This window comes from Sporolactobacillus shoreae (genome assembly GCF_004684935.1).
GTDB lineage: Bacteria > Bacillota > Bacilli > Bacillales > Sporolactobacillaceae > Sporolactobacillus > Sporolactobacillus shoreae.
Genome location: NZ_SRJD01000013.1, coordinates 1 through 115,343, shown reverse-complemented (window position 1 = coordinate 115,343; position 115,343 = coordinate 1). Strand labels below are relative to the sequence as shown.

Here is a 115,343-nt window from a genome sequence, read left to right as displayed (position 1 = left end):
CCGACGCACACCCGGGATTATGGCGTCACAAAAATTACCCACGCGCATGCCTATGGCGACGCGAACGATGGCCACGGCGCGGATTACACAATCGCCACCGTTGAAAATCTGTTCCAGGTCCCGGTTGATTATTATGTCCAAGTCGACTTCGCAGCATTCGTAAAAATAATAAACGCCCTGGGCGGTGTTGATGTGAACGTTCCGGTCAAACTTGTGACCTCTAACAGCAAGGACAAGAAGGGCAAAGACGCCATCGTGCTTGAACCGGGAAGGCAGACGCTGGACGGCGAACAGGCGCTCGCGCTTGTCCGGAATCGCAAATCACCTGGATCCGGCGGCGACTTCGGACGCGGGCTCCGGCAGATGGACGTTATTAAAGCGCTTGTCCACAAAAGCGCGCAGCTGTCCTCTATTACGAAATACAGCAATGTCATTGATTCGTTGGATGGCAATTTTGAGACCAACCTGACATTCGGTCAACTGCTCAGCCTTCGCCAGTTTGCCTCTTCCCTGTCCGGAATCAACACCATGCAGCTCAAAGGCACGGATGATATGAGTACGGGTGTTTATTATTTTGATCTGGATCAGAGCTATCTGCAGCAGGTAAAAACCGATTTGAAGAGCCAGCTCGGCATTACAGCGCCTTCCGCGGAGGGCAGTTCAACAGGCACTTCGGAGGTCACCGGGGCATCTGTCCCCGCAGGAAATCAGTGATTCGCATTAAAAATTATAAGAGCGTACTGAGGCATCTTTCCAGATTCACTGGAAGAGCGCCTCATTTTTTTAACCAACGGCTATGCTTAAATTCAATGTTGATTTTGCCCCTCCGCTGATTGAAGCGGAATGCTCAAGACTTCTGCGGGATCAGCGAATTAAGTGAAACCCCTCAGTGAGGAGGCTCACGGATCACCCTCGGAAAGCGAGCGCGTGGAGCGAAAAACAACAGACACGTTTAACAAGAACCTAATCAATAAGAAAGTCGCTCAGTTACGGAACCGCCGGCAATTCAAACATGCGCAATACCTGCTGATCAAACATTGCCGTCGGATCATGGGTTTCGCTGACGAACCCATCCATTTTGTTGATACGCCCTTTTTTCTTACGATTGAACAGGTCCCATTTTCACTGACCGGACGCCCCTCCTCACAACAACCAAAACTTAAAAACCCGTGATCTGAATTCAGATCACGGATCTATCATTTCATATTCTACTGTTCTACTCGTTTACTTCACTTTGCCGCCGAGACTGACAATACGCTTGTACGCATTCAGGAGCGGTCTGTAATTGGCGCTCACGAGCCCGACGCCCTCCACAACAAGTTCAATGATCAGCATGACACCGACAATAATCAGCAGCGAACCGAGCAATGTCGAAGTTGAAAGCAGGATCGCCGCCAGAGCGAACAGGGCGCTCATGCCATAGATCAGAACCACTGTCTGCCCCTGCGTGAAACCGAATCGGAGCAGGCAGTGATGGAGGTGCGATTTGTCTGGAGCGGTCAGCGGTTTCCTGTTGACCAGTCTCCGGATGATCGCGAACAGTGTGTCCGAAATTGGCACGGCCAGAATGATGATCGGGACAACAAGTGAAAACAGAGTCACATTTTTGAAACCCAATAGAGCGAGCACCGCAATGACATAACCGAGCAGATTGCTTCCGGTATCACCCATGAAAATTTTAGCGGGGTGGAAGTTATACGGCAGGAATCCGAGTGTGCTGCCGAGCATCAGTGTGCTGACAATAAATACAAAAGAATTGCCTTCCGTCAGCGCCAGTCCGGCAATGGTCAGGAGAACAATACTGGAAACACCGGCGGCAAGGCCGTCCAACCCGTCAATCAGGTTAATCGCATTCGTGATGCCGATAATCCAGAGCACTGTCAGTGGTATGCTCAGCCAGTGCAGATAGAGAACACCATTAAACGGCAGATTGATGAAGGCGACGCTGATGCCTCCCTGCACAATCACGAGCGCAGCCAGCAAGTGGCCGGTAATTTTTATTTTCGGTGAAAGCGTAAAAATATCGTCAAGTATTCCTGTAATCACAATGATGACACTGCCGATAAGCAAAGGCATCGTATAGCTACTATCCGGACGAAGGATCAGCATGCCGATCACGAACGCCAGATAAAAAGCCAAACCGCCTAACCGCGGCATAATGTGCGTGTGAACTTTGCGGGCATTCGGAACATCTGTCGCACCAACATAGATGGCTATTTTTTTAACCAGAGGCGTCAGTCCCGCCGCGGCAAGAAAACAAATGAAAAACGTCAGATAGACCATTCAGTCAGCCCGCCCTTTCTTAATGATAGCCGTCCGTTACTACGGAACCAGACCTTTGAAAACAATGACTCTCGTTTTCTATAAAACTTCCCTATACTCAAGGGAGATTATAACACATTGTAAATTTGATGCCACTGTTTTCTTAACAATTTCTCAATCTTTTTCATCTTACATTAATACGAGTCTACAACACTTTTATTCTCATCTTTGAATCATGGCAAATTTTTGACTTTCCGGATGGTTTTTTATGAAAGAGAACTTGAGATCGGGACATGTTATAATGATGGGACTAGCTCTGAAAGAAGTGATTTTGTTGTCTGGTGAAGACGTTAAAAAATTGATTGGCAACATATATATGAACGTTTTTCATTCGCAGAAAGAGGTGATCGAAACCTGTGCGAAGAGACTAAAAAATGGCGAAAAAGTCAACCTATATTTTCTCAACGACCATGGGTTTAACATCGCTCAGAAAGATCCGGACTATCTGGATGCTCTAAACCGCGCGGATTATCTGCTAAATGATGGAATTGGCGTTAAACTGGGTGCAAAAATATGGGGTATTGACATCCGGCAAAATCTGAACGGCACTGATCTGATCCCCCAAATTTTAAAAAAATGCGAAAAGACGGGCTGGCCCGTTTTTCTGCTTGGTGCCTCGAAACAGGCCGTAAGTGCTGCGGCGGAGCACATCAGAAAGGATTTCGTCGGTCTCACTGTCGCCGGTTACCATCATGGCTATTTCAGATCGGGGGCGGACATGGTGGAGGCGATCAATCGCTCAGGCGCTAAAGTGCTGCTTGTCGGGATGGGTATGCCGCTGCAGGAAAAATTCATTGACAGCCATAGCCGGGAACTGACCCCGTTGCTCCGAATTGCCGGAGGAGGCTATATCGACTTCGCGTCGGGTCTGAAACCGAGGGCACCACGTGTGATGCGGAAGATGAACCTTGAGTGGCTGTTCCGGATGATTCTTGAGCCGAGACGGATGTGGAAACGCAATGTCGTCGGCCATCTGCAATTTTTCATTACCGTTATCCGCCTGAAAATCAGCGTGAGAAAATGAATTGGCGGGCGGGTGCGACCGTTGAAGTTCTCTGTGTCGGAAAATCTATCATTCTATGTGACAATCGGCGACTTCCTGTTCGTATCATGTTAGAATAAAAGAGGAACGACACCATCACGAAAGAAGGACCTTTATGGATAAAAGTTTTTTTATTCGCAATCGTAATAAGCTCTATGAAACGCTTGAAGATCAGTCGCTGACGATTCTGTTCGCCGGCGAGGCGGCGCACCAGTCGGCTGACGAGAGCTATCCATTTTATCCAAACCGCAATTTTTATTATCTGACGGGCATCACGGAACCAAAGGTTGTCTTTGTCGCTACGAAATTCGGCGGCGAAGTGAACGAAACACTCTTCATTCAGCGCGCTGATCCGTGGATGGCCAGGTGGTACGGCGAAACGATCACGCCAAACGAAGCGCAGGATGCCTCCGGAGTTGAAAATATTGAACTTCTGGACAAACTGGACAATTTCATCCGCGGTCAGTTCGACGGTCGCGTTTATAAACATCTATACACCGATTTGGAGGCCAAATCATGGGAATTCCCGGCAAAACCGGCCAACAAGTTCGCAGCTGAGGCGGCTGTCACTTATCCCTATCTCGCCATCCACAACCTCTATCCCCTGCTCAGCAATTTCCGCGTGATCAAGTCGTCTGAAGAAATCGAGCTGATCCGTGAAGCGGGAAAGATTACCGCGGACGGTATCAAAAACGTCCTGGCCAATGCGAAACCCGGCATGAAAGAATATGAGCTTGAAGCTTACTTCAATTTTATTCTGAAAAGCCGCGGCGTTACGGAGTTCGCTTTCCCGACGATTCTCGCAAGCGGCTACAACGGCACAGTACTCCACTATTCGGCGAATACCGGTACCGCTTCGGACGGCAGCCTGGTTCTGCTTGATCTCGGCGCGCAGTACAAGTACTATAACGGCGATATCAGCTACACCTTCCCTGTCAACGGAAAATTTACGCCGCGGCAGAAAGTGATCTATGATATTGTTCTGCGTTGCAACCAGGCCGTCACCAAGATGGTTAAGCCGGGTGTTGCATTTGAAGATCTGAATGATTTTACAATCAAGTTCTTCACTGAGGAGCTGCTGAAAATTGGTCTGATCCAGACACCTGAAGAGCTGAGCAAGTATTATTTTCACCATGTCAGCCACTCGCTTGGGCTTGACACCCATGATGTCGGCAACTACCGGGATATCGATCTGGTTCCCGGTGAAGTTATTACAAATGAACCCGGACTCTACATCCCTGAAGAGAGTATTGGCATCCGCATCGAGGACGATGTCCTTGTCACAGAAAACGGCTATGAAGTGCTGACGACCGGGCTTCCTCGAACGACTGATGAAATTGAAAGCTATATGGCTGAAAATAACAAGAATCTTAAATGATGAAGAAAGGCGGAGTCGATCTCCGCTTTTTATATAGTTAATTGAGTAAGCGTTGTCAGAAAATAAGGAGGTTTTGTTTCATGAAGTATCGTCATCTTGGAGACACCGGTGTGAAAGTCAGTACGGTCAGCCTTGGAAGCTGGCTGACGTACGGAGGTTATGTTGCGAACGAAAACGCGGTGAACACCATCCTCAAAGCCTATGATCTCGGCATCAATTTCTTTGATACCGCGAATGTATATATGCGCGGAGAAGCAGAAAAAGTCGTCGGAAAAGCAATCAAGGCATTTCCGCGTGAATCCATCGTTCTGTCGACTAAAGTCTTCTTCCCAATGGGCGAGGGCCCGAATGATCGCGGCCTCTCCAGAAAGCATATCATGGAGCAGGCTGAAGCAAGCCTGAAACGGCTGGATGTCGACTATATCGATCTGTACTACTGCCACCGCTTCGACCCCGAAACGCCGATTGAAGAAACGCTGCGTGCCTTTGACGATCTGATCCACCAGGGCAAAGTCAACTATATCGGAGTCAGTGAATGGACAGCGGCTCAGATTACGGAAGCAGCGCACATTGCTGATGAAAAACTGCTCCATCATTTTGTCGCTAATCAATCCCAGTACAGTATGCTTTATCGCAGGATCGAGGACGAAGTGATCCCGGCCAGCGCCACCCATGGTGTGAGCCAGGTGTGCTGGTCCCCTCTTGCCCAGGGTGTTCTGACCGGAAAATATACCTCCGTCGACCACGTTCCTGCCGGAAGCCGCGCCGCGGAACAAAAAGGCGGCGTTCAACGGTTCCTGACCGAAACCAATCTGAAAAAGGTCGCCAGGCTGAAGAGCATCGCTGATGATCTGGGCATTACTATGGCGCAGCTCGCCCTCGCCTGGATCCTTCGCCAGGATAACGTCGCCAGCACTGTCGTCGGTGCCAGCAAACCGGAACAGATTGTTGACAACGCCAAGGCCGCCGACCTTGAACTCGATCCGGAGACGCTTGGCCGTATTGAGGGCATTTTGGCATAATCAGTGTTAGATGAACCAAGCTGCGATCCGATTTTCCGGGTCGCAGCTTTTTTGTGATCATTTTTATCCGGCCACTTTGCTTCGCTTACCGGCCACTTTGGTGCTCCTTCCAGCCACTTTTCCCTGCTTACCGGCCACTTTGGCACTCTTTCCAGCCACTTTACCTGTTTGAATTCAGTTTAGTTTATTTTTGAGCTGCTCCAGTATCTGATTGGTAATAAAATAGGATCTGTGCTTTATTTTTCCATTATGAGGAAGGTGATTGGCGGTTAAAATTTTTCTGACCACTGATTCCGATTCGAGGTTGAGAAATTCTCGGAACTGATGATTGGTTATTGAAGGACCATAAAGGTGCCGATACTCAATCAAGGCGTGAATCGCTGCATTCTTTGACCTGCAGCCGCAACGTAGGCAAACCCACACTGCAAAATGTCTGATCATGCCTAGTGCCTTGCACTGGGGACAGCGCGCACCTTTCATAATCTCGGCAGGTTGCACCCCTGCATAGTTAAGCAGATTAAATTCAAGAGATTCGTGTTCACTTAAGAGCTTGTCGGAAATAGTTCTGCATTCTTCTCCAGAAATGATTTTGCTGGAAAATTGTTGTTGAAGCGATGAAATATGAGAGGGCAAAAAGTCAGGGGTGACGCATTGATCGATGCGGCTTTTATCTTCAAAGTTTAAAATCGATTTTGCTCCAAATACAATGAGAGATCGAACGGGGATGCCGTCAAAACCCTTTGATGCGAGCCAGGACGCCAATTGTTCCTCATGTCGTTCCGCCTGGATGACTGGATCTGGAAACGCCTCCTCTTTATCTTCAAAAGTTCGAATCATCTGATGACCGGTCAAATTAATTTTGCCCATAAGATTTTTGACTTCAAGTATGAGAACAAAGGAGTGCGAAAGAGTAAGAAAGTCGATCTGGAATTAATGCTGACGATCCGGAAGCCGCAGATTATGAAAGATCAGAAAATCATTGGATGGTAAAAAGTTCAAAGGATAACTGAGCATTTTTTCGCCCTTATAACCTGCTAGGTATCTTGCCAATTGGGATTCCATTCTCTGCTTGTTCGGGCTGGAAGGCACCAATCTGTTAAAAAGAAATTCGAACTGTTTGACATGAAATGAAACTTCTATGGTTTAATAAACACGCGTTCACCTCTTTGTTGATTGGAATAAGTGTTCATTTATTTATTATTCTACAAAAAAGGTCATAGTCCTGCATCACTCGACAATAATTCCCCGGGAAATTTATTTAGGTCACCCCATGGAACATGGAAAATGCGCTAAAATGGAAAGAGAATCACTACTGAGGATGGATGAACATGGGTACTGAAATAATGAAAATCGTGATTGCGCCGGATTCTTTTAAAGAATCTCTGAGCGCGCTTGAAGCTGCAAAAGCGATCAAAGAAGGTCTGAAACGAGTCTGGCCGCATGCGAAATATGAACTGGTTCCCATGGCAGACGGCGGTGAAGGAACCGTCCAATCACTGATTGATGCGACTGGCGGAATACGTGTGAATCAAGAAGTTTGCGGTCCATTGGGGAAACCGGTTCCGGGCTTTTTCGGTCTCTTAGGAGATGGAAAAACAGCCGTGATTGAGATGGCCGCAGCCGCTGGACTTGAATATCTGAAGCCGGCGGAACGCGATCCGTTGAAAGCGACGACCTATGGCGTCGGCGAACTGATCCGGGCGGCACTAGATCAGGGGGCTCGCCACATTCTGCTGGGTCTCGGCGGAAGCGCGACCAATGATGGCGGTTGCGGCATGGCGCAGGCACTTGGCGCCCGGCTGTTTGACAAAAAGGGACACTCAATCGTCCGCGGCGGTGCGGCTCTGGCCCAACTAGCAACCATTGATGTCTCAGAACTGGATCCAAGGGTTGCGGAAACAACTTTTGACATCGCGACGGATGTCACCAATCCTCTGACCGGCAATCTTGGAGCCTCAGCTGTCTTTGGTCCCCAAAAGGGGGCTTCCCCCGAAGATGTCCAGCTTCTTGATCTTGCAATGAAACATTATGCCGAGATCGCAGCGCGCGATCTGAAGACATCCATCGACGGCGTTCCGGGCGGTGGGGCCGCGGGCGGTCTCGGCGCCGGAGCACTTTGTTTTCTCGGAGGATCCATTCTTCCAGGAATTGATCTTGTGATCAAGGAAGCAAAGCTTGAGGATAAAATGCAGGACGCGTCACTGGTGATCACTGGGGAGGGAAAAATAGACGGCCAAACGATTTATGGCAAAACACCCATTGGCGTCGCAAAGGCGGCCAAAAAACAAGGGATTCCGGTCATCGCACTGGCCGGCTCACTGGCCGAGGGCTGCGGTGCTGTTTATGATCACGGCATTGACGCGTTTTTTTCAATCGTTCCGGGCGCCGTAACCCTTGATGTGGCGCTTCGGACAGCCCGCGAAAATCTAACCAGGACCAGTGAAAATGTAGCGCGCGTCTGGTCCATCGCCCAAAAATAAGGATAAAAAAACAGGCAGTTCGGATATCCCACTGATCTCCGAAACTGCCTGCTTCTTTTATTCTATTATTTTTTAAGACCCCATTGGCTGATCACATAATTGATCCAGACCGTCTGCCCCGCTTTATTCATCGTGTGTCCGTCGGAACTAACCAGATTTGCACGAGTGTTCCCCTTAGGCCACTTGGAAAGATAATTCAGATTCTGAAACTTTTGATCCGTGACATAGGCTTCCAGGCTGTCAATGCGGCTATTGATATAAGGCGCATCGGACGAATAATTAGGCAAAGAAATGAAGAAAGCCGCTTTCGGGTACTGAAGCCGGATTTTCTCTTCAAAAAGACCCGTGACCGTTTCCGTATCTCCGCTTCCCACTTTTCCATTATCATTGTAAAGCAAAGGCGTAAAAATAACAGCGTCGGGCCTCGCGCTCATGTTTTTAAATAGATCTGTGGTTTTAGCCTGATTGAGATTCAGAGAATTGATCTGCCCCAGATCAATCGCGGTGACCTTGAAAAAGAGATCGCCAAATGTCAGATCAAGCTGATGCTGCAGAAGTAGTGAAAGTGCCTGGACATTCTCACTGCCGACCATGGCGATTTGAACCTGTCCGTTATTTTTACGCGCCGAAGAAGCCGCTTTTTGCAGTGACTTAGGGAGCGCACTGATTTGCTTATTGATCGTCGCACTTGATCCATCCAAGGAAAAGTCGGACGCGACGCCGGAACTGGTGTTAATGCCGCTCTGAAGGTTTGAGGATGAAATCCGTCCTATTTTGTGATTCCAATAGATTTTTCCGCCTAGCACTGTTGCAATGCACAAAATAATTACAGCAATTAACCAAAACTTCTTCACAGACGTCACCCTTCAGGATAATCTTGATTATTATGATTTTAACATAGTATTCTGTAAATAGGTGCTGCTCAGAAATAAATTTTCTTCAAAGAAACGTGCGCAAATAAATTGATCTTACTCGTTCAGGACTTTACTGTCTTCCCTGAGAATAATAATATTGACGCGGCGATTCATCGCCTTATGGGCCGGGGTATCATTTTTGACAATCGGATGATATTCGCCATACCCGACAAAGTGAAACCTTTGGGGAGCAAGATGATCGTTTTTAATTAGAAAATTCATCACGTTCTGAGCGCGCATGCCTGAGAGTTCCCAGTTTGAGCGGATTGTTCCATTCCCATTGCGGTAAGGCGTGTTGTCCGTATGTCCTTCGACACTGACATCATTCGGCACCTCATTCAGCATGCCTCCAATTTTCTTCAGTATCGGATCGGCGTTGGGTTTCAGGTCCGCCTTCCCCAAATCAAACAGGATTTTCTCGCGAAAAGTCAGTTGAACCCCTCTTGGCGTCTCGACCAAAGAAACTTCCGGACTGAGATGATTCGCTTTTATGTATTTGTCAAGCCGGACATACAGTGTATCAAGATTTTTCGCGTCATTTTTTTTCTGCTTGTTTGTCAGATTGCTTTGTTTCACCAACGGGACATCGGGCACTGCCTGTCCTTTGTCTACAGTCGGGTAACCTAGTCCCTGTAGGATCGAGTTTCCCTGAAAAGAAGACTTGAGTGAAGAAACCAGCGCATTGAAGCGCTGATTTTCTATGGAGCTCATGGAAAACATGACAATAAAAAAAACAAGGAGCAGAGTAATCAGGTCAGAATAGGTGATCAACCATCTGCCCGAGTCGTCATGATCCTCAACCTTTTTCAGATGGCGCTTCTTTCGAAGATTATTCATGACTGCCAACCTCTTGATAGTCCCCTGCGAATTCAGAGCCATTCTGGTTTTCCGATCCGTTCAGAGTGTTCTCGGCTTGTACGCGCTCTTCCGGGCTTAAAAAAGCAAAAAGCTTCTGGCGCAGAATCATCGTGTTCTCACCGTATTGAACAGAAAGAATACCTTCTGCCTTAATCTGCCTGATCAGCACATCCTGCTGCAGATTGGCTTTGATTTTGTTAAAGATCGGCAGGTAGACAACGTTTGCTCCGGCCACACCATAGAGAGTGGCAATGAAAGCGACGGCAATTGACGGCCCCAAAGAATTCGGGCTGCTCAGGTTGCCCAATACATGAACAAGTCCCATGACTGTGCCGATAATGCCCATGGTTGGTGAAAAACCTCCGGCCGCCTCAAACATCTTGCCAATCGAAAGGATTTTCTGTTCATAAAGCTCAATATCCCGGTTCAGTATATCATCGATCACATCGGAGTCTACACCATCGACAACCATCTGAATTCCGGTAGACATAAATTTGTCCTGACTGAAATCATTCTGCCGGCCTTCCAGCGCGAGCAAGCCTTCACGTCTTGAAACATTGGCCAGATCAACAAGTTGCCGGATCGTTTCTGCGGGATTCTCTTTCGGCTTTACAAACGCATATCTTAAAATAAAAGGCAATTTTTTCAATGTGTGTCCCGGAAAGCTGACGACCACGGCTCCCGCTGTACCACCCAGCACAATTAACAGTGCGGTGACCTGAAATAACGCGCCGAGTGTCCCGCCCTCCAGCGTAAAACCGATCACCAGTGATAAAACACCGAGAAGCAAGCCGATAACTGTTGCAACGTCCATGTAAGTCAACCCTTTCAGCTCTAGTACTCTACTTTAATATTATCGGCTCTCTGAAAAAGATGTTGAATAAAGCCAATAGAATAGAGCCGGTAGGCCCACTGCCGATCATAGTGAAAATAGTTCCTTATACCTATATACTATCATTTTTCGTGCCGCTCCCTCTTGATTTATCCGTTACTAAACGACTTTCAACAAAATTGCCATAAAATCGACAGCGACGACAAAATTTTTTACTTCCGTTTTCTTACCGTAGTTGGTAAAATGAGGATTGTGATCTTTGTCGATTTTTGACGCAGCACCCCGTTTTCCAAGGTCCGGTTATCCATTCGCTGGATTCATTTCACGGCAGATTGGTTAGCAGGTCTTGCCCTTTTCTATTTTCAGCCGAAAATATCGTATCCGGCGCTATGCCGGATCCAACAAGCTGGGAGTGAGCGACACTTATGGCGAAAGTCGTGAATACAGACAAACTGGCAGACGGAAACATTCTCGCGAGAGATGTATATATCAATTCAAGCGTGCTTTACCAGTCCGGAACATACATCACTCCTGCGCTCATCGCCGATCTCCTGGACAGGGGTGTCAGTGAAGTCACAGTAAAAAACGATTCCGCCGCCTCCTACCGGGACTCACATAATCGGCAGATTACCCCGCACCAGCTGAGAGCTCTGACCGAACGATTTCAGAACGATATGAAATCCATTGCCAATGAGCTGCGCTGCGGCCGTATTCTTCATTCCGAGACATCCTATCAGTGGCTTCGTTCCGTGTACATACAATTATTTGCTAATCCCTCTGTTCTCCTTCTTATGGACAGCCTGAAACAGTGGGATCCCGTCTGCTATACTCATTCCATTGACGTCTTTGTATTCTGCAGTCTGTATAGCAGAAAATACGGCCAGACTTTCCCGGACGGATTCATACTCGGATCCCTTCTCCACGATATTGGAAAATTATATACACCAAGATCCATTCTTTTAAAAAGCGGGAAGCTGACCGAACGGGAATATGTCCGAATCACAAAACATACCACCGACGGTTTTGCTCTTCTGAAAAAACTTGATTTTCCCGAAGAAGCCTGCAAAATTGTCCGCTCGCACCACGAACGGATGGACGGATCGGGATATCCGGATAAACGCGTTCTTAAAAGGGGCGAAACGGAACTCAAATTTATGATGATCGCTGATGTATACTCGGCACTGACTCTGAAAAGATCCTATAGGGAACCGATGCTTGCGATCAAAGCCCTTCAGATTATCCTTGCCTCGTGTGTCCGTCCCCAGCAGTTTGATCTTCAGACCTGCTTCGGGTTTATTAACTTTGTACATATTTTTCCGCCGGCGACTCATGTTCTGCTGACAAACGGAGAACAGGGGATCATCGTTCCCAACCCCAAGGGGTCGGATATTCTTCCAAAAGTCCGACTTCAGAATTCGGGCTCCGTCATCCAGATGCCCAGTGACTTATCGGTCACAGTCAAAAAAGTGACCGGATGGGATAACAGCCAGATTGAGATACAGAAGAAGCAGATATGGAGCGATTTTATCAGCTACCTAGTTGACGGAAATCCCATCAAATCCATGGAATGCTTAGATACTCTCTCGGACAGCAAAAGAGTCGAAGATATTTTTACGGATCTTTTTGAAAAGGCGCTTGTGGAAATTGAGACCGGTCTCTCAGCCGGGTGCTATCTGAAATCTGATTTTCTGATTGCCGTACAGTCTCTGATGAGACTGCTCAGTTGGAAAGTACTTAAGATTGCCCGGGATCTTCAGACAGTGATGGGTAAAGTGATCGTGGTAAATCTGGATCCCGCTCATGATCCAATCAGGCTGCGGATGGTCAACGACCTCTTTAAAATCAACGGATGGAAAACATATTACCTCGGTGAACCGACATCCTATGAAATCATCTCTGAACTGATCAGCAGAAAAAAAGCGCAGTACCTGGCTCTTCCAATGATGAACGATAGCCAGAGTTTCCAGCTCCGTAAGCTGATACAGCATGTCCGATCCGACTTCCCCGAAATGATTGTTTTTGTCCACGGAAAGGAAGCGGGGCTCGTCTCTGACTGTTCATCACACTCTGTTCTTACAAGCGCGAACCTTACCGAGTTTATCGGCAATCTGCGCTATTGCTTTCCGATCGACTCGACGGCTGATACAGGGGTTTGACGATTGCTGCAATAGCAAAAAGCGGAAATTTCCCGACTACTGGGAGATTTCCGCTTTTATTATCCAATGATCTAAGTTATTCACTCACCGAATTCCTGTCAATTGCCAAGCTGCTGCTCCATCATATCGTGAACCCGCTGTTTTTCAGCATTGCCGACAACAAGATAGTAAATCTTGTTGATCATGGTTCCCTGCCCTTTAACTTCATAATTAATCGTGTTTTTCTTAGCATTTCGATAGTTCAGAGCAATATTTTTCATGTCATCGTAGGTCAGGTTCGTTTTTACATTGCTGCCGAGCGCCGCGAGAATCTGAGAGAAATGGGAGATCGATGACACATTGGACATTTTGTTCACGATGGCCGCAATGACATCACGCTGCCTCTGGTTTCGTCCGAAGTCCCCCTGTGGATCGAGGTGGCGCATCCGGACATATCCCATGGCTTTGGCACCGGTGTCCAAGGTTATCGTCCCGCGCGCATAATGATAGCCCTTCTTATAATAACCCTCATCGTACCAGTCCAGCTTGTTATTGACGGTCACGCCTCCGACCGCGTCGACCAACGCACTCATGCCCTGCATATTAATTTTGATATAAAAATCAAACGGGACGCCGCCGAGAAAATTTTTCACGGTATCCTCAGCCATTTTCACTCCGCCGTATGCGTAAGCCGCATTAATCTTGTCCACGGTCCCTCTTCCGACGATCTCTGTCCGCGTGTCACGCGGTATGGAGATCATTTGCATGGTGTTGGTCTTCGGATTGAGTGTGGCAGCAATAATGGTATCCGAACGCCCCCGGTCGTTTTGACGCTCGTCGACGCCAAGGAGCAGCAGGCTGATTGGCTTCTTCTGCGCAAGAGCCTGAGTATTCCCCTTCCCGCCGGTGGTTTCATACATCTGTCCGGCGGCAGACTGAACCGAGTGCAGCAGATACCACGCATAGCCTGCTCCTGCGGCGAACAGAACCACGATGATACTGCCTATAGTCAGCAAAATTTTCTTTTTCATCGTCTCTTCCCTTTCTCCATAAAAATGGGTGTTCAGGCAAGCTTTATGTATACAAAAACAGGTTCGGCAGACACTGTCCGTCGAACCTGTTCTTCTTGTTTATTAATCAGCCGACAACTTCAATGTTATCTTTGCCGCCGAATTTTTCATACCAAGGTGTTGCATTTTCAGCAAGGATGGCATTCAGTTCGTCAACGTTCTTCTTGCCCTGAGTCTGAAGCCATTCAATAGCGCCCTTTTCTCCGCCCTTGCCATAAGCTTCAACGCCGTCGCGCCATGTCGCACGGCCACAAAGAACGCCGTTGTACTTGGAGCCAGCGTCGTGAGCAAATACTAGAGTCTTCTGGAAGAGTTCGGTTGAAACGCCGGCGCTCAGCCAGATGTAAGGAACAGTCGTAGCTTCGTCAACTTCCTTGAAGTACTTCTTCGCTTCTTCAGCTGTGTAAACAGGTTCGTTGTCGCCAACGCCTTCAACACGGCTCATGTCAACAGGAACTTCCAGCTTCAGCACGTCGATGCCGTAGCGAGGCTGTGTGAAGATCTTGACCGAATCAAGAACCTTCTGAGGTTTAACTTTTGCATAATCAGCCTTATCAGTGATCTTTTCATCGTAAGTAACGATTTCAAAGAACAGCGGAATATCTTCAGCTTTACATTCGGATCCGATACGTTCAACAAATGCTTTTTTAACATCGTTGATTTCATCTGGTTCATCCGGGTCGAAGTAAACGAGCAATTTAACGGCGGTTCCGCCATTTTCCTTAATCCGTTTAACGGACCAGTTAGGAAGAAGGTCAGGGATACGGCCAGGTTCCGTAGCGTCATAACCGGTCTTTTCATAAGAAGTCAGCAGGCCGCAAGTTGCAGCGCGTTTCTTGCCGGCAGGAATGCCATATTCAGGATCAAGTAGAATCGCGCTTGCATATTTTGTAAGTTCTTCAGATACCAGAGATTTAAAATCGATCAGTTCCTGATCCGTTGCGTCCTTGCCCTGTGCAGCGCCGATCATTCTCTTCAAAGAACCACGCTGGTCAATGGCGAGCGCAGCGATGATACCTTCGCTGTTGGAAAGCTTTTCGAGATACTCAAACTTGCCTTTTTGCAGTTTAACCATTATTTATTCCTCCACAGCTAAAATTTTGGGTGCGGCAACGCACCGCGTATACAACCGGCAAACATCCGGCAAAAATAGAAGCAATCATTTCCGTTCGGGATGCCTGCCGCTTTTCTCTCACAAACTCCATTTTACGTCATTTTCCGTCGCAAAGTCAATTTGCCAATTCCAATAAATGTGTGAACAAAATTATTGATTGGGATTAAGCTGACCGATCCCCCTTTGATGAGTGGTCGACCGGCGGCATGATTCTGCTGATGGTTACAAAATTTGTCCTACGGTTCACATTTCATTCATACGGTTTAATTTTCACACGGATCCGTGCATATGGAGGTTCTATTGTTGATCCTTTTATTATATTCTTCTGGTAACATGATTTCTTCAAATTTATGGCGGTATCGAGCGCGAACAACAAGCCTCCAGGCACAGTGTGGACCCTAGTTCAACTTGAAATAAAAAAAAGATCCCTTTTCAGGATCGCAGTTTTTATTAATCTTATATTTTTTATTGAAATCAAAAGTCCCAAAGAGGATCAACCGGCAAATGTCTGATACAGAAGGAAGACATTCAAGCAGATCACGACTGCGGCGACACCCCAGGCAGTGGCTGTCGTCAGCCGATGATTGACGAGCGCCCCCATGATTCTCTTCTTGCTTGTAAAAATAACCAGTGGGATGATGGCCAGGGCGATCCCAAATGAGAGAATAACCTGGCTCATCACCAGCGCTTTCGTGGCGTTGATCCCGGAAATGATGATGATCAGCGGTGGCAGCATCGTACAGATCCGTCTCAGAAAGACCGGAATACTTCTGTGGATGAAACCCTGCATCATGATATCTCCGGCCAGCGTGCCGACTGATGAACTCGACAGTCCCGCTGAAAGAAGGCCGATTCCGAACAGAAGCGCGGCGCCGGGCATGATATAAGTTCCAAAGCCGTGAAAAGCGACTGTCAGATCAGAAATCACTTCTTTCCCGAAAAAAGTGGAACCTGCGACCGCCAGCATGATCATGTTAATGATACCGGCAATGATCATAGCGATCAGGATATCAACTTGCTCAAAACGGAAAATCTTTTTCCTTTCTTCCGGCGTCTGGCCAATGACTCTTCTGCACGTCAGTCCTGAGTGCATGTAAATGGCGTGGGGCATTACTGTCGCCCCCAAAATGCCGGCAGCAAGCAAAATACTGTCCGTTCCCTGAAACTTGGGCACAAAGCCGTTCATGAGCGGCTTAAAAGCGGGCATGGCGAATAAAATTTCAGTACTGAACGCAATGACAACGATGAAAACCATCGACGCGATGACCATTTCAAGCGGCCGGAATCCCCGGACCTGGAAGGCAAGGATCACCATCGCGCAGATGGCGGTCAGTATCGCCGCCGGAATCATCGGCAGTCCGAAAACGAGATGAAAACCGAGCGCGGCGCCGATAAATTCAGCAAGATCAGTCGCCATGACCATGACCTCACCCTGCAGCCAGTAAAAAATTGTCACGCTTTTCGGCCATTCCTGACGCACAATTTCCGGTAAATTGTGCGATGTGGCAATTCCTATTTTTGCGGAAAGCATTTGGATCAATATAGCCATTAAGTTCGAAATAACAACCACCCAGAGCAACATATAGCCGAACTGTGATCCGGCCTGTATATTTGTCGCATAGTTGCCCGGGTCGATATACGCGACAGCGGCGATAAAAGCAGGTCCGATGAACGGTACAAGCTGCCGCCATCCCTTGGCCTTCCCGATCGCGCTTTTAAAAGACTGGGAATGCACGCTCTCTACTTCATTTAACTGCGTCACACTCCCGGCAAGAGCGTCTCCCTCAACCAGCTGCATCTGCATTCGATCCTCCTGCCGACCAGGCATCCAACCATCCCCTATTCGCTTTATGAATATTTGTTTCCTGTGCGCAACTTCTTCACTACAATTAAGATACGACATTTACCCATAAAATGCAACCGGAAGAAAACAATTTTCATATGAATTTTACAATAAATCGTTTTCACAAAAACCCTAATCATTTGTCTTGAAAAAGCTGTTTATTTTTTCGGCATTCTGACAAAAAAAAGATAGATGAAAAGAAAGGTGCATAAGAGACCAAACAGAGGATAAAGAATACGGATCAGCGAGCCATAGCTTGCCTGAGCGATGGCGAAGGAACCGAAGATCAACAGAAGGATGGACTTACCAGAGGTTAGAAATTCCGGAAAAGCACTGTGCATCTGACGCGCGGTGCCGAAGATGTTTCCCACGAAGGTCGTCAGAATCTCACCAAAAATAATAGCGATGAACACAAGGTGCATCACTGGCCCAAGCGGCCGGACCAGTTCAGCCATCGGCATCTCGAAAAGCATCACCGAAGGATGGCCCAAAATCATCAGATGGGCGAGCAGGAGCAGGATGGCGAGCCCCGCCCCGCCAACCAGGCCGCCGACTTTCAGGGCGCCCTCGTCCGGAGTATCCCGCGCGAGCGGAACGAGGACAACAAGGGCTGTCGTCATATTGAATGCGGCATAACCTATAGCCGAAGGAATCCAACTGAAGGACCAGGGAACAAGCGTGGAAACAGGTACGGATTTATGGGCCCAAAAAAGGATCAGTGTGAATGCGATCAAAAAGGGTACAACCAAAGCGTTGACCCAGAGCAGGCCGCGGGTGCCTCTGACCAGGAAGAAAAAACCGATCAGACCTGAGAGGAGCATTCCGGTCAACCTGTGCCACCCCAGCTGCTCTTGAAAAACAGCTCCGGCTCCGGCAAGCATGACCCCGGTGGTGCCGAACATCATAAAAAAAATCAGCGCCTGAATCATGGCGGCAAAGCGCTGGCCAAAAAGCGCGGAGATCAGTTCATTAAAAGAGTATGCATCAATCCGCCGGGCAAAAACCATCATTTTCGTCCCGATCCAGGCCATCAGAAAACCGCTAAGCACTGCGCCAGCCGTGCCCCAAGCCTGGTATTGCGTAAAAAACTGGATGATCTCGCGTCCGGAAGCGAATCCGGCGCCAACGACTGTGCCGATGAAAGCCGCCGCAATCTGCAGACTGTCCATCATTTTTTTCATTATTCACCGTCCCTCCGCTCCCGTTTCTCCTGTGCCGCTTGTTCCATCTTATGCCGTGCCTGTCCCTCCCATGCCGGGCTGTGCCAGCCTTTACAAGAACGCGATTTTCGTTTAAACTGTTTTTATCGAAAAAAGGAGAGGGGACATGTTTTATGGCCATCATCAATCGGAAGACCTCAGACAATCTCATTGACGGCAGCCATCTGTCCCCTTCTATTAGATCGTTCTTCAACTGATTTGAATTGTTTGGGACAGATGGCCATTCACAGGGCTTATTTCTCAACAACGACAGAAAACAGGACCGTGTGAGACGGTCTTTTTTTATTGCCGAAAATCAAATCAACTGGAGGAAGACCATTGAATTTAACCGATTATGGATGGAATCAGACATTAGCCAAACAGGCAGAAAATGCATTTGAGGGCGACAAGGCTGTCGGCCGCGTCGTTTCTGAATATAAGGGGCAATACAAGATTGTCACGGAGCACGGTTTTTTTCTTGCGGAAGTCTCCGGTAAAATGCGCCACTTGGCCCTCGGACGTGAGGATTATCCCGCGGTTGGCGACTGGGTTTCAGTAGATGAACGGCCGGCAGACGGGAAAGCAACCATCCACAAAATACTACCACGCTTCAGTAAATTTTCCAGGAACATGGCTGGGCTGACAACGGAAGAGCAAATTGTCGCGACCGATATCAACACCGTATTTCTGGTCATGGCGATGAACCACGATTTCAACGTGCGCCGGCTGGAACGCTACCTGACCATGGCGTGGGACAGCGGCGCGAATCCGGTCATTGTCCTGAGCAAGTCCGACCTTTGCGACCATGTAGATGAAAAAGTAGCGGAGGTCGAGGAAGTCGCGTTCGGTGTTCCGATCCACGTAGTCAGCGCCGTTCATGACACCGGCAGAGAGCAGCTCGAAGCTTATCTCGGCAAAGGAAAAACCGCCGTGTTTCTCGGATCTTCCGGTGCCGGCAAATCGACGCTCACCAACTGGCTCTACGGCCGGGAACTGCAGACGGTCAACAACGTCCGCGAAGATGATGACCGCGGCCGCCACACAACGACTAACCGTGAACTGATCGTCCTGCCGACGGGCGGCGTAGTGATCGACACCCCGGGGATGCGCGAACTGCAGCTATGGACCGCTTCGGACCAGTCTGTCGGCCAGAGCTTCGCAGATATCGAAACCCTTGCCGCGGACTGCCGCTTCCGCGACTGCACGCACAGCGGCGAACCCGGATGCGCTGTTCAGGCAGCGCTTGCAGACGGGCGGCTCGAACAGGCGCGCTTTGACAGCTACGTCAAGCTGCAGCGTGAGCTGGCTTTCCTGAAACGCAAAACCGACAAACTGGCCATGCTGAAGGAAAAAGAGCGCTGGAAGAAGATTCACATGAGCATGTGGAAGAAACATTGACGTGTATGGAAGACATTTTAGAATCAAGATCGAGCTGAAACTTGCGAATCATCAATCACATTGGTTTCCGGCCGGTAAATTGACAATTGCGGCTGGTAAAGTCATCAATCTGGCTGGTAAAATCCCGGAACTGGCTGGTAAATCCTGAAATTCGGCTGGTAAACTTTTAAATCAGGAGAATTCTGTGCGAAATTCACCGCACCCACTCTGACTTCTCCATGATTTTTTTACACTGAAATGCCATGTCGTTAATTGATTTTTTATCAAAAGGCTAATTGTTGTTTTTGCCCCTCCGCTGTTTGGAGCGGAAGGTGCAAGACTCCTTCGGGATCAGTGAGCCAAGTGGGACCCCGCAGGAGGATCACGGATCGCCCGTGGAAAGCGAGCGCATGGAACGAAAAACAACAGCAAGTTTGGCAAAGCCTATCAAAAAGAGGGACTTTTCACCGAAAAGTGAAAAGTCCCTTTTACATTAATAAACCCAGCTTGCGCCAATGATAATCAGAAGGATGAAGAGAACAACCACCAATGCGAATCCCGAGGTATTTCCATATCCTGCCGGAGCACCCATGACCGCAATCACCTCCACATAGTTTTCTTTATCATCCTATGCGGCCGCCCGGATACTGTCCGCCCGGATTTTCCGGGCATTACTCCAGGACAGGTGTGTTAAAATAAATGCTGGATTCAAAAATTTGTGGAACATCCAGACAGGGGGATTCTTGTATGCAGAATTTTGAACAATTGCTTGAAAATTATGCCGATATTACGGTGAAAGTGGGCTTGAATGTGCAGAAGGGGCAGGACGTCCTGATCTTCGCGCCTGTCGAGTCACCCACATTCGTTCGTAAAACGGTTAAAAAAGCCTATGAAGCCGGCGCCAAAAACGTGTACGTCGAATGGTCAGATGAAGATGTGACACGCATCCGCTTCGATCTGGCACCTGATGAAGCATTTCAGAGCTATCCGGCGTGGAAAACCCGGGGTTATGAGGACCTGACCAACGAAAATGCCGCCTTCCTATACATCTATTCACCGAATCCGGATTTGCTGAAAGGCATCGATCCCGAACGGATCGCGGCTTCTCAGAAAAACACGGCGAAGGCCAACAAAAAATTCTCTGATGCCAAGATCGGAGCCAAAGTAAGCTGGACGATCGTTTCCGTCCCCACCGCAGCTTGGTCGGCAAAGATTTTCCCGGATCTTGGTGAGGAGGAACGGATTGACGCCCTTTGGAAACAAATTTTCACCATAACCCGTACAGACAGGGACAATCCTGAACTTGCCTGGAAAGAACATCTTCAGACGCTGACGGACAAGGTCACGTATTTTAATGAAAAACGTTTTAAAAAGCTGCATTACCGGGCACCCGGAACAGATCTGACCATCGAGCTTCCTGCTGAACATTTATGGATCAGCGGCGAAATGACCAATGATCAGGGTGTTCCTTTCCGTCCGAACATACCGACCGAAGAAATCTTCACCATGCCGTTGAAAACCGGTGTCAATGGCACCGTCGCCAGCACAAAGCCGCTGAATTACGGAGGCAATCTGATTGATCATTTTTCAGTGACTTTCAAAGACGGCCGAATCACAGACTTCAGCGCCGAGCAGGGCTATGAAACTTTGAAGCAGATCGTCGAAACGGATGACGGTTCTCACTATCTCGGCGAAGTTTCCCTTGTGCCGCATCACTCGCCAATTTCGGAGACCAACCTTATTTTTTACAATACATTGTTTGATGAAAACGCGTCGTGCCATCTGGCAATCGGCGCCTCGTACCCCTTCAATTATCGCGGCGGCCGTGAGATGACCGAGGACGAGCTCTCCGCCAAGGGTGCCAACACCAGTCTGACCCATGTTGATTTCATGGTCGGCTCCGGTGAACTGGACATCGATGGCGAAACTTCCGATGGCAGGCTGGAACCGATTTTCCGCAAAGGCAATTGGGTGGATTAAAAAAAATTCTAAAGAAAAAAGCCTTGGGTGATCGCCCAAGGCTTTTTTCTTCTAGGCTATGTTAAAGTTCAATGTTGCTCTTGCCCCTTTGTTGATTGAGCGAAAAACAACAGACAAAATTAGCAGAGCCCTCTTCTAAAAAGTTATTGCTTAAATTTTGTAACGTTTGATAGCGTCCCTCATCAGCTGTGCCTGCTGATCCAGATCGCCCGCAAGTTTGTTCAGCTCTTCCATGGCTGCCGTCTGCTCTTCGACGGACGCGCTCACTTCTTCCGTGCTCGCCGCCGTTTCTTCGCTGGTCGAAGCGATCATCTGGGTTCCCTGGCTGATTTGCTCGATATGTTCCTGAGTCTTGCGGATTGCATCGGCAATCACACGGATTCCGCCGACATTCGCTTCAATCGTTGTTTCGATCTGTTTGAATGCCTGACCAGTCTCCTCGACTGCCTCACCTTGCGCCTTGACTGTGCTGCTTGTCTGCTCGCAGAGTTCAACGGCATGCGCGGTTTCCCGAGTCATGGCGCTGATCGTCGATGTGACTTCCTTGAGGGAGTGGTCCGTCTGCTGGGCCAGTTTCCTGATTTCACTTGCAACGACCGCGAAACCTCTTCCCTGTTCTCCGGCATGTGCGGCTTCAATGCTGGCGTTCAGCGACAGCAGGTTGGTGCGCCGCGCGATGCTGTCCAGAACATCGATAATCTGAGTAATATTCTTCGCGTGTTTTTCAAGCGAGGTGACGGCGGAGATAATCTGCCCTGTCGTTTCGGCGGAAGCTTTGGACTGTGTGGAGAGATGACTCATCTTTTTCTCCCCGCCCCTTGACGTTTCATTCATCTGATTGGCGCCTTCCAATACTTCCTTGCTCTTGACGTCCATCTTCTTGATTTCCTCGACAAGGGACTGAAGCGACGTCTGTCCTTCATCCAGAGCAGCCGACTGGTTGGACGCGCCGGCAGCAATCTCGTTTACAGTCGCGCTGATTTCATTCGTTGACGCCACGTTCTCTTCGGCACTAGCGACCAGTGTCTGGGATGCCCCCGCAATCTGTTGCGTGACATCCGTCATTTTTCTGAACGCTTCCCGGTTCGCCCTGGCCATCTCATTGATGCTTCTTGTCAGTTCCGAAAGTTCATCATTGCCCGCGAGAGGTACCGACACCGTCAGATCGCCCTGCTCGATCTGCTTCGCTGCGTGCTGAATCGTTCTCAGACGGACAACCACTTTTTTCAGCAGATAATTTGTGACAAAAATGGCAATCAGTAGGATGAGCAGAACGGTGATGACAGAAGGCAGCGCAATTAGGTTCCCTTGGTTAGAGATTTCGCTCTTGTCAATAATACCGAGAAGAATCCAACCGGTCGTTTTATTCCGTTCAAAGCAAATTAATTTACTCTGACCGTTCATGTCGGCATAAAAGCTTCCGCTGTTCCCCATGGTCTTCAGCTTCTGGTAGAACGGCTGTTTCACAACGCTTGTACCGATCAGCTGATTTTTTGGCGCAGCGATATACGTGCCGGACGGATCCAGAACGACGCCATAGCCTGATTTGCCGAATCGCGAGCTGTTCACCTGATTGATGATGGACTGGATATAGAGATCGAGCTTCACGACGCCCTTAACCTGTCCGCCGGAAATCTCTGATTGTGCCACACTGACCACATATTCTTTCATCACGTTATCCATATAAGGGTTGGTCCACACCGGACGGCCATTGCCGCTCACACCCGTCTTGTACCACGAACTCGTCGTCGGGTCATATCCTTGCGGAAAGAAATAAAGCGGTGCGCGTACAGCTGTTTTATCCGCCGCCCCATACGTCAGTGCCAGATATTTTTTATTTGCATCAAGCACATTCTGAAAAGCCTGGTTGATCTGATCCTGATTTTTTGACGGATTGTTTAATACTTTGCTGCCCGTAAACTGGCGCACAACCGACTCAGCATCTTGAAAATAGGTTTCAAAATTCTGGTCGGTCAACTTGATCTGCGCCATTGTCGACTGCACCAGCTGATTCTGCGTCATTTTTGCGCCGTAAAAGTAGCTGAACAGCCCGCCGATGAGCCCGATAACCACAATGGATGTTATAAAAGGAATCAGCAGCTGTTTTCTGATGCTGACGTTCATCAGAAGCCGGCCCGGCAAAAATTTTCCCAAAGGAGATTTTCGCAGAGCCTCAGCGAGCCGCGTCAAAGGACGGGTGACGGATGTCCACGTTTTTCCCCATTTGAATCCCTTGCTTTTTTTTGAGACGTCCTTTACAGGCGCCTCTTCACCGGCCTGTTTGTTCTTTTGCTGCTTTTCCTGCTTCATAGACAAATACCCTCACCTTTTATAGATTATGTATTTAAGAAAAAATCTGAAGTCCGCAATCTCAGACCAGTTTATAACCCTCAAGCTGCCTTCGCAGGTCGGAAGCGTCGCCTTCAAGCTCGTTTGCAAGATGCGACAGCTGCTCCATCCCGGCAGTCTGTTCTTCAATTGAAGCCGTGACTTCTTCAGTCCCGGCCGCCGTCTGTTCACTGATTTCCATCATACCGTTCACATTCGCTTTAATCTGCCTGTTCTGATCAACCATTTCCCGGATCGATGCGGTAATGTCCTCGATCCTTCGGCCGTTTTCAGCAACCGCCTGAGCAATAAGACCAGCATTTTTTTCAAAATCAGCCACAACAATGAATTGTTCTTCCAGCACTTTACTCGTATTTCCGGCAAACGCCACCGTGCTCGCCGTATCTTTCTGAATGCCGGTGATCAGCCCGGAAACTTCGTTCAGCGCCCGGTCCGTCTGGTCAGACAACTTACGGATTTCATCAGCGACAACCGCAAAGCCCTTTCCCTGTTCACCGGCCCGCGCTGCCTCAATAGCCGCGTTCAGTGCGAGCAGATTCGTTTGACCGGCAATGTCTGAAATGGTCTCGATAATCTGCCCGATATTCTTTGACCGGCCGTCAAGCGATGAAATGGCATCAATAATATCGGCGGTCGCGCTGATCGTCCGCTCCGAGTGGTTTCGGAGCTGGACCACCGAGTGCTGATTGCCTTCCGACGCCTTCGACAGCGCTTCAGCCCCTTCTTTCATCAGATCCGTGTGTGCCGCAATATCGCTCATATGCTGATCAAAAACATCGGCCGCGTCTCTGTTTTTACCCATCAGTCCGGCCTGGTCGGAGGCGCCGGCAGCGATTTCCGACATGGTCGAACCAATCTCATTCGAGGACGCTGTATGCTCTTCCACACTGGAAACCAACGTCTGTGCGGCATCGCCGACTTTTTCCGAGACGCCTTTGATATGTTCCAGCATCTCCCGGTTCATGCGGATCATCGTATCCGTCCCCTCGGCCAGAACAGCCAACTCGTCATGGCCCCGTACCTCGCAGCGGACGCTCAGGTCACCCTTTTCCGCTTTTTCCACGGCAAGCTTGATGATGTGTATTCTTTTGTTATAGGAATTAAAAACCAGAATCAAACCAATACTCGTTCCGACCAATGTCACAAGGAGCAGGGTAACCGCCGGAAGAACCAGGCCTTTACTCCCGCACTCATAAAATAAAAAAGCCAGTGCGATAATCACAACCAGATAGGCGGCAAGAAGCACGCTCTGAAGTGAAAAAAACCGGGTCTTTTTACCGGCAGCTCCTGCCCTTTTTTCTATAGATGCCATTCTGAATCCACCCTTCAAAATCTGCTCGGAAAATCCGTCCATTCGAGTCTGCCTGCGCAGACCTGTTCATTCCTCTTTATCGGCCGGTCCGGTCTTTTTATTAATAATGAAATAACAAAATGCAGTATTCTGAAAAAGGCTGATGATCGTAAAAAAGCCGCAGACTTGCTGCGGCGCGTCACCAGGCATTCTGAGAAACCGTCATTATCTCTGTTCTCCAGCCTCGCTCATTATTCTCGCATGTCGCGGATGATCACTCCCCGTATAGAGCAAACGCACGTAGACATCCAGTAAAAACACGAGGATCATCGCGGCAATCATTCCTGAAAGGTCGAAAGTAAGGGCGTCAATCAGGTGGCCTGTTCGGCCCGGGATAAAGGTCTGATGCCATTCATCAAACATCGAGTAGCAAAGGGCGACGGCTGGTCCGCACAAATAGCAGAGAATCCGGGGAGTCACAGTCGTCATAAACAGATTAATCAGCATGAAAGTCAGCAGCGCGTATTCAAAGACATGGCTCGCTTTACGAACCACAAACTCAAAAAAGGCGTACGGATCATCCGAAGTCACAAGCTGCCCGCCGTAATCAAAATGAATATGCGGAAATGTTTCAGAGGTCCACTGGAAATGGGCTTTTAAGAACGGCTGGATGTCCTGCTGTGAATAAGGCATGGCGGAGCCCCTGTAAATCAATACGATCATCAGAACAATCAGCACCAACCAGAACCAGAATGCTTTTCGGTTTTTCAGCATCTCTGTCATCCACCCTTCTAAGCGAAATTTCTTCCAGCCAACTTTACAATCTCTTAATATTATTTTTTTATTATAGCGCATATTGGTAAGCATTTCGCAGATTTTTTACGCACGTTCTTCCTTTCAGAAAGTGCAGAGGCAGACATTTTGACATTTGCGGCACCGCTTGCTAGCTTTAAAGAAAAGGGGGAGAAAAGAATGACACTTAGAGCGGATGATCAGGGATTCACGCTGACCCATGAACATGGAACAATGAAGATAAATAAAGCCGGTGATTTCAGGCCCGGCGACCTGCTTGAAACTTCAATCGGCGCCTGCAGCGGTCTGGTTTTCAAGCGTCTGCTCGCCAACCGGAAAATAAATTACAGCGATATGATTATCGAAACGGATCAAGTGCGTGCGAAAGAAGATCCCGAACCGATCAAAAAAGTCGGCGTGCATGTCACACTGAAGGGCGCTGATCTGGATGAAAAACTGATCCGCAGATTGTTCACACACGTTTACACGAACTGTACCATAGCCCAGTCGGTCAAAGGTGCGATCGAAGTGGAGGAAACGCTGGAGATCGTTCAGATTTAAAAAAATGCGGCCCGATTCTTCTGGCCTTGAATCGGACACTTCTGGCCTTGAATCGGACACTTCTGGCCTTGAATCGGACACTTCTGGCCTTGAATCGGACACTTGAGCCCCGATTAAAAATCGGGGCTCAAGTTTTTTAATAGAATAGGCCATCCTGCACATAATAAATCCTGCACAACACTATAAGGGATGATCCAATGAACAAAGAGCAGGAATTTACCCATCAGTTCAAATCTCGAGAAAATACCGGCGAGCATCGTAACGGACGGCTGGCGCAGCAAAAGAACAACCAGTCAGGCAATCAGAATGTTCCGAATGAGTATGTTTCCAACAAAGAAGAACACTGATTCAGATCCGCGCAGCCCTTTCATAATAGGCTTCGCGGATTTTTTCCGGTACCATGCCGCCGCCCGTCGCCCAGAAAAGGTGCGTGGCGGTTGGCATTTTTTCCGTCAACCGGCAGACTTCCAAATAGCTGCGGCCTTCCGCCGTACCCAGAATCATCTGTGGCCCGATCAGTCCGGCGGCCGCTGACGGTTCGACCCACACGTTTTCCGTATCCTTAAGCCCCCTGAGAAATTGAAAGAGCCGGTCATCGTCTACTGTGATACAACCGGAAATCAGATGGCCGGCCGCTCTCCCGACAAATGCGGACGGCTTCGGAACAGCCAGCCCATCCGCTGCCGTCCGGTTGTCGAGACCAAAATCCTGCACTGAAACCTGATCATTCAGTCCTGTCAGCAATCCGAGCAAAAAACTCGGCGAGTGGGTCGGCTCCACGAAAAACGCGTGGACATTTTCACCGAACGCCAGCTTCAGCCCAAACGTAACGCCTCCTGGCCCGCCACCGACGCCGCATGGAAGATAAACAAACAGCGGATGATCAGCATCGACCTCAATACCTTGCTCCTGAAACTGTTCTTTCAGCCTGCTTCCGGCTGTTGCATAGCCCACAAACAGATCCTTCGAATTCTCGTCATCGATAAAATGGCAGCGGGGATCCTGTTCGGCCAGCTTTCTCCCTTCAGTCACCGCCACGCTGTAGTCCGCGTCATATTCGCAAACCTCCGCCCCTTTCTCACGGAGCAGATCTTTTTTCCATTGCTGCGCATCACGCGACATGTGCACCGTCGTGCGGAAGCCGAGTTTCGCTCCGACAATGCCGATGCTCAGGCCGAGATTGCCCGTCGAACCAACTGCAATGGAATAGCGCGAAAAAAACTTTTTGAACGATGCATTCGCCAACTCAGAATAATCATCGGATAGCTTCAGGAGCCCCTGACGGACAGCCAGATCTTCGGCGGTTTTCAGCACTTCATAGAGACCGCCCCGCGCTTTAATCGATCCGGAAATCGGCAATTCACTGTCCGCCTTCATCATTAAACGCCCGAAAATGTCTACCCCTGACGCCCGGTGCAGAAACTGTTTCATTGTTGATGTTTCACGCAAAGGAGATTCGATGATGCCTTCTGACGGGCGTGATTCTGGAAATGCAGCCTCAATGTACGGAGCGAAACGGTGCAGCCTTTCTTCCGCATCGGCGACGTCACTTCCGGAGACCAGATTTGGAACCGCTTGGCCGTAGCCCGGATTAAGCCACAGGACCTCCCTCATCCCCACAATCTCCTTCAGAATCGGAAACGTTGCGACCCATTCTTCAACCGTTTTCCCGCCCAAGCGTTTTTTCATCGAAATAATCTCCTCATCAAACATAGATTAAATCAGATCAGGAAGACGCCAATCAGTCCTCGCCGCCTTTCTGAATGATTTTATAATTACGGTAAGCAATTCTTAACGACTGGAGTACTGTTTCGTGTCTTCTGTTACTACGATAGATATTCAAAAAATTTCCCTTCATGTTCAGCTGATGGCCGTACTCTTTCGTCTCTTTTAAAAACATAACATAAATCCTTCCTTTTTTAATTATTGCACGTTTTTCAGGCAGAAAAAAATCATGCGGTAAACACAGCATGACCTGACACCTGCGCATCTATACAGATTCCTTGATGAAACGTTGGTCAGTCAATGACCGATTATATCAGAATCATGTGCTGGCAGCCAACGGATTGATTCAACTCCAAAATTGGGATCCGCTTAAATCCGTTCCGCTCTAAAATAAAGCTATAATAGAAACAAGCGCCTTTTACTAAACAGTAGAGGGCTCCGGATCTTCAAGTTGCTCCTAATCGTATTAAGGTCGCTCCTAATTTGTAAAAAGTTGCTCTTAATCCGGTATAAGTCGCTCCTAATCTTTCAAATTGTACTGAATCAAATCAGATGCCAATAATTGTCAGCTGAAAAACATACTGTCCATTTAGGGAGAGGTTCCTGATGAAAGTTTTCTTTCTGATTCTTTTGGTTTTGTTCCTTCTCTGGCTAATGACCCGCCGTTCAAGGAGCCACAAGGGCCATCCGATTCTTCTGTTTGCGATTTTGACTTTTCTTTTCAGCAGACGCAGGCATTAAGCAGCAGCTGATCCCTCATTTGAAGAAGTGCCCTTGATTTTTACGCCCATTGGTGTAATATATTTTTTAACTCGACTGATAAATGAAAAAGCGATGAGAAGAAGAGTAGGAAACAGCAACATTTAAAGAGAGTCGCGGCAGGTGAAAAGCGATAATGAAGCGGTATTCCGAAGATGGCCTTTAAGCAGCGTCATTGAGTCCTCAGGGATAAGATGATGATGGGTGTGCCCATTAACGCACAAAAGTATTTCCTGTTTTTCACTCGGAAAATACTTATTGAGGGGAATTCCGCGAGGGGTTCTCAAACCAAGGTGGTAACACGGATACAAGCGTTCGTCCTTTGCTTTCAGAAATGAAGGCGGGGAACGGACGCTTTTTTGTTTGATTCATTCAAAAAGTGGAGGGAAAGACATGACATTAGTTGCTGCAAAACATGCACCGTTCAGATTTGATCAGGTGGGAAGTTTGTTAAGGCCGACCGCCTTGAAGGAAGCGCGCGAAAAGTTCGCGGAAGGGGAAATTGACCGTGCCGCGCTCTCTCGGGTGGAAGACGAAGAAATCAGGAAGATTGTCGCCAAACAGGTTGAAACCGGGCTGAAAGCCGTAACGGACGGCGAATTTCGGCGCAGCTGGTGGCACCTGGATTTTCTAGCGGGATTGAATGGTGTTGAAACTTATTCACAGAACGCGAGCTATAAATTCCATGGAGCAAAAACGCGCGATACCAATGTCCGTTTTGTGGACAAGGTGTCCTATAATCCGGATCATCCTTTTTTCGCAGCCTTTAAGTTTCTGAATAGCATCGTTCCCGAAGGCGTATTAGCCAAACAGACGATTCCAAGCCCATCCCTTTATTTCCGAGACAACCGCAGCGATAATGCGCCTAAATTTTACGAGACGCGAGAAGCTTTTCTCACCGATTTGTCCAAGGCTTATCGCGAAACCATCCAACATTTCTATGACTTAGGCTGTCGCTATCTGCAGCTCGATGACACAACCTGGGCGTTCCTGATCGATCAGATCATCAACGCAAAAAACGCGGATGAAAAAGCTAAGTATGAGCAAATCGCTGCGGACAGCGTCACCGCCATTAACGGTGCTCTGGAAAATAAACCGGAGGACCTGACTGTGACGATGCACATCTGTCGCGGCAACTTCAAATCCACCTTCCTCTTTTCTGGAGGATACGGCCCTGTTGCAAGTTATCTGTCGAAGCTCAACATTGACGGCTATTTTCTGGAATACGACAATGAGCGCTCCGGTGATTTTTCACCACTCGGCGAAATCTATAAGGACGGTTCGTCAAAAAAAGTCGTGCTCGGCCTCATCACCTCAAAATTTCCGGAACTTGAAGCCGAAGATCTGCTTCAAAAGCGGATTAAAGAAGCGACAGAATACGTGCCGCTTGAAAACCTGTGCCTGTCAACCCAATGTGGCTTTGCCTCCACCGAAGAGGGCAACAAACTGACCGAGGATCAACAATGGGCGAAGCTCAAACTTGTCGTCGATACAGCAAAAAAAGTCTGGACGGATGCCGAGGACTGACCGAGAACCCAATCGCCGATTAATAAAAATTTTCTTGTAAGGCATTGTTAAAACGGTCTGCTGCTCTCTTTCGCTTCAGGCACTCGCGTTCCGCACGAATCAATAAAGTAAAAAACGGCATTCAGTAATCACATAGCCTTTCGAAAAGAAAAAACGGACCCCCGTGCCCGGAGCACAATGGGGGTCCGTTTTTTCTTTTATCATCAGCGGCCGCTGATCTGGATTAATTTTTGTTTCAGATCCTGCTCCATATTTCCTAGTTCGACCTCAGCCTGTTGGCGCTTGGCTTTGCCGTCCGCCTGGATTTTCAACGTTTCTTCCAAAGTGGAAATCAGATCGGAATTGACCTTTTTCAACGTCTCGATCTCGATAATGCCCCGCTCCGACTCGCGTGCAATGCCGGTGGTGTTTTGTTTGAGCATTTCCGAGTTCTTTTTCAGCAAGTCATTCGTCGTATCCGTAACTTCTCGCTGCATTTCCAGCGCTCTATTCTGCCGGAACAATCCGATCGCAATCACAATCTGATTTTTCCATAGCGGAATCGTATTGAGGATTGATGTCTGAATTTTGTCCACCAGAACCTGATCGCCGCTTTGGATCAGGCGGATCTGAGGACCGGTCTGGATGGCGCTCACGCGGCTAAGTTTCAGATCATAAATTTTTTTATCAAATCGATTGGCCAGTTGGGCAAGATCATTAACTTTCTGAGATTCAAGTGGGTCACCTGACGTTTCCGCAGCAGCTTTGGCCTGAGGGATCAACACGGTGTTGACTTCTTCCAGCTTTTGTTCTCCGGCAAGAATGGTAAGGTCCAGATAACGGATCGCTTCCAAATTTTTCTTATACAGTGTGTCGAACATGCCGATGTCCTTCAGCATATCCATTCGGCTTCTGTCCAGCCCGTCAACGATTTTGTCGATCTGTACATCCATTTTTTCATAGCGGGCGATAAATTTATTGACTGAGCGCTTCAGGCCGCCAAAAAGACGGCTGACGAAACCATTGTTTCCGTCGTTTAGAGAGCTGATATCCAGGTCTTTGACCTTTACCATCAGTTCGGACATCATATTTCCTACTCCCCCGGTATCTTTTGAGCGGACCGTTGAAAGAATGTTATCGGCAAAAGATGCCAACGCGCTTTGTGCACCGACACCAAATTGGGAAAGCTGCTGCGAATCAGTCAGATCAATTTCTTTAGCCATCGCCTGTACTTTTGCCTGTTCTTCAGGTGACAGTTTACTGAAGTCAGGGCCGCTTTTTGGGGCCACCGGATCGTTGCGTTTCTGAAGTTCTGAAAGTGAAGTATTCTCCAAATTTTCCATTGCCTGATCCCCCTATGGTTAGTGCGCTTTAAGCGCATTGATGATGGTATCCATGACCGACGGCTTCGGTACGCCGATCACTTGATCGATGGACGATGGAATGCCCGACACCGGCAACTTTGACGTGTCGTTGACCACGTTGGCATCGCCAGAACGGAATCCGTGCTTCGTCCATGCCAGATTCTGGATCTTTGTGCTCGCCAGCGCATTCAGCCCAACTTTTGCCTTATCGTTCAGCGCAATGAACGTATGAGAACTCCAGACCGTCGGCACCGGGTAAAGAATCCGCATTTTCGATTTCACCTGCTGCCATTTCTGCGGATTTTGCGCCGCAAACTCAATCAGCTGGTTCTCATAGCCAACAATCAGCGGATACGCCCCGACACCTGTCGTCAGATACTGTTCAAAAATGTCGCCGCTTCCCGTCTGCTGATAGCCTTGCTTCCCGAAATAGGTCTTGATCTGCGGCAGTACCTTTTGCACCGTGCTGTCATCAACCACCTGCCCATTATTTAAAATATCCGCCAGCAGTCCGGCGAACTGATTCCCTGAATTAGACTGAGTCGGGTCTGTCGACTGGATATTGACATTCCCGTAAAGCGAAGGCAATCCGATATCCGCCCACTTCTTACCTGAATTGACCATACTGATCAGCTTAGGCATATCCACGACATAATCCGTTCCATTACGTTCCTGTACAATCCCCTGCTTGATCAGCGCGTTGGTCACAGTATCCCATGAGTACAGCACGAGCGGAGAGTTAAACTCAACCCGGTTGGCCGCGATCGCGTCCGGCTGTTTTTGTTTGAATATTTCCAGTGCGGTCTGGCTGGACGGGAACAGGAAATCCTGACCCTTCGTGCTCCCTTCGACCATAGCGATCGAACCCGCTTTGGCATAGTCCAGCTGGACGCCAAAATCGTTTTTCAAAAGATTTTGAATCGCCGGATCAGACAGCAGCCCTTCTTTTTCGCTGCCGATGTACCCTTTCAGAACCGTCACCGTCTTGGATGGCGCAGGCCCTTTTGCATTATTTTTGCCGTTTAGTACCAAAAAGGCGAAAGTACCTCCGATAATCAGCAAAAGTATGGCGATGCCGATGATTTTGTTTCTCATCAGAATCCCCCCATTTTCATCGTGTTTTTCAGCAGAGATATTTCCGCATCGAGATCTATAACTTCATTTTCCATTAATGCGGACAGCTGCTTTTCAAAAGTCTCGGCGATGGAATCGAGAATCTCTTCTACTTTTCGCAACGTTCCCACAATTTCAGGCGTATCCAGATCCTGCTCGGACAGCTCAACGTATTTGCTTAGAATCGTATAGGTGGTTTCCAGATAATAAGAAAAAAAGCGTTTGGCGGAACGAATCTTATTCGGATTTTTCTCAAGATAGGCAAAGACTTTCTTCGTAATTGCCGATATACGCGTGACTTTCTCTCGCACGCTGCTATTCGAGATTTTCACCGAGAGCTTTTCGATCGCTTCCATTCGGCTGTATCCTTCGCCGATCGTCTCTTTCAGCTCCTGGAAGGTATCGGCATCATCCACCTCGATTTTACCAATTCTGAAGCGGCTGGGTCGGGCAATCAGTGACACCGCGATATAGAGCAGAACGCCGATCACCGCCGCGAATAAAAATGGCAGATGAAGCAGAAAAATCAAAATTAGGAACACCGCGCCCGCGGCTAACGCTTCCGAGACTTCAATCAGTAATGCTTTGCCCTTGCGCATGATTAGTTGTACCCCTTCGCTTTTTTAAAGGCCGCAACCAGATCAGTTCTGCCGTCAAACACAGCGGCATTGGTAAGATCAGAAATTTTATTGAGCTGTGCGTCGGATGCGTCGCCAAAGGTAATCGAAAATACAGGGATGTCCTTGCCTGCCTGCTGCCATGTTCTTTTGAGATCGTTAAACGTGCGCCCGGTGTTTGACTGGCCGTCCGTCATCAAAATGACTGCCGGTGAGTATTTCGACAAATCAACCGATGACAGCTTTTTGATCCCGTCCATCACGGGCGAATAAATGTCCGTGCCTCCGTCGGCATCAAGATTTTTGATCTGATTGTCTAAAGTCATCAATTGCTGCTCAGAATTTCCATCAACCGACCACTCCGCTTTGACATGATCACTGAAGGGAATCACCACCGTTATATCCTGAGGCGAAGCTTGGAGATAACTGCTTTTTGCTTTATTTTGATTCAGCAGCAAATCCATCGCCTTGACCACCTGATCCTGGCCACCGCCCGCCATGCTCCCTGAAAAGTCAAGGCAGTAGACGGTAAAGGACGGCTTGCGGAGCCCTGTCTGATACAGATCCAGCGCACTCCTGATGACGTCCGCTGATGGCATGTGAATCGGAGACAGAACACGCTGCGTGTCAATGCCCCAGTTCGGATTGAAAACCTTGCTGCTGGCATTCGTTACCGTGCCGCCGATCCCCGTCCGCCGACCATATTTAAGCAGCTCACGCTGGATTTTGTCGGACAGCAGATAGTTTTGCAGCTTTTTAAACTGTCCTTCTTTGGATGCGTTGCCATTGTCTACGTAACCGAGCGGTGAATCCGCAATCGACAGACCATCTTGCGGATAGACAACATAGAGCGGTTCACGTCCCTGTTTTGTGAGTTCCTGATTCGTACTAATGATGACACTCTCATAGTTGACCATCGCGTCATAATGGCCTTTTAAGTACAAATTTTTCAGCCATTCGGAACTCCCGGAGGAACGGTCGACGCCTGACAGCAGCGTCCTCATTTGATCCCGTAGTCCAGGGTTTTGCAACTGTGCCGATGTAATGGTCTGCGGATCGCCAAGCAGTGCGGAAAGAAAACCGATATAAGCGCTCGCACCGGAGTTGGATTGAGTGGCCGATGTCATGGCAAATGTCAATTTCTTCGTTTGGATCGCTTTTAAAATGTCCTTGATTGACACGTTTTTACCCACAAATCCAAGCTTCTGAGCCACACTCTTGCGAATGCCGAACACAACCGGGCTAGTCATAATGGACTTTTGCAACTTAACCACATGCTTCGTGTCGCCCATCGTGATCCACATACTGTTTGCGGGCCACACTGCATCATACCCCGAAGGTTTTTTCAGAGCCTGCATAATGTCCACGGACCCCTTGTAATCCATCTGGATGTTGATGTGATTGGCTTTAGCAAACTGCTGAATGATCGGCTCGATTTCTTTATTTTCTGAAGCAGAGAGAATGGTAAAAGTATTTGCCCGGTTATCTTTCTGACTGAGCGCCGAGCATCCAGAAAGCAAACTAATCAATAAAATAAGAGCCATCAGCAAAATGCTTATTTTCTTCATGGTTCCTGTTCTCCTTAATCCTAACTTTCAGATTTTTGCTTCTATTTACTGCACAAGTGTGGGTTGGAGTGCCACCCCATGTTCACCCTTCGTACAAATCAAAGATATGTAATTCAATAGGTTAATTTTATCATAAAGCCATAGATTTCAGTTGATTCAAATAGGGATTTAAGCTGTTTTTCGAGGGCGGTTTATTCGAGGATTCTCCGTACTTCGTTGAGGTTTAAAAGTTGGAGATGTTAAGTTTTAATGATGATTTTATTAATAAAATTTAAAGATAAACCACAGTTTTTTGTGGGTTCCCATTATTGTAAAACAAAAGCCCACTAGTTCACTAAACCCTATAATTTAATCCCATTCTTTTTGGACTGGATTAGATAGCTGTGATTTGCTCCCCATTGGAGGCGTCCTACATTAAATTCCTTTAGGTCGACTAAATCCTTCAAATATTGTGGGATAGCGCAATCCCAAATCACATTTTCTAATTTAAGCGGGAAATTATCTTCATTAGGGTTAGGCGTATGGATATATACTGCATCTAAACCAGCATCTTCATCAACCAGTTCAATCCATGATTGGTAAGGTTTTTCAAATGTCTGGAGCTTTTCTAGTAATCTCTCATATAAAGCGAGATGTGCTTTGATATTCTGATCTTCGGTCTATTATTCCCAAACCCGCAAAAATCAAGATGCGTATGCCAGAAATCAAACCATCCTTCCTTTCCAAAGTCCAGACCTTCACATACCCATTCAACATTTTCCCATAAATTTTGAAAATAACGTTTTTTCCCACGGAGTTTTTTCAAAATGACAGATCCCTTATTTATCAAGATTTTATTCAATAATGCAATGCTGCATCGCACTCAGAGTGCGACGTTCGTCTGATAAACGTGAGTTTCTCCGCATAGTATTTCAATCCACGCACTCATGAAGAGTGCGACAAAACATTATGGACGTTGTTAAAAGCGGAGATGTATTTCAATCCACGCACTCATGAAGAGTGCGACAATTCGCAGTACGAAACTACAGAGAAGGAGATAATTTCAATCCACGCACTCATGAAGAGTGCGACTGCAGATTTAAGTGAATATATCAGCCCAGCATGATTTCAATCCACGCACTCATGAAGAGTGCGACCACATAAAGCCCATTCGGGCCCGTGAGCAATTTATTTCAATCCACGCACTCATGAAGAGTGCGACTGTTCGCTGTAAAGACATTATAAATAGCTTGCGTATTTCAATCCACGCACTCATGAAGAGTGCGACTTTGATTTGATTGCTGATTTAACCTGTGGAATGGATTTCAATCCACGCACTCATGAAGAGTGCGACTGCTGCCTTTGCCACAGACAAGTGGTCGGCACGATTTCAATCCACGCACTCATGAAGAGTGCGACAGGAATTTTCCACTTCGGATAACTCCATTCCGGCTATTTCAATCCACGCACTCATGAAGAGTGCGACAATTCGGTCACATCGATCCGGACAACCTGGACTGATTTCAATCCACGCACTCATGAAGAGTGCGACACTCCGTATTCCGGATTTTGAAGACGCCGATTATATTTCAATCCACGCACTCATGAAGAGTGCGACCACTGTGCTCACCTCGTTAGAGGCTATGCAGAGGATTTCAATCCACGCACTCATGAAGAGTGCGACAAACAGTACCCTTCCTGTGACTCTATCAGGGACATTTCAATCCACGCACTCATGAAGAGTGCGACTAAACCGATATTCAGTCCGCGCCCCTGCTTTAAGAATTTCAATCCACGCACTCATGAAGAGTGCGACGATGCGCTGTACTCGATTGTCAGTATCGGGATTGAATTTCAATCCACGCACTCATGAAGAGTGCGACAACAACATCAACTTTTTGTTCCAGATCCCATTTTATTTCAATCCACGCACTCATGAAGAGTGCGACGTTATGATGGATGGTTTGTCATTAACATCTACCCAATTTCAATCCACGCACTCATGAAGAGTGCGACGGCGATTTTCGGTGAATATAAAGCAAACTAAGTTGAAAGTTCACGAAATCGCGCTAATAAATCCAGTAAATCTAAAAGAAAATGGATTATTATGTAAATATATCCATTTTTTATGAATGAAAATTGGTGCGAATGTTCCTGAAAAAAACTGTGAACTGTTCATTCGCACTAGAAAAGTAGCGGCCCTTCTAAATTAATCGAATCTTTGGCCCCAATGTGTTCGACCTTATTCTTGTAATTTTTCCCTAATTGATAAAATCTAAGGCTATCCCGAGATACATCGATAATGGCGGTTAGTTCTATTTTAAGAGTGGTAAATTGGGTAGCATCAACGATGCACTCAAAAACTGAATTTTGAACTCGTTGTCCATAATTTTGGCAAATTTTAGCCACTTTTCTCAATCTTTTTTGGCCAGCAGTCGTTACGGTGCTGACATCATAAGTAATAAGAACCAGCATTGTTCATCGCCTACTTCCATAGAAATGGTGGATACTCATCAAAATCATTTCTCAAAAATCGGGCGAGTAATGAGGCTTGAACATGTGGCACTAAACCCCATGAAATTTTTTCTCCTAAAAAAGGATGAGTAATTTTTTCCTGTTTTTTATTCTGCCACGCTTTTAAAAAATTCTTTCTAGCCTCGTCAGTCATGATGACCGCTCCGTTCTCCTTCTTCAAAAAATCATCGCCGTGTACTCCTTTTTTATTGATCAAAGAGAGAACAAATCGATCCGCATATACACCACGAAGTTCTTCCATAGCATCAAGTGCTAGTGATGCTCTACCTGGACGATCTCGATGCAAGAATCCGACATATGCGTCCAGTCCCACGCCCTCAAGCGCAGAAGTCATGTCATTAGCCAGCAGTGTATAGGCAAATGACAGCATAGCATTCACATTGTCCAACGGCGGTCTTCTCGATCGTCCCTTAAAAATAAAATCATCTTTTTGCTGCAATATCATATTATCAAATAAATTGTAATAACTAGTTGCGGCCTGTCCTTCCAGTCCTCTCAACCGTTCTAAGTCATCACATTCACGTATTTCTTTAATGAGCAGCGATAAAACTCCCGAAACTTTTTTAAAATCGGAAACATTGATTCTCAGCGGGTAGTCACGAGTCATCCGTTCCAAAATCCACTTGTGGTTATATACTTTCCCTACAATAAAATTTTTGGCAATTGCAGCCGAACCCTCTTCGTTATCTGAGACCCGATACTGTTGTTTCCTAAGGACAACATTACCTCTGCTTTTCCCAATAACACGGGCAAGAAAACGCCCATTCATGGTCAGAAAAGAAATTGAAATATTTCGTTCTGCGCAATAACCCATTAATGCCGGGCTGGCTCCAGTATAACCAAAAGCAACAATGGATTCCAAATTGTGAAGAGGTAGTCTGCCGATTCTCTCTCTTTCTCTCGATAAGACAATATTGTCACCATCTAGGGACAGATAGGTATCCGGCTGAGTAATATATAAAGTATTCAGGAGTTTTTTCATTCATAGATTTTCCCTTCAATAAAACTCTTTACAGACCGCTTCTTCATCAATCCAGGAAGACAAATATTTTGAAGTGAACAGCTTTTACAAAATGGGCCTGTTCGAACTTTAGGTGTATATTGTCTCCGGTAATAGTCCTGCATTTCAGCAACCATGGATTTTACTTTTGATTTAATAGAATCAGTTAAATCCACTTGAATTCTGTGTTTTATTTCATTGTAGAAAATATATCCCTTAGTAACTTCACAGAGCAGCATTTCTTCAAGACACAAAGCCTGTGCAGTGAGTTGCAAGACGTCCGAATCATCTACTTTTGGCTTACCATGCTTATATTCAACAGGATAAGCGGTGTACTTTCCATCCATTCCATTGATCGCAACACCCTGTTTTTCATCCCTTACAAATTCGACAACATCACAGATGCCTGTAATTTTTAATTGACGTGATTTTATGGGCATCGCACGAACAATAAGTTTATCTCCCCTCTTTTCTCTGGTAAAAGGTTCATCTGCACGACGATGGAGAAACTGGCCTTCAACCGTTTTGACGTTCTCGCTCCATTGCTGTTCAATATGAATCAATGCCCATTGCCGTCTGCAGAATTGAAAATGCTGGATACCTGACAACATTAAATAGTTATCTTCTTCATTTTCATCAGCGACCATCGAAAACCTCTACTTCCAGTTCCTCCAATTTGTCGAGAGTAATCTCGTAATCTTCTAATCTCCTTGGCGTATCATTAACAGCTTTTATTTCAAGAGAGTGATGTACTTTTGCGGATGAGTACTGACCCAGCTTGCTTCTATGGGCCCACCAGTAAACTTTATAAACTTCCATACTGCCTTCAGGACGGGCGGAGGAAGCATCATTTTCAAAAAGGGAGATCAGTGCCTGTTTTATTTTTTCGGCATCTTCAATGGTGAAACCTGTTTTTTCAGCCAATTGAGTATTAATGCTTCCATTAAAACGATAGACACCAAAATCAACACGGTGCTTCATCCCCATCGTATCTGATCCTTTTCCCTCTCCCGGCTCAGAGTTAACACTCTTCGTAATCTGCATACTGGAAATATCAATCGGTGCCACACTCACTGCTGTTTGTACAGTTACTGGTCCGCGTACCCCAACTGACACACCCTTTCCCGCTCCGCCTTTGAAAGCAAAAACCTGTCCGAAGCTTCTTACATCGATCCATTCCTTGCATGCGACCACAGCATAATCCTCGCTGGTTTTCTTTTTGTCTTTCGCTATTTCTTTTAATGCTTCATTTCCATCCGCACGTTCACGGAGACTGTTGAATTGGTCAGATTGTCTGTCATTGGACTGTACAAAAATAGATTCTTCCATGTCCTGAAGACGATTTCTTATTTTGCGTTTAATCGCCACATCGGAAATCTCTCCAAATCCTTCATAATTCTGCCTAGGTCGGTTCCCGTTTAGCGGGTCACCGTTCGGATTAGCTTTGCTGACAGTCAGTATAACTGCAAAATCAATTTTGTGATCTAGAACAGCCATGTGAATCTCTCCTAATAATTTATTTTGTTCTTCTTAAAAAATTTTGCTGTTAATTTGTTTCAGTAACTGAATCTGCATCTTTTTTCTTCTGGTAAAGCTGATGGCGCTGGCTATAAAATCCCAGCAAAAATTTCCCAGTTAATGGTTGATTGCCAAAATCCTGATAACTTATTTTAGCTGCCACGTCATCAATTAATTGTGTGAGATACCAACCGCTTCTGCCAATACGTGCCTGATATGGAACTAGGCTGGACTGAATCGTCTTCCATGTTCGTTCCGGATGCTCAGAGAATTCATTCATGTAACGTGTCGCATTACTTAATCTCCAGTCTTCCGATTTAAGAGCGCGATGTTCAAGAACATCTGCAATTGCTAAAAGCCGACCGAACAGATAGCTCCTGTCTGTAATTTGTTCATCCAATGCCACTGTAAATCCCCTCCCGTTGTCCTCATATTCTTGTCTGTTGATCAATGCACAGGTGATGCTCAACGTTTTTTCCCATTCCCATCTATCAATAGCAACCGGATTCCGTGCCCGATAGAAAGCAGAACGAACGATATCATTTGGCATTCTTTTTTCATCAACAATGCAGGGAACCAAACGCTCCATCAACCCTTTAACCACTTTATCGCTTGCTTTCGATCCGTAAGCTGCATACGCAATATCCTTGTTTGCCGGAGCTCCAAAATATGGAGGTAACTGTTTATCTTTTCCTTTTCGATAATCATGTCGCCAAACACATTGCGAATGCCAATCTATTAAATTAGTTAAATAAACCTCTTGTTGCATATTACGGTAATAAAGAATAGCTAGTCGACCAGTTGTAGCCGAATCAAGAATAAGTATATTAACTTTAGCGTCAGGATTCAGTTTATTACGATAACCGTTCATAGCTTTCTTAAACTCATTAGCAAATTCATTGTTTGTAAATGCGCTTGGATCTTCACTCTCGTCGCTAAGTTGAGAGATATCATAGATGTCATCTTCAAGATTAGGAACCTTATCATCATGATTCGACCAGACTAGAAATACTCGATTATCAACAATCCGTGCCTGACGGCGAATCAACCACTTCAGTGCATTGTGTGCTTTTTGTGATACTTCGTAACTGATGCTTGCCGCCTCATGGCTCTCATTAAAGCGTCCTCTATACGTGAACCCGCTTGTATCGTTAGCAGAAATTAATTTGGCTTTATCTCCAGCATTCCTGATTTTATTGGCATGTTTTTCAGTTGCCGGAAGCCAATGTCCTGAGACGAAGCAAAGGTCCCTTTCTTTCAGCTGATCATTATAGAAGCGAGTGAATGAATCATACATTTCTTTATTTAGCCAGACTTTAGACAGCAATTTCTCTTTGGAATAAACGGTGAAGCGAACAAATGCACTATCCTGACCGGAAGGTACTGCTAAAAAGATATCCGGCTTCTTACCTCCACACAGGAGTTTATACTTCTCATTCCACTTAGTAATTAATTGATCTTTTTCATCAAGCCAAAGAACTTTTTCGGTAACCAAATCTTTAATCAATTGCCTTTTGCTTAAATAGGCATAGATACTTTTGACTGAAGACGTGGTGTACGGAGATTCTGCCCACTTTTTCAAATTATTGATATAATTTGAAAATGGTTCATGGCCCTTATCCCTAATTTTTCCGCCATAAGCAACAAAGTCTCCGGCAACGTAGCTGAGTTTATCGTGAAGCGGATAGGGGGCAATTACTGCTCCGGCCCTACTGGCGGAGTCTTCCGTACATGGGATAATCGTGTCTCGATCATTCTTATCGATAACATGCGCCGTATAAAATGATCCATCTTCAGTAATTACAACTTCAATATGGGCTGTTTGCGTTGTATGAGAAACAGGAAGAAGTGTGAATGCCTGTCCACTACGCATGTAATCTATTTTGCCGACAAAGTCCTTGTTAGTTTCATAGGTTTCGTATAAATTCAATAGCCAGCTCACCGCATTGCCCCCCTTTCCAAAGCATTGAGCAAGGAATCAGCCGTTTCTATATCTGTAAGGTCAAATTTTTTGAAAGTCATTTCTTTAACTTTTCTAACTTCAGTACACTCTTCAGGGCGAATAAACCGGATCACACCCTTTTTCATCACCGGTTGCCAGAGCCGAACTTCCAGCTCATCTCTGCCTGTTTCGTCCGGATAGGAAATGCCATGAACCATTGTGCCAAAATAAATTTCTTCTTCCCTATCGTCATAAAAACCACTGCCTTCATCGAACGAACACGGTTCAACGTATCCCTGACATTCTCGCGTTCCCAGAAAAATGTCGCGGCGGCCGCCCGCTTTAAGTGCACGCTGGAAGATGCTGTAATGTTTGCCCTCATTACGATCAGATTCCAAGTCTGGTCGATTCATATTAAATTCAAAATGACCCTTGACTATATATTTAGGCTCTTTTAAATATGTATAATTAGCCAAGGTGTTGCCTCCGCCATACTCAATCGGACGAAGGCCTTTTGACTCCATCCGAATGACATTCATAACCCGCACCGCATCGATGTAATGAATAATCGTGGGCTTCCAATATATGGATTCAGCCATCCCTTTCAAAGCCTGGTAAGTCGGGATTTGGTACGTGCTCTTTTCTCCGCCTATCTTCGTCAGAGGATCGGTAAAAAGAGCATAGGGAGCGTATACAACAAATTCGTATGAATTCTTCACTTTCTCACCTCCATGAATAATTTAATTAACTGAAAAAAGAAAACAATCAAGGATATTTTTTGTCATCCATTCTACCACCCTCTTTAACTCAGATTAGATGACTAGTCCTGATAAATTCGTTTCTGATTAATTTTTTGCGTTATTTTGATATAAATTTTACTTTGATGGTTACTCATCATCATTTTGCTTTTACCTTGTATTGCAACTGACTTTTTAAATCTTGTTATGGAACAAAAATATTTTTGAATTAACACATTTAATCTCTCCATTCCTTTTTTCTCGTAGTTATGTAAATCACTTATTAATTATTCCGCCATCCACTATGAATAATCTGATAAAGAACAAAATATAATGAATACTAAATCGCTGATCACTCAGCGTGGATTGAAAATCATATTATGTGAATCATCATCAAAAAACCTATTGATACTTAATAGGTTTTTTAATATCCACAAAATTCAAACCCGCTTTCCCCTTCAATATCAAGTCCATATTCATCACTGTAGGCCGACTCCTTCAATGCGAGAACTTGACCATCCAGATAGTAAGCAAGCTGCCCCCCCTGTTCTAGTCGTTTCAATTCCTGATCATATACATTGATTGAAAAATGTTGCGCTTTTCTTAGAAGTTCGTTTAAATCCTCGATAGACTCAGTGCTACCCAATTGCACTATAAGGTTTTCTCCCTCTCTATAGGGCACAATCACTGATTTTGTTGTATTTTTAATGACATAAAAGTTTTCAGCGGCTGTGCGCAGGCTACTAAGTAAAATAAGCGGCAAAGTTTTACCGTTATGAGCCTCCTTATAAGCTTTCAGATAGCTGCTTTCCCGATCGGCGTACAGTAACTGAGTCATGGTTATCTTCAAATTTGAGATATTAAAATCCAATTTTGCATTCATTTCACTGAAAAAGCATTGGAAATACCAGTCCATCGCCGACTTCGATAGCACACTGCCACCATAGCTGGTAGGATCCCGATGCATGTCGGCAAGAATGTTTTTCGTTATGGATTTCCCTTTCCTAATTTCTTCTAGCGCATAAGAATCGAGTTTTTCTTCATCATGATCAATAATATAGACTTTTCGCAGCCCATCGTACTCACCGTTTCGGTTGCATCGTCCCGCCGCCTGAGCAATTGAATCAAGCCCGGCAAGCGACCGGATTGCGCATTCAAAACTAATATCGACACCTGCTTCAATTAATTGCGTGCTGATACAGATGACTTTTTGTTTTTTCTCAAGGCTGGTTTTAATGTCTTCTAATATTTTTTCTCTATGCGTAGCGCACATGGATGTGCTTAAATGAAAAACCCGCACTCCCAAATACTTGTTTTTCAATATTTGATAGAGCGACCGTACGACTGCGCGTGTATTTAAAATAATGAGGATATTGCGGACATCTCCCAATAATTCCCCGACAAAATCGATAAGCTTGTCGTTATCAAATGTTTCACGGTATGAACGGTCGACTATCTTCACCCGTTTAAAAGCGTCAGCTACTTGATTCAGTTGACTGACAATTTCTCCGTTACTGCTAATTTCCAAACGATGATGGACATAATCCAGCGCCGGTTGTGTTGCGGTACAGAGCAGGATGCTTGTTTGACCGAACTTGTTTAAGAAGTTTAACGCATGATTAAAGAGAGCGACACAATGAATCGGCACTTTTTGGACCTCATCAAAAACTACTACCGCTTGAGTCAGATGATGCAATCGGCGAATATTTCGCGAACCAAGTTTGTAAAAAGTGTCCAGAAATTGAACCATTGTTGTTAAAATGATTGGACAATCCCAATTATCTTTTGCCAATTCCAACTTTTCACGGATAGTTAAAGCTCCATCTTCCGTTTCATCGCCACTCCTATTATTGCTTTCTACCACATTCGAATGATGTTCCAGAATATGCTCATCGTCATCCAGAATTCCACGGATCACTTTCGCATTTTGTTCAATAATGGTTGTATAGGGCACAACATAAATAATTTGCTTCTTATCAAACAATTGGGCATGTTTTAGTGCATAGCGGAGGCTGGCAAGCGTTTTTCCTCCTCCGGTCGGAATAGATAGTGTATAGATACCCGAGGACTTACTTGCAAAACGTTCGCACCGCTCAGACATTTTACCCCGCAACTGATTAATTAGTGTATGTGATTCTGGCTTATCATTCAGGGAATCTAAAGAACAAATCAATTTTTTATAGTAATCGTTGAATAAATTATGGCTATTCACTGGCGTGAGCGTTCTGTTTTCTTCAAACAAACGTGTATTCGTTCGATCTGCATCAATCAGGCAACTGAATACAAAACGAGTGAACAGCGTTAATTTTTCCACTACATTGCCCTTATTTGTCTTTATGTATTGTTTGAGCTCATCCACTGCCTGATCGACATAGTCAGCTAGATCTTCCGCTGTCATAATTTCATAAAAAAAATGCTCTTTCGCTTTTGAATATTCCGGTAGTATGTCCTCATTCTTAGTGACTCTCTGGTAATATGGAGATTCAGATGACGCATTTATATAATCGTGTAAGTAGGAGTGATGAGAAATAATCGCATTACCGACAACCTCAGCCAGTATCATTTTAAATTTATCCTTTGGGGTCGCCTCATGAAAGATTTCGTAAAGAAGCTTTCCTCCGGCCGAAGCATGGTCAACCGATCCGCGCCTAAGTGCTGATTCCGGGTGAAAGACGGCCAGCTGTAAATAATTTTGAAATGCTTCCGTGTATTTTCCGAGATCGTGCAACATACCAGCCAGTCCAGTAATATGGCCTACATTTAATTCTGCTCCGTAATATTCGGAAAGCCGCTTCACTTCCAGCAGATGTTCCTTAACTGTCTGTGGTTGCTTATCACTTTCACGGTAATGCGCTACAAACTGTTTTGGCATGGCTTTCACTCTTTCTGGAATGCTTATTTGATTTTACAAGATGCATGAGCATAATAGGTAAATTCTACATATTCGTCAATAATCCTTCAAAATAGAACTAATTTCTCGAACTTTTTGTACTAAATCCTCTGGCTTTTTCAATTTTTAAAACAGACGGTCAGCGATCAGGTCACTTCAATACTTCAGGATGTATAATGTATAAGAAAACCTACTATTTCTAAATCCAAATGAGTAAGGGATGACACAATGCACCAAAACACACACGCGGCCTGTACGACAGTACTGGTCGGCAAGGACGCGACACTGGACGGCTCGACGATGATCGCGCGCAACGGGGACAGTTATGATGTGATCGTCCCGAAGCGGTTCACGGTTCATCCGCATGAAGTTCTAGATCAGGACGAGCACTACGACTCGCCATGCAATCATTTTCAGATCACACTTCCGCGGGAGCGGCTCCGGTACACAGCGGTTCCCGATCGCGAAGATCGCTATGAAACGTATCCGGATGCCGGAATCAATGAATTGAATGTCGGGATGAGCGCGACGGAAAGTGTTTATGGCAATCCACGCGTACTCGGCTACGACCCGCTCGTTGAGAACGGGATCGCCGAAGACAGCATGGTTACGGTCGTTCTTCCTTATATCACATCGGCCCGTGACGGCGTGCTGCGTCTTGGCAAAATTGTTGAGAAATATGGTTCCGCGGAATCCAACGGTATGCTTTTTTCCGATAAGGACGAGGTCTGGTATATGGAGATTGCGACCGGCCACCAGTGGGTTGCCCAGCGTATACCGGACGATTCGTACGCTGTCGTTGCGAATCAGATGGCGATTCAGGAGATTGATCCGCATGATAAGGATAACTTCCTGCTAGCTACACATCTGATCGATTTTATTGAAAAATATCATCTGAATACCGGATTTGATACGATTAATTTCAGAAATATTTTCGGTACGCAAACCGTTTTTGACCACCATTACAATACACCGCGCGTCTGGTACGGGCAGAAGTACCTGAATCCTGAAATTGAACAGGATCCGATGTCCGACGATTTGCCCTTTCTTCGGAAAGCAAACCGGAAAATCGGCGTGGAGGATATTGCCTATATTTTGAGCTCTCATTATCAGGAGACACCTTACGACCCGCTTGGCACGGGCAGTGAAAAAGAGAAAACCGCTTTCCGCGCGATTTCGCTGAACCGGACGCAGGACTCCCACATTCTGCAGATCCGTCCGAATGTTCCGGATGAAATCGCCGGTGTCCAGTGGCTGTCGCTCGCGGTCAGTGCCTTCAGCCCGTATGTGCCGTTTTATACCAATATCACGTCCGTGCCGGAAAGCTATGCGGTCGCGCCGAAAAAGCTGTCCCTCGATTCGGCTTACTGGCTCTATAAAATGATCTCGGTCGTTGTCGAACCGCACTACGAAGCATTTCTGAAAGAGGTTTTGGATTATAAGGGCGACCTGCACAGTGCGTTCCTCGGAAACTTGGCAAAGGCGGATGAAGCGGCAGAAAAAGCGGATAAGACGCAGATTCCGGAAATTCTCACTGAGGCGAGCACGGAAAACGCGGCACTTGCGATGCGCAAAACGTATGAGCTGTTCCAGAAGCTGTCGACGGATTCGATGTCACTGTCCAAGCTGACTTTTAATATGGATAAGAATCTTTAAGCTAGAGAACAAACGATTCTTAACGTGAACCACGTTTGTCCGTGATCCTGTATGGGATTACGGACTTTTTTATTTCCAATTTTTCGGACCGGGGAACATTACCCCTGACGAAAATCGATCGGCTGAAAGAAAAAGGTACCGTTCAGCGATTCAATCAGCTGAAAATTTTTGACCTTCAAAAAATGTCACCAATCGTTCATACTCTGAGGTTCTGAATCATATAGTGACGGTAAATTGGGCTGCCCAGCAGCCCAATGGTGAAAGGGGATCTCTGAATGTCACTCTTCTCAGAAGTAAAAAATCAGCGGTTGTATGAATCGATCATCTTGCAGATCAAAGCATTGATCAATGCTGAAAAAATGAAGCCCGGTGACCGTCTGCCCAGTGAACGAGCGATGGCTGAAACCCTGGGCTGCAGCAGGACATCCTTGCGTGAAGCGTTCCGCGTTCTTGAATCCGAAGGGCTGGTCCTATCCCGTCAAGGAGGCGGCCGTTTCATTGCGGAGCGCCAGCTGGTTGTGTCTTACAGGATCAAACCCGTAGATGCGATCACGAAAAACTCCCTGCTTCTGTTTCTAGAAGCCCGCGAAGCGATTGAACCGGAAATTGCCCGGCTCGCTTGCCTGCGGGCGACTGACGAAGAACTGCAGCAGATAAAGCTAAAGCTTGATCAAATGGCCGCTGATTTTGAAAATCCGAGGAAAGTGATGCGCACACCCCTCAACTTCCACCTGTCCCTTGCTGAAACATCCCGAAATTTTATTCTTCTGTCCATGATGCAGGCGAATGCTCATCTCATTCAGCAAACAAGAAAGTGGACGCTTGTCTCTCAGGAACGGCGGGGGGAAGATGCCGAGGAACATTTGGCGATTTTGGATGCCGTACGTTCCAGAGATCAAACGCTTGCATCCCAATCGACTCTGGCTCATCTTCAAGCCCTCCGCAACTTTGTCCTGGATAAAGACCCATTTAAAGAGAGGTGATGGAAATGAATCAAACAAACGGACCGCTTGACGGTGTCAGGGTACTTGATATTTCAACGATGATCGCTGCACCGTTCGGAGCCTCCCTGCTCGGCGACCTTGGCGCGGATGTGATCAAAGTCGAACTGCCGGGACGCGGCGATACGCTCCGGAACGTCGGTCCCTGGAAAGACCGTGAATCTCTGCGCTGGCCAGGGATGTCCCGAAATAAGAAATCGGTGACACTGGACATTCGTACTGAAGAAGGAAAAGAATTGTTCAGGCAACTGATTAAAAAAACAGATGTTCTGATTGAAAACTTTCGCCCTGGAACATTGGAAAAATGGTCGCTCGGCTATCAGGAATTAAAAGCAATCAACCCGCGGCTCATCATGATTCGTGTCTCCGGATACGGCCAAACAGGACCTTATCGCCATAAGGCTGGCTTCGGGACCCCCGCGACAGCGTTCAGCGGCTATACCTACCTGCAAGGATATAAGGATCGGCCCCCGGTCACCCCATCGTTCTCGTTACTGGATTATCTGGCCGGAATATTTGCCGCTCTGGCAGCCGTGTCTGCCCTTTATTATCTTGAAAAGTCTGATGACCGGGAAGGACAGATTGCGGAGTTTGGTCTTTATGAGCCGATGATCCGGATGATGGAATTCCTGATTGCCGAATATGATCAGTTAGGTTACGTACGCGGCAGAAGTCCCGGGCTTGAAGGCCATTCGAGTCCGGCCGGAACCTATGAAACGAAAGATGAAAAGTATGTCGTGCTGGTCACCAGTACCGATGCCACTTTTGAACGTCTCGCGGAGACAATGGGTAGGACGGACATGCTAAGCGATCCGAGATTCTGCACCAACTCCGCCCGGCTGGCGAATGACCAGCAGGTTCAGACGATTGTTTCTGATTGGATCCGTGGTTTCGATCAGAAGGCGCTCGTTGACCTGCTTGATCAGAACGGCGTCCCCGTCAGTCCGATTTATAGTATTGAGGATATTTTCCACGACCCGCAATATCTTGCTAGAGAAAATATTGTCGAGGTCGAGCACCCCCGCCTCGGAACCATCAAAGTGCCGGGCGTTGTACCCAGATTTTCGAGAACGCCGGGATCCATCCGTCGCCCTGCGCCTGAGCTTGGGGAACAAAATGAGGAAATTTATATCGGAGAACTCGGCCTGTCCCCTGAAAAACTGAAAGCGCTGAAGGAAAAAGGAGTGATCTGATGAACGAGTTCAAACTACCCAAACAGGTCCAACTTTGTGAGGTAGCGCCTCGTGATGGATTTCAGGCGGAAAAGAAATGGATTCCGACTGAAGAAAAAATAAACCTGATTCATCGACTGCATCAGGCCGGAGTGACATCCATGGAAGTGACTTCTTTCGTCCATCCTCTGGCTATTCCTCAGTTGAAGGATGCGGAACAAGTAGTCGCCGCTGTCCGCCATCTGCCGGGTCTCGCGCTCCGGGCGCTCATTCCTAACGCCAGGGGTGCAGAGCGAGCTTTTCAAGCAGGGATCAAAGAAGTCAAATGTATCCTGTCCGCCACTGATGCACATAGTCTGGCAAATACCAATTGTACAGTGGATCAGGCACTTGTCCGTATTCAATCGATTGCCGATTATTCTCAAAGTAAAGGGATCAAGGCTACCGGATCGATTTCTGTCGCTTTCGGCTGTCCGTATGTGGGAGAGGTTTCACCGCAGCAGGTTGAACGGCTCATCCTGAGCTACACCCGACTCGGGATTCAGGAGATTTCTCTTGCAGATACCACGGGGATGGCTAATCCCAGACGGGTTTTCGATCTGTTTGGAAAAATGCGGGACCGTTTCCCTGATGTCACGTTCTCCGCCCACTTTCATAATACCCGCGGATTAGCCCAGGCCAACGTTCTGGCCGCGCTGCAGCAGGGCATTGTCGAATTTGACAGTTCGGCCGCGGGACTGGGCGGCTGTCCCTACGCCCCCGGCGCCAGCGGTAATGTCGCGTCTGAAGATCTTGTCTTCATGTTTCAGGAAATGGGTATCGCAACAGGTACCCGGCTCAACGATCTGCTTCTGGCCGCACAGGAAATGAAAAAAGTAGTCGGCCATGACGGAGGAAGCTTCCTGCTGCAAGCCGGCGTTCCCAAAAAACATGAGCAGCCTGCCGGTCAGACCAAAGAAGAAAAAAGCTAAAGTTAAATGTAAGCACTTACAAAAAGGAGGAATGTTTTGATGATTCAGGACAATGGAAAAGCGACTGTTGCCGACCGGATGAACCGCCTCCCCTCTTCCCGCGTTTTTCGAAAAATGGTCACACGAATTGCAACGGGAGGAATCTTTGAATTTTATGAACTGTTTCTCGCCGGGGCAATTGGTGTCAAACTGATCGAAGCCGGTATCTTGACGCCAACAACACTCGCCTTCTTTATCGGTTCCGGATTTCTCGGCATGTTTTTCGGCACAACATTTTTCGGTCGACTCAGTGATAAGATCGGAAGAAGAAACGGCTATGTCTACTCCTTGCTGATCTATTCACTTTTTACCATTCTCATGGCATTCTCTCCGAACCAGGTCTGGCTTGACATTCTGAGGTTTGGTGCCGGACTTGGCGTCGGTGCCCAGCTCGTGATTATCGACACGTACATCAGTGAACTGACACCGAGCCGATACCGTGGTTTCTATGTCGCTTACGCCCATTTTATTACTTTTCTGGCCGTTCCGATCGTGACACTCCTTTCCTATCTGCTTGTTCCCGCCCATTTTCTGATTGACGGCTGGCGTTGGGTCGTCATGATCGGCGGATTCGGTTCCATTCTGATCTGGTGGATTCGCGCCGGGCTTCCTGAGTCGCCGCGATGGCTCGAGAAAATGGGCAGAACCCAAGATGCAGAACAAGCGTTAGCGCGAATTGAAAACGAGATCCTCTTAGAGAAAGGAAGCCTTCCCTCTGTTACCGTAGACCGGATTGAAGAAACAGAGAAGGGTTCATTCTCTGAAATTTTCAAGCCGCCTTACCGGTCACGTACGATCATGCTGATCGTCTTTAACATCTTCCAGACGGTCGGTTTTTATGGATTTGCGTCCTGGGTACCGACGCTTCTGGTCAGTGAAGGGGTGACCCTGGTTCATTCTCTCCTTTACACTTTTATCATCGCGCTTGCGAATCCATTCGGTCCTATTCTGGGTATGGCCACCTCCGACCGAATGGAACGAAAATGGCTGATCGTTTTCATTTCTCTGGCTATCGCCGCTTTCGGTATCATCTTCTCATTGATGAGAATCCCGGTCTGGATCATTCTCGTCGGCATTACCATTACACTTCTGAACAACTGGTTCAGCTCAATCTATCACTCTTATCAGGCGGAGCTGTTCCCGACCCGCCTAAGAGCTACGGGTGTCGGATTCAGCTACAGCTGGGGCAGACTCAGCTCCGCATTTTCCAGCATCGTGATCGCTCAACTGCTCGTTCACTTTGGTGTATTCGGAGTCTTTTCCTTCATCTCATTGTCGATGCTGATCGTAGCCTTTGTCATCGGCTGCTTCGGCCCGCAAACCAGCAAACGGGATCTTGAGGATATCTCACCGGTTCAATAATGAGCGATTCGGGTTATCTGCAAAGAGAATATGAGAATAGTATTTGGCCGGAAAATTGAACCTGTTCGTTCTCGTTTATTCTGAATGCGGGAACGATCTTTTTATATTGGAGAAAAAAAAGCGATCCGACTCCTCAATCAGCTCCGGAAATGAAACATCAGTCGGTCAGAATGGACACCCTTTGATTCACAGTTCCTGCTGCCAATTCACCGCCCATGCCACGAGCGCATAAATAAAGCCCCCCTGCCGTGCTGAAGCGACATGAGGGCTTTACTCTTCTAGTGGATTACAGTACTTCTCTCCCGCGCGATACTTCAAGAATCTTGAACCAGTCTTTGTTCGTCAGTTGAATGTTCTGGGCATCAATCGCTGACTGGAGACGTTCGAATTTGGTGGAACCGACGACCGGGCAGACAGTAGCCGGAAGTTTATTAATGAAGGCATAGGCGATTTTATCAATGGAATCCACTTCATATTTTTTCGCCATCTGTTCGAGAATTTCGCGGACGCGGAATTGCTGGCCGGTTTTCGGATGGAAAAGTGCACCGCCGGCGAGTGGAGACCAGGCCATGACAGGGATGTCATGAATCAGCACGCTGTCCATCGTCCCATCGAAAAAGGTATCGGTATAAAGCGGATTGACTTCGATTTGATTGGTGACAAGCGGCGTCTTAGCGTATTTGCTGACCATTTCAAAGTAGGTGTAGCTGGCGTTCGAAATGCCGATGTGGCGAACCTTACCCTGCCTGACCAGTTCGTCCAGTCCTTCTGCAAGCTCTTTCGGATTCAGCAGCGGATCGAGACGATGGATCAAGAGCACATCGACATAATCGGTATGGAGCACTTCAAGCGATTTGTTCAGCGACTCATTTAAGTGCTGAACCGATGAATCATAGTAGTGGGCATAGCCGTTTTCCTCACGCGGCAGGATGATATTAAACTTCGTCACGATCTGAATCTGATCACGCAGCGACGGATGATCCTTCAGCACCGCTTCGCCGAACAGTCGGCTGCTTTCAAAGTATCCATAAATATCGGCGTGATCGAAGGTTGTCACGCCGGTGTTCAGGCACTGGTCCACGAAGTCAGCCATCTTTTTGCCGCTCAAATCCTCGCGTGCGGCTCTCATGGTACCGGCAATTACCTTAGAAAACCTGAGTCCTTCTGCAACATCCACGTATTCCATTTTTTCAATCCTCCTGTTTTCCGTGATGAAATCTCTCAGTTTATATTATAGAAGATCATTTTTCAAACAGTAAGTAATACGCTTTCATTTTTTAAACATAAGTGAACGGTAGATATTCGACAAGAAAGATGAGATACTCGACAATCAAAGCGAGAAACCCACCGCAACGAAGGGCAGAAACAAGCCTCCACCATCTTCAGTGGAGGCTTTGCATTATTTTTTTCTCATTAAATAGTAGGGTTCAACCGGCTGATCGACAGTCATTGTGATGGTCATCATCGGATTCGGCGCCCGGTCGATCGGCTCGCCGTCTTCGTCCCACAGATCGCGGACCGTCTGTTTGAAGTGTACGAAGCCCGGTCCGTAAAACTCGACCTCTTCGCCAGCACCGAAATTATTGCGCTGCTGCAAGGTGGCGATTTTCGTTGCTGGATCGTAGCTCATGACTTGGGCGGCGAAAGTGTACTGCGGTATTTTTCGTGGCTGGCCGAAAAGCTGTTCTTTTTCGGTCGGCACTTGATAGTAGAATCCTGTAGAAAGATCGCGTTGGGCAACCTTCCATATTTCGTCTTCCCAAGCCGGATCGAAAGTAAAATGATCAGGATCAGCGCAGTATGTATCGACTGCTTTGCTGTAAACGTTCGACACGGTTGACACGTAATGGATCGACTTCATCCGCCCTTCAATCTTCAGGCTGTTGACACCCGCCTCAATCATATCGGGAAGATGGCGCAGCATCGACAGGTCGACCGCGCTCATCGAAAACGGTTCGGCACCTTCAGGAACCAGAGTTTTCGCTGTGGTGCCGTCCATTTCAAACAGATCATACTTCCAGCGACACGACTGCGCGCAGCCGCCGCGATTGGCGTCGCGATTCACCATGTGATTGGACAGCGTGCAGCGGCCAGAGTAGGCGATGCACATCGCGCCATGAACGAATGCTTCGATTTCAATGTCCGTGTGACGCCGCATTTCGCGGATTTCCTCGATGCCAACTTCACGGGCAAGCACGACCCTCTCCAGGCCGACACTTTTCCAGAATTCAAGGGTTTTGTAGTTGGTTGCCGATGCCTGTGTCGACAGATGGATCGGGAGCCCGGGCGCGGCGTTAAAGCAGATAGTGATCATCGCCGGATCTGAAATGATCACAGCATCGATGCCAATATCTTTCAGGGTTTTGAAAAAGTTTCCGGCACCTTCCGAGTCACCTTCGTGAGTTACCATATTCGCTGCAACATAGACTTTCGCACCGCGGCTGTGCGCAAATGCAACACCTTCGCGCATTTCATCAAATGAAAAGTTCCCTGCCCGCGACCGCAGACCGTACGCCTGTCCGCCGATATACACTGCGTCTGCGCCATAGCGGATCGCCATCTTCAACTTTTCCAGATTGCCAGCCGGAGCCAGCACTTCAGGTTTATTTAAAATTTTTCTCATCATGCGATCCTTTCATTTTGACATCAGTTTAATAATAAACTGACTATTTCACATCATCCGGTTTTTTCAGATAAAAGCCTGTGCCTAGCGGCCGCGACAGTGGCTGCAGTTCCCGTAGCCGGTTGCAGAATCCGGTCGGCTCAAATGTGCCGGACTCCAGTGCTTTTTTCGCCTCCGCGAACAGCGCGGTAATTTTAACAAAAGTTTCGCCGTGAAGCAGTACACCGTCCAGCTTCCATGTGTGAAGCCCGCAGTCATAGAGTTCCTGAAGCTCAGCCATCAGGGACAAGTCTTCTGTTGAAAAAATATGTGTGCCGTCCTCATCTTCAAAAATCGGGTACTGGCTGTCCGGATTCTTCGGATCGCGCAGATAAAGTCCCCTGTCGCTGTCCGACCGTTCATCCAGATCCGTATAATGATAATAGTTGGTCAGAAGCGGCCGTCCGGACTGGTGAATGCACGTCGGTCCGTAAGCTAGAATTTCGATCGGCTGATCCAGTTTGGCTTGTATCTCTTTCAGCTCGGTCAGGGTCAGTTCACGAGCGGCCACGGCACCTGCTGCCCCGCGCTTCATCCAGAATTCAATCTGCTCGGCGGATGTGACAAGTGTCTCCGCGTCATAAATATAAGGAAGCGGGAGGCTCAATTCCTCCAAAGTAAAAATAGCTCCAGGATCCCCCACCGTAACCGCGTCAACCCCCATCTCGGCTAGCTGCGAGAGATAGCTATCCAGTTTTTCAATCTGCTTGTTGTGCATCAGCGCATTGCAGGCAACGGTCACCTTTTTCCCCAGCGCATGGGCCATTTGCACGATCGCTTGAATCTGATCCGTGCCAAGCGCGCGCGGCATGCGGAGCCCGAACGGATGCCCGCCAACATAAAGTGTGTCGGCTCCGGCCCTCAGCAGTGCTTCCGCCTGAGCCTCTGACTCAGCGGTGGCAATGATTTTAATCACGTCTAAACCCCCGTATCACTCTTAATTCTGCATCCCTCATTATAGCATGACAGCTACGGCTTTGTATGCAAACCAAATGGCCTGGTGCAGGCAACTTTTTGTCGGTTTGACGCCGTGTTGTGCTATGCTTGCGGTGGATATCTTTTAACGAAATGAATTTGTGAAAAGAGGAGACAGCAATGATTGGATTTATCGGAATCGGAATCATGGGCAGTCGTATGGCCGGACGCCTGCAGAATGCCGGAGAATCGCTGGTCATCTACAATCGGACAAAAGCCAAAGCGAATCTACTGATTGAAAAAGGCGCCAAGTGGGCCGATTCGCCCAGGGACGTCGGGGAACAGACGGACATTGTTTTTACAATGCTCGCCAATCCCCAGGCTGTTGATGCCGTCGCATATGGTGCAGATGGCCTGCTAGACGGACTGAAACCGGGCAGCCTGTGGGTGGACAGCAGCACGATCAGTCCCGCCCAATCTAAGGCACTCGCCAAAGCGGCATCTGAAAAAGGCGTGCATTTCCTCGACGCGCCAGTCGCAGGTTCAACGGCGCCCGCTGAGAAGGGCGAACTGATTTTCTTTGTTGGCGGTGACGCCGGGGACGTCGAAACGGCACGGCCGCTGCTCAACATCATGGGCAAAGCGGTTCAGCACAAAGGGCCGAACGGCAGCGGTACTGCTATGAAACTCGTCAACAATCTAATGCTTGGTCAGGCGGTTGCCGCCTTTTCAGAGGCTGTCGCATTTGGTGAAAGCCTCGGTCTGGAGAAAGAAGGATTGATTGCCTCCCTTCTTTCAGGCCCGACAGCTGCACCTATTCTTCACTTCAAGCAGAAAAAAGTCATGGACGGCGACTTTGAAAATGCGGATTTCAAGGTCAGCAGCATCTATAAAGATATGGAACTCGCTTCCGAGGAAGCTTATGCGCACAACTTCGCTCTGCCGATCTCGAATCTGGTTAAGTCACTGTATGGACTCGTCAAGCAGCAGGGTGAAGGCGAATACGATTTCGCCGCGATTTACTCATTGCTGAAGAAATGATTCATTTTTAAAAGTGTGGATCCCCCGTACTTGCTGATAAGCGGTTCGGGGGATCTTCTTTTTTCCGATGCCAGTTTCACCTGGCAGCAGGTAATTTATCAGAACTCGTACAAATATATCGGAACTCGGTAAAACTTATCAGAACTCGGTTCGTAGAAGCATTCTCCTGTTTTAGCGTGTACCTTTCGGATCAAGAATTTAAAAAACCGGCCTCACTCGGCCGGTTTTTCACTTCCTTCTTCTCCATTTTTTCGCACGCGTCCGACCGTTCTGATAGCGGCTCGATCGGGGAGGGATCAACTCCGCGGCTCGGCGAATTTTCTCAGTTAGATCCATCATCGGCACGGGGTCAATCAGGATTCTCACATGACTTTTTTGAGCGAACGCAGTGACGGTGTCAATCACGCCGAGCGGCACATCCTGAAGAATCAGCATCATGCGGCTGCGGGTGATCATCTTTTCCCACCGGGCTGAGTCGCAAATTGCGAGACCTCCATTGCCGCCATCCATCAGCGCCACCTGATATCCATGGAGAGTGACCTGACGTTGCAGCGCTCCGGACCGATTGCCTGCCATCCCTTCAGGTGCCCGATCCCCGTACAGACTGCCAATCACAGTAATTATCGGTTTCCGCCTCATCCCCGGGTACTCATCTCAGACCGGATTCGAGACAATCAGATCCAGTTTGCCGTCCAGAGCCAATTCACTGACTGTGGAAGGCACCACCAGATGATCTCCTTTTTTCAAAGCATAAGGCTGACCGCCGATCATCAGTGAACCTTCACCATCCAGCACACTCATCAGAAGGAACGGCCAGTTTTTCTTTATTGGATCAGCATGACCGCGGATTTCCCAATGGGAAACAGTGAAGAGACTCTCCCGAAGCAGCTCGGTAAATTTTGCCTGTTCTTCCTGGCGGACACGATAGGTCAGTTCGGGATCGATATGTGGGCAGTTGGCGCATTCAATCGACTGCCTGATGTGGAGCGGGCGCGGTTTCCCATCGGTTCCCGGACGATCGTAGTCGTAGACACGGTAGGTCGTGTCGGAACTTTGCTGCGTCTCAAGGATCAGACAGCCGCCGCAGATGGCGTGGATCGTGCCGCTTGGAACATAAAAAAAGTCCCCCGATTTCACCTTGACCCGGCGCAGCAGACTGTCCCATTTTTTCTCCCCGACGGCCTGCCGGAAAGCTTCACGGGTCGGAGCGGTATGTCCGTAGACAATCTCCGCCCCCTCATCGCAGTCAATAATGTACCAGCACTCCGTTTTTCCAAAGGGTACATGCTCATTCGCCTGAGCGTAAGCGTCGTCCGGGTGCACCTGAACCGACAGATCGGTTCGCGCATCGAGGATCTTTGTCAGCAAAGGGAAATCGTCGCCTTTATAGTTATCAAATAGTTCGCGGTGCTCCGCCCATGCTTCAGCCAGTGTCCTTCCGGCGAGCGCTCCGTTTTTTATTAAAGCGGGTCCGTTCGGATGCGCTGAAATACCCCAGCATTCCCCCGTCGTCTCACTCGGAATATCATAACCGAAGTCGTCGCGCAGTTTCGCTCCGCCCCAGATTTTTTCATGCAGCTCCGGCTGCAGAAACATCGGTGTCGTATCCATCACGATCTCTTCTCCCGTTCACAATTATCTTTTTCCATTATACCATTCTTTTACATTTTGGTTTTGAGGCGGGTAACCTAGCGGCAGGAAATGACCGTTCTTCCCAAGTTCCGGGCAGACCGCATCAGGACCGGATTCAATGGCCTTCGGCGACCCGTTTGGCGAGGATCAAAGCCCCGGTGATTCCCGCGTTATCGCCGAGAAGAGGTGAGACGATATAGCCATCAATTTTTTCCTTAACCTCCGACAGATCAATGTAACCCGCGAGAAGTTCCTGAAGTCTTTTCCTGATTGGTGGAAAGAGCTGGGTCTGTTTCATTACGCCGCCACCCATAATGATTCTCTGCGGAGAAACGATCAGAACATACTGCATGAGCGCCTGGGCAAGATACTCCGCCTCGATTTTCCAGGCTTTGTGATCCTTCGGCAGATCAGCGGCTGCTCTGCCCCAGCGGGCTTCAAGCGCCGGACCGGATGCCAGCCCTTCCAGACAGTCTTGATGATAAGGACAAATGCCTTCAAAATCATCATCCGGATGGCGGCGCAGCAAAATATGCCCCATTTCCGGATGCAGCAGCCCTTGCAGCAGGCGCTTCTGTGAAACCAGTCCGGCACCGACACCTGTCCCCACTGTAATATATAGGCATCCGTCAAGCCCTTTTGCCGCCCCATTGTATAATTCGCCGAGTGCGGCCGCGTTCACATCCGTTGTCAGGCCGACCGGCACGTGCAGCTCATCCTCCATGGTTTTTACAAAGGGATAGTTCGCCCATCCTGATTTCGGCGTCGAGGTGATATATCCGTATGTCGGGCTTTCCTGATTCAGATCGACGGGCCCGAATGAGCCGATACCCAGTCCATCAATTTCAAAGTTTTTAAAAAAGCTGATCACTCCGCGCAGAGTCGTTTCCGTATCCGTGGTTGCGATTCTTTCTTTGGCCAGCACATTCCCCTGCCCATCACCCACAGCGCAGACAAATTTCGTGCCTCCCGCTTCGATTCCTCCCAGATACATCCAATCACTTCCAAATATTTAGTTTTATTTATAGATGTGTAAACGCTTTCTAGACAAATTTATTATACCAGATTCCAGTCATTTGCGAATCAAATTGTGAGACTTTTTTATGAAAATTGATGGTCAATCAGCCGCCCATTTATTTTAATTATCTGTCATTTTGACTGTAGAAAGAAGATGCACCGCGTTTTTGTCTGCGGCACATCTCCTATTGAAATAAATTAACTTTTTAGCGCGACAAAGCTCTGTCTCCGGTAAAATATTGAAAAAAGTAGACCGTAAAGGCCCATGCCCATAATAGCGACGAGACCGAGTATCGTGAATGTCCAAGAATAGCCAAGCCATACCGTCATTGGGATAGCAATCGGGGCGATCGTCCGGCCGAGTGAGAAGCGCAGTCCGGAGGCCGCGAAGTACTGCCCGCGCAGATCCTCAGGCGCCAGTTTAGCGACAAAACTGTCCTGCACCCCGACAGTCATCAGCTCCGCCCATGAGAACATCACAATACCAAAGAGCAGGAACCAGATATTGACGGTTGATCCCATCAGGATCATCGCCGCCCCGTAGCAAAGTGCCGATCCCATAAAGACGTTGCCTTCTCTGAACTTCGTCATCCACTTGGTCACGATGACGGTAAAGAGCGCGACACAGAGTCCGTTCAATGACACCATCACGCTGAACAGGTTTTTTCCGTCCAGGCTGACCGTGAAGTCCCGGAAAAATGTCAGCAGCTGATGCGGCACCTGATTCGTCGTATAAACCGCGATCAGCAGATCAAGCTGCATGAATGTCTGCGCAACCAGGACACCGGCAAGAATATACAGCAGAAAAATACGATCTCTGAAAATAACACCATAATCCCCTAGCTGCTGTTTCAGATAGGCCCTCCAGTTTCCGGCTGAATCCGGTTTCGAATTCCGGTCCGCCGAAACGGGAACTGTTTCATGGATCCACCGCTGCAGCACCCAGAGCAGAATAAAAGATGCTACCGTGCAGACTGTCAGGAAGAGAAAACGATAATTAAAGAAGAAGATCCCGCCCAGAAGCGGACCGATGACAACGGTCACGTTAATCGATGTATAAAAGATGGCGAAAACCCCGGCCCGATGTTTTTCAGGGACAACATCGGCGATCATCGCGCTGCTGGCCGGCCAGTACAGCTGGCCGAACAAACCGAGCAGTGAAAAGCTGATAAACGTCAGCCACGGGGATACAAACCAGGGTGAGTTGGCCACTGTGAAAAAGATAAAACATACGGCCTGGCCGGCACCAGAGAAGACCATCATCCGCTTACGGCCGAAATGGTCAGCGCAGTAGCCCCCGAAGAGGCCGATCACCGTGCCGAATAGTTGTGACAGAATAAGCAGCAGTCCCGCCGACTCCTGTCCGAAATGATCGGAGAAATAGATTGCCATAAACGGGAAGAACATCCAGAACAGCAGATTAAAAACGCCCTCCCCGATTAAACGGACTTTTAGATTAATGTCCCAATCACGCCATTTCATCACGAAAAACCTTCTTTCTCCCAAAAATTGGAACGCAGACGCAAAAAAGGCCTGTGCCAAGCAAACCATGCTTAGCACAGACCCTTTGAAACAGTCTATAAACCCGGCATTGTCACGCTTTGCAACGATCAGGCTGAGAAACAGCCGAAATAAAAATCGAAGAACGGTTCTTTATTCTGCTGTTTTTCTCGGATCCATAATTTGCATACGTAACCATGACGCTTATCCCTCTTTGCTTTTCTATTCCAACTTATTTCCATCTGTGATTATACCTTGTTTTCTGGGGTTTGACAAAGGTCTCATTATTCAGAAATATGCCCTTGAAACCTTGCTTTCCCAAAGGTTCTTTTTCTCTGTTGACATCGGACAAAATAAATTTATACTAGTTGATACTGTTTCCATTTTATCGCTTTAAAGCGCAATCCTAAAAATTAGAGAGAGAGGAAATGCTGATGGTTCACGTAACAGAAGAAAGAAAGAAATTACAGCGCGGGCTGCAGCCGCGACATATCATGTTGATGGCAATGGCCGGTATGATTGGCACCGGAATTTTCAAAGGAAGCGGAGATACGCTAAATATTGCCGGGCCGAGTGTGATTATCGCTTACCTGCTCTGCGGCCTGATCCTGTTCATTGTCATGGCGGCTTTGGCCGAGCTGGCCATCGCTTACCCGGGACTGAATATCCAGCATCTCATCCACAAGGCTTTCGGATTCAGGGCATCCATTATTGCCGGCTGGCTCTACTGGATCAACTGGATGATTGTCACCGTGGTCGAGATTCTCGCGGCGGGGAGTTTTCTGGAATATTGGTTTCCTCACGCTCCGCTCTGGCTCCTATCCGCACTTTGCGGTCTGTTCATTATCGGTATCAACCTTTTTCAGGTCAAATACTACGGAGAATTTGAATTCTGGTTTGCGAGTATAAAAATCACAGCAATCATCATCTTTATCATCGTCGGCCTGTTGCTTTTATTTGGAATCATTCCAAGCCATGCCCAACCTATTAAAAATCTTTTCGGGTTCGGCGGCTTTTTCCCACATGGCATCTCAGGCATTGTCCAGGCCTTTCTCGTGGTGATTTTTTCCTATGGCGGTTCTGAACTGATCGGGCTTACAGTCACCGAAACCAAGGATGTAGAAAGAACACTGCCTAAAGTCATTAAAAATGTCGTCTTCCGTGTGATCCTTTTTTACATTCTGCCGATCATCATTATCTGCGGACTGATGCCATGGAACAGCGTTTCAACCACTCAAAGCAGCCCTTTTGTCCAAGTATTTGAATCAATCGGAATGCCCGGTGCACCGCAGTTAATGAATTTTGTACTGCTCACAGCCGTCCTTTCAGCGGCGAATTCCGGAATTTATGCGACAACGCGAACACTTTACTCTATGGCCCAGCGCGGCGAAGCACCCGGATTTACACGCAGGCTCTCCCGTCATGGTGTTCCGGTCGGCGGACTAGCGCTCACTGGAAGCTTTCTTGCCATTGGGGTATTTCTGGCCTTTCTCGTCAAGGACCAGATCATTACCGAGTTAATGAGTATTCCTGGATTCACCATCTGCATTGTCTGGATTGCGATCTGTGCCGCAGAATTGAAACTCCGTCCATCCTATGGCCAGCTGCCGTTTTTCAGAGTCATCGGCTTCCCGTACATGACGACTGCCGGGATTGTAGCGCTCTCCGCTATATTTATTTCCTTTGTTCTGAACAAAGCAAACGCGGTCGGATCAATCACGTGTTTCTTCATCATGGCGGCGTTGATTACCGTTTCCTTCTTTATCAGGCGTGAACCGGTGGGTGAGAAAGAAACCGGTACAGATATTAACTGAATGAATTTCGAAAAAGGCTGCCAAAGAAGATGGCAGCCTTTTTTTGATCTTATTTCAATACATCCCGCAGAATCGGATCGTCATGAAGAATTTTGTGAGCCTGATCCCGATATTCAGGAACATGAAGGTAGGTATAGCGCATCGGTTTCATGTCCGGAGCTCTGTCAATGGCCGTATCGAAGTCATCCATTGTCATTCCGGCCTTTTTGGCGAAATCAAAGAATCCGGTGCTTTTCAGCACTTTCGTGATCCGTTCAAAGCGATGATTCTGCACTTTGCTCATCAGGTAGGAAGCGACTCCGACCTGAAGCCCGTGCAACTGCGGATGGCTGGAGTACGTGTCAAGTGCGTGCGAGATCAGATGCTCGCTGCCGCTTGTCGGTGCGCTGCTCCCGGCGATTTCCATTGATATTCCTGCCATTGTCAGTGAATCCGCCAGTTCTTTCAGGAAAAGATCATCCTTGATCGTGCCAAAATCGGTACGGACGAAGCTGTTCACCGCTTTCTTTGAAAGCATCAGCGCGCAGTCATCCACCCTCGTTTTCCCATTTTTTTCTTCAAAGATCCAGTCCTCGGCAGCGGTAATTTTGGAAACCAGGTCGCCGACTCCGGAATAAATGAAACAATCCGGGGCGCCTTTGATGACATCAATATCAATGATAATTCCATAAGGCATCTTGGCGTGAACGGAGATCCTGCGGCCATGAATGGTCAGCGAGGTATTTGAACTCGAAAAACCGTCATTTGACATCGAAGTCGGCACGCTGATGAACGGCCATTTCCGCAGTAGCGCAGTATATTTCGCCGCGTCCAGCGCCTTGCCACCGCCGATGCCGATTACTGCTTCCGTCTGAAACGGCAGTTGAAAAGCGTGATCGACGACCTCGTCAATATCAATATCACTGACTTCCCTTGTTTCCAGCACGTTAATCTCATTTTCCTTAAGCGACTGAAAAATCCTGTCTCCAAGCAATTCCGTCAGTCCCTGCCCGAAAAAGATTACTACTTTTTTGAATTCATGACGGCTGAGTAACCGGCCGATTTCCGCTAAATTTCCTTTTCTCACATCCAAGAGCGTGGGAACGACAATCTGATGATTATCGGCTGCCATTTTCCAGAACCTCCTCGTGGCTTTTTAAGTAATTCTCGACATCTGCAAAACTCCTGATGGGTACATAGTCCCTTTTTTCCTCATCAAGCAGGCCCTGAAGTTTTCCCTTCGCGAAGATCGTATCAGCGAGAAGTGCGGCTTTCAGATCCGGCAGGCTGTCGCCGGCAAAGAAGACTTTGTCATACCCTTCCATCAGATCGCGCGCGACTTTTTCCTTGTCCACTCCGTACAACTCCGAATAATAGCGGCCGGATGGATCCACATTCAGCCGGATGCCCCGGTCCTTATATTCACCCGGATTGGAAATGATCCGGACATTGCTGATGTCATACTGATCAAAGATTTTCCTGATATAGTAATCCGTACCTGCGCTGATCACGACAAAGTCACCGCCGAGCCGCCGGACATGCTCAATCACTTTTTTCGCATCCGGATCAAAAGGGATCCGGCCGACATCCTCATCAATGGCGGCCTGATTCTGCCCGATGGACGCGAACAGGCGGCTCAGATATTCCAGGTCGGTCGTGACTTTATTGTCCCAATCCGCGTAAAGCTTCTCGCTCTCTTTTTTAAAATAGCGATCAATGATGATATGAAAAAAATCTTTATCTGAAAGTGTGCCATCAAAATCCGACAGGAACAGGAAACGTTTTGTCATATAATAATTCTCCTTTTTCGAATCTGTTATATTACAGTATCAGTATAACAGAAAGAGTCGGTACAGGTTCGGCTTGAAAACGCAGCCAATATGTCAAAGTGATGAAATCCAGTGACATTACTTTACCCTGATTCGGCTCTTTCCAATTAATAAATTAATGATTAATTTGCTTCTTTATCGTTGCTGTTATTGAATAATTCACCGACTTTGTCAATCGGTATCGGTTTCCCATAGAGATAGCCCTGTATCATGTCACATTTTTTCAGCTGGAGAAACGCTTTCTGTTCCTCCGTTTCCACACCTTCGGCAAGCACCGGTATATTCATCTGATGAACCATTGATACCATCGTACTGACAAATTTGTTGCTCTGAAGATCAAAGTTGATCTTGTCTATAAATGTTTTATCAATTTTGACCAGATCGAAGGGCAGCTGCTGTAGATAACTCAGCGAGGAGTAACCCGTCCCGAAATCATCCAGTGCGACGACAATACCTAAGCTCTGGAGCTCCGCAATCATCTCGCGGACCTGATCCATGGAATTCGTATAGGCCGTTTCTGTAATCTCAATTTCCAGCCTGCCCGGATCAAATCCCGTTTCCTTCAATATCTTAGCGATGGTCCCCACGAAACCCGATTCGTTCGCCTGAACGGCCGAAACATTGACCGCAATTTTTCCTGTGAAATCATACTGATTTTGTATTTTCTTCATCGCAAGAAAGGCGTGCTTCATTACCCACTCGCCAATCTGCAGGATCATTCCGTTCTTTTCGGCCAGCGGGATGAATTTCATAGGCGATACAAAACCGAATTCAGCGGATTTCCAGCGAATTAATGTTTCAAATCCTCTCAGTTTTCCAGTTTCAACAAAATACTGCGGCTGAAAAACGAGAAACAGTTCCTCATTCTTGATCGCTGTTTTCAGGCCTTGGACGAGTTTCGTCTCGTTAATTATATCGTCAAGCATGGACTTCCTGAAGAAACGGATCCGGTTCTTACCCTCCCGTTTTGACTGGTACATCGCCGAATCGGCGAACCGCATCAATTCGGAGATATTGGATGAATCGTCTGGAAAAACGGCGATGCCGAAGCTCGCGCTGACGACGACCTCTGTGTCTCCGAGCGAAACGGGTTTTCGAAGCATCTCCGCCATCCGCCTGATATAGAACAAAATATCCTTTCTTTGAAGCTCGCGCTGAATAATCAATACAAATTCGTCACCGCCGATATGGCCGAGCATATCGGCCGGATCGGTCAGCTTGCTCAAATTGAAAGCCATATAGCGGATCAGTTCATCGCCGGCGTGATGGCCTAACGTGTCATTTACGCTTTTGAAATTATCAAAATCGATAAAAGCAAGCGCGAAAGAATGATTATCTTTCTTCGCTGCTTTTCCCACCTCGTCCAGCTTTTTCTGGAACATTCGGCGGTTCGGGAGCTGAGTCAGCGGATCCACATTGGCCAATCGGTACATTTCTTCTTTATCACGATTTATAATCCGGTTCGATGTTTCAAGTTCCCTGTTTTTCTTCCAGAGCTGCTCCTCGGAAATCGCCGCTTGGTAATACGCGGCGGAAATTTCGTCCTTCTGCATCAAAGCCTTTTGATAGTTACTCTGGCTGCGTCTCGCATAGTAGGCGATCAGAGATGCGGTCAGAATGATATCTAGATTGAAAAACAGAGTGAGGTTTGAGTCCTCAGCACCCAGAATCGTCATTCGGATCTGGTAAAGCAGGCTCACGATATTCAATCCAATCGCGGTCATGTACCCCGACCGAATGTAGCGGAGCGCCAGATAGAATGTGAGGATCATCTGAATCTGCATCAAAAGGATACGGGCCAGCCAGCCTGTCACACCAAACATAATGACAGCCTGAACTATCAGAAAAGCAATTCCGGCTAGTGATATTTTCAATGACGCTTTGACCGTGTCATCGGGCATCATCACGCTGTCCATAAATTTAATGATCAAAGATTTTTTTTCGTCCGGGTCTTTTTTTGGTGATTTTTCCATACACACAGATCCATTTCCGTAGAGGGATAGACGGTACATCATTTATTTCGGATTATTGCCTATTTTTTTTAAAACCTTTTCAAAAGATTGAACATTCAGTAAAAACATTTCACTTTATATGAGTAAAAATTTGAATCACCGAGTCTATCATACATTAAAATCACATAATTAATGTTAATTATTAGTAAAAAATACACATTATCAAATACCAGAATTTCTCTCTCTATATAAATTTTAAATGCTAATTTTTTATTTGCAAGCTAAGAAAAAACGGGTGAGCCCGATCCCTAATCATTGACCCTGTGTTATTGAGGTGTTGGACCACCGCTTCGGTTGCTCGCTTGCCGCGGGCGATCCGTGAGCCTCCTCACTCGTGACCCTCACTGCGGGGTCTCCCTTGGCTCGCTGTCCCGCAGGCGTCTCGCACCTACGCTTTGAATCTCATCCAAGGCCCTGTTTTATTGGCCCGATTTATACTTACCTTTGAAAAAAAGGCAGACAGCCTGATCGGATTTTTACATTCCTCTCAGACTGCCTGCACTTTATTTGGCATCATTTCGGGCGCAGGGCATAATGAATAACTTTATGCCCTATAACCCCAATAATCCTTAATCTATATAATAAGTGCCTCGTTCGTTCACCATTAACCGGCTGGCCGACTGCTCCTCGGAAACAGCCGAACCATAACCCGCCGACCGGAACTGTGAGACCCTTCCAAGCATCTGATAGCTGTACTGGGCTGTCCGGTGGACCTTCGCTTTGAACACGTTCAGATTAACAGGAATCCTTATCTTATACCCATGGGTTAAATGTACCAGGACACCATTATCCGTTTCTGTGTAGTTTCTGCAATGCGGGTGGGCCAGCCAAATGCAATTACGGTGTAGTTCGGACATTAGCGGGAAGAAGTAGATCCCCAGTTCGCTGCAGATGCAGATCGGCGGCATGCTTTTATAACCCATAGCGACAGCGCCCTTCTTTCGACCGCTGTAGGTCACTCCAAAATAATTGCACGAGTCCCTGATAATTTCAAAGGGTGTTTTTGCGATCAGTATCGTCTTGTTCTCCTCGACCACAAAAGTTTTCAGACTCCCGTCCTCTGCGTCACACGGTAATAGCGCCATTGTCTCCTGCCGAATAATATACTGATCCTTTTCTTCCATCTTTTTACTCCTTTTTCATGGTTTTTGATGGGTTTATTTTCAGCCGGTGCGGCACCCGATCAGAAATTCTGATCAGGAAAGAGCTGCAGCAGACCGATTGATAAGATAGTTGGGATTTTTTTCGGCCGAGAGAGGAAAAGCGTTCCGGCCATTTTCTGCGAATGAATATGAGCCTTACGTCTTGCGTTGATTGACCTTGTTTGACGAGTACACTGTCATTATACATAAAATTCTTTCCAGTACAAATATATTTTTGCTAAAAAGTCTGAATAAAGAAATATATTTCCCCATTTTGTTCAAATAATTTTCAAATTTAAGAGCCGGAGAATTTTTCCCCGACCCATTAAAATTTGACAATATATTTTTTGTGACTAAGCACTGATTATTCCTGAACCCTGTATTCCTCTGCTTTGTAGTCTTCAGCTTTGTACAAATGAAGTACTTTTCGGCAGAGCCACTCAAAGAAGAAGCCGCCGATGAAAGGAACGGCAATGAATATAATGGCGATAACCAGAAGGTTGCTTAATGTCGGACCGCCCGTCATGAAACGGATCGCGTTGATTGGTCCGACCATGCCCGAGAAACCGAATCCGGCGCTGACCGGTGTCCCCTGAATCTTAAAAAGAGCCCCCAGCGTCCCAAGAAGCGCGGCGTTAAGCAAAATCGGCACTGAGATAATTGGTTTCCGTACCAGCGTCGCGATCATAATTTTTGGCGTGCCGATTAAGGCGGAAAGGGATAGTCCGATTTTATTCACATGCAGTCCACCGACAAACATTCCGACTGCCGCGGCGACACACCCAAGATTTCCTGTACCCGATGCGATACCGCTCATGCCGATCGCCGTGGCGATTGCAACCGTCGATACCGGAGAAATAATAATGATTGAAAAACTGGCGGCAATCAGGATACCCATCGGGATCGGCTGAAGAGCGGCAAAACTGTTGACAACATGCCCGATTCCAAGCGTAAGGGCGTGAACGTATGGGAGCAGGATCACGCCCAGACCGCCACCGACAACAGCGACAATCACCGGCATAACCAGCGGTTCAAATGATCCCAGCCGGTCACCGATCAACAGAATGAACCCGCAGGCCAGGCTGACCGTGACCAGAATATTGACCAGATCGCCCATCCCGGTGACAATAACTCCCGTCGGCGTAAACTTCAGCGCCCCGGAACCAATCCACGCGACCGCGGCCACACAGACCATGGGCACAGGCTTAAACCGGAACTGATGCGCGACGGCCGCGCCGATCAGAAGTGGGACCGCCAGCATCAAAGTGGTCACAATCTGGAAAATCACCCCAAAAACGGGCAGCCTCACCATGAGTGCTTTACTGATTTCACCGAGCAGGGCTGAAGGAATCAGTCCCGCGACAATTCCGACCGCGTGACCGGTCAGAACTTTATTTACAAACAGCTTCACCGACATTGTTTCTTTTGCCAAGTTTCAACACTCTCCATCCTTCTGTTTGTATTCTCTATTTTTATGACCTGAAAAGGTCTGTGCCTGCTATTCTATCAAGAATTAATTGTTTTGTCGATAGAACGCGTCTAATCGCTAAAGTATTTTTATGCACAAAATCTGCCATTGTTCCGTATTTTTGAAAAAATGGCTTTGTTAAACGTGTCTGTTGTTTTTCGCTCCAGGCGCTCGCTCTCCCGCAGGCGTCTCGCACCTCCGCTTTGAATCTCATCCAAGGTCCTGTTTTATTGACCAGATTTATACTTACCTTTTAAAAAAACGGCATACGCCGCATAAAGCCTGATACTAATTAAAATCGTTGAGTATTGACACTCTCTTCAGGCCGCCGGAGGATCCTTCGGCTGAAAATTTTCCCTCTGAACACCCATACCAAAAAACAGAACCCTGAAAGCAGTGTCAGATACAGACCCGTCATAAGACCAGGCGTGAAGTACGTGAACCGGATCGTATTCATTCCCTTATTTACCGGAACAATCATAAATCCGTCTGAATTCATGATCGGAACATTTCTCCCGTTAACAGAGGCGCTCCATCCCTTATCATAAGGGACACTGAAAAAAGCGTATTTTGGCCGGTCCGCTCTGATTTTTGACGTAAACCCGTGCGTGTCGTGATGGAAATAGGTGGAGGATTCGGCTGTCCGATCAGTGACATCGCGGTTAATGGTCGTGCCGCTCAGCGAGTAGAGCTGCGCATCCGGTATTTTTTTCAGAGTATTTTTCGCCTGGTTCACTTCCGAATCGGACAGAACAACTGCTTTCAGTAAAGCCAGATTCCTGTTTTCCAGGGGGATCATGTTGAACTGCTCTGTCGTCATGTAATAATCATAAGTGAAACCGATCGGCGGTATCTTCTGATTTTCGTAGATATAAATGATATTTGTTCCATTATTGAATTGAGCATACAATTTCATATCCGTTCTCCGGACCGTGTCAACGTAAAAGCGTTCGGAAAGCAGCGGCTTCAGCCCGTCGGCGTCCGGGGGGATCACTGTTTTTACGTCACGCGGTGATCCGATGGACTGATAGAATTGAAAGATGGAACCGTTAACCATACTGTTAAATGAATTGACGGTCGGCGTTCCTGAAACCATCGCCAGATTCCATCCTCCGTCGCTGAGGCCGATCCTGTAGTTTTCGCTTTTCGGAAGAACTTTTTTTAGCATCTGCCCGCTCCGGACCACAGTATCATACGTTTCACGGGGTCCCTGGTAACTGTAAATGGAATGCGTGGCAGTGATATTAAACAGCCCGAGGCCCGCCGAGAAAAAGACCGCGGCGGCCATGGCGATCGTCAGCCAGTGAACTGCATTTCTGAACCGGCAGGCGATATAGTACGCAGCAACCAGCCCGGCGGCCGTTGCACTCAGATAAAACAGGAAAAGATCGTAATGGAAAATCGCGTTTTTTTCACTGACGCTCCATGGATAGAACAGGAGAAAAGCGGCCAGGAGCGCGGTTAAAATGCTGGTGATCAGGATTCCTTTGCCGATTGGCACAGTCTGGCGGTTCTCAAGGACGACCGCGGTCATCAGCGCCATGATCAGCACAGGCATGTAGAACCAGCGCGCGTAATACGAACCATTCAGGACATAAAAAAGACTGTTCAGTAGAGGGACGCACGCCATAACCGCAGAAGTCAGGACGATTCGGGTCATCCAGCTTTTCTTTTTCCAGAGCATGAAGCTGATGACGGCTGCCATCCCGAACACGGGCAGATAAGCGCCACTCGACGTAAAATCTGAAGGATAAATGGCGGACTGAAACGGCATGATATCCGCGGGCATGAGAAAAGCCTTGATGATCTCGAGATAACGGGTGCCATCAAAAACGAGAGCGCTCGGCCCGTATAAAAATGAATTAAGCCGCGGGTTTTGCAGCGTAAAAAGCACCGCTGGGAAGAAAAGAACGCACGCCATGCCGACACCAAGCGCACCCTCCCAGATCACGGCGGCTAATCTGCGAATGCCCCGTCTGAAATCTTCAGCCAGAAACCGGACACAGAAGTATAGAACCAGAAAAACGATTTCGCCCATAAAGAAGAAAAAATTCAGGAAGGCATTGATTGCTACAGCCACGGCAAACCAGCCTGATTTTTTGTCAATCACCAGCCGGTCAAGGCCAGCCAGCAGAAGCGGGAAAAAGGCGATCACATCCTGAAAGTGGTTGAACATCAGATTAACAATTGAAAATCCGGAAAAAGCGTAGAGTAGCGCGCCCAGGATGGCGTAATTCCCGTTTTTGACATAACGGCGGATATACGCGTACGCCGTCAGTCCGGCCACACAATACTTGAGCATGAACATCGGGCCGACCACGTAGGGAAAAAAGTATGGTGGAAAAATCAGGCTGAGCCAGAAAAACGGACTGCCCAGCGTGTAAAAGCTGTACGAGCCGATGAAACTGCTTCCGAGATCCGTGTACCAGTTCCAGAAAAAATCGCCGCTCTTAATCGCGCGGTTGCTCAGAATGTTAAAAGGAATCTGTTGATAATTAAAATCGCCGACAAGCGCAAACAGGCCTTTATTTGCAATGAGCGAAGGAAGAAACATCAGGCCTGAAGTCAAAAGGCAGAGCAGAAAAACTTTTATGTAATCCGAATGAAGTATCTTTTTCAGTGTTACAGGCAGCATGGGTGACAGACTCCTTGTTTGGCAGGCGATAAATCTTTCTCGTCATCTCAAAAACACGTTATACTTTAATTATGCATGAATCCGCGGTATATCGAAACCTTAGAAGTCACAAAAGTGGATGGTATTTCTTTCAACTGTTTAGACACGGCACAACAGCTTAATAGATTTATTCGTCGGGAAATGCCCAATTGGGACACTATTTAAGCGAATCCACTTTTCAGGAAAGGAAGAATAGCAATGTCGAATTACCTTGAGCCTCTGATCCGTCTGTTCGATGAAAACCAGAACCCGGACCTTGCCGGGCCAATGGAGCGCTATATGCGTGATCAGTTCGCCTTTTTAGGGATTAAATCGCCAAAGCGCCGTGCCCTTTTCAATCAATTTTTATCTGAAAACGGATTGCCGGCACCCGAACGGCTGTCAGAAGTGATGGACGCACTGTGGGATCTGCCGGAGCGTGAATATCAGTTAACCGGCCTCGATTTGCTTGAAAAATTGCGGAGAACCCTAGGCGCGGAGCATGTGCCCTTGCTGGAACGGTTGGTCCTGACCAAATCCTGGTGGGACACTGTAGATGCCATCGCATCGAACAGTGTCGGTCTGCTCTTCCGTAAATACACCGAATTGATCGATGCTTATGCCGAGAAATGGATCATTGATGAGAATATGTGGCTGAACCGGTCGGCGCTGCTCTTCCAATTGAAATACAAACAAGATACAGACGAATCAAGGCTCTTCCGGTATATTCTGCTGCACGCGGATTCCGATGAATTTTTTCTTCAGAAAGCAATTGGCTGGGTACTGCGCGAGTATTCAAAAACGGCTCCGGAAGCGGTCCATCGATTCATTTCAGAGCACGAGCTGAAGCCGCTCAGCCGCCGCGAGGGAATGAAATGGCTCCGGCGAACGAAAATTTGATTGTGGGCGCGCGCGAGTTCCGATATATGTTCCTGAGTTCTGATATCCGGCCGAGGGTGATGATTAATCTTTGAAAATTTAATCTCGACAAATAAAGAATGGAGTTGTTGGACAATGGTTCAGCTTAGCGAAGATGAAAGAGAAACGGTCAGGAGACAGGTTCGTAGCCGCAGGATCACACTGGCCGACGGGACAAAGATCCCGGCGATTGGCCAGGGAACGTGGCACATGGGCGATGATCCCTCAAAGCGCCGGGCGGAGATTGATTCGCTGAGACTTGGCATTCAGCTGGGCCTGACACTGATCGATACCGCCGAGCTGTACGGGTATGGCAAGTCCGAAAATGTTGTCGGGGAGGCGATCAAAGGCATCCGCGATCATGTTTTTCTCGTCAGCAAGGCATTGCCAAGCCACGGGAGTAGGAAAGACCTCGCACAGGCTTGCGAGAACAGCCTTCGCCGGCTGGGAACGGATCATCTCGACCTGTATTTTCTGCACTGGAAAGGCGGCGTACCGATTGAAGAAACGATTGAGGGCATGGAAGCCCTGAAAAAAAGCGGCAAAATCCTGCGCTGGGGCGTCTCAAACTTCGATACAGAAGATATGGAAGATTTGCTGGACAAGCCGAACGGCGCAAATTGCGCGGTCAATCAGGTGCTCTATCATTTGGGCTCACGCGGTATCGAAGTGGATCTTCTTCCATGGCAGAGGGCGCGGCACATGCCAATCATGGCTTACTGCCCGCTCGCCGAAGCCGGATCGCTCAAACTGCGGCTTGTTTCGGATCCCATCGTGAAACGGGTTTCCGCCGCTCACCAGATCACACCTCTTCAGCTGCTGCTTGCCTGGTGCATCCGCCGTGCGAAAACTGATGGCGTTATTGCCATCCCGAAAGCCGGACAGCCGGCCCATGTCATTGAAAATGCGAAAGCCGCTGCGGTGATCTTGTCAGAAACGGAACAAAAGGAGCTTGACCGTGTGTTTCCGCGGCCGGATCGTAAAGTGCCACTGGACATTGTATGAAAAATCTACTTCACACAATGAAACTCCTCCACCCAAGTGAAGGAGTTTCATTATTGAAAAGGATTGTAGTAGCGGCTGCCCCGGACCAGCATGATGGTCAATGAGAGTACCAGCACTGCTGCCGAAAAAGCGATGCCCAGATAATCACGTTTGGCAAACGTACGCGCGCTATACCAGGTGCGCATCTTTTTCTTGCCGAATCCGCGCAGCTCCATGCCATTGCTGATGGTCTCAATCCGGCCGAGGCTGGAAAAAATCAGTGGTAGAACAATAGCCGCCGCATTTTTGATTCGAATACCGATCCTTGCTTTCTTTGAGAGGTCGATGCCTCTCGCCTGCTGCGCTTGGGCGATCTCCTGATAGTCACGTTGAATATCCGGAATGTAGCGGAGCGTGATTGCGACAGCGTAAGAAATCCGGTAACTGACTCCGATCTTATTCAGCGATGCGGCAAATTCACTCGGCTGCGTCGTGACAATAAACAACAGCGCGAATGGAATCATCGAAAAATATTTTAAACTGATATTTAATTCATAAAAAAGCTGTTCCAGAGTCAGCGAATATGATCCGGGCAGCCGCAGAATCACATGCCGTGTTCCATAGATCTGCACTCCCTGCTCTGGAGAAAATCCGTAAATGGCCAGGTCATTAAGGAGCAAGAAAATCAGGATGAAGATCAGGACAAACGAAATCTCCTGAAATTTGATTCTGGATACGGCAAAAACCGCCAGTCCGGTTACAAGCATAAAAATCAGGACCCAGGTATCATAAGTACTCATTCCGATAATCGACCAGAGAAGGAAACAGATCAATTTCGACGCACCGGTCATTTTGTGGATCGGAGTTGGTCGGTCAATAAAGGTTAGCATCCGCATTTTCATGATGAGACCGCTCCTCCTTTTCACTGAGGATAAAGTGCTCGACAAATGCGGCTGGATCCGGAAAGCCAGCGCGCCCAGCCAGCCGGAACAGAGATGTTGTCCTGAGGCTTGCCTGAGCCGCCATTTCCTGATCGGACAGAAGCCTAGCCGGAAGTTCATCGGCAATCTTGAGCCCGTCAGCCATCACAATCGCGCGGTCTGTATATTCAAGCATCAGATGCATATCGTGCGTAATCATGATAACTGTCATGCCTCGCCCATTAAGCTGATCCAGGAAATTCATGATTTCCGTGTAATGGCGGTAATCCTGCCCCGCCGTCGGTTCATCCAGAATAATGATTTCCGGCCGCAGGACAAGTATCGATGCGATCGTGACACGCTTCTTCTGGCCGAAACTGAGTGCGGAAACAGGCCAGTTTCTGAACGGGTAAAGGCCGCATATTTTGAGGGTTTCATAAACCCTGCTTCTCATCTCATCTGGATCTGTGCCCCGGATGCGCAACCCGAGAGCCACCTCATCAAAAATCATCTGCTGGGAAATCATCTGATTCGGATCCTGCATGACCAGCCCGATATGCGCTGAACGCTCTTTGATCGTCCACTCTTCCATATTTCTTCCGTAAAAAGCGAGCGTACCGGAGCGGGGATGCTCCAGTCCGCATATAAGCTTAGTCAGCGTTGATTTTCCGGCGCCATTCTTCCCGACAATCGCAACGCGTTCTCCTCTTCTAACGGAGATTGAAACATCCCTGAGAACTTCCGTACCGGTTGTGTAGTGAAAGGACACATGGTCGAGAGCTAGAATCGTTTTTCCCTGACTAGCCTTCACCGACGGCACATTCTGATCGAACCATCGCTTCAACGGCTCACGGACTAAATCTATTTTAAGAAGGCCAAGATCAGAAGGATGAAGATCCGGAACTACATCCACACCCGCCCGCTTCAACGCGGACAGATAAAGCGGCTCGCGGATCCCATTCCGCAGCAGTACATCCGTTGACAGTAGCTCGTCCGGTTCCGCATCAGCAACAATCCGGCCATCTGCAAGCACTACAATCCGATCAGGGGACACCTCCAGCACTTCTTCCAAGCGGTGCTCAATGATCACAACCGTCAGGCCGCTCTCCCTTTGAATACGGTCGATCAGCTGCATTGTCTGTCTTCCTGCAGCCGGATCAAGATTAGCTAATGGTTCATCAAAAAGAAGGATATTTACCGGATCCACCAGCACACCGGCCATCGAAACGCGTTGTTTCTGACCACCTGACAGCTCATGGGGCGACTGATCGACAAAAGCCTCCATGCCGACACGCGCGGCCGCAAGGTGCACCCGTTTTTTCATTTCGGGCAGCGCAACACCGTCATTCTCCAGTGAAAAAGCAATATCTTCTCCGACAGTCAGGCCGATAAACTGTGCATCGGTATCCTGGAGAACCGTCCCGACAATTTTTGAAAGGTCGAAGAGGCTCATCGTACGCGTGTCGGCGCCCGCCACCCGAATGGATCCGCTGATTTCCCCCTTAAAGGCATTAGGAATCAGTCCGTTGATACAATAGCCGAGTGTACTCTTGCCAGAACCGGAAGGCCCGGCGATGAGCAGTTTCTCTCCGGCATGAATCTCCAGATTGATATCCGTCAAAGTCGGGCTTTCCTGACTGTTATATTTATAACTGAAATTGTGAAACGAAACGAGCGTCTTTTTCATGATTTTCCTTCCACCTGGATGCTTACTCTTCTTTTTTCAGGCTTCCCTTTTTTGTCTGGGTTTTCGCATAAATCCAGATCAGCAGAGTACCGAAGATACCTACAGTAACGATATCGAGAACGCCGGCGACAATGCCCTGCAGAAAAACCTTTTTCGCGGGCTCGGCATAGATGGTGATATCGCCCAGTGGCGCGACCAAAAACCAGCCGATCGCCTGCGTGATGATCTGTACCACATTAAAGAGGACAACCGACTTCCACCCGAAAATGCCTTCTGAGATTTTCAACTTTCTCCAAATCAGACCGAACCCGACGCCAACGAGCGCCGAAACGATCACCCAGCTCCACCAGACATTACCATACTGAAGTGCATCTCCGATGGAATGGCCGAGCAACCCGATCAGGCCACCGGCGATCGGTCCGTAAATCACGGCGATCAGTGCCAGAAAAATATAATTGAGCTGTACCGTGGTATTCGGAACAATGCCAACCGGAATGGTAATGTAGCGAAGAACGATAAAAATTGCGGCGCCAATGCCAATAGCGACAATCGTACGAATGTTTAAAAGATCCTTTTTCATGTCTACAGTCTCCTCCGAGTTAAAAAAATTGATAAGTTCTAAAAAAAATGAGTGAGAAGAAAATAACCATTCAAAACAATGTAAAGCTATAAAAATCTGTTCCGGTTTGCATCACCTCCCTGAAGGCATTTATTATTTACAGCTTTTTAAATGAAATATGCCAGTTGCTTCCTGTTCCAATGCTGTACGCTTTCGCAAAGGAGCCCTGATTAATCGCGACGCCGACGTTTTCCAGCGAGTTAATGTAAATGACCGGTTCGCCGATCGCAACCGACGCAAAGGAGCGGGCGAAAACCATTGTATTTTTATAAACATTGCGTGTGTCGTTCCGGATACTAACTTCCAGCCGGTCGCCGTGCCCCACGTCCAGCTGGTGAAAAAGGTTGTGGTCAATGTTCGACCAGAGATTACCAAAGCGGACATCAAGCACATCGATCATACCAACCACGCGGCTCTCTTCCTGATAGGACGGAATAATTGGCAGTTCCGTTACGGTATCCAAAGGAACTTCTTCACCAAAAGTATCAAAGTCGATCAGTCCCGCCGCCAGACGCGCTCCGGTGTAGGCGTAAATATCCCTTCCGTAAAACGTGTACGACTCCCCAGCACTGGGCAGTTTGTTGGCTTTTTCATCAAAGATGTGCACACTTGCGATTCCCGCTCCCTTTTTGATATGAGTCAGCGTTCCATTATCGGGAGTGATAATATACTGATTACGGCTTGTTTTCGCGATGACGCTGCGGCGCGCAGAACCAACACCAGGATCAACCACCGAGACAAACACCGTTCCTTCCGGCCAGTAATTAATTGTCTGACGCAGCCGGTAGGACGCCTCCCAGATGTTGTATTGCGGAATATCATGCGTCAGATCGTATATCTTCAGGTCCGGATCCACCGTGTTTGCCACACCGTACATCGCACAGACCGCGCCGTCCACCAAACCGAAATCTGTCTGAAAAACTAAATTTTTTTTCATGCCATTCACCTTTTCTTCTGTTTTTGTTCCGGCAATCGCCGTTCTCTATTTTTCATTTGGCTTTGTTACACTGTTTGTTGCTTTTCGCTCTATACGCTCGCTGTTCTCGCAGGAGTCTCGCGCCTTCCACTACAATAACGGAGCAGCAAAATCAACATTGATTTTTCCGCATAGCCTTTCTTTTAAATACCGGGACGTCAAAAAACCTCGCCCTTAAAAAATTAAGGACGAGGTTTGAATTCGTGTTACCACCTTTATTCACCGGCAACTCACATTGACGGTCTCAGTATGTACGGAACTGATGCACAGCTCTTATACTTTGGTTTTTGTAACAAGAACCTTACTTGTCACGGCTTAATTCAGTATTATCGCTGATTTTCAGCCGAGCAGCTCGGAGGCCATGTTCGAAGGCATGCTTTTACTCCTTTTCACCTGCCGGAGCTCTCTGCCAAAAAGCCGCACTTTCTACTTCTTCTCTTCATCGCTTTTGATACCGATATTCAATTAAACAAACTTATTATTGTCATTTTTCTTAAATATGTCAAGTAAAAATTGATATTTCGCTGCGTCATACCTTTGAGTGAGCATGAACATGATGTCCGTGGTGCAGTGGCAGACTGATCGTCCATTTCCTGTCAAGGTGAAGCTTAAGCACTTTATCGAACAGCAGGATGAAGTATCCCATGCATAGGAAGCTGACCGCGGTACCGATGCTGATGCCGATCAGCTGGTGGCGGACCAGTCCGATGGAGAGGCCGACGGCGAGCGGAATGCCAAGCGAAACGCGCTGAGCGAGCACTACATTCCCGTGGAAGAATTTCTCCCGGAGAATCTTCATCAGATCATCAAACGGATGCAGAACCAGATTGACGCGAAAATAGATGGACAGCGCACAGCCAATGCACATGATACCGAAAACGCACACGGCAATTCTCAGAATGAATCCATTCACCGTCATGTGCCGCATCAGCAGTAGCCAGACGTCAATCATGTAGCCAAATGACAGGACGTAGAGAAAATTAAAGGAGTCCCTCAGCAGGCTCCTGCTTCTGCGCCCACGCAGAAAATCATCTGCAATCAGCACAATAAAACCAACGATAATCAACGCCTGGCCGACAGTGATTCCGAACACTGAAGACAGATTCAGACTTGCGGCCGTCCAGGGCGCGGAGCCCAGAGCAGTCTTAACTGTCAAAGCATTTCCAAACGCGTTCAGCAGCACCGACACAAGCAGCCAGACCAACCCTTTTAACATCAGTTCTTAAGCCCCCAGAGTTTTTAATTCCTTTATCACCGACACCAGCATTGGGAAGTTTAGCGTACAGACACCGTTCTTCCCACAGCTCTGTTATACATCGTCAGGCTGAAAATGGCACCTGATGTGCTTTCCCCTGAGAGCGACCGGAACGTCTTTTTCGTAATATATGACCCTCGATAAACGATAATCACATCATATCAGCTTCTCCTGAAAAAAGTAACCTGTTTTCGACACTTTTTTTGAGACAAACTGCACTTGAAACCTTTTCTGATTCATCCTAGTTAATGACAGCCGCGGCACAATCGGAACGGCGAAAAAACCGGAGCGGATATTATTCCATCCGCTCCGGTTGATTAATCATCTTGTCTTTTCCCCGCTCAGGCTACACTGTGCCACAAAGGAACGGAACAGCCCGCGCATCAGCGAATCACCGGCCGCCGCCAGCGACTCGGGGTGCCACTGGATACCGATGATCCGGTCGTTCTGTTCATGTTCCACCGCTTCAATCACGCCGTCGGGGGCGAAAGCGACGGCCCGGAAACCGGGCGCCAGCTTTTTGATCGCCTGGTGGTGGAGGCTGTTGACGTACAGCGAATCCCGGCCGCCCAGCAATTGGGAGAACCGGCTGTCCAGAATGATCCGGACACCATGGCTCGTCTTGCCTCGGGCAATCTTCTGGTCGTGCAGGATCGGATTTTCCCATTCGGTAGCCAGATCCTGAACGAGCGTTCCACCATAAGCCACATTGAGCACCTGCAGTCCCCGACAGATGCAGAGGACTGGTTTACCAGCATCAATCGCTTTTTTCATCAACAGAATTTCAAACCGATCCCGTTCAATATCAAAAGGCTCAATATATGGAGACGGCGGTTCTCCAAAGAACCGCGGATCGACATCGCCGCCACCGCTGAAAATGATCCCGTCACACAGGTCAATGTATCGGTCCGCCAGTTCATCGGGAGCGATGGGCAGGAGCACAGGCACCGCACCCGTCAGGAACAGAGACTGTTCGTAGTCCTGATGAACATAAGGTCCCTGCGATAAATCATTTCTCTTAGCAAATCCGGTGGTTACACCAATAACCGGCGTGCGATCCATTTTCATCTCTCCCATGAGCAAAGCTTTTAAAACCAATATATTCAATTTTCAGAGCTTCGTCAAACTTTGAATCTGTTTTCCGATCTATTTAATCGGTATTATTGGCAGATCCGTCTTTTATTTTTCCAGATTACCCAGTTCGTACATCACGTCCGCGTAGATTTTCGAAGCGAGCAGCAGATCGTCCACCCGGACGTGTTCATCCACCTGATGTCCCGTATACGGATAGTCCGGCATGCAGGCACCGAATGCCACGCCGGCATCAAGGTATTGCGCGTAAGTACCGCCGCCGGAAGTCATCAATTCGACATCCTTCAGTCCCATATGTTCCTCATACACTTTTTTCAGAATCTGTACCCCCGGATGTTTCGGGTCCATATAAAGCGGCTTGCTTGTATCGCTTTCACCGATCGTAAAGCCGAGTTTTTCAATGGACGTAGTCAGCGCTTTGAAAGTCTGGCTGAGGTCTGCTTTGATCGGGCAGCGCATGTCGAGAGATACGGAGCCGCCTTTTGAGCTGTCAAAACGCGACAGACCGGCATTAACAGTCAGCTTTCCTGAAATATCATCCTGGAACGCAACGCCAAGGCGCTCGCCATCGAAATCGTTGTTCAACGTGTCGGCAAGAAGTGCGATGAATGCTTTCTCCGATGGATTAAAAGGTACCTCTTTCAGCGCAGAAGCAAGCAGGAAAGCGGCATTGATTCCTCCCGCCGGCTCGGATCCATGCGCCGACCGACCTTTGACTGTCAGTTTTACGCCTTCGCCTTCTTTTTCAGCAGAAAAAGAAATCTTATTTTCTTTTAATAATTTTTGCGTCTGATCTGCCCACTTCTCCGCTTCGGTGCCCGAGAGAACGGCATAGGCGCGGTCCGGTACCATGTTAACCCGCTCACCTGAATAGAACTCGGCCAACTGTACAGGAGCAGTTCCACCTTTTTCAGGCGTGTCGATGCGTGCGTAAATCCGGCCTTTTTCCGCGAAGATCAGCGGGAATTCGGCGTCCGGCGAGAAACCGAACAGCGACATCGGTTCGAGTTCGTTATATTTGATCAGGCATTCGCAGCCGCTCTCTTCATCCGTCCCGACAATGAGGCGGATCCGGTGTTTGATCGGCAGTCCCGACGCCTTCAGCGATTTCAGCGCATAATAGGCGGCCATCGTCGGCCCCTTGTCGTCAATTGCACCGCGTGCGTACAGCGTACCGTTTTCAACGTGCGCTTCAAAGGGATCATGTGTCCAGTTTCCAGTTGCAGGGACAACATCCACGTGACCCAGCACCGCGATGTAATCATCCGCATCTTCCGGACCATACTCGATATAACCGGCATAACCGAGCAGGTTCTTTGTCCGGAATCCGTCTTTTTTGGCAAGCGCCAGTACCTGATTCAGCGCTTCGAGCGGTCCCGGCCCGAATGGCGCTCCTTCTTTTGCCGCCGACGCGTCCTTTGTGCTTTTCACAGCGATAAGAGACGACAAATCCTTGAGGAAGCCGTCCTTGTCTGGTGTAATATTTACTTTTTGAGTCATGATCCAGTGTCCTTCTTTCCGTGATTATCGGTTCAACATGCATAGTGCCATTTTAGCATAAAAAATTGGGCGGTTAAAAAACGGTGCCGATCAAGTGCCTAAAATTCGGGGGCAACTTTTGTGCGGTTCGGGGTAACTCCCGGATTTCTGAGCAACTTTTGATTAAAAAAACCGGATGCCTGGTACGGCACCCGGATTCTCAACGCTCGCTCAGCTTCGGACGGATGAGCAGTTTTCTTCGATCTCTTTCCATTCCATATATTTGCGTTTGATGTCTTCTTCAATCAGCTGGCTGCCCATCTGAACTTCGATCAGTTCCATTGGTTCATCAGCGACGATCGCATGCAATGTTTCTGCAGGAACGACAACGACGTCTCCCGGTTTAATAGAGCGGATCACGCCGTTTTCCGCGAAACGCCCGCGGCCTTTGATAATCGTCCAGACTTCCTGGCGTATGTGGTGGCAATGATAGCTGAGATTGTGGCCGGCCTTGATTTTTATTTTCTTTGTTAGCACTTCTTCATGGTTCTTTGAGTAGCTGGTATAGTCGATGACCCGGTAAGAACCCCAGTGCCGCTCTTCGTACATCGGGCGCTGGTCAAAACCCTTCATGACTTCCTTGATTCTCGGACTTTGATCTTTATCCGAGACAAGGATCCCGTCCGGGCTAACCGCAACAATCGCGTTTGAAATGCCAAGCACGGTGACCGGGAGATCCAGCTCATTGATCAGATTCGTATTCTCCGAATCCTCACTGATGATGCCCCTGCCAATCTGTTGTGTGCTCATTTCTTCGGTCAGCGTGTTCCAAGTTCCAAGATCCTTCCAGAAGCCTTCATAAGGGAGAGCGACAATGCTCTTCGCTTTTTCAACGACCGCATAATCGAAGCTGATTTTCGGCAGTTTGGAAAACTGTTGGGACAGCTCTTCATAGTTCAGCGGAAGGTCAAGCGCTTCAAGCTTTTTAATGATATATTTGAGTCTGAACGCGAAAACGCCGCAATTCCACAGAGCTGATTTTTCAATCAGCTGTCTGGCAAGTGCCTCATTCGGCTTTTCTGTAAAATGATCTACTTTAATATAATCGTTATTTTCATTTTTATCAGGAACGATGTAGCCGTATTTTTCGGACGGATAGGTTGGCTTGACACCCATCAGCGCGAGGTCAGCGCCCGTATCGTCGAGCAGCTTCTGCAGATCAAGAATCCGCTTGAAAAAAGCTGTCTCAACGTACGGATCCACCGGCAGTACAGCCACAACCTCATCAAGATCGGCGTCCGTCATCGAATAGAGGTACGCCGCCGCAAGGGCGATCGCCGGAAACGTGTCGCGCCGCTCCGGTTCGACGATCAGCGGCACGTCCTTGCCGAGCTGATCCTCCAGCATCTCGACCTGGCCCTTGCCTGTGGCGATCACAGTAGAACCACCCAAACCGATTGTATTCAGTTGTCCGAACACACGCTGAACCATGGATGACAGATGCTGATGATGATCGTCGAGCACGCGCAGGAACTGCTTGGAACGCGCGTCATTGGACAATGGCCAGAGCCGCTTGCCGGAACCTCCGGATAATAAAACCAAATGCATGATTATCTCCCCTTGATTATGATCCGCAAAAAGAACCGATCATAGTTCGTCTCGTTCCATTAATTATGCCACTAAATCAAGATAATGTTCAATAACGGATTGCGCCTGCTCTCAGCAATGACCGGATTGCGACGGTCGTTTTTCCACCTGCCAAGTTGAATAAAAAAATTCAGAATATAGCCATTTTTTCTATTTTGTCGGATCCCCTTGCATAATGATGAATTACTGGTTATAATATTTCTTGTTCTGATTCATTACCCCATGGCCAAACGGTAAGGCAGCGGTTTCTGGGGCCGCGATGTTCTGGTTCGAATCCAGATGGGGTAATCACATAAGAGCCCGAAACCTTTGATATATCAAGGGTTTCGGGCTCTTTTACTTGCGCTTAATCACATAAAAATCACCAATTAATCACCATCCAATTTCCTCTACTGCTCAGAAGCGACATTCTGCGTTCATTTTTCAGGCTCCTCGCCTGTTCTTTGTGAATTCTTTTCGTCTGATTCTTGTGGGCTTTGCTTCGCCGCTGGCAATGTAACCAGTCCATCCAGCGATTGAGCCAATGTCTGGTCCCGATTCGGATACAGATGCCCATAGACCTGGAGTGTGATCTTCACATCTGAATGGCCCAATCGGTCTCGAAGCAGGAGCGGATTTGCTCCCTGCTCAATCAATAGGCTGGCGTGGGCATGTCTCAATGAGTGGCAATTCACTCTTGGTAAGCCACACTCATCGGCTTTGTGCCAGATCATTTTCTCAACGGCATTTCTGTTCATCGGGATCCCCGTCGTCGAAAACACATAGCGACACGTCCCAATGGAATGTTTTTGGCACTCATGCCAACGCTCGATTTGCCTGAGACAATCCGCACTTAATGCCACTTTTCTTATGGAAGCTTTTGTTTTGGGTTGATCGGTATGAAAATCGTGCGCATTGTGATAAATCATTGTTTTCGTAACATGTACCCGTTGGCTCTTAAAATCCAAATCTTCCATTCCAAAGCCTGAGCCTCTCCAATTCTTAATCCCGTTAAGAACAAAAACGACAAAATGGTGAGTCCCCACACTTCGTTCGTATCGGTTTGATTAAAAGAAGTCGCCACTTTTTGAAACTCATCCAGCGTCCAAAAATTAAGGGTTCGCTGCTCGTCCCTTAAAAATTTGGTCTTCTTCAGCACTTCAGCCGGATTAGTGGAAAGAAGCTTCATGTCCACTGCAAGTGAGAAAATTCGATGGCCTAAACCACAAATTTTCCGCACATATTCATTCGATAGCGATTGATGATGCCGCAATTGATTTTTCCATTTCATCACCATTTCTGGTGTTATCTCACTTAGTTCGAATTTCCACAGACTTTGAAAATGCTTATGAATCATTGCTGCGCGCCCGTGATACGTTTGGGGTCGTACACTATCTCGATAGGTAGGTAAAAAGTTATCCTCAACAAATTGACCGAAAGAAAAGGACGTTGTAACCATCATTTTGTTGGCTTTGGTCGCTTCCTTTTCGACCAACAATTTCTGATAGTCATCATTAGCCTCTCGTTTTGAACCAAAACCACTTCGTGTTTCTTGATGTCGACTGCCGTCGGCACGACGACCCCAATCAAATGTGTAAGCATATTTTCCATTACCGCTTGTTCTCAAATCAGGAATATTGTATTTCGGCATTTAAACTTCCTCCTTTTGATTTCTGAATAGAATTTGCTCAACTGCGGCTAGCGGCACGATCCAATGGCGGACATTCTGGTAGGCAGGACAGCCTTTTTCAACCATCGTCTGTTGTGCCTCCCGAATGATCTGTTGAGCGATTTCTCGGGAATGGAGTGCTTCCGCCAGCTCTGACAGATTGGTCAAACGCTTCCGGAATTCGGCGACCGGATCCTCAGGATCGTCGGCTACCCCAAACAGATAGCGGGCAACTTCCATCGCCGGGACGAACCTAATTTTTGGATTTGCATAGAACGGGATTCCTGCCTGATTCAACCGATACTTGATGATCCGAATAATTTGTGAGGCCTGAAAGTCCGTGAAGCCAATGGCCTTTAAATCAGCCTTCATGATGAGTTGGTGCATGTGAATGACCTTTAAGGTATGTGCATGTTAACGTGGATTTTGCTTTTCATCAAGGTATGCCTCTCATCCTCAGACAAAATGTAATCCACGGAGCAGCACAATGCCTTCCTTTCTGTGAGCTACCAAAAAAAGGAAGTCAGAGAATGCTCTGACTTGTTTCTGACGCACACACCCACAATCCGTTTATCATTTTTTTCTCGTTCTTCCTCGGACATGCTCTGTTTAATTTAATGACTTCATAGCAATGATTTACGACGCTGTTACAGCACTCAAATGCAGAAAAATTTACTCATGGTGGAGGGAAGAGGATAATTCATCATTAAGGGAGACAGTTCCTGTAATTTTTTTATTGTTTAAGGGGATCGATACTCTGTTTTCTTGTAAAAAGGCATCAGTCTATTTGTTTAACGTGCATATGCTAGCTTTTAAAAGTAGGCATCGAAACCCTATGATTTTAAATGGCTTACAGTAATTTTTATTTAAAAATGATGATCTTTAAAAAATACGAGGAATTCAAAGAAACCTTTAAAAAGAAAGAATAATGAGACTTAATTTAAAACAAAGGTACACATCGGAGTGAGTATGAAAGGGCATTCAAATGCCACGTTGAAAATCATTGTGTCACTATTGATCAACAACAAGAAAAAATTTATAAAGATCCGGTTTCCGTCTGTCCTCATGACTGACTTTCTGTCCTCCACTTTTTTTCGAGGAAAATGTTATAGACCTTCGAAACCACACTGACCATGCTAGAATTCGCGGCTGACAAATAAATACCGCTCCCTGTCCTGAGTTATATGGATGAATACTGAAGGACGAAAACGTGAAAAAACCGGACAGGCACGAAGGCAATCTGTCCGGAATCATGCATTTTTTTCTTTCACTTTTTGTGCAGCGGAGATTTCAAGAATAAGCCTTGGAAAGAAAATCGACCGCGCCGATAGCACGGTCTGAATGGGATACCCCTCAGCGAGAAACAGAGGAACCAAATGTCAGATAATCCATCCCGTCTCCACTTCATCAAATGAGGTCTTAGCGCTTTTGAGATGAATTTCTTGGGGATTTTAGGCGAGACGAATGATTCTTCAAGGGGAGGCTCTGTTCCATGAGTTTTCAACAAATACTGAGGAAATGAGCTCGGTGCCAGAAAGAGAAGCCAGAAGTAACAGGATCAGGAGGAAATGGTTGGAGATTAAGGGTGGGGGAAGTAAAGGCCAGCGTTGCCGCACATGTCGGGCCATTTTTAAAAATAAATGCAGATCGACGAAAAAACGATAAAATGTAAATGATTCTAAACTGTGATACCCGAACGGAATGGTTTATGAAAGTTCATCCAGATACCATGGAATCAGTTATAATGGGGAAAATAGTTCTGTTGCGTGGCTGACGTATATCACGTAATAAAAATAGAAAAGAGAGAAGTAAAATGATAGCGGATAAGTGTAAAAAATGTGGTGGACTAGAATTTAAAGAAGCTGTGCAGTTTGAGCAAGTCAAAGCAAATAATAAGAGTAAATTCTCATTACATGGGAGCAATATTATATTCACTTATTGTGCGAACTGTGGTGAGGTAAAAAGTATTAGACTTGAGAATCCAAACTTTACTAAATAAAACAAGTATCCGTCTACTTTTAAATAGGGAGGGATCAATCATTGATTTCTAAGATTAGGAAATACATGATATTCCATAAAAAGACTTCGTACTTTATCAATTTTGTAATTTCCGTATTATTTATTGGCATTTTCCCCGATTTTATTATGCCGGGTAGTATTTGGGGTCTTTTGATTGGCATTATTTTATGCTGCGTTGTTTGTGGAACCATTGGTGCTTATTGGGGGCCTTGGGGACCCTTATCAGGAAAAAAAAGCAAAAAATCCTGATCTTGCTTCACACTCCGTGTTTACTGCGCAGATTTATTCCTACTATCGAAAAGAAGGGAAACAAATGACAATACTATTGACTCTGCTTATTGTGATCTTAATGCTATTGAACTATCTACAGTCAAGAGAGATAAATAGGCTAAAAGCGTTAATCACGTTTGATGAAGAGGCATTAAGACAGGAAGCGAAAGCTCTATTAAAAACTAAAGATAAAGTGTTTACAATAAAAAAACTTCGTGAAAAAAACTATCCGCTTAGTCTGGTTCAAGCAAAAAAGATAGTGGATCAGGCAGAATCCGAATAAAGATCTACTTCGCAGTTCGACCTTACTGTGCAACAAAACAACTGATTACTGCATCAGAAAATGATAGATAGATCGCCTCGCATGTGGTACTGTGTGTCACTTGGAGGCGAATTCAAATGGATGATGCACTTGAAAAACTGTACCAGCAGTTTTATTCCATACCCCGTCACACTGCACGGGCCAAGCGAATCGAAGATAATTATCAGGCTTTGAAAGACCATCTCAATAAGGAAGATTTCGTTACTGTGCTCCATTTAACGGATGAGACGAATCTCCAGCTAAGGGAAGTTTCGTTTGATAGCTTCATTAGGGGCTTTCAGCTAGGATGGACGCTCTTTCATCAAATGAGCGGTTATCAGGGACTGTTTCAGGATGGAGAGGGCAGCAGAGAATCCGGGTCAGATACTTATTAGCCTCTTTTAAGATTTAAGCATTAACTCTCGAATTTGTTCTACCATTTTTGATTCATTTTTACCCTGCGGATGCCTTGCTATAAGAACTCGGCCAATGTAGCCGTCGATCAGAACACTACCCGCAGCAACTACCAAATCTTTCTGTGTCCGTCTCACATTAATTTCATTGATTCCTTCAAGAAAAGGGGCTGCCCAATCAAGACCTGTTAGAAAAAGAAGGCATTTCGGCTTATATAGATTTATCTCTTCTCTGAGAATATCTATACAGTAATCTTGTTGGAGCTTTATTAGTTTATTTGAAGGATTGCCAGACTCAGCTGGGGCGATTTTATACAAATTACTCCATATTAATTTACTTGTCCAATCCTTCTCAGAGTCAAGAATATTAAAAACCCGAGCAACTATTCTCCAAAAAGCAGATTTTTTGGTATTATACTTGTTCTCAGAATTGTTTCCCCATGCTTTTTTGACCCAATCTAACGGACAATAACCCGTTACAGGATTACTTACGACGTATAACTGCGCAATATATTTTTTAAACTTAGCCGGATCAGAAAGTTCATGTTTAGGCCAAATCCCAGGTTCCCATCCGTTAACAGCTCTTCCTATAACCATGAGATCTCCATTGTATTGTCTTCCTCGTATTGCCATGCAAGTAGTTAAGTCCGTTTGACACTGACTTTTATTAATAAATTCAATCATCTCAGAATATAATGATTCCAATCTTCTCTCCACAATATCTGCACATCCCCATGATTGCGCCTTTTATTTTTGGTCTCTATCCATGACTTTAAAGATGTATAATTCGAGTTTTATCATACCCCTTAGAGACCTAAAAAGCATTATAGAGTAACAAAACCCCAGTAAAAGTGTTACTACCACTACACCATCATTGAATTTGTTACCTGTGACTAATCAATCAAATACTATAAACATTGACTTAAATAAAGATGGTGTGCAAAAATATCCAATAAACATCATTAAACCTGCTGGCACAACGCCGTCTTTATTGAACAATTCTATAAGCCCGAATACGACATACTGGGGGAGCGGAGGATATCTAGAAATCTGGCATACGACCGGCTATGTGCACTATAAAGTCGTTCTGTATGATACAGAAGCGAACTGGTTTACGGGCTACATGAGAATAAGAAATGTAACGCATGGGTATGATGTCGCAAATAGAGTTGTCACCGGTTTTAGCGGAAGTGTTTTTTATTTCCCACCGAAGGGAAATATATTTTCCGCAAGCTTAACAGGAGAAGCTTTTTTCTGGACCGACCCAGTTGCCAACACTGCTTGGAATTATTACTTATGGAAGGATTGAAGTTATTGCACATTAATGAAAATAGTCGTGATGGGTTAGTTGATGCAATACATCAGATGGAAAAGAATGATAAAATATCACTCAAAACATTGAGCAAAATTACAAAAATTAGCCTGCCTTTGTTAGAAGGTTATGTATCGGGTAAAATCGGGTATCAAGAATTTCAACACAGTATCTCAAGAGACGATTTTGATTATTTAGGCGACATTGTCGGTATGTTTGCGTTTAAAAGCGGCATAACGGAAGATGAGAGAGTTAAAGGAATTATTGAGGCACTCACTGATTTCTTCGATTTATCGCTGGAGACAATAGCTGTTTATGCTGATTTGAAATTCGAAGAAATTCAAAGCTTCATGAATGATCAACAGTCACTATCTTTTGAAAAAAAATACAAACTGTCAACTGCTGTTATATTCTTGCACTTTATGTTTAAACGTACACAAATGGAGCCACGTTAATGGCTCTTTTTTTTTGTGCTGTTAAAATCTTTTATCTCTAACAAATCTTTGGGTCCGGACAATGCGTGCTCATGTCAAACTATCTTTCAAAATAACTCAAAAATATTTTTATGTCACCATCCAGACCCTTTTTAACCCTGTTTAAGCGTCTTTAACTCATTCAAAGTCCCGGTAACTCAGCGTTCTGACCGCTAAACCCGTTGATTAGAGAACAGATGGAAGAATAGCACATGGAAAGGATCCCTTTTGGTTTGATGGCATGAGAAACCCCCGCCAATTATGCTAAGTGAAACCGAGTAAAAAAGGTTGGAACGAAAGCTAAAATTCCAATGGCTGAACAATCATTTCGTGATATACTCCTTATAGCATGAACCCGTCTCGATAATTGTTAGTGGTATAAAAAATTATACTGAGTTGCCGGCGTTCATACTTTTGTTTGTAGTTCGTCTCTTTATCCAACAAGGTCTAGAAGTCATTTTTGATGTTTAAAGTTTTAAATACAAAGCAACACAGCTCTTAATTCACTGCTTACAACGACTGATTTCCAAACAGGCAAATCAATCACGTCTCTCTTTTATTAAAAAAGCAGAAATAAGCGCAGGTATAAATGCAAGTGCGCATATTAAAGACAAATTGGCAAATCCACTCATTATCGCTGTTTCCGTAATCTTTTTTAACATATGTCCATTCGATTTTATGAATTGACAAGCGGAAGATTCTATCTCAAATGCACGGCGTCGTGGAAGATCGTTATACAGCACAGACAGTTTTGTATAAATTTTATAGGTGTATACCTGACCTAATAATGACACACCTATGGATGTACCAATATTGCGGGACATATTATACATTCCCGCCGCAAGGCCGGCTTTTTTTTCTGGTACGGCATTCATGATTGACAAAGAGATTGACGTCATTAGTATTGGAATGCCTATACCACGTATCAACATGGAAGGTAAGAACGTGTTCAAATAGTTGCTTTGCTTACTTAGTAATACCGTGAAAAGAAAACTGATTCCAACAAGAAAAACACCAAGCATCACAATATATCGGAGATTTCTTTCGTGTTTTTGAATCATAATTCCCAAAAAAGGTGTTAATAAGGCGATTAGAACAGTCGTCGGAAGAAGAGCCACCCCCCCCTCTAAAGCTGAAAATCCCCAGAAATTCTGAAAAAATAAACTCCAATAAGGTTGCGATCCAAATAAAGCAGCCGAAAACAAGAACAAGCTAATACATGGCATAGTAAAAGCTGTATTTTTTAATAATGACAGGCTAATTAGCGGATCCTTTGTTCGTCGCTCTTCAAAAACAAACAGTCCAATGATACCTAAGCCAATCAGTACGGCGACACTTGCAACAGGGTCGAAACCATCATTTTCTGATCGTGTAAAAGCATAAAGAATCGGGAATAGGCCAATAGACAAGTACAGCATACCTAACCAATCTATCTTTCTTGTTTTTTCTAGGTGCTGATTTTCAACGACAAAGATAATTGTTAATAAAATTGCTGACAGACCTATCGGAATATTCACAAAGAAAATCCACCGCCAGCCCAGTGCCGACGTAATAATACCGCCAAGAAACGGTCCAAGCACTAATCCAAGCCCGCCAATTCCTCCATTTAAACCAATAGCTAGTCCTCTTTGTTTTTTTGGAAAAGCAGGAATCAATAGGGCAAGCGTTCCAGGAGTAATTGCCGCTGCGCCGATTCCCTGAAATGCTCGCGAGACAATAAACCAACCCATATTCGGAGCCAAACCGCAAGCAGTGGATGCAAGTGTGAATAAAAAGAGACCCCCAATATAAAATCTCTTCTGCCCCAAAATGTCGCCAATTCTTCCAAACCCTGCGGGCAAAGCCCCCAACATCAGGACATACACAGAGACGACCCACGACACAATGCTTACGGATGCATGCATGTCCTCCCCAATTGAAGGCAAGGCAACATTGACAATAAATGTATCAATATTTAAAAGCATAAGTCCAAGACAAGTCACCCCCAATGTCATCCATTTTGTGATTCTGAGATGACGTTTTGAATTTTCAAGACTATTAAAAAGCATTATAAAATTCACCTGTTTTCTGTTTTATTTTTTCTACCTGCTATTTGCATGCATATGCATGAATTAATCAAAAAAAAAAAAAAAACTTACTGCTTTTTTTGCAGACAGGACAGCGTTTGAATCAAAGTATCAAATTGTTCCTTTCCCAGTCTATTCTGAACGGCTTCCTGTGCCTGCCGCCAGTGGGGCGTTGCTTCCTTTATTTTCTGCAAACCATGAGGCGTAATTTTTACCGTTTTTTGCCTGCCATCATCTGAACGTTTTTCACTTGAAAGAAAATTTCGCTTTTCCAATACGGCCACATTTCGAGTGACTGTTGTCTGATCCATTAACAAAATCCTTCCCAACTCAGTGATTGAGCATGCTTTATATCGTACAATGCTTCTTAGCAAGGCCAATTGTGTTGTTTTTATATGAACAGGTGCGAGGTATCCATCATAGAATTTGGAAAGATAACGATCAGTTTTTCGAACGTAACTACAGACGCAAGGCCAATCTAAACCCAGTTCTTCCATCTCTGTTGAATTCATATTTTTGACGAGTCCCCTTTTACTAATTATTCGTATTTGCTGTATCTAAAACCCGTTAGAAAAATTTTGAAACGTTTATAGAACAACTCCATTACATGCATATGCATACAATAATGATTAAAATAAAATTTGTCAATAATAGATGCTTCGTAGGCGTCAAATAATTAGAACTTGTTTCACCACCCTTTGAAGCACGACATCCTTCATGCGGATGAATAACCTTGCAAGTCCTGCGTGAACCAGGGTACCGTCACTTGCCACTCCCTAGTCCTATTTAGAGCTTTATCGATAATCGTTTTCCTTTTCAAACAATCTCACCGCGTGTCACCATCCAAACCCTTTTTAACCCTGCTTGAGCGTCTTTAACTCATCCAAAGTCCCGGTAACTCAGCGTTCTGCCCGCTAAACCCGTGGATCAGAAAACAGATGGGGTAATCACATAAGGGACCGAAATCCTTGATATGTCAGGGATTTCGGGCTCTTTTTCTGCTTTTATGTCACTTGTGACTCTCATTTCCGAGACAGGTGCACATTCTATCATCTAAGAAAGCGGTTCTGTGCAAACGAAATATTCATGAAGCATACGCGTTTACATGGAATGATAGGGTAATGAACTAACAATTATTATTACCGGACTGCTCGCACCACTTGTCGGACTTTATTTGCACAGGAGGACAAACCATGCTTAATCAATGGCTCTTGATTGGTATTCTTGCCATTGCTACGTATTTATCCAGATTTTTTGGCGTTGTCTTTATGGCTCGACAAAAAATGAGCCCAGCTTTGCGTCTTTATTTCAACTATGTACCGATTGCCATCATCGCAGCCTTGCTTGTGAAGCAAATTTTCGTTCCTACTGATGGGCAATTGACAATTTCTCTACCCGTACTCATCGCTTGTATCTCAACCGTAATTGCAATTAAAGTCATACGGATGTTCCTTCCTTCTGTTGTGATCGGCATTGTGGTTGGCCTGCTTGTCCGGTATCTTTTAATCTAGAAAGCTCAATTTTCGCAGCCTAGTTCTGGCAGGTAAACCTTGATATAGTTGGGGAATCTATCAATCCATTGCTGGAGTTGACAAATTGGTTTCGGTTAAAACTTCATGAAGAAGATCGGTGAATTATCAAGCGAAATATTGCGGTTTTCTAGTCTCTGACTCCATTCCGTCCGAAACTGTCCTCTCCCGGTTAATCACAAAACATAGGAATGGTCGTCTTGAAAGAGCTGAAAGGCATCCTCGTCCTCAAAACGACTGCGAATGTTTCTTACAGACGATGCGGTGGCTATTGATCCTAATCATTTTGAAGTGCGTGATCAACCACCGTCTAAGAACCCTTAGTGGGGGATGAAAAAGAACAGCAAAGGAAAGAACACCTTTTGGTATAAATATAAGGGCATCTCGTTTTTGGAACAAGCAGCCAGTACATCTTGCAAAGTCTTTTCCAGAGTGATTTTAAACACTCGAACAATAAATTAAAAATAAATTATTAAATCTGTCTCTTTATCTGTCGGTGTCACCACCTGATTTTTCAGCCGGCTGCTGAAGTACGATCAGTTGGTGATTCTTCTCTTCTATTACCCGCTTTTTGTGCGAGTTCTTCGTCTGAATACTATCCTTGCCTCTTTTCCCTCAACCTCAGATTGGGGCAGCGTTACCAGTCCATCAAGTGACTGCCACCTCCTGATCCCCATTCGGATAAAGATGCCCGTAAATCCCTAGTGTGATCTTCACATCCGAATAACCCAAGCGGTCACGAATAAGGAGCGGACGGCTTTCTGATGGATCAGAAGACTCGCAGGCGAGTGGCACAGATGCAGGTTATGGACCCGAATTCTCGGGTACCCCCAACCTCCTCGGCCTGCTCAGCTCGCACCGATGGAATGCGCCGCATGTCCAAAACATCAGTAACTAATGCTAACTTTGTCATAGCACACAGGACAAAACTTAAACGAAACAGGGCATGTCCGGTCTGTTCTTTTTCTGGTGCCGCACAGAGTCAGGATGGCACTAATTGTAAAAAAAGGCCGCCTCATCGCCGAAAAACTGCAGATGAGGCAACCGAACTACGGAACGCATATGTTCACTTATCCTGCTGGCAAAATCAGAATCTGCCGACTTCCTGTTCACTGGTGCCATTGATGATGTATGCGCCGGGACGGAGCAGCCGCATCAGCCGCTCCATCTGATCCGTCGGAATGGAAACGCAGCCGGCTGTCGGCCCGCCGGTTGCGCAATGGAGAAAGAAACCCGATCCGGCATAAGGCATTCGCGACATATTGTACTGGATCACTACCGCATAGCGGTAAGCATCCGGATAATCTGCCAGATGCTCACTGGGCGGATTGAAATGATCCCCTTCCTGCCAGGAATTATAGTCCGGGTTCGTGCTGTCTTCCACCCACCAGGAGCGCAGAGTGATTTGCCGGAACGGAAGTTCAGTTCCGGGGTTTTCCGTACCGAATGCCGGGCCAAGCAGAAACGCGCCAACGGGTGTTGTCTTTCGGCCTTCCTTTGTCAAACCGACACCGTTCGCCCCCACATAACCGTGAGTCTCCAGCTTGTTGCGCCAGATTCCGTTTTCTTTTTGCCAGAGTGCCACCTGCGCGCTACTGCCATCGGCTATGACGGCGACAATCTGCCGGGTGCGCAACGCCGTTTTTGTACGGGCCACAACGGGTTCATGATTGTTTTTCTCTGCTTCAGCAGAGGGATCGGATGAACCCGTCGGTTTTGATTGATGCATGGCACAGTTCTCCTTTTCCCTAAACGTTTATTTCTCCGTTCCGCCATACAGGGGGACGGTATGATTCGCGCCTGCCCATGTCCGGTCCCCGTAAGAGTAATGCCACCACTCGGTTGGATTTGGAACAAATCCGGCACTTTCCATCAGGCGCCTTAATTTTCGCCGGTTGTTCCGTGCACGGAGTGCACTTCCGGATAATCCCTCTTTCCCTTCATAATAGTTCAGTCCTGCTTTGTCGGTAAAGTCATCAAAATCCGTTCCCATCTCCAGCCAGCCCTGCCCCTTCGCAAGGGTCAGGTCAATAGCCGATCCTGAATAATGCGGAGCCGGGCAAGCGGGATCCCGGGAAGGGAAAGCGACAAATCCGGGCATCTCCTCTTTGATTTGCTGCTCCGTATGTCCGAGTTTGTGGAAACAGGCAACCGCCCGGTCATAAAGATACCGCTGCGTTTCATAGGACCGCCAGCCATCAATCAGAACCAGAGACAACTGACCGGACAGACTTTCCGCCAGCCGGATGATTTTTTCAGCAACGCCCTCCCGGAGAAAAAGCTGCGGAGACGTTCCCGGGAGCTTTTGTAGATAATAAGAAGGATAAATCTTTATTTTTTCCGAGACATTTTCCATAGATACAAGGTTTTCATCCTGTTTCGTGAATAAACTGTTGACCATCAAATAAGAACACCTTGAATGTTTAGATATAGAGAAAATTGACTGGAACAACCGGTTTTCCTCATTTACTGAGAACCTGCTTCATACGCGCTGCGTCGCCTGATTTTGCACCGGGATGGAGGTGACAGGCGACATAATGACCTTCAGCAACCTCTTTCAGAGAAGGCTTCTCTGACGTGCAGATCGCCATCGCAAACGGACAGCGCGTCCGAAAAACACACCCGTCCGGCGGATTAATCGGGCTCGGCAGATCACCGGACAGAATGATCCTTTTCCTTTTCTCTTCCACATCCGGATCGGGAATCGGGATCGCCGAAAGCAGTGCCTGCGTATATGGATGAAGCGGCCGGTCATAGAGAACCCGGCTCGATGTCTGTTCGACAAGATGGCCGAGGTACATGACGGCGACATCATCACTGATGTATTTCACCATCGACAGATCATGAGCGATAAACATCATCGTGAGCCCTTTTTCCTTCTGAAGTTGTTTCAGCAACTGGACAACCTGCGCCTGAACTGATACATCAAGTGCGGAAATCGGTTCATCAGCAATGACAAATTCCGGTCTCAGTGCCAGCGCCCGCGCGATCCCGATTCGCTGCCGCTGCCCGCCGCTGAATTCGTGCGGATAACGATTGAGAAAATCCACACTCAGACCGACTTCCTGAAGCAGCTCCCCCACACGGGTACGGCGGTCCCGGCCATGTTTGAAGAGATGATGGATGTCCATCGGTTCAGCGATGAGGTCAAGAACCGTGGACCGCGGATTGAGTGACGCATAAGGATCCTGAAAAATCATCTGCATACGTTTTTTGAGTTGAAAATGTTCTTTTTCACTCATGTCATCCGTGTCTTTGCCGTCAAATACGACTTTGCCGCCGGATTTTTCATAAATACCCAGAACGGTTCGTCCGAAAGTCGTTTTTCCACATCCGGATTCGCCGACGATGCCCAGTGTTTTCCCTTTCCGGACGTTCAGGCTCACGTCATCCACAGCTTTAAGTATTCGATCATGGCCGAGATCAAAATATTTTTTTAAATGACTAACTTCCAGAAACGCGTTGTCCGTCATGCTTAACCCTCTTTCCATGTCCGGTTCACTTCAGGCAGAAGCGATGTGTGGCCGGTCGATAAAAAGCCGTTTCCTAAGCTGAGGAAAGCGGCCTTCTGTCGTTCGTCATCTATTTTCCGGTTAATTCACCTTTGTTGCCCATTTCAGTTCCATATAACCGACCGGATGATAAACAATACCGGAGACTTTCGGATTGAGCAGATACGCCTGGTTATAGAAGTAGACTGGGAACAGCGGCATCTGATTGATCAGCAGTTTCTCCGCCTGGTACATTTCGTTGTAACGCTTGGTGTTGTTCGCTTCCATCGATGCTTCTGTTGTCAGCTGGTCATACTGTTTGTTGCTCCACTGCATGCTGTTCATCTGATTTCCGGTCTGGAAGTTGAGCAGATAATCAATCGGATCGGCAAAATCAGCCAGGAACGAGCCTTTGGAAAGCTGGAACTTGCCTGCCTTCTGCTGGGACTGATAGACATTCCACTCCATATTTGCCAGACCGACGGAGACGCCGAGATTCTTCTTCAGCATTGCCTGAATGGCTTCGCAGATCGCCTGGTTCTGAGGATCCGTACTGTATGTCAGCGTGATTTTCGGCAGCGTCTTGTACCCGGCCTCCTGCATGCCCTTCTTCAACAGGCTCTTGGCCTGTGTCGGATCATACTTATATAGATCTCCGTTATGCGCACGAAAATCCTGGCTGCTCGGGTCTTTGAAGCCCGGAGAAACAAAGCCGTAGGCCGGGACATTTTTCTGCTTGAGAACATAATCCGTGATTTGCTTATTGTCTACAGCGTACGCAAACGCTTTACGAATATTAATGTTTTGGAACGGCGCCTGCTTCACGTTCATACTAATGAAAAAAGTTCCCCCCTGCGGTGCTACTTTGACCTTCCCGGACTGGAACAACTTTGTACTCAGATCGGCCGGCACGCCTGAACTGTCAAGTTGCCCGGTCTTATACATCTGATACTCCGTATCCGGATTATTCACCATTGCCCAGTCAATCTGATCCAGTTTGACCGACTTGCTGTCCCAATAAGTATTATTCTTCGTAAACACCATACTGGCATTATGTTTCCAGGAAGTCAGTTTAAAAGGCCCATTACCGACAAAGGTTTTGGCGTTTGCAAACCAGTTTGGATTCTTTTGTGCCACTTTTGCGTCAACAGGGAAGAAAGCCGGGTTCGAAATCAGGTTGGTAAAATAGGACTGTGCGGCCCTCAGTTTCACAACGAGTGTTTTCGATCCTGTGGCTGTAACCATCACGCCGCTTGCAGGACCTTTGCCGGCGTTATAAGCCTCGGCGCCCTGAACGATATAGCCGAGAAACGCGGCCGGAGATGCCGTTTTCGGATTCAGAAGCTGTCTCCAAGCATACACGAAGTCCTTGGCTGTAACCGGATCGCCATTGGTCCATTTTGCGTCCTGACGGATATGGAACGTGTACGTTTTCTGATCTTTGGACACGGTCCAGCTTTGCGCCATCGCCGGCTTTGGATTATTCGTTTTATCCAGCCGGGTCAGCCCTTCAAGCAGGTTATTCAACGGATTCAGAGAATACGAGTCAAAAGCTACAGCAGGATTGAATGTTGTCGGCTCCGACCCGTTGTTCAGTTTCAGCACGGATTTACCACTCGACGCACTCGGACGGGCAGTGCAGCCGCTGAACGCAAAAACCAGAAGTAATGAAAGGCTCACAAACAGAACTCGGCTAAACCACTTCTTCAAGGCAATTCCCCCTCATTCCTATTTTTCAACCGTTTCTCTGACAGCCTGTGCTCTTTTATCTAAAAGCCAGCAAGCCGCACGATGATGAAGATCGAGTTGGGTTGTCAGCGGTTGAACATGATCACACACTTCCATGGCGAATGGGCATCGGTCACTGAAGGCACAGCCCACCGGAGGCGAGAATAGATCAGGCGGCGCCCCTTCAATCGGATGGAGTTCATCCGAAGGAAGGTCGATCCGAACAATTGAATCAAGTAACGCTTTCGTATATGGATGACGGGGATGGTAAAAGATATCCCGCTTATTCCCTGTTTCCACAATTTCACCGGCATACATGACAGCAATTCGGTCGGCTATTTTCGCCACAATTCCAAGATCATGCGTGATCATGATCATCGCGACCCCTGTTTCCCGCTGGATCCGACTGAACAGTTCGAGAATCTGGGCCTGAATCGTCACATCGAGAGCGGTCGTCGGTTCATCGGCAATGATCAGTTTCGGCTGGCAGATCAGTGCCATGGCAATGACAATGCGCTGCCTCATCCCGCCGCTGAATTGATACGGGAATTCTTTCATTCGTTCCTCAGGATTCGGGATACCGACAAGTTTCAGCATATCCACGGCCCTTTTTCTGGCCTCGCTGCGTGGTACCTTGTTCTGATGTACCAGCCCTTCCGTCATCTGAGTACCAATGGACAGTGTCGGATTCAGCGACGTCATCGGATCCTGAAAGATCATTGAAAGATCGACACCGCGAATCCGGCGCATCTGTTTCTTCGTTAGTCGGGTCAATTCCTGATGATCAAACATAATCGATCCTTGTGTTATTTTCCCTGAAGCCGGAAGCAGACCCATCACCGACAGGGACGTCACACTTTTGCCGCAGCCGGATTCACCGACGATTGCCAGAGTTTCACCGCGGTTGACGGTGAAATCGACACCGCGCACCGCACTGACCTGGCCGCCATGCGTTTTGAAAGTCACATGCAGATGATTGACTTGAAGCAACGGTTCTTGATCACTCATCAGATCAGCTCCTCAGATTCGGATCCAGCGCGTCCTGCAGTCCGTCGCCGACGATATTGAAAGCAAACATGGTCAGTGAAATAAACAATGCTGGAAAGAACAACTGCCACCAGTAACCCGAAAGAATCGCAGACAGCGAATCATTAACCATCACGCCCCAGCTGGCAAATGGTGCCTGAACACCAAGTCCCAGAAAACTGAGAAAGGCTTCCGAGAAAATAGCAGATGGAACGGTCAGTGTCACCTGTACAATAATCGGGCCCATCGTGTTCGGCACCAGACTCTTCCGGATAATCCGGGCAGTGCCGCTGCCGAAGGATTTCGACGCAATCACAAATTCATAGTTTTTCAGTTGGAGCACCTGCCCACGGACAATCCGCGCCATATCTGTCCATCCGGTTGCCGAAAGGGCGACCACAATCGTTAGCAGGCCCGGGCCCATGACAACCATCAGCAGAATGACAACCAGTAAATAGGGAAGCCCGTATAAAATTTCAACAATCCGCATCATGACATTATCTGTCCGCCCGCCTTTGTAGCCTGAAAGACCACCGTAAGCCACGCCAATCAGTAAATCGGCCAGTGCTGCAACGATACCGATGAATAAGGAAATACGAGCGCCGTACCACGTTCGTACAAAAACATCCCGGCCCAGATTATCCGTGCCGAACCAGTGTGCCGGGGACGGTGCGAGATCCTGCATGACAAGATTCTGTGCCGTGACATTATAATGGGACAGCATCGGGCCGATCACAGCCATTATCCCAAGCATTATCAGGAAAGCAAGGCCGCCCATCGCGAGTTTATTCTTTCTGAACTGAATCCATGTATCTTTCCAGTATGATGTACTCGGCCGTACCAGCCGTTCTGCATCATGTTGTTTCCTGCTTCGCGGCCGGAACCAGTCGTCAGGAATGGGATGGACAACAGCGGATTGCTGCCGGGATTCTGAAACGTCATTTGAGCTCATTGCTTTCCCTCCCTCCTAATGAAGCTTAATCCTTGGATCCAGCCATCCGTAAATAATGTCAACAAAGAAGAGAAGGATGATCAGAACCGTACTGTAGAAAACCGTCGTTCCCATAATGACTGGATAATCCCGAGAGTTGATGCTGTCAACAAAGTACTTGCCCATTCCCGGTATGGCGAATATCTTTTCGATAACAAAAGTTCCGGTCAGAATGCCGGCCGCAAGTGTACCGACGACAGTAACTACCGGGAGCAGTGCGTTCCTGAGCGCATGTTTGAAAACAATTAATACCGGAGAAAGCCCCTTTGCCTCGGCTACCCGGATATAGTCCTGGTTGAGTACCTCCAGCATGCTCGACCGGATTAGCCGGGCAATGATCGCCATCGGACCGGTTGCCAGTGCAATCACAGGCAACACCATATAACTGACACCCTGCCATGTCCCAACCGGGAGCCATTCGAGATTTACGGCAAACTCCTGAATCAGAAGTGTCGCCAGCACGAAATTTGGAATTGAAATGCCGAGAACGGCGATCGTTATGGCCAGGTAATCAATGATTCCATTATGTTTCAGTGCAGCGATAACACCCAGGGCGATACCCGAAATAATCGCCACAATCAATGTCCACATACCCAACTCAAAAGAAACGGGGAAGCCTTGTCCGATCAGATCATTGACCGTCTGCGTCGGCTGCCTGATCGACGGGCCGTAATTAAATGTGATGATCGACTTCAGGTAAATCAGGTACTGAACAGGAAGCGGCTGATCCAGATGATAGTGAGCTTCGAGATTTTTGATCGCCACTGCATTGATGGACTTTCCGTTGCTCGTATTGAACGGTGAACCGGGGATCGCATGCATCAGTACGAATGTCAGTGTGGCGATCACCCAAATCGTCAGCAGCATCTCAAGAAACCGTTTGAGTATGTATTTTGCCATAGCCTTAACTCCTCTGATTTAGCGTACCGAGGGCATAATGGCTCACACTGCCCGAAAACAATAAAATCCAGTCCTCATCATAAGGGCTGGATTTTATCTAGGTTTGATTACTAGATAAAGCGGCGGAAATCTGATTATATTTTTTCAGGGCATCATTATAGGCGACAATCAGTGCCTTCTGTGATGAACCGAAATAACGGGTGCTGATATTTTCCAGAATCACCGGATCATCCATCAGCTGATCCACAAAAAGCGAATGGATGAACCGGTTTGTCAGCCCGATGGTTGCGGAACACTCCGCACCCACAATCCGGCCGCTGGACATATCGATCACCAGCCCGAGAAAGAACTGATTGTACCGCAGTGTAATCGGTTTATTTCTACCAGACTTCGAATCTCCGATAACAAAAATCGTATTTTTACTGTACATAATACATTTCCTTCACTATGCTTATTTCAGGTGATTCAAGGGACTGGCAATGGGAAATTGCAGATACTCGAATCATGTAAACATCTTCAAAGGAATATTATAATTATAATATTATTCAGATAAATAAAAGTCAATACTTCTAGCATCGTTTTGTAAGATTTTATTACGTAAACCAAATTCAAGTCATATCATATATCCATGATATGTTAATTTAAGGGGCTGAAAACCACATTCATCGGTAAAAACAATCAATTCCGTAAAAAATCCTGACCCTATTTTTGATTCAGAAGACATAAGAAATTTATCCTGTTTCTGATTGGTTTACCGAATTTTCAGAGACTGAGCAGATAATCGGCAATTTCCCGGCCGATTGTCTGAATTACCGCAAGTACTTTTTGCCTGTCTCCGACCCCTTCTGACAGAACGGCGATGGTCAGCCGATGTTCCCCGCAGACAAAACAGGCTGCGTCATGGTCCACTTCGCCCATTTCTCCAGTTTTGTTGTACACGTTCACGGGACAGGGCAGTTCGTCAAAAAGGGCCGGGAGTTTCCCCCGGAACTGCTGATGCAGAAACCAGCGTCGAACGTCATCTGAAAACGGACCTTCCATCGTCATCACCCGTTCTACCATGGCACAGGCATCGGCGGCGCTGATCCTGTTCCTTAGACCGGCCGATTCCGCTGCTTCATCCATTAATTTCCTGCCAAGGATGGTGCCGCTGAATTCATTTTTCCGTATCCAGTCCTGAATCACGCCTCTCCCGAGAAAGTCGATCAGTAAATTGGTGGCTGTATTATCGGAGACACTGATCATCAGTGCCAGCAAGTCGCGCACGGACCACGTCCGGCCGCTCAGAATCTGAAGAACTCCGGAACCGCCGACAATTTCCGAATCGGTTAATTGTACCGGATTTCGGAAGGATTCGGGATCGCGGGATGCCTGGTCGCAGGCACAGAGCAGAATCGGCAGTTTGATCAGACTCGCCGATAGCATCGATTGAGACGCATTCAGTGAAAAATAAAAGCCGTCAGTGCCGACGGCCTGAACAGCCATCTGTTTGCCAAACGGCGCAGACAGACCTTTCAGAGACCTTGCGAGTGCATCCTTTTTCTGTTGATACGTTTCATCCATCATCACCAGCCTTCCTTTCATTCGATCGAATCAGTTTTCTTTCCAGTAGCGCCGGACAGTACACAGTTCTTCTTCAAAGATCGTTCCAGCAAGTTCTGTCAGACTGACTTTCTTACCCGGTGTCGGTGAATGGACCATTTTTCCATCACCGGCGTAAATTCCGACATGATGGACATAGCCCTTTCCCTGTTCATACGCAAAATAGAGCAAGTCACCTGGTTTCATTTCCGCTTTTGGGATCTCCCTGCCCTTTACCGACTGGTCATCGGCGTCGCGCGGGATCAGGTAGCCGCCGGCGCGCAGCATTGAATAGCTGAACCCGGAACAGTCATAACCATAGGCGCTCATCCCCGACCACAGATAGGGAAGATCCAGAAAGCGCATCGCGTTGGCGACAATTTCTTCACCAGTGTCCTTTGGACGACGGAATGGGAATATCACGTCAGACGTGTTGACATAGCCGGTACCAGCCGGGCTGTCGACTCTTACAGCGGCGCCCTGAACATCAATCAGATCAAGAAATGTGCCGAAACTCAAGGAAAACACGGGCAGCTGATTTTCATTTTTAAAGAGCGCCTGTTTACTCTGCACCATCACCTTTTCTCTGCCCGCCCCCAGATTCGGTGAACTCAGCTGCACGGCTGGCACCCAGCCTGGATAACCGCGGGTGTCCTTAGCTGATGCCTGTGAAGGCACAACCACCTTTGCCCAGTTGCCCCTGATGTCATCAACGATCACATCATCCCCGAACAGCACCTGGGTCTGCAGTCTTTTCTCGTCACAAAGGTCGATCGTCTGTTTCCGTGTCATCTGTGCCAGCCATCCGGCAATATCCGGTCTGGCGGTCACCGCAGGCGCATCAATTGGGCGCACTGAATCAGGATCCGTCCAGACCGATGCGACCGGCACGCCGACTCTTTTTATCTGCATCATCATCGCTCCAATCTGTCATTCAACGGTCAAAATGAATGGCTGTAATGCCCAGTCCGGGCTGTTCAGGAAGGAAAATCCGTTTTCCCTGGTAGCGAACGCCGCCCTCAACCGGATCGGCCGCCAACATTAGCGGCGTGTCCAAATCGCAGCGGGTCACATTCCGCACGGCCGCAGCAAACTGACAGGCCGCCGTCACCGATATTTTCGACTCAACCATGCAGCCGCACATACATTCAATACCATAGGCTTCAGCAATATGGCTGAGCTTGACCGCATTCGCGATCCCGCCGGCTTTCATCAGTTTGATGTTCAGGATATCGCAACCGCGCATCGCCAGCAGTCGTGCCGCGTCATGTAGATTGAATACACTCTCGTCCGCCATGACAGGCGTTTCTACAGCTTCCGTGACCCATTTCATGCCTTCAAAATCCCAGGCGGGCAACGGCTGCTCGACCAACTCGATCGCCAGCTCCAGTTTCTCCATCCTGCGAATCGTGGAGATTGCCTCTTTGACCGTCCATCCCTGGTTGGCATCGAGGCGGAGCCTGATCCGCGGGCCGACCGCCTGCCGGATGCCCGACACACGTTCGATGTCCTCCTGTTCCGTGGAATTGCCGACCTTGATTTTTAACGTGTCATAACCCTTTCGCACCAGTTCCCGGGCATCCGCGATCATCTCTGTGGTGCTGTTGACACTGACCGTGAAATCAGTGATCAGCTGATTCCTGTACCCTCCAAGCAGCTGGTAAAGCGGCAGGCCGACGCACTTTCCCAGGCAATCATAGACGGCAATATCCACAGCTGCTTTGGCACTCATATTATGGACCATCGCTCGATCGAGAACAGCGTCAATTTTCGCTTTCTGTTCGATTTCGAGACCGACCAGCTGGGGCCGCAGGACATGAAGCACCGCATAATTGATACTTTCGAGGCTGTCACCTGTGATCACATGCGTCGGCGGTGCTTCACCAATTCCCGTGGTACCGTCATCGCAGATCACCGTCACGATAAGATTGTTCAGACAGGTCACAGTGCGCAATGCAGTTTTAAAAGGCTTGATCAGCGGCACTGAGATTTCCCGGGTTCTGATATCCACAATTTTCAACGACAGCAGACTTCCTTTCGATGAGCCGGCCCATCCGTATCGTCCGGCAGATTTCGCCACGCAGACCCTTTTCCGGAAGGGAACTCGTTTGTGATCGCGTGACCTATTATAAAGAGGATGTCAGAGAATTACCTAATGGAGTCATATAATAATTCTACTGAATTGTCAAACAAATATTGTCAGACTAGGCTTTTTTGCGGATCCCTTTACACCAGAGATTATTAACAGTGATCAGAGCAGCCATTTCATGAGTCCACAGTAACTGGACCTGCTGACCAACTGGGAAATTCGGATCAGTATGGATACCCGAAGGCGAGCCCTAAACAATATCATTACAGGTCGGCTCAGCCTCCTATTTTTTAGCCAGAAAACAAGATTTAGATCCTGTAAGCAATGATTGCCAAGAAAGCTGCTATTACTCCGAAGAAGCAGCCAACGGCGAGCCCCCAATCATCATTTTTCCTTTCGCCTGAATTTTCCGCTTGCAGCGAACCATAGTGTTTGGTACCGATCTGCAATTCGTAGATATAAGAATAAAAATAGTGTTTGGTTCGCAGATTGGAGGCATCCGTTCTCTTAATGTGAAAAGTGATGTCAGTCCCATAAGAAGTATTACTGATAAATTGCCGCCATTGCGCTTGTGTCACGCTATATCCATCCACAATGAATGGGGTCGGATACTCTTTCAGTTTGATCGTATTGACAGAATCCTTTCCTGTGCCCGTTTCTACCTCCTGCAATAAGCCATGTACAGTCACGAGATCGCTGCTTCGAAGCGGCTGAAAGCTTAAAAAAGCGTGAAATGCAAAGATGGACAGGCCAATTGCAACTACCACAAACAGATAAAATAGAAGTTTAGTAATGAATTTAGTTTGTCTGCTTTTTCGACGATATTCATTATTTATTAAACACTTTTTGAAAAACTGCTCTGACTTTGGGTGTGACATAATGGCTTTCACCAAGCTTCTGTGTGTTCTCGACCATCATGGTGACCAATAATTTAGGATGGTCTGTATTGTAAGCGACGAACCAGTCGTTCTCGCGACCGGATTCACCCTGCCTATTCTTGAATTCAGGCGTTCCTGTTTTTCCCGCTAGTGTTAATCCCTTGATTCTGGCATTATAGGCTGTTCCTGCCGGATTGTTGAAAACCTGAATCAAGTCATTATTCAGAAGCTGGGCAATCTGCGGAGTCATGACATTCTTCTTCCACATGGTCGGGACGGCATTTGTTTTAATCAGTCGCGGCATGATCATGCTGCCATTATTGACAAAGGCCGAATAGATCAGTGAGAGATGCAGCGGATTTACAGTCACCTGCCCCTGCCCGTATCCCGAATTGGCCAGCAGCATCGCACTGTTGAGTTTCCCGTTATTGGAAATAGTTGACACCTGCATCGGGTAAGAAATCGGCAGGGTCTCACCGAATCCGAATTCTTTGCTGTCGTTGGCAAAAGTCGTACCGCCAATCTTAAGCGCTGTCTGTGCGAAATAAATATTGTCTGAGCGGTAAAGCGCGGATTCGAGATTAACACTCGGTGCATGATCCACACGTGTCACGTAGTAGTTCCCCCAAGACTTGTCCTGCTGCCATTGGGTGCTGCTGATGGCTACATTGGCATTCGGATTAATGGACTGGTGGCTCAGCGCAATGGCGGCTGTGACCGGCTTGAACGTCGATCCAGGCGCGGTCGCCTCCGTAAAGCGGTTCAAAAGGGGCTGTTTGGGATTGCTGCTCAGTTTGTTATATTCGCTGTACGACATGCCCAGTGCAAAAGTGTTCGGATCGTACGAAGGGGCACTGACCAAACCGAGAATATCACCGGTTTTCGGATCAATGGCTACGCCCGAGCCAGCATCGTTTTTCAGTTGGTTGTACAAGGCATCCTGCACATTTTTGTCAATTGTCAGCTGAATGTTCTGCCCGTTTTTCGGTGCCTTTTGAGCAATCGTTTGGATCTCGTTTCCTGAAGCATCAAGCAGATGGATCACTGCACCGCCCTGGGCGCGCAGCTTTTTTTCATAAAGCTGTTCCAGACCGGTTTTGCCAATGACAGAAGTCTCCGTGTAGCCTTGGTTTGGGTGGGCTTTAAGCAGATCTGCGGTGATCGGTCCGACATAGCCCGTCAGATGCCCGCTGGCCTGTCCATCTGGGTAAACCCTGCTCGCGACACTTGTTTTATAAACGCCGTGCAGCTGGGTTGCTTTCCTGATCAGGCCAAGATCAGTTCCGCTGACAGTTTGGATCGGGACGAGAGTGTCAGACTTGACCCAGGATGCCTTCATGGCGTCTTCGATTTGCTGCCCGGTCACGCCCAGTATTTTCGCCAGCTGTCCGATGGTTTTCGCCCGATTCGCTCCCGTACTCAGCTGTCCGGGAACCACATCAATCTGCGCGGCGGTTCCGTCCATAGCCAGCGGTTTGCCATTACGATCAAGGATCTCGCCGCGTTTTGCGGGCATCGTATCGATCCGGACTTTATCTCCGGCTTTCATGCCCGGTAAAATCAGAGATGGCTGCCAGTCGACATACCAGTTTTGTTGATTCTTGGATTTTTGCTGCGTGAGCCGGATTGTCTGTGAGAAGGTGACAGGACCGGCAGCCGTATCGAGTGTCGCTATGAATGGCACAGATGAAGGTTTGCTTTTATCTGGAGCACGGACCGTTGCCGACATATTACCCGCTTCAATCCCGCTGTAAATTGTTTGATAGCGCGAGACAAAGTCGGTCTTGCTGATCTTTTTTTGCGAAGCCTGGGACAGGTAACTGTACATTTTTGAAAAGTCCTGCTTCTGCCAGGCTTTAACATAGTCTTTGAACCTGTCCTGCGCGGTCGGTTGATGGCCGCCACAGCCGGCAAGCAGGAACAGAGCAGATAAAAGTAGGACAGTCAATGCGGAATACTTTCGAAACTTCATTGTTATGCCTCCAGTAATTTAGTGGAACTGAGTCACGGGAAAATTGATAAAGTTCTGGAATACAACAGATCCCCAAACATTTATGCTTAATTGCAAGATTAAAAAATTCTAAACTTATAAAACTTACAGTTGTAGTTTTTAATATCTTACATCTGTAAGTTTTTCGAGTCAACTATGCCCTTTTCTCCATCCTGAAGATCAAGTCAAATGAAATACAGCCCTAAAGTTTTATGCAGTTGCAAAAATTGACAATAATCAGTACTTGGTTTATAACTAATTATTACAAATGTAAGCATTGGAGCAAACTACTTTGAAAAAATTACCGCAGATATCAGAGGCAGAATATAAAGTTATGAGAATAGTGTGGCAATATGCACCCATCAGTACCAACGAGGTAGTCGAAAGGCTTAGCGAAACAAGTCGATGGAGCGCCAAGACGATCCAAACCATGTTGTTGCGGCTTGTGAAAAAAGGGGTCCTGACCTACGAAAAGGACAGCAGGGTATTTGTGTACACTCCAATGATAAAAGCGGAAGAATACCGAGCACGTGAGAGCAGGTCTTTTTTAAATCGTTTTTATGACGGGGCGCTCAATGCAATGGTTCTAAATTTTCTGGATCAGGATCAGCTTACAGACGATGACATTAGGGAACTCAAGCAGATATTAGATACAAAGCTGGCAAAAGATGAAGGTGACGAGTAGCATGTTTTTTATCCGTTTTATGGTGAGTTCCCTTGTTTCTTCATTTATTTTTGTAATCATTTTACTAATGAAAAAGCTATCAAAAAACCAAATCTCTGCAAGATGGCAGTATAGTATCTGGTATTTGGGACTGGTTGCTTTGGTAGTTCCGTTAATACCTGGACGTTTTCTAGACTTTGGTACTCTGTTTATCTGGCCTGATGTCAGCTCGGAATCGGCCGCACATACAGGTCCCGTAGATCTGACGAGTTCAGAACCCGGCGGAGCGGCATGGTTGCAGGATCTTGCAACATCCGTAAATCGTCCCAACTTTTATTCTATCAATCTTTTCTTGGGGTTTTTATGGATCGCAGGTATGCTGGCTTTGATGGTAGTAGCGTTACACGCCGGTTTAAGATTAAAGAAAATCCGAAAAACAGAATACAATCCGATAAACCAGAATATCATACTTCTTTTTGAGCAATGCAAACTAAGGCTAAGAATTAAGAAACATTTGTTTTTAAGAGAAAATTCTTTTATTAAAAGTCCCATAACCTTCGGGCTTTTTAAAACCTACACGGTTCTGCCAGCTCAAGTGGATAAGCAGTTTTCTGTAAAGGAACTGGAGCATATTTTTCTCCATGAACTCAGTCATGTTAAACACCGGGATATTTTAGCAAATTACCTGATGTGCACCTTCAAATTGATCTATTGGTTTAATCCTCTTGTTTGGATCGGCTTTAGAGAAATGAAACTGGATCGGGAAATTGCCTGCGATATTTCTGTACTGGAATTACTGGACAAACGTGGCCGCTCAGAATACGGATATACACTATTGGACTTTGCAGGAAACTATTCACAGCCGCTCCGCTTTACTTTAAAAAATGATATAGGAGGTTCTAAGAAGCAAATTAAAAAACGTCTTGAGAGAATCGCATCATTTAAAGATGAATCCAAGCGGCTAAAAATAAAAAGCATTGCTGCTTTTTTCATTACCGTCCTGTTTGTTGTCTGTCAGTTTCCGGTTTTATCCGCTCTGGCATTCAGTGGGTACAGGTACAACTTTTCAGGAAATAATGTAGCCTATGAAAATTTGAGTACTTATTTTGGTAATTATGATGGATGTATTGTGCTCTATAACCTACGTACCGATCGGTATGATATTTATAATAAAAGCCAAAGCACCCTGCGAGTATCTCCGGATTCCACATATAAAATTTATTCTGCCATATTGGGATTGCAGCAACATACCATCACACCGGATGATACGTCGATCACGTGGAATCACAAAGTCTTTCCCTATGATAGCTGGAATAAGAACCAGACATTATCTTCTGCGATGAGGAACTCTGTTAACTGGTACTTCCAAGATATTGACCGTCGAGTTGGTTATAAAGAGCTTAAAAGCTTTTACAATCGGATGAGTTACGGCAACTGTAACCTGTCAGGCGGAATTGATTCCTATTGGTTGGAATCTTCCCTGCTGATTTCACCGATTGAGCAGGTTCAGGCACTTAAAAAATTTTACCTCAATCGTATGAACTTCGACATAAAAAATGTGAACACAGTAAAAAACGCCATCAGAGTATCAGAGAAAAACGGAGTGATACTCTACGGTAAAACTGGTTCCGGCATTGTAAATGGTAAACAGATCAATGGATGGTTCATTGGTTATGTAGAAAAAAAAGAAAATACTATTTTTTTTGCTACGAATATACAAGGTAAAAGAAATGCGACAGGAAAAAAAGCCGCGGAAATCACATTATCTATTTTAGCCAACAAAAGTATTTACTGAAAAGTAGAGTGAAAAAAGTTGAAATTGATAAAAAGTGAGGCTATAAATGATGAACTGTCAATATTCGAAAAATGGATTGTCTGGTTCTGTCATGAAAAGTCAGCAAACTGTATATCGAAACAAAATCAGTTATCTGATCATCTCCAACTTGACTATAGCTTTTTTTTCACTATCGAGCATTATATTTTGCAGTGCCTATTTTTCCAGCCATGTAAATTACCGGAATGTGAACGTAAGTTTTGCAGGGTTTGGTATAGTAGCTGCTATTATCGGTTCAGCTCAACTCGGTTTCTTTATCCTATCGATAATTTGTATTTTAACGATTCTTTTTAGAACAGGTGTAAAACAATGGACATCCCAATTATTAATTGATCCTTACGGCGTGGAGGTGAGACATGACATAAAAAAACGAAATATTAAAATGCAATGGAATCAAATAGCACGTATTGAATATTGTGGCTCACCACATAGAATGAATGAACGGATCGTATTACATTCTAAAAACGACCAAATTATATTTGTTTCTATCTATCGGAAGAATTATCTGGAAGCAATAAAAGCCATTGTGTCAAAGTGCGTAAAAGATAATTCTGACGTGCTTATCGACACAAATCTTACAAAGCGACTGGCAGACTTTAGGTAATGTTCAGGCAAGAAAAAAATCAATGTTGACAAACACTGTCTATTCAATTTCCTCGTACTGGTAAAATCGTTGGGCAGGAAAAATTCCGTATCGCCCGGAGTGAACCTAGCTTGACCAGCCTTCCTCCTAAAAAAGGGAAGAGAAACCCTAGCAAGCAAATGCCTGCACCATTTAAACCTATAGATTCACCGTCAAGAAAACGTTCAAAAAAATAGTCATCTATTCCGATATATGTAATGACCCACATTACCAAGTCCTTGTAACAGTGTACTTTGAAATGAGAGGTGAACCCAATTGGAAATTCGCCCACTGAATACATTCCTGTCATGGAATCTAGACTCATCAGGCAATAAAAGCCAAGCAACGAAACAAGCAAACCAGAAGTCCGATACGGACCATTCGTCAGTCATAGAAGTGTCGGCGATTAAACATGACGGCAACATGACAGAGTTTTATAATAAGGATGGTTCCAAAGTCACTTTTTACACAAGAAAGACAATTAATTCTCAACCCCTTTATTCAGCAATTAATATTTTGGAGCAAAATCTGAATATAAATAATTCTCAAAGCTCATCTTCTTCTTCTGATAAGTCTCAATCCGGAACCATACCTACCATACCCACTCCAATTGCGGATAACATGTTAAACGGAGTGAAATTAAATAGAATTAATCTTGAAGGATCCTATGGGGCTGCCGAAATAATATGGAATCTTACAGATGATAATCCTAATTTTTTGGCAAATGCGGTTGTTGCCTATGACAAGGCTCAAACGGAGATTAAGCAGGTATACTCGGATAAAGCTATTTCTGAACGTGCCACATCAGAAGGAATTACTGATTTGGCGTCTTATCAGAAAACACAATATCTGGCCCGTGACGCTGAACTATCAGCAGTAAAACAAAATTTTGCAACTGAAGTAGGAACTGAAATCAAGGGATATGTTACCGACTTGCACCAATTTTTCGATCCGACAGCGACCAACAAAGATGGCTTTAACTTTCAGGCTGGCGGTTTCACAGAGGATCCGAAATATCAGAGCGATGAAGAATCATTAGCCAGTATGACTAATGAATTGATGAATCTGTACAGCCAATACAAACAAACGAATTCTGTGGATTATTCAAAGAATAGTGTTCAGACAGTTGCTGAACAGTTTAACAATTCTATTCTCGGAAAAGTACAAACAACCGTGAATATTTCCGGAGAATCATTGACTTATAAAGACATATACCTATCAAATTCTGTTCTTCAAGCAATTGGAAGAAATAACGTTTACCTGTCTGACCCATTTTCAAATGCTCTTGGACAATCCGGAATAAACTATTTAGCAAAGAATGAATTAACGACAGGTGCGGCGAACTTACTTGAAAAAGGATACGAAGCTTCATTCAGTGCTGCAAAAGCAATAGACAGCAGCGTCTATAGTGAGTACCAAGCGAGCGATCAAGCTTATCAAATGCTGGGAAAACTTGACACCACATCATTCACAGCTTTTTCATCAGGATTTAATCATGCACTTTCACAACTTCGGAAAGAATCTTCCTTGCCAAATGGTAATGCGCAAATAATCAACGAGTCCAGTGATCAGATTGAATTCAGCAAGATCCAAGGCATCTATAATAGTTTTCAAAACATCTTCAAAATAGGGAATCAATAATTCTATGCCTATTGCAGTAAAAAAATGTAGACAAGAGTATGTTAGTTATTTTTAATCTGGGAACATATTGATTGATATTCATTTTAATTCGAGAAAAACTTGACTCTACTTGTGTCACCATCCAAACCCTTTTTAACCCAGCTTAAGCGTCTCTAACTCATCCAAAGGCCCGGTAACTCAATGTTTTAGCCACTAAGTCCGTTGATTACAGACCAGATGGGGTAATCACATAAGAGCCCGTAATCCTAAGCGTGTCAAGGATTACGGGCTCTTTATTTGTGCTGTGTCACAGTCTATGTCACACCTGTGTCACGATCCAATTTTTCAGTTGGCTTTATCAGAAATGATAGATAGATCGCCTCGCCTGTGGTACTGTGTGTCACTGGGAGGCGAGTTCCAATGAATGAGGCACTTGAAAAACTGTACCAGCAGTTTTATAAGATACCCAGACCAGGCCAAGCGAATCGAAAAAAATTATGAAATTCTGAAAGAACATCTGAACAAGGAAGATTTCGTTACCGTGCTCTATTTAACGGATGAGACGAATCTCCAATTAAGAGAAGTCTCACTTGATAGCTTCATTCGAGGTTTTCAGCTAGGATGGAGAGAGTAGCAGAGAATCTGGGTTAGAAACTCAAGATTACACGTTCTGTAGTAGTGTTGCTCAATCCAGGAAAATTTAGGTAGGAATAACGCATCCAATTCAACTGAATATTTAGATAATGTAAAAGACTAAACCTATTTGGGGACCTAATAATGGAGAACGAAAGTATTGAGACTCTTCAAAAATACAAATCTGAGATTATAGAAAACCTAGAGATTGAATCTGTTGAAATCTTTAAAATTTTACGGAAGAAGGGGGAATGTAACAAAGAATTATTTATTTCAGTTTCTCCTTCGTTCGTTTTATCGGTTAGATAATGCTGGGCTAACAAAAAGATATCATTTTATTACTAATGCATATACCGATATTTTAAATTCTTGCGAGATCAATGAAATTTTTAAGCTATTTGACAATAAATTTATTGAAAACAATTTACCTTCTGTTAAAAAGTTAGACTTTTTAATATGGTCAGCAGGGAAAATAATGAAATAAACAATACGTCTTCTCTGAAATTCTTGGGCCAGAAACTCATTAGTCTTTTTTAAGATTTAAGCATTAACTCTCGAATCTGTTCTACCATTTTTGACTCATTTTTACCCTGTGGATGCTTTGCTATAAGAACTCGGCCAATGTAGCCGTCTATCAGAACACTACCTGCAGCAAGCGAACTGGTTTACGGGCTACATGAGAATAAGAAATGTAACGCACGGGTATGATGTCGCAAATAGAGTTGTCACTGGTTTTAGCGGAAGTGTTTTTTATTTCCCACGGAAGGGAAATATATTTTCCGCAAGCTTAACAGGAGAAGCTTTTTTCTGGACCGATCCAGTTGCCAACACTGCTTCGAATTATTACTTATGGAAGGATTGAAGTTATTGAACATTAATGAAAATAGTCGTGATGGGTTAGTTGATGCAATACATCAGATGGAAAAGAATGATAAAATATCACCCAAAACATTGAGCAAAATTACAAAAATTAGCCTGCCTTTGTTAGAAAGTTATGTATCGGGTAAAATCGGGTATCAAGAATTTCAACACAGTATCTCAAGAGACGATTTTGATTATTTAGGCGACATTGTCGGTATGTTTGCGTTTAAAAGCGGCATAACGGAAGATGATCGGGTTAAAGGAATTATTGAGGCACTGACTGATTTCTTCGATTTATCGCTGGAGACAATAGCTATTTATGCTGATTTGAAATTCGAAGATATTCAAAACTTCATGAATGATCAACAGTCATTATCCTTTGAAAAAAAATATAAACTGTCAACTGCTGTTATATTCTTACACTTTATGTTTAAACGCACACAAATGGAACCACGTTAATGGCTCTATGTGCTGTTAAAATCTTTAATCTCTAATAAATCTTTAGACTCGGACAATGTACGTGCTCATGTAAAACTGTCTTTCAAAATAACTCAAAAATATTTTTATGTCACTATCCAAACCCTTTTTAACCCTGTATAAGCGACTTTAACTCATCCAAAGTCCCGGTAACTCAACTTTCTGCCCGCTAAACCCGTTAATCAGAAATTTGATTTCGTACGTTACATGTGCTCAATGGGCTAAAGTCATATTAAAGTAAGCGTCATTGTTAAAAACCGTTTTTGAAACATCGATATATTTGGCTTTCATTTTACTCATCTCCTTTTTACGTTATAGCTGTCAACCGATACAGCGGCTATTTTAAAATCTAATATTTTTAATTTTGGACAAAGTCTTAGGAATCTTTACAGGAAATGAATGTCGGAATATGTAATAAAATATTCTCAAGGAGCAGCACATCTCGACATAAATAAAGTAGAGAGTATATTATACTTACTAGATTAAAAGGAATAAAAGGAATAAAAGGAGGCTCTACTTTATGAAAAAAGCCAAAAAAGCTTTAATCCTGAATTATTCATAGAACGAGTTTTTTCCGTTCCTGAGCGGAGATTTCTCGAAAAATCAAGCCATTTTTGACACGTCCAGATTCAAAATGAATCGGCTCATCAAAGTTTCGGCAATTGACATACGT

The 115,343-nt window shown here is 46.6% G+C and carries 100 protein-coding genes, 1 tRNA gene, 1 pseudogene, 1 CRISPR repeat array and 2 other annotated features (1 of these 105 running past the window's edge); of the genes and pseudogenes, 36 read left to right on the top strand and 66 right to left on the bottom strand.

Annotated features, from left to right (window positions below; all coding sequences use genetic code 11):
• Both E4665_RS11945 and E4665_RS11940 read left to right on the top strand, forming a co-directional pair.
• Positions 1-714: the 3' portion of an LCP family protein gene (locus E4665_RS11945; RefSeq protein ID WP_174845487.1), read on the top strand. It extends 375 nt beyond the left edge of the window; only the last 714 of its 1,089 coding nucleotides appear in the window; its start codon lies beyond the left edge, outside the window; it ends in the stop codon at positions 712-714.
• A gap of 162 nt (positions 715-876) precedes the next feature.
• Entirely contained in the window at positions 877-1,173 is a 297-nt protein-coding gene (locus tag E4665_RS11940) for a hypothetical protein (RefSeq protein ID WP_135349015.1), read from the top strand.
• A gap of 51 nt (positions 1,174-1,224) precedes the next feature.
• On the opposite strand, the gene E4665_RS11935 is transcribed toward E4665_RS11940, so the two are convergent.
• The gene (locus E4665_RS11935) at positions 1,225-2,283 is read right to left on the bottom strand and encodes a glycosyltransferase family 4 protein (protein ID WP_135349014.1); all 1,059 of its coding nucleotides are present in this window, start codon (positions 2,281-2,283) and stop codon (positions 1,225-1,227) included.
• A 247-nt stretch (positions 2,284-2,530) separates the two neighbouring features.
• Between E4665_RS11935 and E4665_RS11930 the strand changes: the two genes are divergently transcribed.
• From E4665_RS11930 to E4665_RS11920, 3 genes are all read left to right on the top strand, one after another.
• A complete protein-coding gene (locus E4665_RS11930) occupies positions 2,531-3,346 on the top strand; it encodes a WecB/TagA/CpsF family glycosyltransferase (RefSeq protein ID WP_135349013.1) in 816 nt (271 codons plus the stop codon).
• A gap of 133 nt (positions 3,347-3,479) precedes the next feature.
• On the top strand, positions 3,480-4,742 hold the full coding sequence (locus E4665_RS11925) for an aminopeptidase P family protein (RefSeq protein WP_135349012.1): 1,263 nt from the start codon (positions 3,480-3,482) through the stop codon (positions 4,740-4,742).
• A gap of 80 nt (positions 4,743-4,822) precedes the next feature.
• Positions 4,823-5,764 (top strand): aldo/keto reductase family protein, encoded by a 942-nt coding sequence (locus E4665_RS11920; RefSeq protein ID WP_135349011.1) that lies wholly within the window; start codon positions 4,823-4,825, stop codon positions 5,762-5,764.
• Between the two features lie 174 nt (positions 5,765-5,938).
• On the opposite strand, the gene E4665_RS11915 is transcribed toward E4665_RS11920, so the two are convergent.
• Positions 5,939-6,631, bottom strand: a complete 693-nt coding sequence (locus E4665_RS11915) for an NERD domain-containing protein (protein WP_241654839.1) — start codon at positions 6,629-6,631, stop codon at positions 5,939-5,941.
• A 476-nt stretch (positions 6,632-7,107) separates the two neighbouring features.
• On the opposite strand from E4665_RS11915, the gene E4665_RS11910 reads away from it, so the two are divergent.
• Positions 7,108-8,244, top strand: coding sequence for a glycerate kinase (locus E4665_RS11910; protein WP_135349026.1), 1,137 nt, complete (start codon positions 7,108-7,110; stop codon positions 8,242-8,244).
• 65 nt (positions 8,245-8,309) lie between these two features.
• Here the strand turns inward: E4665_RS11910 and E4665_RS11905 are convergent, their stop codons facing one another.
• The 3 genes from E4665_RS11905 to E4665_RS11895 form a co-directional block, all read right to left on the bottom strand.
• Positions 8,310-9,098: a hypothetical protein gene (locus E4665_RS11905; protein WP_135349010.1), complete on the bottom strand. Its 789-nt coding sequence runs from the start codon at positions 9,096-9,098 to the stop codon at positions 8,310-8,312.
• A 114-nt stretch (positions 9,099-9,212) separates the two neighbouring features.
• The gene (locus tag E4665_RS11900; protein WP_135349009.1) at positions 9,213-9,995 is read right to left on the bottom strand and encodes a flagellar motor protein MotB; all 783 of its coding nucleotides are present in this window, start codon (positions 9,993-9,995) and stop codon (positions 9,213-9,215) included.
• Entirely contained in the window at positions 9,988-10,830 is an 843-nt protein-coding gene (locus E4665_RS11895; protein ID WP_135349008.1) for a flagellar motor protein, read from the bottom strand. The genes E4665_RS11900 and E4665_RS11895 overlap by 8 nt, the downstream gene beginning before the upstream one ends.
• A gap of 443 nt (positions 10,831-11,273) precedes the next feature.
• Between E4665_RS11895 and E4665_RS11890 the strand changes: the two genes are divergently transcribed.
• On the top strand, positions 11,274-13,004 hold the full coding sequence (locus tag E4665_RS11890) for an HD domain-containing phosphohydrolase (protein WP_135349007.1): 1,731 nt from the start codon (positions 11,274-11,276) through the stop codon (positions 13,002-13,004).
• Positions 13,005-13,102: 98 nt separating this feature from the next.
• Here the strand turns inward: E4665_RS11890 and E4665_RS11885 are convergent, their stop codons facing one another.
• The 4 genes from E4665_RS11885 to E4665_RS11870 form a co-directional block, all read right to left on the bottom strand.
• Positions 13,103-14,014: an LCP family glycopolymer transferase gene (locus E4665_RS11885; protein ID WP_135349006.1), complete on the bottom strand. Its 912-nt coding sequence runs from the start codon at positions 14,012-14,014 to the stop codon at positions 13,103-13,105.
• 106 nt (positions 14,015-14,120) lie between these two features.
• Positions 14,121-15,128, bottom strand: coding sequence for a tagatose-bisphosphate aldolase (gene lacD / locus E4665_RS11880; protein WP_135349005.1), 1,008 nt, complete (start codon positions 15,126-15,128; stop codon positions 14,121-14,123).
• Between the two features lie 532 nt (positions 15,129-15,660).
• Complete coding sequence (locus E4665_RS11875; protein WP_422067259.1) at positions 15,661-16,965, bottom strand: Nramp family divalent metal transporter; 1,305 nt, start codon at positions 16,963-16,965, stop codon at positions 15,661-15,663.
• 203 nt (positions 16,966-17,168) lie between these two features.
• Positions 17,169-18,191: a YkvI family membrane protein gene (locus E4665_RS11870; RefSeq protein ID WP_241654837.1), complete on the bottom strand. Its 1,023-nt coding sequence runs from the start codon at positions 18,189-18,191 to the stop codon at positions 17,169-17,171.
• Positions 18,192-18,548: 357 nt separating this feature from the next.
• Here E4665_RS11870 and rsgA point away from each other — a divergent pair, with 357 nt between their 5' ends.
• Positions 18,549-19,607: a ribosome small subunit-dependent GTPase A gene (gene rsgA / locus E4665_RS11865; protein WP_241654835.1), complete on the top strand. Its 1,059-nt coding sequence runs from the start codon at positions 18,549-18,551 to the stop codon at positions 19,605-19,607.
• 1 nt (position 19,608) lies between these two features.
• Positions 19,609-19,755, top strand: coding sequence for a hypothetical protein (locus tag E4665_RS18170; RefSeq protein ID WP_167815195.1), 147 nt, complete (start codon positions 19,609-19,611; stop codon positions 19,753-19,755).
• 324 nt (positions 19,756-20,079) lie between these two features.
• Here E4665_RS18170 and E4665_RS11860 read toward each other — a convergent pair whose 3' ends face one another.
• The gene (locus E4665_RS11860) at positions 20,080-20,178 is read right to left on the bottom strand and encodes a YjcZ family sporulation protein (protein WP_135349003.1); all 99 of its coding nucleotides are present in this window, start codon (positions 20,176-20,178) and stop codon (positions 20,080-20,082) included.
• Between the two features lie 155 nt (positions 20,179-20,333).
• Between E4665_RS11860 and E4665_RS11855 the strand changes: the two genes are divergently transcribed.
• Positions 20,334-21,566 (top strand): aminopeptidase, encoded by a 1,233-nt coding sequence (locus E4665_RS11855; protein ID WP_135349002.1) that lies wholly within the window; start codon positions 20,334-20,336, stop codon positions 21,564-21,566.
• A gap of 150 nt (positions 21,567-21,716) precedes the next feature.
• On the opposite strand, the gene E4665_RS11850 is transcribed toward E4665_RS11855, so the two are convergent.
• From E4665_RS11850 to E4665_RS11840, 3 genes are all read right to left on the bottom strand, one after another.
• On the bottom strand, positions 21,717-23,876 hold the full coding sequence (locus E4665_RS11850) for a methyl-accepting chemotaxis protein (RefSeq protein ID WP_241654834.1): 2,160 nt from the start codon (positions 23,874-23,876) through the stop codon (positions 21,717-21,719).
• A 61-nt stretch (positions 23,877-23,937) separates the two neighbouring features.
• On the bottom strand, positions 23,938-25,227 hold the full coding sequence (locus tag E4665_RS11845) for a methyl-accepting chemotaxis protein (protein WP_135349001.1): 1,290 nt from the start codon (positions 25,225-25,227) through the stop codon (positions 23,938-23,940).
• Between the two features lie 204 nt (positions 25,228-25,431).
• The gene (locus E4665_RS11840) at positions 25,432-25,980 is read right to left on the bottom strand and encodes a VanZ family protein (protein ID WP_135349000.1); all 549 of its coding nucleotides are present in this window, start codon (positions 25,978-25,980) and stop codon (positions 25,432-25,434) included.
• Positions 25,981-26,178: 198 nt separating this feature from the next.
• On the opposite strand from E4665_RS11840, the gene E4665_RS11835 reads away from it, so the two are divergent.
• Both E4665_RS11835 and E4665_RS18165 read left to right on the top strand, forming a co-directional pair.
• Positions 26,179-26,559 (top strand): OsmC family protein, encoded by a 381-nt coding sequence (locus E4665_RS11835; protein ID WP_135348999.1) that lies wholly within the window; start codon positions 26,179-26,181, stop codon positions 26,557-26,559.
• A gap of 197 nt (positions 26,560-26,756) precedes the next feature.
• Positions 26,757-26,906 carry a hypothetical protein gene (locus E4665_RS18165; RefSeq protein ID WP_167815194.1) on the top strand — a complete coding sequence of 50 codons (150 nt, stop codon included), beginning with the start codon at positions 26,757-26,759 and terminating at the stop codon, positions 26,904-26,906.
• A gap of 1 nt (position 26,907) precedes the next feature.
• Here E4665_RS18165 and E4665_RS11830 read toward each other — a convergent pair whose 3' ends face one another.
• Together E4665_RS11830 and E4665_RS18160 are read right to left on the bottom strand one after the other, a co-directional pair.
• Positions 26,908-28,248 carry a D-serine ammonia-lyase gene (locus tag E4665_RS11830; RefSeq protein WP_135348998.1) on the bottom strand — a complete coding sequence of 447 codons (1,341 nt, stop codon included), beginning with the start codon at positions 28,246-28,248 and terminating at the stop codon, positions 26,908-26,910.
• Between the two features lie 52 nt (positions 28,249-28,300).
• On the bottom strand, positions 28,301-28,459 hold the full coding sequence (locus E4665_RS18160; protein WP_167815193.1) for a hypothetical protein: 159 nt from the start codon (positions 28,457-28,459) through the stop codon (positions 28,301-28,303).
• A 650-nt stretch (positions 28,460-29,109) separates the two neighbouring features.
• Positions 29,110-29,369 (top strand) — a binding site (T-box leader).
• A gap of 67 nt (positions 29,370-29,436) precedes the next feature.
• Here E4665_RS18160 and E4665_RS11825 point away from each other — a divergent pair.
• Entirely contained in the window at positions 29,437-30,570 is a 1,134-nt protein-coding gene (locus tag E4665_RS11825; RefSeq protein WP_135348997.1) for a vitamin B12 independent methionine synthase, read from the top strand.
• A gap of 203 nt (positions 30,571-30,773) precedes the next feature.
• On the opposite strand, the gene E4665_RS11820 is transcribed toward E4665_RS11825, so the two are convergent.
• The 11 genes from E4665_RS11820 to cas3 all read right to left on the bottom strand — a co-directional run bounded on the left by E4665_RS11820 (position 30,774) and on the right by cas3 (position 45,794).
• Entirely contained in the window at positions 30,774-31,892 is a 1,119-nt protein-coding gene (locus tag E4665_RS11820; protein ID WP_135348996.1) for a toxic anion resistance protein, read from the bottom strand.
• A gap of 18 nt (positions 31,893-31,910) precedes the next feature.
• The gene (locus E4665_RS11815; protein ID WP_135348995.1) at positions 31,911-33,008 is read right to left on the bottom strand and encodes a substrate-binding domain-containing protein; all 1,098 of its coding nucleotides are present in this window, start codon (positions 33,006-33,008) and stop codon (positions 31,911-31,913) included.
• Positions 33,008-33,625 carry a 5-bromo-4-chloroindolyl phosphate hydrolysis family protein gene (locus E4665_RS11810; RefSeq protein ID WP_135348994.1) on the bottom strand — a complete coding sequence of 206 codons (618 nt, stop codon included), beginning with the start codon at positions 33,623-33,625 and terminating at the stop codon, positions 33,008-33,010. The genes E4665_RS11815 and E4665_RS11810 overlap by 1 nt, the downstream gene beginning before the upstream one ends.
• A 2-nt stretch (positions 33,626-33,627) precedes the next feature.
• Positions 33,628-35,211: a VWA domain-containing protein gene (locus tag E4665_RS11805; RefSeq protein WP_135348993.1), complete on the bottom strand. Its 1,584-nt coding sequence runs from the start codon at positions 35,209-35,211 to the stop codon at positions 33,628-33,630.
• 908 nt (positions 35,212-36,119) lie between these two features.
• Positions 36,120-37,206: direct repeats of the CRISPR family, unit length 32 nt; unit sequence ATTTCAATCCACGCACTCATGAAGAGTGCGAC.
• 168 nt (positions 37,207-37,374) lie between these two features.
• A complete protein-coding gene (gene cas2, locus E4665_RS11795) occupies positions 37,375-37,665 on the bottom strand; it encodes a CRISPR-associated endonuclease Cas2 (protein WP_135348992.1) in 291 nt (96 codons plus the stop codon).
• Between the two features lie 10 nt (positions 37,666-37,675).
• Complete coding sequence (cas1c, locus tag E4665_RS11790) at positions 37,676-38,707, bottom strand: type I-C CRISPR-associated endonuclease Cas1c (protein ID WP_135348991.1); 1,032 nt, start codon at positions 38,705-38,707, stop codon at positions 37,676-37,678.
• A complete protein-coding gene (gene cas4 / locus E4665_RS11785) occupies positions 38,704-39,372 on the bottom strand; it encodes a CRISPR-associated protein Cas4 (protein WP_135348990.1) in 669 nt (222 codons plus the stop codon). Before cas4 ends, cas1c begins: the two co-directional genes overlap by 4 nt.
• Complete coding sequence (gene cas7c / locus E4665_RS11780) at positions 39,362-40,222, bottom strand: type I-C CRISPR-associated protein Cas7/Csd2 (protein ID WP_135348989.1); 861 nt, start codon at positions 40,220-40,222, stop codon at positions 39,362-39,364. Before cas7c ends, cas4 begins: the two co-directional genes overlap by 11 nt.
• Before the next feature lie 49 nt (positions 40,223-40,271).
• A complete protein-coding gene (cas8c, locus tag E4665_RS11775; protein ID WP_135348988.1) occupies positions 40,272-42,185 on the bottom strand; it encodes a type I-C CRISPR-associated protein Cas8c/Csd1 in 1,914 nt (637 codons plus the stop codon).
• Positions 42,182-42,904, bottom strand: a complete 723-nt coding sequence (gene cas5c, locus E4665_RS11770; RefSeq protein WP_135348987.1) for a type I-C CRISPR-associated protein Cas5c — start codon at positions 42,902-42,904, stop codon at positions 42,182-42,184. Before cas5c ends, cas8c begins: the two co-directional genes overlap by 4 nt.
• Positions 42,905-43,346: 442 nt before the next feature.
• Positions 43,347-45,794: a CRISPR-associated helicase Cas3' gene (gene cas3, locus E4665_RS11765; RefSeq protein ID WP_135348986.1), complete on the bottom strand. Its 2,448-nt coding sequence runs from the start codon at positions 45,792-45,794 to the stop codon at positions 43,347-43,349.
• A 246-nt stretch (positions 45,795-46,040) separates the two neighbouring features.
• Between cas3 and E4665_RS11760 the strand changes: the two genes are divergently transcribed.
• The 5 genes from E4665_RS11760 (at position 46,041) to E4665_RS11740 (ending at position 52,013) form a co-directional block, all read left to right on the top strand.
• On the top strand, positions 46,041-47,468 hold the full coding sequence (locus tag E4665_RS11760) for a C69 family dipeptidase (RefSeq protein WP_135348985.1): 1,428 nt from the start codon (positions 46,041-46,043) through the stop codon (positions 47,466-47,468).
• 275 nt (positions 47,469-47,743) lie between these two features.
• Positions 47,744-48,451, top strand: coding sequence for a FadR/GntR family transcriptional regulator (locus E4665_RS11755; protein ID WP_135348984.1), 708 nt, complete (start codon positions 47,744-47,746; stop codon positions 48,449-48,451).
• A 5-nt stretch (positions 48,452-48,456) separates the two neighbouring features.
• Entirely contained in the window at positions 48,457-49,662 is a 1,206-nt protein-coding gene (locus E4665_RS11750; RefSeq protein ID WP_135348983.1) for a CaiB/BaiF CoA transferase family protein, read from the top strand.
• Positions 49,662-50,612 (top strand): hydroxymethylglutaryl-CoA lyase, encoded by a 951-nt coding sequence (locus E4665_RS11745; protein ID WP_135348982.1) that lies wholly within the window; start codon positions 49,662-49,664, stop codon positions 50,610-50,612. Before E4665_RS11750 ends, E4665_RS11745 begins: the two co-directional genes overlap by 1 nt.
• Positions 50,613-50,651: 39 nt before the next feature.
• Positions 50,652-52,013: an MFS transporter gene (locus tag E4665_RS11740; RefSeq protein ID WP_135348981.1), complete on the top strand. Its 1,362-nt coding sequence runs from the start codon at positions 50,652-50,654 to the stop codon at positions 52,011-52,013.
• A gap of 286 nt (positions 52,014-52,299) precedes the next feature.
• Here E4665_RS11740 and E4665_RS11735 read toward each other — a convergent pair whose 3' ends face one another.
• The 3 genes from E4665_RS11735 to E4665_RS11725 form a co-directional block, all read right to left on the bottom strand.
• Positions 52,300-53,199, bottom strand: coding sequence for an aldo/keto reductase (locus E4665_RS11735; protein ID WP_135348980.1), 900 nt, complete (start codon positions 53,197-53,199; stop codon positions 52,300-52,302).
• A 213-nt stretch (positions 53,200-53,412) separates the two neighbouring features.
• Complete coding sequence (locus tag E4665_RS11730) at positions 53,413-54,636, bottom strand: peptidase U32 family protein (protein ID WP_135348979.1); 1,224 nt, start codon at positions 54,634-54,636, stop codon at positions 53,413-53,415.
• Between the two features lie 43 nt (positions 54,637-54,679).
• Complete coding sequence (locus E4665_RS11725; RefSeq protein ID WP_135349022.1) at positions 54,680-55,588, bottom strand: peptidase U32 family protein; 909 nt, start codon at positions 55,586-55,588, stop codon at positions 54,680-54,682.
• A gap of 182 nt (positions 55,589-55,770) precedes the next feature.
• Here E4665_RS11725 and E4665_RS11720 point away from each other — a divergent pair, with 182 nt between their 5' ends.
• On the top strand, positions 55,771-56,631 hold the full coding sequence (locus E4665_RS11720; RefSeq protein WP_135348978.1) for an NAD(P)-dependent oxidoreductase: 861 nt from the start codon (positions 55,771-55,773) through the stop codon (positions 56,629-56,631).
• A gap of 228 nt (positions 56,632-56,859) precedes the next feature.
• Here E4665_RS11720 and E4665_RS11715 read toward each other — a convergent pair whose 3' ends face one another.
• The 4 genes from E4665_RS11715 to E4665_RS11700 form a co-directional block, all read right to left on the bottom strand.
• Positions 56,860-57,270, bottom strand: coding sequence for a hypothetical protein (locus tag E4665_RS11715; protein ID WP_135348977.1), 411 nt, complete (start codon positions 57,268-57,270; stop codon positions 56,860-56,862).
• 15 nt (positions 57,271-57,285) lie between these two features.
• Positions 57,286-58,242, bottom strand: a complete 957-nt coding sequence (manA, locus tag E4665_RS11710) for a mannose-6-phosphate isomerase, class I (RefSeq protein ID WP_135349021.1) — start codon at positions 58,240-58,242, stop codon at positions 57,286-57,288.
• A 136-nt stretch (positions 58,243-58,378) separates the two neighbouring features.
• Positions 58,379-59,257, bottom strand: a complete 879-nt coding sequence (locus tag E4665_RS11705; protein ID WP_135348976.1) for an ROK family protein — start codon at positions 59,255-59,257, stop codon at positions 58,379-58,381.
• Between the two features lie 221 nt (positions 59,258-59,478).
• Complete coding sequence (locus E4665_RS11700) at positions 59,479-60,762, bottom strand: MDR family MFS transporter (RefSeq protein WP_135348975.1); 1,284 nt, start codon at positions 60,760-60,762, stop codon at positions 59,479-59,481.
• A 452-nt stretch (positions 60,763-61,214) separates the two neighbouring features.
• On the opposite strand from E4665_RS11700, the gene E4665_RS11695 reads away from it, so the two are divergent.
• Complete coding sequence (locus E4665_RS11695; RefSeq protein WP_241654832.1) at positions 61,215-62,594, top strand: amino acid permease; 1,380 nt, start codon at positions 61,215-61,217, stop codon at positions 62,592-62,594.
• A 49-nt stretch (positions 62,595-62,643) separates the two neighbouring features.
• On the opposite strand, the gene E4665_RS11690 is transcribed toward E4665_RS11695, so the two are convergent.
• From E4665_RS11690 to E4665_RS11665, 6 genes are all read right to left on the bottom strand, one after another.
• Complete coding sequence (locus tag E4665_RS11690) at positions 62,644-63,705, bottom strand: iron-containing alcohol dehydrogenase family protein (RefSeq protein WP_135348974.1); 1,062 nt, start codon at positions 63,703-63,705, stop codon at positions 62,644-62,646.
• The gene (locus E4665_RS11685; RefSeq protein WP_135348973.1) at positions 63,692-64,363 is read right to left on the bottom strand and encodes an MtnX-like HAD-IB family phosphatase; all 672 of its coding nucleotides are present in this window, start codon (positions 64,361-64,363) and stop codon (positions 63,692-63,694) included. Before E4665_RS11685 ends, E4665_RS11690 begins: the two co-directional genes overlap by 14 nt.
• Positions 64,364-64,524: 161 nt before the next feature.
• On the bottom strand, positions 64,525-66,375 hold the full coding sequence (locus tag E4665_RS11680) for a putative bifunctional diguanylate cyclase/phosphodiesterase (protein ID WP_167815192.1): 1,851 nt from the start codon (positions 66,373-66,375) through the stop codon (positions 64,525-64,527).
• A gap of 608 nt (positions 66,376-66,983) precedes the next feature.
• Complete coding sequence (locus E4665_RS11675; protein WP_135348971.1) at positions 66,984-67,538, bottom strand: competence protein ComK; 555 nt, start codon at positions 67,536-67,538, stop codon at positions 66,984-66,986.
• Between the two features lie 382 nt (positions 67,539-67,920).
• Complete coding sequence (locus tag E4665_RS11670; protein ID WP_135348970.1) at positions 67,921-68,988, bottom strand: PTS sugar transporter subunit IIC; 1,068 nt, start codon at positions 68,986-68,988, stop codon at positions 67,921-67,923.
• A gap of 328 nt (positions 68,989-69,316) precedes the next feature.
• Positions 69,317-71,659: a YfhO family protein gene (locus E4665_RS11665; RefSeq protein WP_135348969.1), complete on the bottom strand. Its 2,343-nt coding sequence runs from the start codon at positions 71,657-71,659 to the stop codon at positions 69,317-69,319.
• A 237-nt stretch (positions 71,660-71,896) separates the two neighbouring features.
• Between E4665_RS11665 and E4665_RS11660 the strand changes: the two genes are divergently transcribed.
• Positions 71,897-72,577 (top strand): DNA alkylation repair protein, encoded by a 681-nt coding sequence (locus tag E4665_RS11660; protein ID WP_135348968.1) that lies wholly within the window; start codon positions 71,897-71,899, stop codon positions 72,575-72,577.
• Between the two features lie 114 nt (positions 72,578-72,691).
• Entirely contained in the window at positions 72,692-73,600 is a 909-nt protein-coding gene (locus tag E4665_RS11655; protein ID WP_135348967.1) for an aldo/keto reductase, read from the top strand.
• Between the two features lie 50 nt (positions 73,601-73,650).
• Here the strand turns inward: E4665_RS11655 and E4665_RS11650 are convergent, their stop codons facing one another.
• The 8 genes from E4665_RS11650 to E4665_RS11615 form a co-directional block, all read right to left on the bottom strand.
• Complete coding sequence (locus E4665_RS11650) at positions 73,651-74,481, bottom strand: energy-coupling factor transporter transmembrane component T family protein (RefSeq protein ID WP_135348966.1); 831 nt, start codon at positions 74,479-74,481, stop codon at positions 73,651-73,653.
• Complete coding sequence (locus E4665_RS11645; RefSeq protein ID WP_135348965.1) at positions 74,453-76,186, bottom strand: ABC transporter ATP-binding protein; 1,734 nt, start codon at positions 76,184-76,186, stop codon at positions 74,453-74,455. Before E4665_RS11645 ends, E4665_RS11650 begins: the two co-directional genes overlap by 29 nt.
• A gap of 22 nt (positions 76,187-76,208) precedes the next feature.
• On the bottom strand, positions 76,209-76,766 hold the full coding sequence (locus tag E4665_RS11640) for an ECF-type riboflavin transporter substrate-binding protein (RefSeq protein ID WP_135348964.1): 558 nt from the start codon (positions 76,764-76,766) through the stop codon (positions 76,209-76,211).
• A gap of 136 nt (positions 76,767-76,902) precedes the next feature.
• Positions 76,903-77,742 (bottom strand): SAM hydrolase/SAM-dependent halogenase family protein, encoded by an 840-nt coding sequence (locus E4665_RS11635; RefSeq protein WP_135348963.1) that lies wholly within the window; start codon positions 77,740-77,742, stop codon positions 76,903-76,905.
• A gap of 220 nt (positions 77,743-77,962) precedes the next feature.
• Positions 77,963-78,233: a binding site (T-box leader), on the bottom strand.
• A gap of 77 nt (positions 78,234-78,310) precedes the next feature.
• On the bottom strand, positions 78,311-78,997 hold the full coding sequence (locus E4665_RS11630) for a YczE/YyaS/YitT family protein (protein ID WP_241654831.1): 687 nt from the start codon (positions 78,995-78,997) through the stop codon (positions 78,311-78,313).
• A 360-nt stretch (positions 78,998-79,357) separates the two neighbouring features.
• Positions 79,358-80,098, bottom strand: a complete 741-nt coding sequence (locus E4665_RS11625) for a gamma-glutamyl-gamma-aminobutyrate hydrolase family protein (protein ID WP_135348962.1) — start codon at positions 80,096-80,098, stop codon at positions 79,358-79,360.
• Between the two features lie 117 nt (positions 80,099-80,215).
• Positions 80,216-81,628, bottom strand: a complete 1,413-nt coding sequence (gene pepV, locus E4665_RS11620; protein ID WP_135348961.1) for a dipeptidase PepV — start codon at positions 81,626-81,628, stop codon at positions 80,216-80,218.
• A 210-nt stretch (positions 81,629-81,838) separates the two neighbouring features.
• Positions 81,839-83,215 (bottom strand): sugar phosphate nucleotidyltransferase, encoded by a 1,377-nt coding sequence (locus tag E4665_RS11615; RefSeq protein ID WP_135348960.1) that lies wholly within the window; start codon positions 83,213-83,215, stop codon positions 81,839-81,841.
• A 255-nt stretch (positions 83,216-83,470) separates the two neighbouring features.
• Between E4665_RS11615 and E4665_RS18155 the strand changes: the two genes are divergently transcribed.
• Positions 83,471-83,542: transfer RNA gene (locus E4665_RS18155), tRNA-Gln, on the top strand.
• Between the two features lie 128 nt (positions 83,543-83,670).
• On the opposite strand, the gene E4665_RS11610 is transcribed toward E4665_RS18155, so the two are convergent.
• From E4665_RS11610 to E4665_RS11600, 3 genes are read right to left on the bottom strand one after another with little or no spacing between them, the layout of a single operon-like run.
• The gene (locus E4665_RS11610; RefSeq protein ID WP_241654841.1) at positions 83,671-84,162 is read right to left on the bottom strand and encodes a tyrosine-type recombinase/integrase; all 492 of its coding nucleotides are present in this window, start codon (positions 84,160-84,162) and stop codon (positions 83,671-83,673) included.
• Positions 84,159-84,884: a tyrosine-type recombinase/integrase gene (locus E4665_RS11605; RefSeq protein WP_135348958.1), complete on the bottom strand. Its 726-nt coding sequence runs from the start codon at positions 84,882-84,884 to the stop codon at positions 84,159-84,161. Before E4665_RS11605 ends, E4665_RS11610 begins: the two co-directional genes overlap by 4 nt.
• Entirely contained in the window at positions 84,885-85,289 is a 405-nt protein-coding gene (locus E4665_RS11600; RefSeq protein WP_135348957.1) for a DUF3173 family protein, read from the bottom strand.
• Between the two features lie 1,426 nt (positions 85,290-86,715).
• Between E4665_RS11600 and E4665_RS11595 the strand changes: the two genes are divergently transcribed.
• From E4665_RS11595 to E4665_RS11585, 3 genes are all read left to right on the top strand, one after another.
• Positions 86,716-86,901 carry a hypothetical protein gene (locus E4665_RS11595; protein ID WP_135348956.1) on the top strand — a complete coding sequence of 62 codons (186 nt, stop codon included), beginning with the start codon at positions 86,716-86,718 and terminating at the stop codon, positions 86,899-86,901.
• A gap of 174 nt (positions 86,902-87,075) precedes the next feature.
• Positions 87,076-87,474 carry a hypothetical protein gene (locus E4665_RS11590; RefSeq protein ID WP_135348955.1) on the top strand — a complete coding sequence of 133 codons (399 nt, stop codon included), beginning with the start codon at positions 87,076-87,078 and terminating at the stop codon, positions 87,472-87,474.
• A gap of 116 nt (positions 87,475-87,590) precedes the next feature.
• Entirely contained in the window at positions 87,591-87,887 is a 297-nt protein-coding gene (locus E4665_RS11585; RefSeq protein WP_135348954.1) for a DUF6809 family protein, read from the top strand.
• Positions 87,888-87,893: 6 nt separating this feature from the next.
• On the opposite strand, the gene E4665_RS11580 is transcribed toward E4665_RS11585, so the two are convergent.
• Positions 87,894-88,622 (bottom strand): hypothetical protein, encoded by a 729-nt coding sequence (locus tag E4665_RS11580; RefSeq protein ID WP_135348953.1) that lies wholly within the window; start codon positions 88,620-88,622, stop codon positions 87,894-87,896.
• Positions 88,623-88,794: 172 nt separating this feature from the next.
• On the opposite strand from E4665_RS11580, the gene E4665_RS11575 reads away from it, so the two are divergent.
• Both E4665_RS11575 and E4665_RS11570 read left to right on the top strand, forming a co-directional pair.
• Complete coding sequence (locus tag E4665_RS11575; protein WP_135348952.1) at positions 88,795-89,214, top strand: hypothetical protein; 420 nt, start codon at positions 88,795-88,797, stop codon at positions 89,212-89,214.
• A complete protein-coding gene (locus E4665_RS11570) occupies positions 89,202-89,672 on the top strand; it encodes an HTH domain-containing protein (protein WP_135348951.1) in 471 nt (156 codons plus the stop codon). The genes E4665_RS11575 and E4665_RS11570 overlap by 13 nt, the downstream gene beginning before the upstream one ends.
• 557 nt (positions 89,673-90,229) lie before the next feature.
• On the opposite strand, the gene E4665_RS11565 is transcribed toward E4665_RS11570, so the two are convergent.
• Both E4665_RS11565 and E4665_RS11560 read right to left on the bottom strand, forming a co-directional pair.
• Entirely contained in the window at positions 90,230-91,738 is a 1,509-nt protein-coding gene (locus E4665_RS11565) for a DHA2 family efflux MFS transporter permease subunit (RefSeq protein WP_135348950.1), read from the bottom strand.
• 86 nt (positions 91,739-91,824) lie between these two features.
• Positions 91,825-92,253 carry a MarR family winged helix-turn-helix transcriptional regulator gene (locus tag E4665_RS11560; RefSeq protein ID WP_241654840.1) on the bottom strand — a complete coding sequence of 143 codons (429 nt, stop codon included), beginning with the start codon at positions 92,251-92,253 and terminating at the stop codon, positions 91,825-91,827.
• A 696-nt stretch (positions 92,254-92,949) separates the two neighbouring features.
• On the opposite strand from E4665_RS11560, the gene E4665_RS11550 reads away from it, so the two are divergent.
• Both E4665_RS11550 and E4665_RS18535 read left to right on the top strand, forming a co-directional pair.
• The gene (locus tag E4665_RS11550; protein ID WP_135348948.1) at positions 92,950-93,267 is read left to right on the top strand and encodes an AzlD domain-containing protein; all 318 of its coding nucleotides are present in this window, start codon (positions 92,950-92,952) and stop codon (positions 93,265-93,267) included.
• 139 nt (positions 93,268-93,406) lie between these two features.
• A pseudogene (locus tag E4665_RS18535) lies at positions 93,407-93,719 on the top strand (hypothetical protein); the annotation flags it as partial.
• 653 nt (positions 93,720-94,372) lie between these two features.
• Here the strand turns inward: E4665_RS18535 and E4665_RS11545 are convergent.
• The 13 genes from E4665_RS11545 to E4665_RS11485 all read right to left on the bottom strand — a co-directional run bounded on the left by E4665_RS11545 (position 94,373) and on the right by E4665_RS11485 (position 107,941).
• Positions 94,373-95,014 (bottom strand): L,D-transpeptidase family protein, encoded by a 642-nt coding sequence (locus E4665_RS11545; protein WP_135348947.1) that lies wholly within the window; start codon positions 95,012-95,014, stop codon positions 94,373-94,375.
• 27 nt (positions 95,015-95,041) lie between these two features.
• Entirely contained in the window at positions 95,042-95,686 is a 645-nt protein-coding gene (locus E4665_RS11540) for a M15 family metallopeptidase (RefSeq protein WP_135348946.1), read from the bottom strand.
• A 61-nt stretch (positions 95,687-95,747) separates the two neighbouring features.
• Positions 95,748-96,758: an ABC transporter ATP-binding protein gene (locus E4665_RS11535; protein WP_135348945.1), complete on the bottom strand. Its 1,011-nt coding sequence runs from the start codon at positions 96,756-96,758 to the stop codon at positions 95,748-95,750.
• Between the two features lie 120 nt (positions 96,759-96,878).
• Entirely contained in the window at positions 96,879-98,486 is a 1,608-nt protein-coding gene (locus tag E4665_RS11530) for a peptide ABC transporter substrate-binding protein (protein ID WP_174845485.1), read from the bottom strand.
• Between the two features lie 18 nt (positions 98,487-98,504).
• Positions 98,505-99,512: an ABC transporter ATP-binding protein gene (locus E4665_RS11525; protein WP_135348944.1), complete on the bottom strand. Its 1,008-nt coding sequence runs from the start codon at positions 99,510-99,512 to the stop codon at positions 98,505-98,507.
• Between the two features lie 4 nt (positions 99,513-99,516).
• On the bottom strand, positions 99,517-100,482 hold the full coding sequence (locus tag E4665_RS11520) for an ABC transporter permease (protein WP_135348943.1): 966 nt from the start codon (positions 100,480-100,482) through the stop codon (positions 99,517-99,519).
• Between the two features lie 15 nt (positions 100,483-100,497).
• The gene (locus E4665_RS11515) at positions 100,498-101,421 is read right to left on the bottom strand and encodes an ABC transporter permease (RefSeq protein WP_135348942.1); all 924 of its coding nucleotides are present in this window, start codon (positions 101,419-101,421) and stop codon (positions 100,498-100,500) included.
• Positions 101,422-101,518: 97 nt separating this feature from the next.
• Complete coding sequence (locus tag E4665_RS11510; RefSeq protein WP_135348941.1) at positions 101,519-101,851, bottom strand: DUF3870 domain-containing protein; 333 nt, start codon at positions 101,849-101,851, stop codon at positions 101,519-101,521.
• 332 nt (positions 101,852-102,183) lie between these two features.
• Entirely contained in the window at positions 102,184-102,987 is an 804-nt protein-coding gene (locus E4665_RS11505) for a serine hydrolase (protein ID WP_135348940.1), read from the bottom strand.
• 27 nt (positions 102,988-103,014) lie between these two features.
• Positions 103,015-103,914, bottom strand: a complete 900-nt coding sequence (locus tag E4665_RS11500) for a C40 family peptidase (RefSeq protein ID WP_135348939.1) — start codon at positions 103,912-103,914, stop codon at positions 103,015-103,017.
• 22 nt (positions 103,915-103,936) lie between these two features.
• Positions 103,937-105,022, bottom strand: coding sequence for a mandelate racemase/muconate lactonizing enzyme family protein (locus E4665_RS11495; RefSeq protein WP_135349017.1), 1,086 nt, complete (start codon positions 105,020-105,022; stop codon positions 103,937-103,939).
• A gap of 377 nt (positions 105,023-105,399) precedes the next feature.
• Complete coding sequence (locus E4665_RS11490; RefSeq protein WP_135348938.1) at positions 105,400-105,780, bottom strand: hypothetical protein; 381 nt, start codon at positions 105,778-105,780, stop codon at positions 105,400-105,402.
• Between the two features lie 139 nt (positions 105,781-105,919).
• The gene (locus E4665_RS11485) at positions 105,920-107,941 is read right to left on the bottom strand and encodes a penicillin-binding transpeptidase domain-containing protein (protein WP_135348937.1); all 2,022 of its coding nucleotides are present in this window, start codon (positions 107,939-107,941) and stop codon (positions 105,920-105,922) included.
• A 310-nt stretch (positions 107,942-108,251) separates the two neighbouring features.
• Between E4665_RS11485 and E4665_RS11480 the strand changes: the two genes are divergently transcribed.
• The 6 genes from E4665_RS11480 to E4665_RS11460 all read left to right on the top strand — a co-directional run bounded on the left by E4665_RS11480 (position 108,252) and on the right by E4665_RS11460 (position 114,652).
• A complete protein-coding gene (locus E4665_RS11480; protein ID WP_135348936.1) occupies positions 108,252-108,644 on the top strand; it encodes a BlaI/MecI/CopY family transcriptional regulator in 393 nt (130 codons plus the stop codon).
• Between the two features lies 1 nt (position 108,645).
• A complete protein-coding gene (locus E4665_RS11475) occupies positions 108,646-110,418 on the top strand; it encodes a BlaR1 family beta-lactam sensor/signal transducer (RefSeq protein ID WP_135348935.1) in 1,773 nt (590 codons plus the stop codon).
• A 46-nt stretch (positions 110,419-110,464) separates the two neighbouring features.
• Entirely contained in the window at positions 110,465-111,061 is a 597-nt protein-coding gene (locus E4665_RS11470) for a hypothetical protein (RefSeq protein ID WP_135348934.1), read from the top strand.
• 294 nt (positions 111,062-111,355) lie between these two features.
• A complete protein-coding gene (locus tag E4665_RS11465; protein WP_135348933.1) occupies positions 111,356-112,720 on the top strand; it encodes a hypothetical protein in 1,365 nt (454 codons plus the stop codon).
• A 403-nt stretch (positions 112,721-113,123) separates the two neighbouring features.
• The gene (locus E4665_RS18835) at positions 113,124-113,333 is read left to right on the top strand and encodes a DUF6809 family protein (RefSeq protein WP_422067258.1); all 210 of its coding nucleotides are present in this window, start codon (positions 113,124-113,126) and stop codon (positions 113,331-113,333) included.
• An 866-nt stretch (positions 113,334-114,199) separates the two neighbouring features.
• The gene (locus E4665_RS11460; protein ID WP_135348932.1) at positions 114,200-114,652 is read left to right on the top strand and encodes an HTH domain-containing protein; all 453 of its coding nucleotides are present in this window, start codon (positions 114,200-114,202) and stop codon (positions 114,650-114,652) included.
• The last annotated feature ends 691 nt before the right edge of the window (positions 114,653-115,343 follow it).

Bases quoted from the DNA above. Each gene is read 5' to 3' on its own strand.
- E4665_RS11935 (WP_135349014.1), bottom strand. From the start codon at position 2,283: ATGGTCTATCTGACGTTTTTCATTTGTTTTCTTGCCGCGGCGGGACTG.
- E4665_RS11930 (WP_135349013.1), top strand. From the start codon at position 2,531: ATGAAAGAGAACTTGAGATCGGGACATGTTATAATGATGGGACTAGCT.
- E4665_RS11925 (WP_135349012.1), top strand. From the start codon at position 3,480: ATGGATAAAAGTTTTTTTATTCGCAATCGTAATAAGCTCTATGAAACG.
- E4665_RS11920 (WP_135349011.1), top strand. From the start codon at position 4,823: ATGAAGTATCGTCATCTTGGAGACACCGGTGTGAAAGTCAGTACGGTC.
- E4665_RS11915 (WP_241654839.1), bottom strand. From the start codon at position 6,631: ATGGGCAAAATTAATTTGACCGGTCATCAGATGATTCGAACTTTTGAA.
- E4665_RS11910 (WP_135349026.1), top strand. From the start codon at position 7,108: ATGAAAATCGTGATTGCGCCGGATTCTTTTAAAGAATCTCTGAGCGCG.
- E4665_RS11900 (WP_135349009.1), bottom strand. From the start codon at position 9,995: ATGAATAATCTTCGAAAGAAGCGCCATCTGAAAAAGGTTGAGGATCAT.
- E4665_RS11895 (WP_135349008.1), bottom strand. From the start codon at position 10,830: ATGGACGTTGCAACAGTTATCGGCTTGCTTCTCGGTGTTTTATCACTG.
- E4665_RS11890 (WP_135349007.1), top strand. From the start codon at position 11,274: ATGGCGAAAGTCGTGAATACAGACAAACTGGCAGACGGAAACATTCTC.
- E4665_RS11885 (WP_135349006.1), bottom strand. From the start codon at position 14,014: ATGAAAAAGAAAATTTTGCTGACTATAGGCAGTATCATCGTGGTTCTG.
- lacD (WP_135349005.1), bottom strand. From the start codon at position 15,128: ATGGTTAAACTGCAAAAAGGCAAGTTTGAGTATCTCGAAAAGCTTTCC.
- E4665_RS11875 (WP_422067259.1), bottom strand. From the start codon at position 16,965: ATGCAGCTGGTTGAGGGAGACGCTCTTGCCGGGAGTGTGACGCAGTTA.
- E4665_RS11870 (WP_241654837.1), bottom strand. From the start codon at position 18,191: ATGAAAAAAATGATGGACAGTCTGCAGATTGCGGCGGCTTTCATCGGC.
- E4665_RS11860 (WP_135349003.1), bottom strand. From the start codon at position 20,178: ATGGGTGCTCCGGCAGGATATGGAAATACCTCGGGATTCGCATTGGTG.
- E4665_RS11855 (WP_135349002.1), top strand. From the start codon at position 20,334: ATGCAGAATTTTGAACAATTGCTTGAAAATTATGCCGATATTACGGTG.
- E4665_RS11850 (WP_241654834.1), bottom strand. From the start codon at position 23,876: ATGAAGCAGGAAAAGCAGCAAAAGAACAAACAGGCCGGTGAAGAGGCG.
- E4665_RS11845 (WP_135349001.1), bottom strand. From the start codon at position 25,227: ATGGCATCTATAGAAAAAAGGGCAGGAGCTGCCGGTAAAAAGACCCGG.
- E4665_RS11840 (WP_135349000.1), bottom strand. From the start codon at position 25,980: ATGCTGAAAAACCGAAAAGCATTCTGGTTCTGGTTGGTGCTGATTGTT.
- E4665_RS11835 (WP_135348999.1), top strand. From the start codon at position 26,179: ATGACACTTAGAGCGGATGATCAGGGATTCACGCTGACCCATGAACAT.
- E4665_RS18165 (WP_167815194.1), top strand. From the start codon at position 26,757: ATGAACAAAGAGCAGGAATTTACCCATCAGTTCAAATCTCGAGAAAAT.
- E4665_RS11830 (WP_135348998.1), bottom strand. From the start codon at position 28,248: ATGAAAAAACGCTTGGGCGGGAAAACGGTTGAAGAATGGGTCGCAACG.
- E4665_RS18160 (WP_167815193.1), bottom strand. From the start codon at position 28,459: ATGTTTTTAAAAGAGACGAAAGAGTACGGCCATCAGCTGAACATGAAG.
- E4665_RS11825 (WP_135348997.1), top strand. From the start codon at position 29,437: ATGACATTAGTTGCTGCAAAACATGCACCGTTCAGATTTGATCAGGTG.
- E4665_RS11820 (WP_135348996.1), bottom strand. From the start codon at position 31,892: ATGGAAAATTTGGAGAATACTTCACTTTCAGAACTTCAGAAACGCAAC.
- E4665_RS11815 (WP_135348995.1), bottom strand. From the start codon at position 33,008: ATGAGAAACAAAATCATCGGCATCGCCATACTTTTGCTGATTATCGGA.
- E4665_RS11810 (WP_135348994.1), bottom strand. From the start codon at position 33,625: ATGCGCAAGGGCAAAGCATTACTGATTGAAGTCTCGGAAGCGTTAGCC.
- E4665_RS11805 (WP_135348993.1), bottom strand. From the start codon at position 35,211: ATGAAGAAAATAAGCATTTTGCTGATGGCTCTTATTTTATTGATTAGT.
- cas2 (WP_135348992.1), bottom strand. From the start codon at position 37,665: ATGCTGGTTCTTATTACTTATGATGTCAGCACCGTAACGACTGCTGGC.
- cas1c (WP_135348991.1), bottom strand. From the start codon at position 38,707: ATGAAAAAACTCCTGAATACTTTATATATTACTCAGCCGGATACCTAT.
- cas4 (WP_135348990.1), bottom strand. From the start codon at position 39,372: ATGGTCGCTGATGAAAATGAAGAAGATAACTATTTAATGTTGTCAGGT.
- cas7c (WP_135348989.1), bottom strand. From the start codon at position 40,222: ATGGCTGTTCTAGATCACAAAATTGATTTTGCAGTTATACTGACTGTC.
- cas3 (WP_135348986.1), bottom strand. From the start codon at position 45,794: ATGCCAAAACAGTTTGTAGCGCATTACCGTGAAAGTGATAAGCAACCA.
- E4665_RS11760 (WP_135348985.1), top strand. From the start codon at position 46,041: ATGCACCAAAACACACACGCGGCCTGTACGACAGTACTGGTCGGCAAG.
- E4665_RS11755 (WP_135348984.1), top strand. From the start codon at position 47,744: ATGTCACTCTTCTCAGAAGTAAAAAATCAGCGGTTGTATGAATCGATC.
- E4665_RS11750 (WP_135348983.1), top strand. From the start codon at position 48,457: ATGAATCAAACAAACGGACCGCTTGACGGTGTCAGGGTACTTGATATT.
- E4665_RS11745 (WP_135348982.1), top strand. From the start codon at position 49,662: ATGAACGAGTTCAAACTACCCAAACAGGTCCAACTTTGTGAGGTAGCG.
- E4665_RS11740 (WP_135348981.1), top strand. From the start codon at position 50,652: ATGATTCAGGACAATGGAAAAGCGACTGTTGCCGACCGGATGAACCGC.
- E4665_RS11735 (WP_135348980.1), bottom strand. From the start codon at position 53,199: ATGGAATACGTGGATGTTGCAGAAGGACTCAGGTTTTCTAAGGTAATT.
- E4665_RS11730 (WP_135348979.1), bottom strand. From the start codon at position 54,636: ATGAGAAAAATTTTAAATAAACCTGAAGTGCTGGCTCCGGCTGGCAAT.
- E4665_RS11720 (WP_135348978.1), top strand. From the start codon at position 55,771: ATGATTGGATTTATCGGAATCGGAATCATGGGCAGTCGTATGGCCGGA.
- E4665_RS11715 (WP_135348977.1), bottom strand. From the start codon at position 57,270: ATGAGGCGGAAACCGATAATTACTGTGATTGGCAGTCTGTACGGGGAT.
- manA (WP_135349021.1), bottom strand. From the start codon at position 58,242: ATGGATACGACACCGATGTTTCTGCAGCCGGAGCTGCATGAAAAAATC.
- E4665_RS11705 (WP_135348976.1), bottom strand. From the start codon at position 59,257: ATGTATCTGGGAGGAATCGAAGCGGGAGGCACGAAATTTGTCTGCGCT.
- E4665_RS11700 (WP_135348975.1), bottom strand. From the start codon at position 60,762: ATGAAATGGCGTGATTGGGACATTAATCTAAAAGTCCGTTTAATCGGG.
- E4665_RS11695 (WP_241654832.1), top strand. From the start codon at position 61,215: ATGGTTCACGTAACAGAAGAAAGAAAGAAATTACAGCGCGGGCTGCAG.
- E4665_RS11690 (WP_135348974.1), bottom strand. From the start codon at position 63,705: ATGGCAGCCGATAATCATCAGATTGTCGTTCCCACGCTCTTGGATGTG.
- E4665_RS11685 (WP_135348973.1), bottom strand. From the start codon at position 64,363: ATGACAAAACGTTTCCTGTTCCTGTCGGATTTTGATGGCACACTTTCA.
- E4665_RS11680 (WP_167815192.1), bottom strand. From the start codon at position 66,375: ATGGAAAAATCACCAAAAAAAGACCCGGACGAAAAAAAATCTTTGATC.
- E4665_RS11675 (WP_135348971.1), bottom strand. From the start codon at position 67,538: ATGGAAGAAAAGGATCAGTATATTATTCGGCAGGAGACAATGGCGCTA.
- E4665_RS11665 (WP_135348969.1), bottom strand. From the start codon at position 71,659: ATGCTGCCTGTAACACTGAAAAAGATACTTCATTCGGATTACATAAAA.
- E4665_RS11660 (WP_135348968.1), top strand. From the start codon at position 71,897: ATGTCGAATTACCTTGAGCCTCTGATCCGTCTGTTCGATGAAAACCAG.
- E4665_RS11655 (WP_135348967.1), top strand. From the start codon at position 72,692: ATGGTTCAGCTTAGCGAAGATGAAAGAGAAACGGTCAGGAGACAGGTT.
- E4665_RS11650 (WP_135348966.1), bottom strand. From the start codon at position 74,481: ATGAAAATGCGGATGCTAACCTTTATTGACCGACCAACTCCGATCCAC.
- E4665_RS11645 (WP_135348965.1), bottom strand. From the start codon at position 76,186: ATGAAAAAGACGCTCGTTTCGTTTCACAATTTCAGTTATAAATATAAC.
- E4665_RS11640 (WP_135348964.1), bottom strand. From the start codon at position 76,766: ATGAAAAAGGATCTTTTAAACATTCGTACGATTGTCGCTATTGGCATT.
- E4665_RS11635 (WP_135348963.1), bottom strand. From the start codon at position 77,742: ATGAAAAAAAATTTAGTTTTTCAGACAGATTTCGGTTTGGTGGACGGC.
- E4665_RS11630 (WP_241654831.1), bottom strand. From the start codon at position 78,997: ATGTTAAAAGGGTTGGTCTGGCTGCTTGTGTCGGTGCTGCTGAACGCG.
- E4665_RS11625 (WP_135348962.1), bottom strand. From the start codon at position 80,098: ATGGATCGCACGCCGGTTATTGGTGTAACCACCGGATTTGCTAAGAGA.
- pepV (WP_135348961.1), bottom strand. From the start codon at position 81,628: ATGACTCAAAAAGTAAATATTACACCAGACAAGGACGGCTTCCTCAAG.
- E4665_RS11615 (WP_135348960.1), bottom strand. From the start codon at position 83,215: ATGCATTTGGTTTTATTATCCGGAGGTTCCGGCAAGCGGCTCTGGCCA.
- E4665_RS11610 (WP_241654841.1), bottom strand. From the start codon at position 84,162: ATGATTTATCACAATGCGCACGATTTTCATACCGATCAACCCAAAACA.
- E4665_RS11605 (WP_135348958.1), bottom strand. From the start codon at position 84,884: ATGCCGAAATACAATATTCCTGATTTGAGAACAAGCGGTAATGGAAAA.
- E4665_RS11600 (WP_135348957.1), bottom strand. From the start codon at position 85,289: ATGCACCAACTCATCATGAAGGCTGATTTAAAGGCCATTGGCTTCACG.
- E4665_RS11595 (WP_135348956.1), top strand. From the start codon at position 86,716: ATGATAGCGGATAAGTGTAAAAAATGTGGTGGACTAGAATTTAAAGAA.
- E4665_RS11585 (WP_135348954.1), top strand. From the start codon at position 87,591: ATGGATGATGCACTTGAAAAACTGTACCAGCAGTTTTATTCCATACCC.
- E4665_RS11570 (WP_135348951.1), top strand. From the start codon at position 89,202: ATGGAAGGATTGAAGTTATTGCACATTAATGAAAATAGTCGTGATGGG.
- E4665_RS11565 (WP_135348950.1), bottom strand. From the start codon at position 91,738: ATGCTTTTTAATAGTCTTGAAAATTCAAAACGTCATCTCAGAATCACA.
- E4665_RS11560 (WP_241654840.1), bottom strand. From the start codon at position 92,253: ATGGAAGAACTGGGTTTAGATTGGCCTTGCGTCTGTAGTTACGTTCGA.
- E4665_RS11550 (WP_135348948.1), top strand. From the start codon at position 92,950: ATGCTTAATCAATGGCTCTTGATTGGTATTCTTGCCATTGCTACGTAT.
- E4665_RS11545 (WP_135348947.1), bottom strand. From the start codon at position 95,014: ATGCATCAATCAAAACCGACGGGTTCATCCGATCCCTCTGCTGAAGCA.
- E4665_RS11540 (WP_135348946.1), bottom strand. From the start codon at position 95,686: ATGGTCAACAGTTTATTCACGAAACAGGATGAAAACCTTGTATCTATG.
- E4665_RS11535 (WP_135348945.1), bottom strand. From the start codon at position 96,758: ATGACGGACAACGCGTTTCTGGAAGTTAGTCATTTAAAAAAATATTTT.
- E4665_RS11525 (WP_135348944.1), bottom strand. From the start codon at position 99,512: ATGAGTGATCAAGAACCGTTGCTTCAAGTCAATCATCTGCATGTGACT.
- E4665_RS11520 (WP_135348943.1), bottom strand. From the start codon at position 100,482: ATGAGCTCAAATGACGTTTCAGAATCCCGGCAGCAATCCGCTGTTGTC.
- E4665_RS11515 (WP_135348942.1), bottom strand. From the start codon at position 101,421: ATGGCAAAATACATACTCAAACGGTTTCTTGAGATGCTGCTGACGATT.
- E4665_RS11510 (WP_135348941.1), bottom strand. From the start codon at position 101,851: ATGTACAGTAAAAATACGATTTTTGTTATCGGAGATTCGAAGTCTGGT.
- E4665_RS11505 (WP_135348940.1), bottom strand. From the start codon at position 102,987: ATGATGGATGAAACGTATCAACAGAAAAAGGATGCACTCGCAAGGTCT.
- E4665_RS11500 (WP_135348939.1), bottom strand. From the start codon at position 103,914: ATGCAGATAAAAAGAGTCGGCGTGCCGGTCGCATCGGTCTGGACGGAT.
- E4665_RS11485 (WP_135348937.1), bottom strand. From the start codon at position 107,941: ATGAAGTTTCGAAAGTATTCCGCATTGACTGTCCTACTTTTATCTGCT.
- E4665_RS11475 (WP_135348935.1), top strand. From the start codon at position 108,646: ATGTTTTTTATCCGTTTTATGGTGAGTTCCCTTGTTTCTTCATTTATT.
- E4665_RS11470 (WP_135348934.1), top strand. From the start codon at position 110,465: ATGATGAACTGTCAATATTCGAAAAATGGATTGTCTGGTTCTGTCATG.
- E4665_RS18835 (WP_422067258.1), top strand. From the start codon at position 113,124: ATGAGGCACTTGAAAAACTGTACCAGCAGTTTTATAAGATACCCAGAC.